Source organism: Pseudomonas sp. IT-347P (assembly GCF_949768005.1).
GTDB lineage: Bacteria > Pseudomonadota > Gammaproteobacteria > Pseudomonadales > Pseudomonadaceae > Aquipseudomonas.
In genome coordinates this window covers 285,810-397,967 of sequence record NZ_CATKPQ010000044.1, presented here as the reverse complement: position 1 = coordinate 397,967, position 112,158 = coordinate 285,810, and the positions used below count along the sequence as shown (strand labels likewise).

Here is a 112,158-nt window from a genome sequence, read left to right as displayed (position 1 = left end):
GGCATTACCCGACACCCGAGCAGATCCGCGTGCTCGAAGTCATCCCCACCGAAGCGTAACCCCCGGAAACGAAAAAGCCCGCGCTGCCTTCTCAGGCAACGCGGGCTTTTACTGCAATACAAATCAAAGTGGGAGCGGGCTTGCTCGCGAAAGCGTCGTATCAGTCACCTGGCATGTGTCTGATACACCGCATTCGCGAACAAGCCCGCTCCCACAGGCGTGGTGCTTACTTCTCGACGAACGCACGCTCGATCAGGTAATCACCCGGCTCACGCATCCTCGCCGAGATCTTCAGGCCGAAGCTGTCGAGCACTTCGCTGGTCTCGTCGAGCATGCTCGGGCTGCCGCAGATCATTGCGCGGTCGTCCTGCGGGTTGATCGGTGGCAGACCGATGTCGCTGAACAGCTTGCCGCTGCGCATCAGGTCGGTCAGACGGCCCTGATTCTCGAAAGGCTCGCGGGTCACGGTCGGGTAGTAGATCAGCTTGTCACGCAGCGCTTCGCCGAAGAACTCGTTCTGCGGCAGGTGCTCGGTGATGAATTCGCGGTAGGCAACTTCGTTGACGTAGCGTACGCCGTGAACCAGGATCACTTTTTCAAAGCGCTCGTAGGTTTCCGGGTCCTGAATCACGCTCATGAACGGCGCCAGGCCAGTGCCGGTGCTCAGCAGGTACAGGTGCTTGCCCGGGTTCAGGTCGTCGAGCACCAGGGTGCCGGTAGGCTTTTTCGAGATGATGATCTCGTCGCCTTCCTTCAAGTGCTGCAGCTGCGAGGTCAGCGGGCCGTCCTGCACCTTGATGCTGAAGAACTCCAGATGCTCTTCCCAGTTCGGGCTGGCGATCGAGTAAGCGCGCATGAGCGGCCGGCCATTGGGCTGTTGAAGGCCGATCATCACGAACTGACCGTTCTCGAAGCGCAGGCCCGGATCGCGGGTGCACTTGAAGCTGAACAGAGTGTCGTTCCAGTGATGAACACTGAGGACACGCTCGTGGTTCATGTTGCTCATGTACGTTTGACTCCTGGATATTGGGTCTGCGCGGGCGTTAGAAGGCGACAGTGCGCAATTGCATCGCATTCTAATAGCGACGACAATATCTGTTAACTGGATTATTAAGATAAGGGTTATCGGTTATATCGATATGCGATTTACTCTCCGTCAACTGCAAGTCTTCGTCGCCGTCGCCCAGCAGGAAAGCGTATCCCGTGCTGCGGGTCTGCTCAACCTCTCGCAATCGGCGGCCAGCACCTCGATCACCGAACTTGAGCGCCAATCCAGCTGCCAGCTGTTCGACCGCGCCGGCAAACGCCTGAGCCTCAACGCCCTCGGCAAACAGCTGTTGCCGCAGGCGGTGGCCCTGCTCGATCAGGCCAAGGAAATCGAAGACCTGCTCAATGGCAAATCCGGTTTCGGCTCTTTATCAGTGGGGGCGACGCTGACCATTGGCAACTATCTGGCGACCCTGCTGATCGGCAGCTTCATGCAGCGGCACCCGGAAAGTCAGGTGAAGCTGCACGTGCAGAACACGGCCAATATCGTGCAACAAGTCGCCCACTACGAAATTGATCTGGGTCTAATCGAAGGCGATTGCAGCCACCCGGACATCGAAGTGCAGAGCTGGGTCGAAGATGAGCTGGTGGTGTTCTGCGCGCCGCAGCATCCGCTGGCCAAACGCGGCAGTGCAACCATGGAAGAGCTGACTCACGAAGCGTGGATTCTGCGTGAACAAGGTTCCGGTACACGACTGACCTTCGATCAAGCCATGCGCCACCATCGCAGTGCGCTGAATATCCGTCTGGAGCTGGAACACACCGAAGCGATCAAACGCGCGGTGGAATCGGGACTGGGGATTGGCTGCATCTCGCGGCTGGCGCTGCGTGATGCGTTCCGCCGTGGCAGTCTGGTGCCGGTGGAGACGCCGGACCTGGATCTGGCGCGACAGTTCTACTTCATCTGGCACAAACAGAAATATCAGACTTCGGCGATGCGCGAATTTCTCGACCTGTGCCGCGCTTTCACCGCCGGGGTGCAGCGCAGCGACGAGATCGTCTTGCCGACAATCGCTTAAAGCAGAATCACAGCCCACACCAGCGCGATCATGCTCAGTGCCACAAACTGCGCGGCGCTGCCCATGTCCTTGGCGTTCTTCGACAGCGGGTGCAGTTCCAGGGAAATGCGGTCGATGGCCGCTTCCACCGCCGAATTCAGCAACTCGACGATCAGCGCCAGCAGACACACGGCAATCAACAGTGCTTGTTCAACGCGGCTGACATTAAGGAAGAACGTCAGCGGAATCAGCACCACATTGAGCAGTACCAATTGGCGGAAGGCCGCTTCGCCGGTGAAGGCTGCGCGCAGGCCGTCCAGCGAGTAACCGGAAGCGTTGAGGATGCGTTTCAGGCCGGTCTGGCCCTTGAAAGGTGACATAAAGTAGAAACCAACCAAAAAGGAGTGGGAAAGCTAGATCAACAAAAGTCAAAAAAGCGTGAAGACGCCAGCCATTACTGGCTCGGAATTGACTCAAGTTGTTGCAGCAGTAAAGCCGCTTGCGTGCGGGTACGCACATTCAGCTTGCGGAAGATCGCCGTGACGTGGGCCTTGATGGTCGCTTCCGACACGCTCAGCTCATAGGCAATCTGTTTGTTCAGCAGGCCTTCGCAGACCATGGTCAACACGCGAAACTGCTGCGGGGTCAGGCTGGCCAGACCATCACTGGCGGCTTTGGCCTCGTCGGAAACGGCAACAGCTTCGAACGCCTGCGGTGGCCAGAACACATCGCCATCGAGCACTTTGCGTACGGCTTGCTGTATCACGCTCAGGTCGCTGGATTTGGGTATAAAGCCGCTGGCGCCGAACTCGCGGGATTTGACCATCACCGAGGCTTCTTCCTGCGCCGAGACCATCACCACCGGAATCTGCGGGTACTGTCCGCGCAGCATGACCAACCCGGAAAACCCGAAAGCGCCGGGCATGTTCAGGTCCAGCAGGACCAGATCCCAGTCAGCCTTTTCGGTCAGGCGGGTTTCCAGTTCGGCGATGCTTGCCACTTCCACCAGCCGAACATCCGGGCCAAGGCCCAGCGTCACCGCTTGATGCAGGGCGCTACGAAACAGGGGGTGATCATCGGCAATCAGGATGTCGTATGTGGCCATTTTTCAAATGATCCTGTTTTTGATGGCAGACCCGGTGCATTCCGGTCTGGCCAAAACAACTCAAGATGTCGCCTTTGAAGCGATATCCACAGGGGCACGTTCAACGCCAATCAACAGCAAACACGGCGTTTCAAACCTTGGCCGCACCCTAATCGGCGCCAAGCATGCCCAGCGAAGACGGGGTGGTCAAGCAGCACGGCCGCTGGCTCGTACAGTATGGGCCACTATTGGGCCAACTCCGGCTGCGGCTTTCGTATATAGGGCAACAACTCGGCGTGGGCCGGGGTCGATTCATTCAGGTCCAGTTGCTGTTTAGCGCCGAGGTAATGCTGGCTGAACACGTCGAAATAGGCGTCCAGCGCAGAGGCGGCGTCGCTGTCACCGGCCAGTTCCAGACACAACGCGGCGACTTCGGCGGTGCACAGGTGCTCGCTGCGGGTCGAACGGCGCAAGCGGTAGCGCGACAGCTTGTCAGGCAGCAGACTGAGAATCGGCAAACGATCGAAATACGGGCTCTTGCGGAAAATCTTCCGTGCTTCCGTCCAGGTGGCGTCGAGCAAAATGAACAGCGGACGTTTGCTGCTATCGATCGCGACGGTGTTGGTGACTCGCGACGGCTCGACGTATTCGCCGGGGAACACCAGATACGGTTGCCATTGCGGGTCGCTGAGCAGTGCCAGCATCTGCGTATCGGGCTCGGTGCGCGACCAGATGAACGCATGGTTATCGCGCACCACGTCAGCAATCAGCCAACCGGTGTTGCTCGGCTTGAACACTTCCTTGCCGGTCATGATCAGGCACACGCCGGATCGGGTTTCGACACTCGGACGCCAGGCGCACAGACAATGGCTGATGATCACCCGGCAATCGCGGCAACGCTCGGAGCGAAAGCCACGGGCCTGAATCGGCTTGATGCCTTCGTCTTCACGCTGGTCGCGCAGGCGGGCGACGGCGTTGGGGGCATGGTTCATTGCGGGCAGCGCCGGCAGACAGGGAAACTCGACACGAACAGCACTCGGCAGGGCAATAAAGGCCGGCAGTTTACCAGAGCGACGGGCACAAGCCTGTACCCTCCCGACCGGCTCCCCTATAATTCGCCGCCACTGAACGCACAGTCACGTGGCTGGTCGAACCACCAGTCACTGAACCAGGAGAGTTTCATGCTGCGCCTTATCGTTCCCACCGCTGCCATTCTGCTGGCGTCGTCCTTCACCGCTCAGGCTGCTTCCCTGAGTGAGCAGAATCTGAACAGAGAGCTGCGCAACGTCGCCGCCCAGAGCAGCGTCGGCACGCCTCGGGCAATCAATGAAGACATTCTTGATCAAGGCTACACCGTTGAAGGCACTCAGTTGATCAACCACCTGAGCGTGCAAAAGAGCCACGCCGACAAAATGCGCGCTGACCCTAAAGCCGTATATTTCCAGTTGGGTGCTTCGGTGTGCAACAACCCGTCGTATCGCAAGCTGATGGCCAAGGGCGCGATCATGCGTTACGACTTCACAGAAGTGAAAACCAACAAGGCGATCGGTTCCGCCAGCTATCAGGAGTCGGACTGCCCGAAAGCCGCGCCGGCGAAGAAGAAGTAATTACCCCGAATTGGCGCGCCGCTGTTCATCCTCGGCGCGCAGTTCAGCCAGCAAGGCCTGTAAATAGTGCGAACGGCGCTCGCCGCCCGCCAGGCGTCGGCAGCACTCCTCTTCGAGACTGAGTTGATTGGTCTCGGCTGCCGCTTTCAACATTCGATACAGCTGCGTATCGATCTCCAGAATCACTCTGGCCATGTGTCCCGCCTCCTTGCCACCCGCAAATCCTTGAATCGCATGCGCCTGGCGTACGCTCAATGACGCAAAGCTGTCGTAAGGCGCCTGTACGTTAGTTAATCAGAGGGATTGCCGCTCGGCGCACGTTCGGACGAGTGGCGAAGCAACACGCGACAAACAATAATCGGTTGCCAGGCAAAACTTTACGGCGCAATGATCAAGTCAGCGCAAATGCGCGCCAGGGTCTAGATTCAGAGTATTCCCGATCATTTTTCAACGGCAGGAAAGGAACTGCCGATCGTGTGTTTTTTGCAGCGCGGCACTGACGCCGTTCGTCAGGGCCATCCGCTCTGTGCAGAAGGAGACGTTGAATGCCTTACCAACCGAATGACCTCTTGAGTCGTCATTTTCAGGAAAGCGGCCCCGACCTCATCAGCAAGGTCGAAGAACAACTCAACCGTGTTTCCCCCAACAGCCCGAACATCCCTATTTACCGCGACATGATTCTGACCGTGCTGCGCATGGCCCAGGAAGATCACAACCGCTGGAACGCCAAAATCACCTTGCAAGCCCTGCGCGAACTGGAGCAGGCGTTTCGGGTGCTGGAGCAATTCAAGGGCCGACGCAAAGTCACCGTGTTCGGCTCGGCGCGCACGCCGGTCGAACATCCGCTGTATGCCATGGCCCGCGAGCTCGGCGCAGCTTTGACCCGCTCGGGGATGATGGTCATTACCGGTGCCGGTGGCGGGATCATGGCGGCCGCGCACGAAGGTGCCGGGCGCGATCACAGCCTCGGCTTCAACATCACCCTGCCCTTTGAGCAGCATGCCAACCCGACAGTGGACGGCACCGGCAATCTGCTGCCATTTCACTTCTTCTTCACGCGGAAACTGTTCTTTGTCAAAGAGGCCGACGCACTCGTGTTGTGCCCGGGTGGCTTCGGCACACTGGATGAGGCGCTGGAAGTACTGACATTGATCCAGACCGGTAAAAGTCCATTGGTGCCGGTGGTGCTGCTGGATGCGCCGGGCGGCACATTCTGGCAAGGGGCGATGGACTTCATCCGCCAACAACTGGAGGCCAACCGCTACATTCTGCCGACCGACATGAAACTGATGCGACTGGTCTACAGCGTCGAAGAGGCAGTGGAGCAGATCAACCAGTTCTACAGCAACTTCCACTCCAGCCGCTGGCTCAAGCGCCAATTCGTGATTCGCATGAATCACAAACTCAGCGATCAGGCGCTGGAGCACATGCAGGAGGCCTTCGCCGATTTGTGCCTGAGCGACCAGTTTCATCAACACGCCTACAGCGGTGAGGAGCAGGATGAAGCGCAGTACAGCCATCTGGTGCGACTGGCCTTCGCCTTCAATGCCCGTACCCACGGACGTCTACGGGAGTTGATCGATTACATCAACCTGCCGGAAAACTGGGCCGATTCAAGACACCCAACAGCACAACGCAGCCGCGAGCCGTCAAAGGCAATCTGAAGGCAAAAAAAAACGGCCCGCTATTTTCATAGCGGGCCGTTTTTTATTGAATCGGTTTAATCGTCCATCCCTCGACCACTGAACAAGCGGTTGATCATCTCCATCGAGAACCCCCGATAGGCCAGGAACCGGCCTTGCCTGGCCCGTTCTTTCGCATCAATCGGTAAATGCCCGGAGAACTTGCGTCGCCACGTTTCCTGCAATTGCTCCTGCCAACTGATACCGCTTTCGCGCAGGGCGAGTTCGATATCGGCGCGTTGCAAACCGCGTTGGCTCAGCTCTTCACGAATTCGCAGAGGGCCATAGCCGGAACGGGCACGGTAGGAAACAAAGCTTTCAAGGTAACGGGCTTCGGAAAGCAGTCCCTCTTCCGTCAAACGGTCGAGGGCTGTTTCGATCAACTCCGCCTCAGCGCCGCGTTGACGCAGCTTGCGCGTCAACTCGACTCGACCATGCTCGCGACGTGCGAGCAGGTCCATGGCGGTTCGCCGCACCGCGACGAGGGTATCGAGTACGGCGGTGGTCATCGCTGCAATCAGATGTCAGCGTCGGCCAGGTCGTCTTCAGTCTCTTTGACTGCAGAAGCCTTGGAGTCACCAATCGCTGCTGGAGTCAGCAGTTTGTCACGCAGTTGCTTCTCGAGCTTCGCGGCGATTTCCGGGTTATCCGCCAGGAACTTGGCCGAGTTGGCCTTGCCTTGACCGATCTTGGTGCCTTCGTAGGCATACCAGGCGCCGGACTTCTCGACGAAACCGTGCAGCACGCCCAGGTCGATCATCTCGCCATTGAGGTAGATGCCTTTGCCGTAAAGAATCTGGAACTCGGCCTGACGGAACGGCGAAGCGACCTTGTTCTTCACAACCTTGACGCGGGTTTCGCTGCCAACCACTTCGTCGCCTTCCTTCACCGCGCCGGTACGGCGGATGTCGAGACGAACCGAAGCATAGAACTTCAGCGCGTTACCACCGGTGGTGGTTTCCGGGCTGCCGAACATCACGCCGATCTTCATGCGGATCTGGTTGATGAAGATCACCAGGCAGTTGGCGTTCTTGATGTTACCGGTGATTTTACGCAGCGCCTGGGACATCAGACGGGCTTGCAGGCCCACGTGCATGTCACCCATTTCGCCTTCGATTTCAGCCTTCGGTACCAGGGCTGCCACGGAGTCGACGATGATCACGTCAACAGCGTTGGAGCGCACCAGCATGTCGGTGATTTCCAGAGCCTGTTCGCCGGTGTCCGGCTGGGACACCAGCAGGTCGTCGACGTTGACGCCCAATTTGCCGGCGTATTCAGGATCGAGGGCGTGTTCGGCGTCGACGAATGCGCAGGTCGCGCCGGCCTTTTGCGCCTGGGCGATCACGGACAAGGTCAGTGTGGTTTTACCGGAAGATTCAGGACCGTAGATTTCAACGATACGGCCTTTTGGCAGGCCGCCAATGCCGAGCGCGATGTCCAGACCCAGAGAGCCAGTCGAAATAGCCGGGATCGCCTGACGGTCTTGATCGCCCATACGCATTACGGCACCCTTGCCGAATTGACGTTCGATCTGACCCAGGGCCGCAGCCAAGGCTTTCTTCTTGTTGTCGTCCATTAAAGTCCTCACGTAATCAATAAGGCCTGACGGCCAACACCTGTATAAGTAGCCAGTATTATTCCACAGCGTTCGCGGATCGCCTACCCCTGATTTTCGATTTCTCGTGCCGCTAGTCGCAGGAGCCCCTCTAGCGCGGCCTTCACCGTTTGTCGGCGGACTTCATCACGGTTGCCGGGAAAGTGTTGAACCTCAGTGGTCACCGTCTCGCCAACACCCCAGGCCAGCCACACCGTGCCGACCGGTTTGCTCGGCGAGCCGCCGTCCGGCCCGGCCACGCCGCTGACCGCCACGGCAAATCGCGCCAGGCTTTTCTCCTGGGCGCCACGCACCATCGCCTCAACGACCTCGCGACTGACTGCACCGACCGACTCGAACAGCTCGACCGGGACATTCAATTGCTGGGTCTTCTGCCGGTTGGAGTAGGTCACATAACCCGCCTCGAACCACGCCGAGCTGCCCGGGATCCGGGTAATGGCTTCGGCAATCCCGCCCCCGGTACAGGATTCAGCGGTCGTGACGTGGGCATTGAGCAATTGCAGACGTCGGCCAAGGTCGGCGGCCAGTTGAGTGATCTCTTTCACGGCGTGCTCCGGATCGTGTGGAATGCCTCCACCGTACACGAGCCGGTTGCGCTTTCAATACACAGACTCATTCAAAATGTGCAGGCGCCAGCGCTCTGACATACGCTTGGCAGGCCTGCAGGGCAATCAGTCCGCGGTCGCCGGTGTCGGTGATGGCGATAATTCGTTGAGCATGCGCCGGGTCAAGTCGGGCGCGTACGGTTGCATGATCCACGCCGCTGGCGCCGGCGGTGGCTGGCACGTTGCAGCCTGGGGCAATGTCGCCGGCGTCGAGAAGGACTGACAGGCGCACATCAGCAGTAGCAAGACGATCGCGCAGGCGATCCTGATCACGTTGGGCATCGCTCAGCGCTCGATAATGGGTTTGTTCACTGGTCGCCAGCCGCTGTTCCAGCGCCAGGCGTTTACCCTGCTCGGCCTGTTGCACTGTGGCGGCAGTCTGCGTCAGTTGATTGAGGGTTTCGGCGTTCAACCGGGCCTGCTCGGCCAGTTGCCGACCGTAGCGCCACTCTTGAAACTGCCAGGCCGCTGCAAACGCACCAGCGGCGAGCAACAGGATGCCGATCATGCGCCAGGGGATTGGCATAGTACCGCCCTCGCCCGCGCCCAGATTTCCAAGCGATCCTGCAAGCCGTTCAACCCGCCGTTGATTCGACGGGTGATGGCGTTGAACTCGTCGCGATCAGCCAATGCGTTCAAACCCTTCTGTTCCCAGAACCATGCTGCGGATTCGGCGGCCCATTGAGGTTGTTCGAGCAGTTCGGGCAGCGACAACAAACGTTCGTCGCCAAACAAACCGAGGCTGCACTGGCGATAATTACTGCGGCCAGTGATCTGAATCAGCCCGCGACCGCGATATTTCTGTCCATCGCCATCGGCCTCCGGAGTGTTGCCCAGACGCAAGGCCAACGTACCGGTGTCGTATTTGCTCAGGTATTGGTTATTGCCCAGTTCGCGCACGTAACGCAATTGACCCGACTCGTGGCCAACCTGCGCGAGGAACGCCGCGACGCGTTTGGGCGAGTCGATATGGCGGCGCGCCATGGCACTGTTGAGTGCAGAAACAAAAACGCCCGCTTGGGAGCGGGCGTTGGGCATGATGTCGATAAGGTTGCTTTCAGTGATTTGCATAATGCTTGATCCTCCCTGGATATTGCCCCGATTGAATCATGGTTGGCGGCCAAGGCCTGCCAGCCATTTTTTTGCCAGAGTTTTCAGGGTGCTGTCCGGCGCAGGTTCTTCGGGTGATGCGAAGATCCAACCGAGGGTGCCGAAGTTGGCAGTCCAATCGATTTGCGGTGCCGGCGTGATTTCAGTGATGTCGACCCAGAGCAGATCCGGATGAAACATCTCGGCCATATTGCCGTCGGTGGAGAACAGCTCGACCACAGTAGAGTTGACGATGCGTGCGTAGGTTTTCATCAGGCGTACTCGTAGATGATCACGGCGCCGGAGGCGCCTGCCGCGCCCGGTCTACCCGGCTGATTGGTTGTGTTAGCGATCCCGCCCGCGCCTGAGCCATAACCGGAGCCGGGTGCAGCCAAACTCAACGCAACACTGCTCGCATAGCCACCATTGCCAAAAGGTGAGTTCGCGCCGTGCCCGGCAAGTGTCGATCCGCTCAGGCACATTCCTGGATTGCCAGCCGCTCCTGCCGAATTGACTATGTTACCGCCCACTGAGGGTTGGCTGGGAAAACCACCCACATACAAACCGAAACCAGGAAGCGTGAGTGGACTATTCCAGGGAGAACCGCCACCGCCGGTGGCCGAAACCAATGAACCCAATGAACTTGTTCCGCCACTTCCCCCGCCAGTGCCGACAACCCCCGCTGCGCCTCCCGCGCCCACTGTAATGATTTGGCTTTGCCCGATTACGCCAGATGACAACCACGCTTGCGCATAGCTACCTGAAGCGCCACCGCCTGTGAGAGAAACCTCAGTAGAGTTCGTCGCACCGATTCCCGAGCTGCCACCTCCTCCACCGATCACAGTGACCAATACATTCTTCATCCCCACCGTCGGCACGTAGTTGCCGGACGCGGTAAACGTCTTTACTCCCAACAGCTGGCCGCTCAAACCTTTACCGCCACTCGCAGACTCCAGCACCCAACTCTCCAGTGCCCCGCTATAAATCACCGAACACACACTACCGCGAACAATCTCGGCAGGGCGTAACGCACCCGATGCAAGATTTACCAGCGGCTTGGGCATCAACCCGTTCGGTGCAAACGTACTCGCCCCGGTATTGGCATTACCGGCGGTAAAGCGCAGCGCCAAGCCGTCCTTCAATGCTGTAACCGCAGGCGCATAGTTGGCCATGTACAGATTGGCTGCGCCGATATCCGTAGCGTGTTTGTCTTCACCTGCCTGACTGATTTTTTTCACCGCTTGCAACAGTTGTGTTGCATCGGCTTCGCTCGGTTCAAGGCCAGCGGATTTGACAACATTCAACAACTCATCGGTGACGCTGTTGCCCCAAGTCGCCGGGATCAACGATCCGGGCAATCCCGCGAGGACGTCTTCATTGACGAACTTGCCGTCCACCAGCCCGACGCTGGGAACGTTTTTTGGATAATCCATTGTAATATCCCTGATGACTTACAGCGCTGCAGCCAACCACTTCGGCGCTACCGGCCGATGCTCACTGAACGGAAATAAAGAACCCTGCGGCCAGTCCCGCAATTCACGGCGATAGGTTTGCAATTCGGCATATTGCTCGGAGGTCAGGGTCGTGCCGCCACCGTCTTCCAGTTCATCGCGATCACGGGCCACCAGACCGTCGGTGGCGGCGAGTTGCGCGGTACGCCATGAACGCTCGATGTCAGCAGCTTCATCCGGTGAAGGCGGAGGTGGATCGACCAGAACCGGATAGCCGTTGTCAGCGCGCACGCCAATCACTTTCGGGGTGAGCGCCATCTGCTGTAGCAGAGATATCCAGTAGCCCTGGGGAATTTCGATAACGTCGTCGGGAATGTCCGTCGAGTTGATACCTGGTACATAAGCGCCCCGGGTGCTGGCGCTGAACAAAACATTGAACGGATTCATTCAGTAGCCCTTTGCAAGGTAAAAAACACCCCAGTTCGCACTGACGTCACCGGTGTAGCTGCGGACCTTCAGCCGGCAGCCCTGTTTCGTCGCAGAGGTGGAGTACATGATGACCATCGCGCCGTCGCCCCCCGAGTGGATGGCCACGATCGATGAAAACGCGTTGGGAAAAGAGATAGGAAAGCTGACATTGACTTCGCCTTTGGCATCCGTGGTGCCAACGCCCCACTGGTCGATGTTGCCGCTGGGATATCGTTGATAACCGACGTTGCCTACGACACCGGAATGCGCCGTGGCGTACCTATCGCTGACCGATCCCCCATACAATCGCCACTGATTGCTCAGCTTGATCAGAGATGCCGAATCACCAAGATCCAGCTTCAGCGGTCCGAATGTGCCATTACAGGTTTCAATCTGTTCATTGGCTGCCGGACTGATCGTCAAAATACCGGTGCCCGCGTTGATCACGTGAAGGGTACTGGCGTGGGCAATTCCGTTGATAGAAGGCAACGTCGCCGTGATCGGCGCGTTACTCGCAAAACTGGCGACTCCACCGATATTGGCAGCACTCAGAACTGTGCTCGCTCCATAGGACGCGAAACCGGAAAACTGCAAACCTGTTCGGGTCACAAATTCAGTCGTTGCAACCGCTTTGCCACTGTCGAATTGCGGCGCAGTCACAAATAACTTGTTACTGCGTAAAGCCCCCAGCAGCTGATCATTGGCGGACTCTGTAGGCGTAAGACCGGCAGTCTGGATGACCTTCAGTAACTCCTGCGTGACGCCGTTCCCCCAACTCGCCGGAATCAACGATCCCGGTTTACCTGCTACCGGATCCTCATCGACAAACTTGCCGTCCACCAGGCCCGCACTGGGAACACTTTTTGGATAATCCATTACTCACCTCCTGATCTGAAAACACATGCAACTTGATGGCGTTAACCAACATCAGCGGCGAACCACTCGGGGGCCGTAGGTCGGGAAACTACCGAAGGAAACTGGCTTGAATCAGGCCAGTCGCGCAGTGCCTGGCGGTATTCCAGCAACTCCAGATACTGCGCGGCCTTGAGCGTCGTCCCACGCCCCAGCGCCTGCTCGTCGCGATGCCGCGTCACCCACCACTCTGTGGCCGACAGGCTGGACTGACGCCAAGTGCGCGCTGCTGCCAAAGGTTCCTGTTCTTCGATGATGGCTTCGGTGGAAATGACCGGATTGTCGACTATCGGCAACGGCGCAATCTCTTGGCGCAGTTCGCCGATGGGCGCGCCGATTTCGATCGGCTTGCCCTCCGGCACCAGCACCATCGTCTCCACAAAAGCGGGGGCAAACAGTTGGGAAATCGCATAATCACCGGTATCGATCAGTTCGACCGCGACACCGTTTTCCACTCGTGCATAACGGGCCACTACTCGTACTCCCAGATTTCACAGAAGGCATTGCCGCCAACGCCGCTAAGAACAGAGGCGGACGCACTGGTCGAACAAGAACCACTGCCACCCGAGCCTCGGTTCCCTGGAGTACCGGGGCCACTGAGGCCCATCAACGGGCCACCGCCATCGAATGGACTCGCCCCACCACCACCGGCCAATACGCCCCAATTGGCGTTGTACATGGCATATCCACCGCCAATTCCACGCGCGTTAGCGAGGTTGCCCCCCGTGACGGCTTGCCCTCCGGCGCCACCCTGGACGAAGCTGACTGCCGCCGCTGTCACGGGGAAGGTCAGGATTTGCCCGCCCATGCCTCCCGCCGCGCTCATGTAGCTGCCAAAAGAAGCGCCACCACCAGCCTGTCCCATCGCGTTACGTGAAGCGCCCCCCGCTCCCAGTGAAACCGGTACACCGGCCATCATTTCCGCGCTCACGTCATACAAACTCTCGCCATAGGCGCCACTACCACCGCCACCGCCGATGCTGTGATAACCCGCCGCCACCGGCGCACAGCCGCCGCCCGATCCTCCCGCCCCGACCAGCCGCACACGAATCCGTTTGGCCCTTGGGTTGGGCTTGTAAACCGTGATCCCGACTGCCTCGATCTGCCGGACGGCCAGCAGTCGTCCCACCGCATCGGTGATGCCGTAGCCACTCAAGGTCGTCGGGGTGTTTTTCAGTTTGGTGAAGTCGACCAAGGCTCCGATGGCCGTTGCCAATTGGTCGGTTTTGGCTTCATCAGGCGTCAGCCCGGCTGCCTTGATCGCGTTGAGAATTTCCTGCGTGACACTGTTGCCCCAAGCGGCAGGAATCAACGATCCCGGTGTGCCGGCAAGCGGGTTTTCATCGACGAAGCCGCCGTTGACCAGTCCCACACCGGGGATAGTTTTTGGATAGTCCATTGCACTGCTCTCTTTGCTGAAATCAGTTGGCTACGGCTGTGCCGGTGCGACTGGCCAGGTAATTTCATCGGGGAAACCGGCCTGCTTTTCGATGCGGTTCAGCTCGACGCTGTAGAGCTTCCACTCGATCAGCAGCAGTTGTTCATCATGGCTGGCATCGCCAATGTCTTCGGCGTATTGCAAGGGCGCGATTCGTAGCACTGCATTGCGAAGCAAGGCATCACGCTTAGCGAAAACGATACGTTTGCGATCTGCCAGTTGCGCGACCTCATCAACCTGCCAGGCGTTATCCACCCAGACGTGAAAACCACCCGGATAAGGCAATCGGGTGAAGCCTTCCGGCAATTCACCCAGTTCGGTCCAGGTCTCGCGGATACCCGTGTCTATGCGATAAACATCACCGCGACAATCGACCTGCTGCTGCAACGAGCCGTTGTCATAAGCCCAGGCAAACCCCTCGGGCGCAGGGGAGAGTTCGATACTCAGCGTTACCGCATTGCTTGGCAGCTGCAGGCCGATCCCGGGCACCAGCGGAAACTCGACAGGCCCGCTCAACGCACCGCTGTCGTCTATCAAATAATTGAACATGTGCACCTCAGATCAGTTTGATTCGCGCGGGATACGCGATGTTTCGCGGTCGGGTTTCGCCGGCAAAATTGCCGATATTGCCGATGTAGGTATCCGAGTCGAATGCAGGGTTGGGATAGGTCGTTGCCACCGTCGCTGAAGTCGGTAAGAAATTGACGTTGGTGCTAACGTCCCACGCGGTATCCGGAATCGCTGGGGCAGGCTTGAAATTCGCCCCGGTCCCCGTCGGCAGATAGTGGTTGTGGCTTTGCAAGGCATGCATTTGCAAACTGCCCGTCAGACGTCCCGCATCCACGTTCCTGGTCTCACTGAGCACCCGCAAAAACTCACCACGAATTTCAGGAATTCGAAAGTTCGAAGCGCCATCGCCACTGGTCCAGCCACCTTCCCTTCCCGCTCGGGCAGCTTCGGTCGTCAGTGCTCCGGACGCCTGAGCAAAATCCCATAGCCATGGCCATTCGGACCGTTTGAACAGATCCCCGTTGGGGACGCCATACCCCCCCGGGTTAAGCGTGGTGGTGGTCTCGAAAAACGGGCGTCCGAGGGCGGTATTGTCAAAGCGCCCTATCGGCCACCAACTCCCCGCCCCATCACTGCGCAGATGCCACCAGTCACCACCGCCCATCAACACCAGAAACGGATAACCGCTGGCCGAGAGGTGGGTGTGAAAGCGAATCCTGTCGGTGCCGGATACTTGAACAACGAGCCGATTGCCGCTGTTGTCGGCACGATGAACAATCACATCCCGTACACCAAGGGCGACATCGGCCGGCGGTAGCGTCACGGTCACTGATGCGGGGCTGCCATCGATCAAGACGAGGCCGAGTTCCTGCTCAGCCAGCGCCCTGGAAGCTGCCAGCCGTGTGATCACCGAGCGCATCGGGCTGGCCTTGCCAACAATCGATTGAATGGCCTTGAACAATTGGCTGGTATCCGCCTCGGAAGCCACCAGCCCACCACCGCTGATCACACTCAGAATCTCCTGAGTCACACTGTTGCCCCACACCGCCGGAATCAACGACCCCGGCGTACCCGCCACCGGGTTTTCATCGACGAAGCGGCCATCGACCAGGCCTACGCTGGGGACGCTTTTCGGATAATCCATAGGTTGTTCGTTCCTTTGAAATGACAAATGACCGGCATCAGCGCAACGTTCTCTGCGCGCCTGTTCACGGTTTGTTTTCAGAAAATAAAAAGCCCACATTGACGTGGGCCTGGATGACGCAGAACTGAGGTTTTTGATTTAGCTGGATGGACCGTTGACCCGTTCGCGAATGGCGATCAATGCTTCGTCAGCAACGCTGCGCGCCAGATCCATGTTGCCCTTGGCAGCCTGCGCGCGAATCTGCGCTTTGGCTTTCAGGCGCAGCGTCCGCAGGGTCAGCAAATGGTCGGTCAGTTGATCGGCCTTGCTCAGAATCTGCTCGGCGGCCTGTTTGGCGCTGCGCCCTTTGGCAACCCACGCTGCGACCGACAGAGGCACTTCCTTTTTCGGGTAACCGGCGTCCTGATAAGCCTGTGCGTCGGCGGCGGCCTGGGCGTATTCCATGGCTTTGAGCGGGTCGCCGGCCAGTGCGGTACGAGCATTGTCAGCGGCGGCATCGACTTTGCTGCACAGCTGCTCGGCTTCCTGCTGTTCCAGCTCGGCGGCTCTGGCGGGATTCAGCTGCCACTTTTCGCCATCCCAATCATGAGCAACAGAAGGTTGTGCCAGGCGCAGACCGTCCTCGAACTGATGCAGTTCTTGAATGATGATCATCGGATCAACTCCCAGGAAAAACTGATGTTGACCGCTGCGGTGAAATTGACAGCGATACCTGATGCATAGTCAGACAAACCGTGACTCTTGAGCCCCATGCTGAACAGCAGTTCATCGCTTGCGGCGTTGCTGGCGCCCCAAGTGTGTTCCGTTTGGTAGCTCTGCCAAAGCGAGCGCAATTCAGCATGGTCAAAGCTGGCAGTGAGTGTCGAGACGGTCGTGTCACTCACGACGTTGCTGGAGAAAATCAATACAGGTGCATTTGCAGTTGCCCAGCCGTCCCAGTTACTGGATGTTCCAATCGTCGGGTTCAAGGAACAGTAATTGCCACCGAGCCACCCTGCGGGTGCAAACCCGACAGAACTGATAGCCGTCGGATGCGGCGTCGGATTGCCCACCACCAGCCGCGCCGCCCGCGCATGTGGATCGAGTGGAAGGTAAACCACACCATTGCCGTTGACTGTCTGTGTCCACGACAAGCGACTGCGGTTATAAATCGGCCGGACAATCGGTACCGAGCCGGGACCAGCCGTCACCACCCATGCCAGACAAAGATCCAGCGTCGTCGATTGGAAACCGCCTCCCGCCGCACCATTGATCGTACCCTTCAAACCTTCCGGAGTAGCGTCATAGATAGTGCCGCGCTGCATGTAGAAGGTCAGCACGCCGGCAATCACTTGCGCACGCAGAAAGTAACCAGAGTTAGGCAACAGATCGGCACTGCTCCAGGCTTGTGTCGTAAACGTGCGCGGACGACCCAACTGACCTGCCAGCACTTCCTGGCCCAGACTGATCAGTACACCGGGCAGAATCGATAACCGCCCGCCACTGGTAGCAAACGCGGTCGGCGTGATGGGCAATCGCCCGTCTGCCGTAGCAACGGTAGCGGTTGGCAAGGCGCCAATCGGCAACGCCGAATCCAGATTCCAGCCCTTGGCCGAAACGCTCTGAATCGCCTGCAACAACTGATCGTATTTCTTCTCGTCCGGGGTCAGATCCCCCGCCTTGATCACGTTGAGAATTTCCTGAGTTACCCCGTTACCCCAGTCCGCCGGAATCAACGATCCCGGCGTCCCGGTCATCGGGTTCTCATCGACAAACTTCCCGTTCACCAGGCCGGCGCTGGGCACACTGTTCGGATAGTCCATGGCTCATTCCTCCCTAGTCATAATTGATGTGCACCTTGGTATGCGCCGGCGCACTGCGATGAATCAGGCATTCCAGTGCCGAGCCCGGGTTGACGCCGAAGCGCTCGCCCCAATAGCTCGCGCCGTACCGCCGACCGAGCAGCAAACGCCCGCCGGTGTTGAGCGTCCACATGAACTGCGCCTCCCAGGTGCCCCAATGCGCCGCGCCGAAACGCGAACGGCCCATACGCGGGGCTTCGAGTTCGGTGATGGTGGCGTTGGGGTAGCCCTGGCTTTTGGCGATGTCGAGGTAGTAACCGACGGCTTGGCTGCCAACCGCGAGCAAGCGACGGCGGACGGCGAGGCGGCGGTCGTCGAACAGCGGCGTGGCGCCCAGGCACGGGTCGGGCAGGTTCATCACCCGTTCCCAGTCCGGTACCAGTTCGCTGACGCCGGCCGGGTCCATTTCGTTGAGCAGGTCGGCGGCACGTGCATCGAGGCGGGCCAGTTCGACGGCCACGCCTTGCAGCACTTCTTCCAGTTCCGGTACACGTTCCGGGTCCCACGCCGGGCCGCTGGGCAGCAAGGCGCGCAGTTGCGCCTGATATTGCGCGGCGGTTCTTATGCCCCCCATACGCAGCCTCCGAAGGTGAGCAGTTCGCTTTGCCCGGCAGGCACGTCAGCGGCCGGCGCGGTCAGCGTGTGATCGTACTCACCGCCAGCGCTGCTGATGGCTTCGCGGATATGGCTGATCAGCAACGGCACACCCAGATCGGCCTCGCGGTTGTGCAGATCGCGCAATTGCGCTTCGACGGCGGCGCGCACGGCGGTGGTGTCCGGATTGACGCTCTTGAAGCGATACAGCACCGGCACCTGAATCGGCCGCTGCACCTGCACTTGCGCGGTCACCGGACGCAACGGTTCGATGTATTCCTGAACCTCCGCCAACTGCTCATCGTTGGGCACCGGTTGCGGGTCTTCGTCACGCATGATGAACACCGTCACCGTGCCCGGTCCGAGCAAACCGCCACGACACCAGGCGCGAGTCACACCCGGCACCTCCAGTGCCCAGGTCTCGTAGTCGCTGGCCGAGCCACCGTGGGGAATGACGCGATAGGAACGAATCACCCGCGAGCGCAGCGACTCCAGACTTTCCCGCGCCACACCGCCGCTGAGTCCCGGCGCCAGCACAACAAAACTGTTGCCGACCACACCGGCAATCGGCTGCACCGGTGTCAGCGCCAGCCCGGCGTCGGCACTGCCCAGGCTGCCAGCATCCAGCGCCGCGATGGTAGTGGTGTTGCTGCCATTGACGGTGGTGCGCGCGGTAGTGACTTTGTAGGTGCGACCGTCGTTCGCTTGCAGCAACGTGTCGACGTCCAGCACCGCACCGGCATTGGCGGTAAAGCTGACGCTGCCGGTGGCGACTTGTGCGGGTTTGCGCGGTTGGTTCAAACGCAGTGCGGCGATGCGTTCCAGGGTCGATTCGTCGGCCTTGTCGGGCAGGATCTGCTCGGCGATCCAGTCGAGATAACCGTACAGACCAAAAGCTGCGCCACCGAGGGTACGGGCCAGCACTTGCGCATCGGACTGGCGCAGCGAATCGCCGGCCAGGTCGCTTTGGGTGCGCTTGATCAGCACCGGCAGCGAAGGGGTTTCAAACGGCATAGATCACCTGCCAACTGTTATCGGGGTTGATGTCCAGACGTTCGCCGTCGGCCAGGGTCAGGACCGTGCGCAGGTTCAGGCGCTGGGCGTCGAGGCGTTCGCTGATGATGTCGATGGCGCTGCAGTGGCCGTCGTCGATCAGCCATTGCAAGGCTTCGCGGGCATAGAACTCGGCGTCCATCTGCGTTTGTCGGGTCAGCTTGACCCGGCGCAACAGCCACAGCCGCGAGCCGATACGGTCGTCGGCAACGGTGGGAAAGCTGTCGCCCCACCAGCCAAAGCGTTCTTCGTCGTCGAGGGCGTCGTCATCGGCGGCGCGGCGCCAGGTAAACAGGCTGATGAGTACGGCGCGGGTCAGCGCGGCGTGGAGGTTCGGGCTGATCAGCATCACTTGCCTCCTGCCGGCACGCCGGTCTGGCCGTTGCCGGCCTGTACGCCGACGTGCACGTGGTTGATCTGGCTGATGCCACCGGCAATCTGGTCGCCGGTAGAGACGATTTTCCCGGTCTGATTGATCACTGGCGTATCGAAGTTCACCGCGCTGCTGGCGCGGATGTTCAGCGTGGCGGTCTCGATGTCGATGATTCGCCCGCGTTTGAAGTGAATCCTGTCGCCCTCGTCGGTGTAGATCGCCACCTCGCCCGAGGCCAGCGATTGCAGGCGATACCGGCGGTCGGCGATGACCAGTGCGATGGCGTGGGAACGGTCGCCGCCGAGAAAGGTGACGACACCTTCGGCACCGGCCAGCGGGTGGCTGGTGAAGCCGTAGGGTTCGAAGTGCTCCATGTCGTCGTTCACTTCGCCGGCGGTAAGGCGCATTTGCAGCGATTGCAGCTTGGATGCCGAATTGGCGAGCACGACAGTGCCGCGCGCCAGCAGGCGTGTCAGTAGGCTCATGGGGTGTCCTCAAGGAGCAGACCCGACACGGACAAAATGTGGGAGCGGGCTTGCTCGCGAAAGCGGTGGGTCAGTCAATAGGATGTTGGAGCTACCGACGCTTTCGCGAGCAAGCCCGCTCCCACAGGGGTTCGGTGTCAGGCTCAGGTTTTTTTCGGAGGGATTGGATCAGGATCGAAGGTATGCGGCGGCGCGACCTGCAGGGTCGTCACCGAGCCTTGCGCCGACAACGAATACGTCACCTTGGAGATCAGCATGTCGCCATCGAACCCCAGCACCGGATCCTTGACCTTGACCAGCGTGTTGTGGCGCCACAAATCGCCATTGGACTGGCGCCAGCCCTGCACCTGATAAGTGGTGGTCTGCGCCCGGCCCATGCGGGTGGCGCTCTCCCACTGGGCACGTTGCTGGGCCAGTTCGAACGTCAGCGCGGTGCCCTCGTTGATGATGGTGGTACGTCGACGTTTGAAACTCAGGTCGGCCGCGCTGGATTCAACCTCGCTGACCGCCGCCCCGCTCTTCTTGTCTGAACCTTTCTGCTGGCCGATCACCCGGTATTCGGAAAACACCTGGCTCTGATCCATCGGCGCACTGGCCGAGAGAATGTTCTTGCCCAGCTCCAGCGCATCACTGGCTCGACCACCGCTGCCGGGTTTGGCCAGCACCAGTCGGCCCTGCTCGTCATCGGTGGAAAACACCCGAAACAATGAGAGCAGGCGGTCGATCGACTGGAACACCGTTTCGCCTGGCACGATGGTGTGCTTGGCGAGCCGCGCGGTCTCGGGAATCTGATTGACCACCATCAGCGAGTAGTCCATCGCCAACGCCTGAACGATGCTCAGCAACGGTTGTTCCTGCCATTGATTGGGCCGGTTGGTGGCCGCGCAGTCGACCAGATCCTGAGTCTTGGAACTGCCCTCGATGCTCAGGCTGATCTGGCGACCGTCGTAGCTGATCGGCGCCTTGAACACGTAGCCGGTGAGCACCAGGTCCTGGCCGATTTTCACTTCGCAGGGGTCACCCGGTTTGATCCGTTGATCCACCGTCTGCCCTGGCCACTGCCAGGTGATGTCGAGTTTGAAGGTGCGGAACTGGCGCTCCAGATCAGCGGTGATTTCCACGCTTTTCCAGCCGCCGTATTCCATGTTGTTGACGGTCAGCGTGACATGGTTATCCATCTCGCTCATGGCTCACTCCCTGGACACTTTAACGTCGTTGGGGGAAAAGCCCGGATGGTTCATTGCGTTGCTTTGAGTTACCTGAGTCACCCGTGTGGCATCGGCAAATTGCTTGTACGCCACCACCAGCGCCGGCAGGCTTTCCTGGAACGATTTGGTGACCTGTCGCACACCGGATGACGCCACTGCCTTGAGATGCGCGATCAGCGCTTCCTTCACATCGTTGATTGCCTGGTGATGCTTGGGATCGGCCTTGTCCAGCATCGGATCAATGGCCACCCCGACTGCCTTCTGCAGCGCTTTCATTTCGTCGGTCACCGGTACTTCCTGACGGGTCACCGGTTGATCCGCCTGATGCGCCACCGAAGGTGTCGACGTCAGTTTTACCGTCGGGGTCGCCACCGGCATCGACGCCACCCACTGCGCCACTTTGACCAGCATCGTGTCCTGCACCAGATCGGCCATGGCTTGCGCCGCGGCGTTGGTGTCCTTGCCGGTGGTGATCTTCGGTGCATCAGCCTTGCGGATGGCTTCGAGTTGTTGGGACACGTCGGCAATCACGCCACGGTAGCCCTCCTTCGCGAATTCCTTGAGCTCCTTGATATCGCCGAGCAAGCCCTTGAACTCCGCTGCCACTTCCTTGGGCAACTCCTTCACGGCTTTGACCAGTTCAGTGATCTGCTTGTACTGCTCGATCAGCGGTTTGAGCTGCTCTTTGATCACCTCATAGACCCCGGTCAGGCTGTTGCGCAGATTGGCAATGCCGATCCGTGCAGCCTTGATCAGCGTCATCGCCTGCTCGAATCGCGCCACCGCCGAACCCAGCAACGTATCAGCCTTGGCCAACAGGACTTTTTGCGTACTGACAGTGGCGGTCGGAAACGGCAATGGCCGGTCGGGGTAGAACTTCAGACTGAACGTCACCAGCCCGCCGTCCTGGCGGGTGTGGGTCATGTCGCATTCGCCGACCTTGACTTGCAGGCGTCCCAGCCACGGGTGCACCAGCTCGCCACTGCCCTGCTCCAGCGCCTTGAGCAGCTTGTCGCGCTGCTCCAGGCAATCGGCGCCGATGATGAACGCCGTCAGGTCGTGGGTCTTGGCCTGCTGGCCGAGATCCTCGAAATACGGCAGGTCGCGTTGCGGGTATTCGTGCAACTGCCCCTTGCGACCGACCGGGGTTTTCGCCTGATCGATCCAGAACCCGACACCGCGAAAGGATGCCGGCAACAAACGGTCACGCCAGTTCATTGGAACCTCCCATCGACAGCGAGCGATAGCCGATGCGCGAAGACAGCGCCAGGCCCGGTTGATTGGTTTGCGGTTGATCGGTGCGCAGCCCTGCCGGCGCATTTTCGAAGCGCACGGTCAGGCCGCCTTCGAGTTGTGTGCGGTTGTTGGCGGCGCTTTGCTGGATCAGGGCGCTGGAAGATTGTGGCAACGTGCTGTTGAGTGCCGCGCCACCGGCGGTTGCCGCGGTGCCGGTGCCCGTGAGGGTTGCAAAGACGCCCGAGAAGTTGCCACCGAGCAGTTCTTTTAGCTGCCCGAAAATCCCTTGCAGCTTTGTCCACATGTCGCTGAACCAAGTCAGTACCGGCTGCCATTTCTGCTGGATCGACTCCAGCGGCGACTGGCTGAAGAGATCGCCGAAGAGGCTCTTCACCACTTGTGCATCGGTGGTCAACGAGGTCCACAAACCGGAGAAATAGTCGGTCACGCCGCTCCAGGCCGCCGTTGCCGACTCCACCGGCAAGACGTCGAACACGTTGCGCAGGTTGTCCTGCAACGCGGCCATCGATGCCCGCAGGACATCCCAAAGCGCTGAAAAAACGCCGGCCACGGGTTGCCAAGCCGATTCAATCATCGCCACCGGCGATTGCGTGAAGACCGATTTGACCTGCTCCCACTGCGCCGCTGCATTGCCTGCAACACCACCAACAAGATTGCCAAACACATTGTTCAGCGAACCCCAGGCGCTAATAATCGTCTGCACTGGCGACCAGTTGAACTTCGCCTTGAGTGCATCAATTCCGGCAGAAGCTTTGGCCTCTGCTCCGGCGAAGAAATCACTGACGATACTGCTCGCGGTGGCCAAAGCCTTGCTCATCACTTCACTCGGCGAGAAACCGAATTTCGCCCTGAGCTTGTCGATACCCGCTTGCGCATCCGCCATGGTGCTGACAAAGAAATCACTGACAACACCGCTGGCTTTCGCTAATGCTTTGTTCCACACCTCACGCGGTGAGAAATCGAACTTCGCCCTGAGCTTGTCGATACCGGCTTGCGCGTCTGCCATCGTACTGGCGAAGAAATCGCTGACAACACTGCTGGCTTTCGCCAGTGCCTTGTTCCACACCTCACGCGGCGAGAAATCGAACCTGGCCTTTAGCTTGGCGATCCCCGCTTGTGCATCCGCCACCAAGCCGTCGTAGTACTTGCCGACGCTATCGACACCTGCATGAAAGTCCGCGCGGATCTCTCCCCACTTTCTGCTGATCCAGGCACCCATCGAGTCGATCGCCTGCCCGATCTTCGCCACGCCGGCTTTGAACGCCGCCGCCACGGAGTCCCACATCCCGCTGAAGAATCCGGAAATTGATGCCCAGTTATTGGTGATCAACCGTGCGCCGATCACGATTACGGCAACAGCTGCCGCAATCACGGCAGCAATCAGGCCAATGGGCGAGGTCAGAATTCCCAGCACCGCGACCAGCCCCATCGCCCCGACCGTAACCACTGTAAACGCCACGGCAGCGGCTGCCAGCCCTTCAACCAGATACGGATTGCTGGCGACGAACTGGCCGATGGACGTCATCACCGGTGTCAGCGCCGTAACGATGCCGTTAACCGCCGGCAACAATGCCTGACCGATTTTCAGCGAGATGTTGTCCAGCGCCTTGTTGAATTTCTCCAGGTTGGCCGAGGTTTCCCCCTGCACCACCTTCGGCACTTTCAGCCCCTTGAGTGCCCTGGCTTTTTTCGCCAATGCATCCTGCGCTTCGATGGCCTTTTTGATGCCGTCCTGAAAAGGCTTGAGCAGACCACCTTCGGCAATGAAGCCGGCGACGTCCAGCGGCTCAAGGCCGCTGTCTTCCATGCTTTTCTTGAATGCTGCGACCTTGCCGCGCAGCCCCTTCATCTCGGTCTCCATCTTCTCGGCGCCCTTGAGCACCACGAGCATGTTGACCGTAACGGGAAAGTTCTGCGGGATCAGGCTCAAATTTGTATTCGCCATCACTGCACCTGCTGCATCGCATTGATCCGTTGCGCGTGCTCCAGCGATTCGCGGAGCACATCCAGTGGCCTGGCCATCATCTGTTCAGGGTCAACCTTCCAGAACCAGGCCAGGTCATAGGCGACAGCGATCAGGTCGGTGATGGCGCCGACGCCGCACTCATGAAAAAACTCGCAACGGCCCAGCTCAGCGCGTTGAGGTCAGCCAGATCCAGCTGGTTGACCGACGACGGCGGAATGCCGGCGCACACGGCGATGTATTTGGCCGCCACGTCCATGTCGAGGCTGACTTCTTCGCTCTTGTCGATCTTGTACGGCAGCGCCTTGATCGCTCGCACCTCCTGCACCGTCGGACGGCGCAGGACGAGTTCGGTCAAAGGCTCGCCGTGAGCTTCGATCGCAACTTGAAGCTTCACGGCGCCGCTCATTGCCAGGTCCCCTTGATGCCTTCGAATTTCAGTTCGATGGTGGCGTCATCGCCTTTGGAGACTGGCTCTTCGACCAGGTAGGCACCGGCCAGCACGTAGACTTTGCCGTTGCTGAATTCGCAGGTGACAGTGATGTCGGTGCCTTCAATCAGCTTCTTCAGCGGGAAGTCGGCGGTGTGCAGCGCGGTCACCTTGAACGACGGCGCGATGTCGGTTTCCTTGTAGAAGCCGGGTACGACGGTTTCGCGTTTGACCGCCATCAGCGGGGCTTCGCAGCCGCCATTGATGGTCAGTTGTGCGCCGTCGACTTTGACGTAGCAGGTGCCTGCAATCAGTTGACCCATGGTGTTACTCCCTTGAATAAAAAAGCCCACGCGAGGTGGGCTGAAAACGTGCCGTCAAACGCGCGGATCAAGCCGCGTCGTCGTACTGCAGACGGAATTGGTTGAGCAGTGCAAACACGCGCAGACCGTTGATGTAATCCGGCGGGAACAGTACGTTCACGCGGCTCGGGTCCTGCACGTCGCGCTCGACGATCAGGTGCTCGGCGAACAGTTCGGCGTTCTCGACGTGGCCTTCCAGTTCGAGCTTGGCGTACTGGGCGATCAGTTCACCGCGAATGGTCGCCGGGGTGACGATTGGCTGGCCGGCGCCGAAACGGGTGCCGTCGGAAGCCAGTTTGTGCCGGCCGTATTTGCTGGTGATCACGCTTTGCAGACGACGCACGATGAACGCCGACTGGTGCATGGTTTCGCTGTCCAGATAGGAGTTGTCCGCCTGACCGTAAGCGTTTTTCTGGTAGGTGGTGATCGAGCGCTGGATGCGCACGTAACCGCCTTCGTAGTACGCCGTGGCGATGCCGTAGTTGAGCAGCGACTGACGCTCGGTCAGGGTGAAGCGCTCGCTCGCCGGGGCAGGGTCGACACCTGGCAGGCTGCCGCTCTGGGTCGGACGGCTGGCGTCGGCGGAGATGAACACCGCCGTGCGTGCAGCCAGTGCCGCCGCTTGTACCCAGAATGGTTGCGGAACGCCCGGCTCCAGCGCCTGAATGGTCATGTGCTGATCGTTACGTGCCTGGCCCGCAGCAACCAGAGTGCCAACGGTGCCACGCTTGGCGCTGTAGACGTGACCGAACAGTTGCTTGGCCCAGGACCAGCGACCAGTGCTGTCATCCATGACCGCTTGCCAGGTGTTGAGTGTCGACAGATCCGACCATGGCAGGGCGATGAATTCGAACGGCTCGTCACCTAGCGCCGCGATGGCTTCAACCTGATCCGGCACACCGGCGCCTCCGGTCATGGCGGTGATTGCGGTGGTCAGGCCGGCCGGGGTGTCTTCGCCGTTGCTCTTGCCCAGGCGATTGAATTGCAGGCTGATGTCGTTGCCGCTGTCGCCCGTCCATTTGGCGTTCAGAGTGACCACACCTTCGGCAGCCGCAGCGCTCACCGGCAGATCGGCGGTAGCGTTGATTTTCTGCGCCAGTGCAGTGGCCGCTTGTGCGGCAGTAGCGCCGTTGACGACAGTGGCTTGCACACGCACGCCGCCGACATACAGATTGAGCACGCCGGCCTGAGTGGCGGTGCCGGTCAGAGTCAGCACGCCTTTGGCGATGGCGCCTTCGGTGTTGTGCAGCGGCAGGCACCAGATCTCACCGATCGGGTCGGCCTTGCGGAAGGTCTCGTACATCGAGGCGAGCATCGAGCCCTGTCCACCGATACTTTTGGCCAGCGCAACGCTGGAGACCAACACCAATTTGCCGACTTCGGTCGGCGCGATGTTGTCGTTGACCTGAGCGACGATCAAACGACGCAGGGTCGAGCTCGCGCTATTGGCGGCCGAGTTGTCCATTTCGGCATAGAACAGCGGTACACGAATGTCCGCAGGGATGTTGCTGAATCCGATCGCCATTATTTGGCTCCCTTTTGTTTGGCTGGTGCAGTTTTGAGGGTGATATCGCCGTCGGCCAGACGCCGGCGCCACCAGGCGCTGTCCAGCACTTCACGGCCTTCGGCCGGCAGCAGATCGCCCGCCTCTGGGTCAGGTACGACGCGGCCTTCAGCCGGCAGTACGGTGATGCGATTGCTCATGGGGTTACCTCTGCAGAGAAAGTCATTTCCACGCGCCCATCGGGGCCCGGGCGTTTCAGGTTGGGGTCGGCCGGGTCGATCGCATCGACCCGCACGGTGGCCCCGGTAAAGGACGACAAACCGTCCAGTTCGCGTTCGTGCCAACTCTCCGCAGGCTGACTTGGCAGATTGCGACCGAGCTGGAACTCGGCAAAAAAGCGCAGCCGATAGAACACGCGGCTGCTGTTGATCGAGACCATCTCGCCGCCGTCGTAGACGATGGCGCTGTAGTCGGAATCGGGTTTGAAACCGACCAGTGCGCGCCATAGTTCGGCGCGCAGGTCGTGCAACAGATCCAGCGCTTTTGTAGCGTCGGTGGCATCAAGCGCCAGGACGATTTCGAAGCGGTCGCGGATCGGTTGGGTGGTGAGGTTCTGTGCAGTGCTGGTGCTGGCGAGATCGGCGATTGGCAGCACATGGGCCGAAGGTGTTGGCAGATCGGGATTGCCTTGCAGCAATGCCAGATCGACACCCACCGAAATGTGATTGGCCAGGCTTGGGCATTGCCCACGCAGTTGCGTGAGGATCGGGGTGATCTTCATGGGGGTGTTCCAGAGTTGAATGAAATGCGGTCTGCAGAACACTGCAAAACCTGTGGGAGCTGGCTTGCCAGCGATGGCGGTGGATCAACCGGCATATCTTTTGAATGGGCTGGCCTCTTCGCGGGCAAGCCCGCTCCCACAGGGATCTTCATCGCAGAGAGAGAGGGGGAATCAGTCCTAGGATTCAGCCTTTGGATCGAGGCAGCTGGCATCAATCAGGCAGCGATAGCTGTTTTCACGACTGCCGCTGGCGGTGACTTTTTCGATCGACCAGCGCCCACGCATGAAGTCCGGCCAGGTATCGTCGAGCAACAACAGCCCCTCAGCCGTCAGCAGAGGATTGCCCGGACAGGTGATTTTCACCTTGTACTTTTTGCGCAGCATCTTGCGCACTTCACCCTCGCCGACCGCGATGGCCTCGGCTTCGTTGGGTTGTTGCTGGCGGATGACCTTGTGTGGTGCAACGCCGGTTTCAATCCAGCGCACCACAGCCGCCGCCGCATCCCAGAAACAGGTCTTGCAGCCTTGAGTCTGTTCGCGGGCGGCCTCTTCCAGCGTGGCGCTGATGAAAGCCTGATCGCCGGGATGATTGTCGTGGGTGACCGACAACGTCACATCCGGCAATTCCTGGCCCGAGATTGATTTGATCTGACCGGGCCGGGCCAGCACATACGCATCGCCGTACGGTTTGGCGACCAGGTTGTACTTCTTCGCCAGCCGCGTCAGAAAGCCCATGTCGGTTTCATTGGACTGATCGACGTGGGCGATCTTGATCAACGAGACATCCGTGGCAACACGCGGTGAAAAGCCGTGCACTGACACCAGTTTGCTAAACAATGCACCGAGCGTCGTGGGCCCGTGACTGGCCGTACGGCGCTGTTTGAAGCCGGTCTCGTCATCCTTGCTGAACGGCGCCGCCGTGGCGACCAGGGTCAGGCGGAACGGGAACAGCGTTGGCGTCAGGCGCGTCACTTTGAACTGGCCTTTGTCGACCATACCGGATTCCAGATAACCAACCTTCAGACCAATCTTCCCGCCCAAGTCTGGCAGCCCTTCGAGGCCTTCCAGATCAATGGTCAGGGTCAGCTGATCCGACTCGATACCGGCGGCATCGATGTGTTCCCAACTGATAAGACGCTGATTGAGCAATGCCGAATGCGAACCGTAGATTTCTACCGCCGGGGTAAAGCCGAGTGTCATGCAACCTCCTTAATCCCAGGCTGTGAGCGCTTTGATCGCGGCGGGTTTGCTGTCGAGTTCAGGCAGCACAATCCAGACACCGGCGGGCAAAATCGGCCCGTACTCGGCCAAGGCCGGATTGAATGTCCACAGGGCTTCTTCAGCCACATCATCGCTGCGTCCCGTTTCGCGGTAGAGCAGCAGATTCACTGAATCACCGGCTACGCTTCGAACCTTACGCATTGTTGAACTCCGCCAATTCGATGACCCAATCGACCACCATCGCCGTACCGTCATCGATGATCTGGGTCTGGTTTTCCTGAACGCTGTTGATCCGCCACAGCCCCCAATTGCGACCAATCCCGTCAATCAGCGGCAGCGGGCTACGCAGCGACTGCAACGCTCTTAATTCATCGAGCCGATCCATGGCCACGGCGTACATCGACTTGCCGGTGATGGTCAGGGTTTCGGGTTTCTGTCCGGTCTGGCTGGACTTGGGTTTGCTGGTGAGGATCTGTATCTCTGTCCAGCCGCCGTCAGCCTTGCGCAGCAACTGGTGGTACGCAAAGTTGCGCGACAGGCCGAAGATGAAACTGCCCAGTGCCATTTGTTGTTTCATCAGGCGACTCCATCGGTCAGGGCTGCGTCACGGCGGGTGGCGAGTGGGTTGTTGGTCAACAGCGGCAGGAACTGGCCGTGGAATTGCCCACTCAGTTGCTGCCCGATGATTGTGCGAATTTGTTCAGCCGTGTCCGGAGCTGGACAGGTGACCTGGATCAACGGTGAAAAGCTCACCTGCTGGTTTTGCGTCTGCGCGCTCGGCAGTTCTTTGGCGACCTCTGCCGGCGGGGCGAGTTTGTCGGAGGCCGGTGCCAGTTTTTCACCCAGCCACGAACCGCCCATGCTGCCCATCGTACTGCCGACGATGCCGCCCACCACGCCACCGATGGCCGTGCCGATGACGGGAATGAAACTGCCGATCATCGCGCCGGTGACCGCACCGGCATAGCCGCCGGCCAGACTGCCGCCGGCTGACCCCAGCGCACCGCCGACCAGTTTGTTATCGCCTTCCTCCAGCCCCTTCAACACGTCGGGAGCAGCAGTGGCCACGGTCAGCAGTGCATTGGTTTTGCTGAATCCCTTGGCCAAGGCTTTGGCGTCGGTGAAACGGCTGCGCAATGTCGGCCGTGGTTGCTCAGGTGCTAGCGGTTCGACAGATGGGGGGTTGACGGAGGCTTTGGGTTTGACCGGGTTTCGGCCCTTTTTGGACTTGCCCTTTTTTTCAGGTTTGTCAGGTTTTTCAGGTTTGTCGGACTTGTCGGGTTTGCCGGTGTCGCCAGCGTTGGCAGGCTGATCCAGAACGTCGATAAGGGGCCCGGCGCCTGCCGTCGTCAGCAATTTTGTTGCCGCACCGCGAATGACCGAGGTCGTGGCGGCTTTGATTTGCGCGCCGCGGGACAAGGCAATAACGCCACCCAGCGTGAGCAAGGCCGCCGTCGCCCTTGGCTGCTCCTCGGCAAAGCGGGCCATGCCACTGGCGACAGCATCCAGAGAGACCACCACACCATCGAACGCATTGGTGAATGCACCGCCAGCGGCTGTAAACAACCGTGTGACACTCGCGTCCAGCGCATTGACGCGTCCTTGCGAGGTGCCCCCCAATTGCTCAGCGTCTTTGCTGACTGAGCCGGCGTAATCGAGCCTCGACGGGGCTTGCGGATTTGGCACAGTCAGCAGACCGAACGCCTTGGTTACGTCCTCAGGCTTTTTCAGCAACTTGAGAATGGCGTCGTTGCCACTGAAGAGGGTCTTGGTCAAAGCCTCTTTCTCTTCGGGCTTCTTGTCCTTGAGGGCTTCCATGACCTTGATGATGGTGGCCGACGCATCGGTCTTCATGCCTGTGGCGACTGCCTCCGGCCCCAGTCCACTGCCCAGCGAAGCCCAGGCAGTGCGCTGCTCAGCCGTGGCCGTGTCGGCCTTGGCAAGCACCGTCATCAGACTGTTGAGCCCGACTCCCGCTGCGGACTTGTCAACACCGCTGTTCAAAAACGATGCGGCCAGTGCCGCGACCTGCTCCGGCGTGAGTCCGCCAGCGACGGCTTTTTCACCAACATTCTGTACAACTGAGCCAATGTCCGCCGATGTCGCGTCCAGCGTGCTGTGCCCCAGATAGTTGGTCGCATCGGCCAGGCTTTGGCTTTTACCGCGATCAAGATTCATCGCTGATTGCCAGGCCAGCATCATCTCGCTGGCTGTTTTCACATCAACGCCGAACGCCGAAGCGTTGATCGCGGCGTCGCGGGCGAAGTCGGTCAAGGCGGCAACTTTAAGCTCGGGTTGAAGGCCTTCGGCTACCCCCGACTTGGCCGCAGCCAGTTGCACCTGCAGCAGATCCACGCCGGTGGCGCCACTGGGAGCAACCTGTTTCTCGCTGGCCATCTTCAGGGTTTCTTGTGAAAGCGCCTGAAGTTGATCCTTGTCCAGTTTCAGCACTCGATTGAGTTCAGACAAAGAGGTCTGCTGCGCCATCGTCGCTTGCATGGCTTTGGGGGGTGAGCGCTGCTCGACCTCTGCCTTGAGCTTTGACTTCGGCTCACTATTGGCAGCCGGGGCTGCCGCTACAACCTTGAATAGCGATTGCTGGCTCACCAACAGTTCTCGCAGCTTGATCTGCTCCTGAGTCAGCAAACGAATATCCACGCTTGCCAACGCTAGCGTCAGATTCAAATCCTGCAGCGGTTTGCCGAGGTTGTCGGGCAACGAAAATCCGCCCGTTGCATTGCCGCCCTCACCGGCGTACGTGAGCGCATATTTATTTTCTGCCATTGCCGCTCTACTCCTGTTTCACGCCAAGGCGAGTGATCGCTATGTCGTAGCGGCGCAACGCCTTTTCGGCGTCCCATTCGAGAATTTCCGCCTCACTTACCGGGTAAATGAGTGGGACGATATCGAGGATTACTTCGATGTCGCGTTCCGAAAGTAGGCCGCCGGCTGGTTTAAAAAATCGTCGATGCGCACCTGCAATTGGGTCCAGTCCGGGACGGTCATCAGGGCCAGATCAGGGATCATCAGACCGGTGCAATGGGCGGTGATGAACTCGGCGCGTTCCTTGGCCGTTTTCAGTTTCTTCATCACTTTGGTCGCGCGCAGTGCAGGCATTTCCAGTGACAGCGAGGTCACGGTGCGGCCCGTCACGGCGAGTGGTTGCAGCAATTGCACCTGATCGGGATCGTCGGTTTTTTCCGCGTCTTCGATCTGGTCCAGAAAGTACGACGCCGGGCGTGTCGACATTTCGTGCACGTACTGGGCGATGCTTACGTAGTCCGGGCGCTTGAGCTGGTCGAGTTCCTTGACCGACAGGCCGGTGGCGAGCAGCGCCAATTCGAAGAACTGATCGTCTTCGTCATCGCCGGCGCGTTCCAGCGCTTCTTTTTGCGCGGCGTAGAATAGCGGCTTGAGCTGGATTGTCTCGATCTGCGAACCGTCGTCGCCGGTGATTGGCGACAGCAGATCATGCTGGGGTGGCATCCACGACATGTATGAATTCCTTGGTGATTCTTGAAGGGGTGCTGCTCGTTTCCAGGCCATGCACACTGGTCCAATGTGGGAGCGGGCTTGCTCGCGAATGCGGTGTGTCAGATAGATATGTGTCAACTGTCACACCGCGTTCGCGAGCAAGCCCGCTCCCACAGGTTCAGGTGCTGGCTTGCTTACAGTGTTACGGCATCAGCACCGCACGCCGCGCATCACCGAGGATGTCGACGCCGTTGAGCACGAACTTCTGGGTGCGCACGTCGATGTCGATCACCGGCACGCCGTTTTCCAGGCGGTTGTAGGTGCGGCAGGACAGCTCCAGATTGGTCTTGGGTTTTTCGCCCATTTTCAGCGCAGTCTCTTCCAGGGATTTCAGCTTGCCGCCAACGGTGTGGTAGGTGAACCAGGTGTTGCCATCCTGATCCTGACCGGCTTCACGCACGTTCAGCAGGATGTCGTCGCCCAGCTTCACGCCGAGTGCGAGCATGACTTCGGCGCCGAGGCCTTGCAGGGTCAGCTTGGCGTTGAGCGCTTTGCCACCCTTGGCCATTTCTTCGACGATGAAGCGACCGCCACGCATTTCTTCCACGTCGAATTCGATCTTCGGCGGGGTGAACTCCTCAACGGTCGCCGACAACGGCAGGCCTTGCAGGGTGGCCGCAATGGCCTGTCTTACGCGGTTGGTAAACATTAGAGAACGTCCTCCAGGAACTGCTCGATAATTTCATCGCGGGCGTTGAGTTGATAAACCATGTGTTCGTTCGGCGCGTAGCGGCCGTAGTCGATGACCACATACCAGGTGCCGTTCTTGTACTTCTCGACGCTGTTGAGTTCCGGGTGCAGATAGACGCTGCCGCCAGGAATGGTTTCGTCGGCAACCAGGGTTTGCAGCCAGTCGTTGATGCGCTTGACCTCTTGATCCATGAAGGATTTGGTGAGGTTCTTGGCCATGGCTTTCTGACCGGCCTTGACCAGCTTGCGGCTGATCGCATCTTCAAGGCCGACGTAGCTGATGAACTTGCCGGTGATTGAGCGGTTGCCCAGCAGCGAGAAGCCACCGAGCACGGTGCGGGCGTAGTAGCTCACGCCGTAGCGGTTGAGCAGATCGCCTTCGGTGGAAGTGTCGAGGATGTTGTATTCGACGACGCGCGAGACGTCTTCGGCGTAGGTCACCTGGTTGCCCGGGCTTTCCCACTGCTTGACCTTGGCCAGCGCAGCGATCGCCAGGCTGGATGGCGCGAGGAAGACGTTCTTCTTCGCCGCTTTCGAGTACACCGCCGGCATGTTGTGCACCACCAGGCAACGGTCGAAACCGAGATCCGCGCCGCCGAGTTCCTGGCTGTAAGTCACTTGATCAGCGACCGAGGCGTCCTTGCCATCCAGCACCACGCGGGCCTTGATGCGCTTGCCGAACGAGGCGAACTCGCTGGCCACCGCTTTGGTGCCGGTGAAGCCCGGCGCGCCGATGATGGTCAGGTCTTCCGGGACACTGCCCAGCGCCGCCAGACCGAGCTTGCGGCCGGTCGCCGGCTCGACGCCGCCGATCACGGCGTTAACGGTGTCAGCCGGGGTTGCACCCGCCTCGACAATCACTACGTAGACCGGCACCTTGACCACTTTGAGGATCTGGTAAACCGCGTGATACAGCGTGCCCTCTTCCGAACCGGTCGGATCGAGCAGCGCATGGGTGGTGAAGCTGTTGATGCGGAACGGCGCGTTACGCGGAATCAGCGGATCGGCTTTCGGCGCAGTGCCGACCAGACCGATGACGTTGTCACCCAGGCCACCCATGGCCTCGGGGGATTCGGTGGCATTGACGGTAATGCCGTTGTGCTCGAAGTTCAGAACCTCAGCCATATTCAGTCAGCCTTCTTGGCAGCGGCCTTTTTGGCCTGGGTGGAGGGGGTTTTCAGTTCCAGTCGACCGGCGCTGTGCAAGGCACTGGCCTCGACGTCGAGCAGATCAAGGTCTTGACCGACGCTCGACCAGTGCCCACCGCCGGTGGGGAATGGAACGAGCACGGTGTAGGTTTGGCGGGTTGCCATTTTTCGTTTCTCCATAAACGGGAAAGCCCCTCGTGGGGAGGGGCTTTGGCGGGTGTTGAATGTTTTAAGCGGGTAAGAAAACGCCCCGGAGTGAGGGGCGTTTATTCGGGTTGTTCGACGATCCAGGCAGGTTCGACGGGACGCGCTCCTGCTGACGGAAACTCTGAAGATTGTGGCCAGTCGCGCAGGTTGCGAATGTAAGTCAGCAACTCGTTGAACTGTGCAGCTGTCAGGGTTGGTAACTGATTCAGATCGAGTTGGTCACGGTGACGTTCACGCAGCCACAGGATCGCGTTGATCTGCTCGTCTCGCCAACCGCGCTCTTGCTCTGCTCTCTCGAAAGGCGTCTGAGCGGGCGGATCAATCAGGATTGGCAGCCCATCATCGTCATGACCGCAAACCTTGCCCAAGGGCCGGTTAGCAAAAACTTCCAGGTAACGATCTTCCGTAATCGGAACTACGTCATCAGGCATATTGCTGTGCAGGGTGTCCAGATAAGTACTGCCGGTTGCCTTACTGTAATAACGCATGTCATGCACCTATTGCGATATAACGAAAGTTCGTCGTTGCCACATTTCCGTAGGCTGTGAAGGACGCCAGGGTTATCGCTGTTGCTCCCAGCGAATGGGCACCGCTTCCCGCATCTGTCGCCACCATCTGGTAGACCTGTGAACGAAACGCAGTGGGGTAACTGAAGGTTTGCGTTGTTCCCTGCATGGAGGCCTGCCCCCATTGCAACATCAAACCTCCCAGCCATGACGGGAACACGATGTATCCATTAGGAGCGAGACTGGCCTCGAAGCCGAAACGAAGTTTCTTCGGTGTAACGATGACACTGTCATCCGAACTCGAATTTACTTGGCTCTGGGTGGCGACTTTCGCTGTCCCCTGGTTGGTTTCAGAGGCTCGTTGTGCCAAAGCCGAAAACGCGGCGATATCAATATTTCCCTGATTGACTGGCGCGTTCCAGGCTTTGATGCACCACATGACGGCGAGGTTGCGTGGACGTGTAACACCGCCCTCGACAGGGTATTCGCCCACACTGAGGTCCGATGCGGTATAGGTTATTCCGACGCCGGGATAATCAGTCGAGCGGTAAACATCGGCCTGAGCCTGGGCAGGACTACAACGTAGGGTGTCGACCGAGGCGCCTCCGGGAGTATTACTGTCGAACGCCGTTAAAGTGCCGAGCTGATAACTGCCAATTGCGCGTGCCGGATCCGCCCCGCGTCCATGATCCCAACCCCGCAAGAATTCGCCACGCGAATCCGGCAATCGGAAGCTGCCTGCGCCCTCGTCGCCTTTGTTGAATTTCGTACCGAGATACGCGGCCAGATCAGGGTAAGTCGCAATGCTCTGCACGCTGCCGTCGAGCTCCAGATACCCCGGCGCAACGATCCCTAGCGGAAAAGCAAGAACAGCTCCCACCGGAACGGCAGACTTCAACCGTTCAACTTCCTTGGCCAATGCAGCGACATCGATGGTTCCCTGATTGACCGGGGCGTTCCAGGCTTTGATGCACCACATGACGGCGATGTTGCGGGGGCGGGTTTCAGTTCCTCCGGTACTGGAAATGTAGCTTTGACCCTCGCCGGCGGATGCATACTGCGCACCACTTCCCGGCCTATCATTGGCAATAGAGTTAGTGATCCCCAGAACAGTGCCAGACCCTATTGCACCGGTCGAAAAGAGAGCATTGTGATAGTGGGACTTTAGTTCGTCCCCCTGATAAATTCCGATCTGCCGTCCAGGATCAACTCCGCGCCCATGATCCCAACCGCGCAAGAACTCCCCACGCGCCTCAGGCAAGCGGAAGTTCCCAACACCCTCATCACCCTTGTTGAACTTGCCGCCCAGATAAGCGCTCAAGTCCGGGTAAGTCGCGCTGCTCTTGACGCTGTTATCCAACTCAAGAAACCCCGGTGGCGGCGCATCAACCGGGAAGGCCACAATCGAGCCTACCGGCAACGCCGAAGCCTTGGCGATCAGCGCTTCAACTTCAGCCTTGGTGTACGAATCCTTGATACCAAAACCGGCCAATGTTTCAGGATTGGCGCCGGCAGTCGCCCGACCATATTCATCAACGGTCAGACTTTTGTAAGTCCCGGCAGCAATCCCGGTGCGACCGGCCAGCATCTTGAAGATCAGCGCGGTCGTGCCGAGTGTGATCGGCGCATTTGTTGTCAGGTGCCACAGCGAATCACCGTTCGTGGTGCCCTCCTCCACCATCACCGTCAGGCCCGGCGTAACCTTGGCGCTGCTGTTGGCATCGGTTGCCCGCACCCAGTCGCCATTGGCTACGATCCACAGGCCGTTGTCCTTGGCCAGGGTCTGACTCGGCAACAGCACGCGATCGCCGGCAACCACGGCAACACCATCGATCTGCTGGGCGCCGTTAAGTACGGCATTGCCAGTCGCAGCAACGCGTACCGACTGCTTGCCGTCGAGCTTGCCGAGTTCTTCGGCCAGATAACTCATGACCCACGCACGAGTCGCCTTGACCACCGTGTCATCGATCAACAACGTCACCAGCGACGCATTACTCGTCTCGAAAATCGAGCGAATGTAGAACTCTTTTCCCGAGCCCGACGTCGCCAGTACCGGTTTGAACGACTCCGGATATTTGACGATGGCGTAGAGAATGCCTGTGTCAGTCCACAGTCCGGCCTCTCGTACATACCAACCGCCAACATCCGGCGGAATGGTGACTTCGGCAAGCAGCCAGCTAGGATTCTTCTCATCCTGGAACAGCGCATTGAGCGGCCCGCGCCAGACTTCGCGTTTTAGCGCGGTGGCGGTCGCGGCCGGGTTGTAGACCGTGCCGCCGCCGTCGCCGACGGAAATCTGTGTCAACTTGATCGGCGTGCCCGCGGCCTTGCACGCCGTTTCGTAGGCAATCCCTGCGTTGGTGAGCAGGGTGTAATAGTCAGCCATTCAGGCCCCCTGAGGATAAATAGTGGATGTTTCGACGGTGTACATGCCAGCGGCCATGAACGCCTCTCCCGAGGTTTCGAGCCCTTCGATGAACACCGGATAAACCGTGGTCAGCTCGCCGCAGAACGTCGCGGCACCGATGACGTGATTGCCGAAAGCGCTCAAGCCAACGGAGACCGTCAGCACATCGCGCTCGCTCTTGGCATCCGCCAGGCGTCGGTCGAGACGGGCATCGATTTCTTCGCTGTAGGGTTGTTCGCTGAAGGCTCGAACGGAAAAGCTGTAAGGCGCGCCGGGCGGTGTCTGTTCGTACCAGGCGCGGATCTCGGGTCTTAATTGCAAACCCTTGGCGGCGTTTTCCAGTGCCTTGCGAGTGCCGGCCTGACGCGCGGTCGGCCAGGCCAATTCGACGGTCAGGCGTTTTTCTGCTTCCGGTGCGGCGGTGCTCCATTCGGCGACGCCGCGATCCGCTGCCAGATACGGCAGAAACGCGACCGGCGTTTCGCTCGGATTCATCAGTTCGGGAAACGGCGGCGCGATGCGATCAAGCAGTGCGCCGAAGCCCAGATCCAAACTTCGTTCGAGTGCTGAACTGTTCGCCGGCAGCAGCGTCGGGCGCTGAGTTTTTTCACTCATAGCGTCAGCACCTCGACTTCGACCGCCGTGCAATACGGTGCTTGAAACGCAGTCGTGACGATCGGCGCCAGCGGCTCGAGAATCTGCAGTTGAATGGCACCGGCGCTGTGCAGCGTGTAGTCGATCCAGCTCGGATCGACCCGGCCTTCAAGGCGATGACAGCTGTCGGCATACGCCTGCAATTGTGCTTGCGCCGCGACCTTGGTCAGGCCCGAATCGGGGCCGGAATTGATCTTGGCAATGACGCGGATTTTGTAGCGCTGGATCTCGGCAGCCTTGACGGTGACGAGGTCGGTTTCCGGGCGCACGTCGGGACGAGCAAAGTGCTGACGGACGCCCTCAAGCAATGCCTGGGAAGGCGTGCCATCGCCGTCGCGAGACAGCACCGTGACCTGCACTTCGCCCGGTGCCGTGCGCCGCCCGTTGCCATCCTTGACCTGTGCAGCGAGGCCGTCCGGGTCGAAGGTGTAAGTGACATTCACCACACCCGCCTCGGTGGATTCGACCTGCACCGTCGGACGCTCGCCGAGGGTGAAAACTTCGCGGCGATACTGCATCCGCGACCCCGCTGCCGGTGCATGCGGTGCCAGGTAATAACGCAAGCGAGCATCGTCGTCGCTTTCATAAATCGCCGGCACCGGCGGGAACGCCGCTGGATCGCCGGGATCGAGCAATTGTCGCTCCAGGCCCATGTCGGCCAGCCGCGCATCGAGATTGCTGCCCGTCGCCCACCACGCCAGCATCTGTTTGATGCGAGCGTTGTATTTGCGCTCGTGGGTTTGCAGTCGGACGCAGAAAGCCTCAAGCGCCAGGGTCAGCAGTTCGCTTTCGTTTTCCAGGCTGGTTTTGAGTTTTGCTGCGCTGTCCGGCGAACGCATACCTACGTATTCGACGACGAAAGTCTTGAACTCAGCGAGCAAGTCTTCGAAGGCCTCAACGGTGATCAGCGCGGGTTCGGCCAATTGGTTCTGGCCGGGGATCAACATGCTCATGTCACGACCTCGAAAGTTTGTTGACGGTTTTTCCAGGTGCCGGCGAAACGCAGCAGCAAACCGGCGCCCTGACGGCTGGCGACGATCACTTGCGGTTGAAAATCGCTGATCCCGTTCTGCGCGTTGTAGAACGCCTGCGCCGCGTGGCTCTGGGCCAGAAGCAGAATGTCGTCACCGAGGTTCTGCCCCAGCAGCGAGGGGATCAGCGAGCCATATAGGGGCCTTTTTTGCCGGGTGCCCAGCGGCGTGGTCAGGGCCCGGGTCGCGCGCTGCACAAACTGCAGCCAGTCGTCGACCGTGGCCCCGCTGTCTCTATCGATTCCGATCATGGGAGGCTCTTGAATCAGGGGCTGATGACGCGGCCCTGGTGATCGACCAATGGGCCGCTGAAGTGCACGCCGGAAGCGTCAATGGTCAGGCCGACTGCACCCAGTTGCAGGGTGATCAGTTGCGGTGTCATTGCCAGTCGTGCCGGGCCGATGCTCAGTTCCAGCGATTCACGAGAACCGTTGAAAGCTGCCGGGCCGTTTTGCCAATGCAGGGTGTGCGCAGCATCGTCGTAGCCGCTTTCGCTGCCGTCCTGATGCACGCGACGGGTCAGCGTCGGGATCGTAGAGGCTGGAGGAAAACGGTCACTGTTCAAACCAAACAACGCCACGCTCTGTGCACCACTTTCGCCGCTGCCGTAGTTGAACAGCAGACACTGCTCGCCCACCGTCGGAATCCGCGACTCACTCTGCGCGCCAGCGCTGGGGTTGAAGAACTTGATGGCTGGCGTGAGCAAGCCGCCGTGACTGACCTGACAGGTGTTGCTCGCAGCGTCGACGGTCTGGCAAATGCCGATGCGGCAGAAGCTCTCGGCACGGCGGTGCAGGTCGTCGATTTCCGCTTCCATCTCGGCAAGGCGCTCGATGATCGGGCCGAGTTGCATGCGCAGTAATGCGTCGAACATCGGTCAGGCCTCCAGCGCGGTGTATTGGTCGGGATCATCGATATTGCTGACTTCCCAGGTGCGGGCGAATTTCGGCGTGCCCAGTGGGTCGTCAAGCAAGGTCGGGCCGAGGTAGAGGGTCTGGTTGAATGTCAGGGTCCAGGCTTTGTATTGCTGATCGCCACGGATGAGCAATGACGGCAAGCCATCGATATTCATCGGCAGATCGCATTGATCGCCGGGCAGGTTCCAGCGGTTGTCAGTCATCAGGTTTTTCAGCACCGCGATCAGATCGCACGCTGCAAATGCGCTGGCGGCAAGGGCCGGGATGACGTGCAGAGAGACCGTCATGACGTGAGCAATTCGCCCGTCAGCGGCGCGCACCCCGGGTCCATTGCGGTCGAAGTCAATCAGCACCCAGGCCTGATCGCCCGGTGCAGTGAAATCATCATGATTGCCGACGCTGAGGTTGAGTCCGGCGGTGTTGCGCAGTGTCGTCGCAATGGCTGTGAACAGTTGCGACGGCTGCTGGATCGGTGTGGGCATACATGACCTCCTTTTCAATCGTCCACGCGCAGCCCTGCCGCCAAAATGGCGGCACGGAGAAGTACTAAGGTTAAGGGTGGTCGCGAGGGGGGATTTCGCAGACGCCGATGCGCTTGGCCGCCCAGCGTTCGTAAAGGCCGATGGCGACGTCGGCGCCGGCCATCGCGGTCAGGCAACCGAACGCGCCGGCGGCCCAGATCGAAAGACCCGCGGCATACAGCAGCATGATCGCCGACACGCCGCAGATCATGCAGGCACCAGAGCGCAGGGCCAGACGCCGCAGCAATGACCAGCCGCGAGCGCCCTCCTTGTCGGCGCGCCACATTTCGCCGGACACCCCGCCAACGACGGCAAGGAGGATGACCAGCCAGATCGGCATGTCCGCCAATGCTTGTTGCTCGGTTGTCATGTCACGCCTCCGGAAGTATTGGGGTGAGTGATGTGTATTGGGATCAATCGTGTTCTCTTCAGGTAGGCATTCCAAAAAGCCCGGCGTCAGGCCAGGCTTTTCAGTAATGCGCTCTCTATAGAGGGTGTGCCGGTAATGACCGAATCAGAAAGGCGCGACCGGCCAGTTGACGTTGGACGGATAGCCGGATTGTTTCTTCATGTCGCTGAGACCAACGCAGTACTGTTTGTAAGCGAGCAGCAGCGCGATTTCTTCAGGGGTGGCAACACCAAGGTCAACCTTGTAATGCAGGGAATTCAACATCAACCACTGCCCTGCAGCAGAAAGAAGCTCCAGAGCTTCCTGCGCTACATCTTTCTCCTGCTCTTGATAGGTTGGTTCACTGAACTCCCAATCAACAAAATTTGTTGTCGTACCCTTCCACCCCACCTGGACTGCCGGGTTTTCTGTGATATCCACCCAATAACCATTCGACAACTGTGCTTCTACTGGCGTGGCCGTAGGCTTCTCTACAGCGTCGACAATCACCAGAACTTTGTTGAAGGCTTTGGAATAGTTGAATCGAACAAAAGCGTAGCGGTTCATTTGTTTCTCCTGTTTGCACTCATCGCAAATACTGTCCTTGGGTTTTGCTTACTTGCCTCTCCGTCAAGGTTCTCAACGAAATAGCTATCAGGCAGGCATTCCAAAAAGCCCGGCAGTTCGCCGGGCTTTTCAGTAATGCGCTCCTTCGCCTTCCTTCAAATCCTGTGTTCAAGAAGGAAGCTGACTTTTCGGCGCTACTGGCGCGGTACGAGTCCATTCAAATTGTTTTTCCGACCGCGGTCCCTGCCCGCCGGATAACTGCTTCTGGTGCTTTACGCTGCACACCCGGGTCAGTTGCCAACCCTCTGAACCGTTGAGGCCGGTTCATCGCTGCCTGTTCTTGTGAAACTAAAGAGCTTTCTTGCCAGCCGCTTTGTCGAGCGGCTTGGTGGCAAGGATATGCATGTATGCATATACAGTCAATGCGTAAATGCATTTATTTATGCGTGAAAATGCGCGAATGCATGAGAGCCCCGCAACTCAAGGGTTTGGCAGTTTCCTCAAGGCGAAAAAAAACCCGCCGATGGGCGGGTTTTTCTGAAGAGGTTCGGGTTAGCGGGCGTACATGCCCCACCAGAAGACGTGACCGAGGATGACGATCTGCTCTTCCTGGATTTCCTGGAAGCTGTAGTCCTCGTCCGGATGTTCATCGCGATTGAAGCTGCGCAGACGAATGCCGGTGGGCAAGCGGTAAAGCTGCTTCACACGTAATTGACCGTTGTGATTGATCGCGTACAGGTCGCCATCAATGATGTCGCCGATGCCGCACTTGCCCGCATTCACACCGACCGTGGCGCCGTCGCGCAACACCGGCAACATGCTGTTGCCACGCACCGTCACGCATTTGGCCTGGTCGAACTGCACGCCGTTATGGCGCAGGCTGCGCTTGCCGAAGCGCAGGCTAGAGCGCTCGCTCTCTTCGATGACGAATCTTCCTGATCCAGCAGCCAATTCAACCTCGCGAAGGAACGGCACCGATACCTCGTCATCATCGACCGGCGTATCGTCGTCCCACAGCATTATGTCCTTGAGTTCCGCGTGTACGTCATCACGCGCGCCAGCGGCGGCCGCCGCGACGTCGGCGCGCCCGCGCAGTTGATCGGTGCTCACGGCGAAGTACTCGGCGATCTTCGAGATATGTTTATCCGAGGGATCGACGATCTTCCCGCTGAGAATCCGCGAGAGAGTGGATTGAGGCACGCCGGTGCGACGGTGGAGCTCCGTGGGGGAGATCCCGTGCTGGTCGAGCAGTGCTCTTAAGACGGAGGCTACGTTGCGTTTTTGCATAACGCGCATAGTGCTTGAAGTTTTTAACGAAGACAAATGCTGATTTGCATAAATCGTGCATAAAGTCACTTTTCGATGAAGAAAACCGTCACCCGGCTGCGATGCCTGCGTCCGACAGAGCGCCCATGGTAACCTTGCGCCCATCGCGCAACAGCCCGGCCGATGCCCGCGCTTTCGCCCTACATCTTTTAACGAGTTGCCTGACAATCCGATGAATAAAGCCGTCTCCGACCTGTCCTCCCACACTCCGATGATGCAGCAATACTGGCGCTTGAAGAATCAGCACCCGGATCAGCTGATGTTCTACCGCATGGGCGACTTCTACGAGATTTTCTACGAAGACGCGAAGAAGGCGGCCAAGCTGCTCGACATCACCCTGACCGCGCGCGGACAGTCGGCGGGGCAGGCGATTCCGATGTGTGGCATTCCTTACCACGCGGCGGAAGGCTATCTGGCGAAACTGGTCAAGCTCGGCGAATCGGTGGTGATCTGCGAGCAGGTGGGTGACCCGGCGACCAGCAAAGGGCCAGTGGAACGTCAAGTGGTGCGCATCATCACGCCGGGTACGGTCAGTGACGAGGCGTTGCTGGATGAGCGTCGCGACAACCTGATCGCGGCGGTATTGGGTGACGAGCGCCTGTTCGGTCTGGCCGTGCTGGACATCACCAGCGGCAACTTCACCGTACTCGAGATCAAGGGCTGGGAAAACCTCCTGGCGGAACTGGAGCGGGTCAACCCGGTTGAGCTGTTGATCCCGGATGACTGGCCAAAAGACCTGCCGGCGGAAAAACGCCGTGGCGTGCGTCGTCGTGCGCCGTGGGATTTCGAGCGCGACTCGGCGTTGAAAAGCCTTTGCCAGCAGTTCTCCACCCAAGACCTGAAGGGCTTTGGCTGCGAGAATCTGACCTTGGCCATCGGCGCCGCCGGTTGCCTGCTGGCCTACGCCAAGGAAACCCAGCGCACCGCCCTGCCCCATCTGCGCAGCCTGCGTCACGAACGCCTGGATGACACGGTGGTGCTGGACGGTGCGAGCCGTCGCAACCTCGAGCTGGATACCAACCTGGCCGGTGGTCGCGACAACACCCTGCAGTCCGTTGTCGATCGCTGCCAGACCGCGATGGGCAGTCGCTTGTTGACCCGCTGGCTGAATCGCCCGCTGCGCGATCTGACCGTATTGCTGGCACGCCAGACCTCAATCACCTGCCTGCTCGACGGCTACCGTTTCGAAAAACTGCAACCGCAACTCAAGGAAATCGGCGACATCGAGCGGATTCTCGCGCGGATCGGACTGCGCAACGCGCGTCCCCGCGACCTTGCTCGTCTGCGTGATGCCCTTGGCGCACTGCCGCAATTGCAAGTGGCGATGACCGATCTGGAAGCGCCGCACCTGCAAGGCCTGGCGACCACCACCAGCACCTACCCGGAACTGGCGGCGCTGCTGGAAAAAGCCATTATCGACAACCCGCCCGCAGTCATCCGTGACGGCGGCGTGCTGAAAACCGGCTACGACAGCGAACTCGACGAGCTGCAATCGCTGAGCGAAAACGCCGGTCAGTTCTTGATCGATCTTGAAGCGCGCGAGAAGGCGCGTACCGGCCTGGCCAACCTGAAAGTCGGCTATAACCGTATTCACGGCTACTTTATCGAGTTGCCGAGCAAGCAGGCGGAATCGGCGCCGGCGGATTACATCCGTCGCCAGACGTTGAAAGGCGCCGAGCGCTTCATCACGCCGGAACTGAAAGAGTTCGAAGACAAAGCCCTTTCTGCGAAGAGCCGTGCCCTGGCGCGCGAGAAGATGCTGTACGAAGCGCTGCTGGAGGATCTGATCAGCCAGTTGCCACCGTTGCAGGATACCGCCGGCGCGCTGGCCGAACTCGACGTATTGAGCAACCTCGCCGAGCGCGCACTGAACCTCGACCTGAACTGCCCGCGATTCGTCAGCGAACCGTGCATGCGCATCACCCAGGGCCGTCACCCGGTGGTCGAGCAAGTGCTGACCACGCCGTTCGTGGCTAACGACCTGAGTCTGGACGACAACACGCGCATGTTGGTGATCACCGGCCCGAACATGGGCGGTAAATCCACCTACATGCGCCAGACCGCTCTGATCGTGCTGCTGGCACACATCGGCAGCTTCGTGCCGGCAGCCAGTTGCGAATTGTCGCTGGTCGATCGCATTTTCACCCGGATCGGCTCCAGCGATGACCTGGCCGGTGGCCGTTCGACCTTCATGGTCGAGATGAGCGAAACTGCCAACATCCTGCACAACGCAACCGAGCGCAGCCTGGTGCTGATGGACGAAGTCGGTCGCGGCACCAGCACCTTCGACGGCCTGTCGCTGGCCTGGGCAGCCGCCGAGCGTCTGGCCCATTTACGTGCCTATACGTTATTCGCGACCCACTACTTCGAACTGACCGTGTTGCCGGAAGCCGAGCCATTGGTGGCCAACGTCCACCTCAATGCGACCGAGCACAATGAGCGCATCGTGTTCCTGCACCACGTACTGCCGGGACCGGCCAGTCAGAGTTATGGTCTGGCAGTGGCACAGTTGGCCGGGGTACCAAGCGAAGTGATCCTGCGCGCCCGCGAACACCTGAGCCGACTGGAAGACACTGCCTTGCCCCACGAGGCGCCGAAGCCGGCTGCCAAGGGCAAACCGGCAACACCGCAGCAGAGCGACATGTTCGCCAGCCTGCCGCATCCGGTACTGGATGAGCTGGCCAAGCTGGATATCGATGACCTGACCCCGCGTCGTGCGCTCGAAATGCTCTATGCACTGAAGAACCGGATATAAGCACTGAAGAAGCGGATATAACGCAAACGGCTTCAAGCTGTTAGAATCTCGCGCGGTTTGGGATGCTGCTGGCGAAATAGCCTGGCCAGCAGGTATCGCTCCCGAACCTGGCGACCCCAACCGTGAAGGGGCAACGCTGCCGCCGCCTGAGGAGAAAATTAGAAATGACCTTCGTCGTCACCGACAACTGCATCAAGTGCAAGTACACCGACTGCGTAGAAGTCTGTCCGGTGGACTGCTTTTACGAAGGCCCGAATTTCCTGGTGATTCACCCGGATGAGTGCATCGACTGCGCCCTGTGCGAACCGGAATGCCCGGCCGTGGCCATTTTCTCCGAGGACGAAGTTCCGGAAGAGATGCAGGAATTCATTCAACTCAACGTTGAGCTGGCTGAAATCTGGCCGAACATCACCGAGAAGAAAGAATCGCTGCCGGATGCCGAAGAGTGGGATGGCGTGAAAGGCAAGATCAAAGACCTCGAACGCTGATCTGTCGCGCGCTCGAAATAAAAGGCCCCTTGCGGGCCTTTTTGCTATCCCGCGTTTACTTTCCTGCGGGCAAAAAAAAGGGGCGGTATGACCCGCCCACATTTTTTCCCTATTCCCTGTATTCCTTTTCATCGTCCTGATGAATCGCATCCTGCGATGTCCGTTCCCCTCTTCCTTGAAGGGCGTGTCTGTCCGTCGACACAACCCAGATACTAGAGAGTTCCCCGCCAAGAGCAATCGGCCTTGAGACCGAAAAAGCGCTGTAATAAGCACTTCACATTAAAAAATAAATATATAAATCAACAAGTTAGATAGCCACACCGTGAGCAATCGACGTCTACGGTCGTGTAAAAATACTGAACACTTACAAGAGAGTAAGACAAGGCTTACACCGCGAGACTACAAACGATGGAAATGCCTACCGTACGTCCGGCAATGAACCGGACTATGGACGGGTAGCAAAATTCATGACAACAAAAAACCCCGAACCAGTCGGGGCGTTTTGCGGGCTAGCGTGTGAAGCGCCTACTGGAACAGCGACTCGCTCGACAGGCCATTCTTCTCGAGGATTTCACGCAGGCGTTTGAGGCCTTCCACCTGGATCTGCCGTACCCGTTCGCGGGTCAGGCCAATCTCCAGGCCTACATCTTCCAGCGTGCTGCTCTCGTGACCGCGCAGGCCGAAGCGACGTACCACCACTTCGCGCTGCTTGTCGGTCAGCTCCGACAGCCATTGATCGATGCTCTGCGACAGGTCGTCGTCCTGCAGCAGTTCACAAGGATCGGTAGGACGATCATCTGTCAGGGTATCCAGCAGGGTTTTATCCGAATCCGGACCCAGCGAGACGTCGACCGAAGAAACCCGTTCGTTCAGGCCGAGCATGCGCTTGACCTCGCCCACCGGTTTTTCCAGCAGGTTGGCGATTTCTTCGGGTGAAGGTTCGTGGTCGAGTTTCTGCGTCAGCTCCCGTGCAGCCCGCAGGTACACGTTGAGTTCCTTGACCACATGAATCGGCAACCGGATGGTCCGGGTCTGGTTCATGATCGCGCGCTCGATGGTCTGCCGAATCCACCAGGTCGCGTAGGTCGAGAAGCGGAAGCCGCGCTCGGGATCGAACTTTTCCACCGCGCGGATCAGTCCGAGGTTGCCCTCTTCGATCAGATCCAGCAGCGATAGCCCCCGATTGACGTAACGCCGGGCGATTTTAACCACCAGCCGCAGGTTACTTTCGATCATGCGCTTGCGCCCGGCCGGATCGCCACTTTGCGACAAGCGCGCAAAATGAACTTCTTCCTCCGGGGAGAGCAATGGGGAAAAGCCGATTTCGTTGAGATACAACTGCGTGGCATCAAGTGCACGCGTGTAGTCGATGTACTTATGTTGTTTGAGTGAAGCGGAGTGTTTGGATTTGGAACGAACGGAAGGTGGAGCAGCCCCTTCATCATTCGACATCGAAGATTCCGAATCGATGCCGGCCTCCATAAGGAGAACCTCATCGTCGATGTCAAACTCCGGCACTTCTTTACTGAGAGCCATTGTTATAGTCCTTTGGTGAGTTCGACCCCAAGCTCAAGCGACGCCTTTATCCTTGGCAGCGCTGGAGCCTGTCCCCTCTACGCGACGGAACAGGCTGGCTTACAAATCAACGTCTTGGCAGGAACTGCAGCGGATCTACAGGTTTACCTTGGCGGCGAATCTCAAAATGCAGTTTCACCCGGTCTGTACCCGTTGACCCCATTTCGGCAATTGTCTGTCCGACCTTGACCTGCTGTCCCTCCCGAACCAACAGCCTGCGATTATGTCCGTAGGCACTGACGTAGGTTTCGCTGTGTTTGATGATGACTAATTCGCCGTAGCCCCTTAAGCCACTCCCGGCGTATACCACCGTCCCATCAGACGCAGCTAAAACAGGCTGTCCCAAATCTCCGGCGATATCAATTCCTTTATTCAAACTACCGTTTGAAGAGAATTTTCCAATCAGAATGCCATTAGATGGCCATCCCCAGCCGGTCGGGGCCGGGCCTGCCGGAGGCGACGGAGGAGGCGCTTGCTTGCTCGCGACGGACGGTACAACCCCCGTAGAACCGGTGGTTGTAGTGGTCGTCGTGCCATTCGCCTGGCGCCGGATTACCGTGGTTTTGCTTGAGGAAGAAGGCGAGGAACTGCTGTTGCTCACCACCGCTGTCGGCGTTGAACCGGTGCGGCCGTCAAAGCGAATCGTCTGACCCGGATGGATCGTATACGGCGTAGGAATATTGTTCCGGGCCGCGAGGGCTTTGTAGTCCCAACCGTAGCGAAATGCGATCGAGAACATCGTATCGCCCGGACGGACTACATACTGTCCGGTCGTCACCGTAGGACGCTGGGCCACCGCGTTGTTGCGATCGACCACCCGGACATTGCTCGATTTGGTGCTGGAGCAACCGACCAGCAAGGTGCTCAAGACAAGGCCAGTCACCAGGCGCTGAAAGCTCGTGTTACCCATACGCTGCGCAATGACTGTGAGACTCACCCGCCGCTCCCTTTGTGGTGGCTGAAAAATGTGAAATGCCGGATCTCGGCATGAGGTGTCGCAAGTATAACGGGCCGAACCGGCTTTACCTTTAATGATGCGAAATCGCTTTGCGCACACGTTTGCAAGCTGACAATCCGCTGCGTTTAATCCATCGCTGCCGGAGTAAGACACAGGCGAACGAAAGGAATTCAGCGCGCGTAAACAAATGCTCAGGCCAGTGGCCCGTTGAGCAATGGCACGAACCGGACGGCCCCCAGAACATGCCGGGAAAAGCCGTTTTCCTCACGCACGATCAGCAACAACTGCTGCACTTCCCCGGAGCCCACCGGAATCACCATGCGCCCGCCCGGTGCCAATTGATCGAGCAAGGCTTGCGGAACATCCGTGGCCACGGCGGTGACGATAATGCCGTTATAGGGTGCCAGCGCCGGCCAGCCTTCCCAGCCGTCGCCCCAACGGAACACCACGTTGCGCAGGTTCAGTTCAACCAGACGCTCCTTGGCGCGATCCTGCAGCACCTTGATGCGCTCAACCGAGAACACCCGCTCGACCAATTGTGACAACACCGCTGTCTGGTAACCGGAACCGGTGCCGATCTCCAGCACCTTATCCAGCGGCCCAGCCTCGAGCAGCAGTTCGCTCATGCGCGCCACCATATAAGGCTGGGAAATCGTCTGGTTGTTGCCGATCGGCAGCGCCGTGTCTTCATAGGCGCGGTGTGCCAGCGCCTCGTCGACGAACAGGTGACGCGGCGTACGCCGGATCACTTCCAGCACCTTGGCGTTGGACACACCTTCCTCGTACAGGCGCTGGATCAGCCGCTCGCGGGTACGCTGAGAGGTCATGCCGATCCCGCTGCGCAGTCTGTCTTCGTGTTCACGGGCCATCAGCGCAGTCCCTCCAGCCAGCCATCGAGGCTTCTGAACGCATCGTTGAAGGTGCGATCGAGCTGTAACGGCGTGATCGACACATAGCCCTGCATCACCGCATGAAAGTCGGTGCCCGGGCCGCCGTCTTCGGCATCGCCGGCAGCGGCAATCCAGTAACCGGCCTTGCCCCGTGGATCAACCACTTTCATCGGCGCCGCCGCCCGGGCGCGATGGCCCAGACGGGTCAGCTGAATGCCGCGAATGTGGTCGATGGGCAGATTGGGAATGTTCACGTTGAGCACCGTGCGCGGCGGCAGATCGAGCCCGGCATGGGCTTCAACCAGTTTGCGCGCAAAGTACGCCGCCGTCGGCAGATTATCCACCTGCCGCGAGACCAGCGAAAAAGCGAACGACGGACGCTCGAGGAAACGCCCCTCAAGGGCCGCCGCCACGGTTCCGGAATACAGCACGTCATCGCCAAGGTTGGCACCGAGGTTGATCCCGGAAACCACCATGTCTGCCTCGCGCTCCAGCAGGCCGTTGAGGCCCAGGTGCACGCAGTCGGTCGGTGTGCCGTTGAGGCTGATAAAGCCATTGGCCAGGTATTGCGGGTGCAGTGGACGGTCGAGCGTCAGCGAACTGCTGGCGCCGCTTTTGTCCTGCTCCGGGGCGATAACCACGCACTCGGTGTAATCCGCCAGCGCAGCATAAAGCGCGGCGAGACCGGGTGCGGTTACCCCATCGTCGTTAGAAATCAGAATACGCATGGGCTGTCCGTCTGCCCCACCGGCACCAGATCAACGAGTTCGCGCACCAATACGGTGGCGAAGCATCCGGCCGGGAGGACGAATTCCAGTTGCAGAATGTCAGGCTGGGGATAATGCCACGTCAACCCGCCAATGGGCAGCCGCAGGATGCGACGTTCGTGGCTCATACCGGCGTTGACCAACCAATCGCGCAGCTCTGCTTCATTGGCGGCGATCCCCTGCTCCAGAGCATGGACAGCGCCTGCGGTCGGCGAGTCACCTTCGCCCCACTGCGGGCCGGTCGGATGCAGATCGAGGATCGCCAGACGCGGGTCGCTGCACTCAGCCTCACCGGCCGGAAAAAAACTGCGGCTGTCGGTGAACGCGAGCAGATCACCGACCTGGGCTTTTTGCCAGGTGCCATCGGCAACACGCGCCGCCAGCACTTGGTTGAAGAGAAAACTGCGCGCGGTCGAGAGCAGGCGCGAACGCACGTTGCGTTGCTCCGGCAGAGCCATGCGCGCCGCCCAGGAACGGGCATCGACAACGTTGCCGCCGTCATGACCGAAACGCTGGGCGCCGAAATAATTGGGAATACCTTGCTTAGCGATCAGTTGCAGGCGTTGTTCAATCGCGTCTTTGTCGCCAGCGAACTGGGTCAGGCGCAAGGTGAAACCGTTGGCCGAATGCGCACCGCGTTGCAGTTTGCGTTTGTGGCGAGTGGTTTTGAGGATTTTCAGCGTGTCGTTTTCCGCCGCCGACAGATCAGGGTCAGCCTTGCCCGGCAACTGCACGCTGAACCACTGGCGAGTGAGCGCCTGACGATCCTTGAGGCCGGCATAGCTGACGGTGCGCAACGGAACGCCAGCCGCCTTGGCGATACGCCGCGCGGCTTCCTCAGTGTTCAGGCCACGTTTTTCGACCCAGATCCACAGGTGTTCGCCATCGCCGCTGAACGGGATATCGAGCACTTCATCGACCTGAAAATCTTCAGCGATGGCTTTCAGTACCGCAGTGCCGAGGGAGTCGCCATAGGCCCGCGGGCCGAGCAATTGCAGTTCATTCATGCGCGCAGCAACAAGGCAACGGAGTGCACGGCGATGCCTTCTTCGCGACCGACAAAGCCAAGCTTTTCGGTGGTGGTAGCTTTCACGTTCACTTGATCCAACTCAACTTGAAGATCCGCCGCGATCAGCGCGCGCATCGATTCGATATGCGGGGCCATTTTGGGCGCCTGGGCAACGATGGTGTTGTCGACGTTGCCGACTTTCCAGCCTTTGGCATGGATCAGCGCGACCACATGACGCAGCAGCGCACGGCTGTCGGCGCCCTTGAATTGCGGGTCGGTGTCCGGGAAGTGTTTGCCGATATCACCCAGCGCCGCGGCGCCGAGCAAGGCATCGCTCAAGGCGTGCAGCAGGACGTCACCGTCGGAATGAGCGAGCAGCCCGAAGCTGTGTGCAATGCGCACGCCGCCCAGAGTAATGAAATCGCCTTCAGCGAAACGGTGCACATCATAGCCGTGGCCAATACGCATAAAAAAACGCCCCGATTTTTGTCAGGGCGTGATTCTACCTGCTTTGTCAGACATTAGGCGCCTAGAGCGCGTGCGTGATGCTGCAAGTGGTCGTCTATGAAGCTTGAGATGAAGAAATAGCTGTGGTCGTAGCCCGGTTGCAGGCGCAATGTCAGCGGATGGCCCGCTTGTTTTGCGGCTTGTTGCAGGGCTTCGGGTTTGAGCTGTTTTTCAAGGAAGTCATCGCGATCACCTTGATCGACCAGCAGCGGCAGTTTTTCATCCGCTTCGGCGATCAGCGCGCAGGCATCCCACTCCTTCCACTTCGAACGGTCTTCGCCCAGGTAACGCGAGAACGCTTTCTGCCCCCACGGGCAATCCATCGGGTTGTTGATCGGCGAAAACGCTGACACCGACTGGTAACGCCCCGGATTGCGCAACGCACACACCAAAGCACCGTGGCCGCCCATGGAGTGGCCGCTGATGCTGCGTTTGTCCGAAGCGGGGAAATGCGCTTCAACTAATGAAGGCAATTCCTGCACGACATAGTCATGCATCCGATAGTGGCGCGCCCAAGGCTCCTGCGTGGCATTCAGATAGAACCCGGCGCCGAGACCGAAATCCCACGCGCCATCAGGATCACCCGGCACATCCGGCCCGCGAGGGCTGGTGTCCGGCGCAACGATGATCAAACCCAGTTCGGCCGCCATGCGCATCGCGCCAGCCTTTTGCATGAAATTCTCGTCGGTGCAGGTCAGGCCGGACAACCAGTACAGCACCGGCAGCTTGCCGCCCTGCTCCGCCTGCGGCGGCAGGTACACGGCGAATACCATGTCGCAACCCAGCACATCGGAGCGATGCCGATAGCGCTTGTGCCAACCGCCGAAACTCTTCTGACAGGAGATGTTTTCCAGACTCATGTAAAGACTCCTACGCGGTCACGGCCACAAGCCTTCAAGACTTGCAGCCATGTCGCCACGATTGATCAGAAATGAATGACAGTACGGATGCTCTTGCCTTCGTGCATCAGGTCGAAGGCCTTGTTGATATCTTCCAGGCCCATGGTGTGGGTGATGAACGTATCCAGCGGGATCTCACCGCTCTGGGCCATATCGACGTAGCTCGGCAATTCAGTACGACCGCGTACGCCGCCGAACGCCGAACCACGCCAGACGCGACCGGTGACCAACTGGAATGGACGGGTAGCGATTTCCTGACCGGCACCGGCCACGCCGATGATCACAGACTCGCCCCAACCTTTGTGGCAGCACTCAAGGGCTGCGCGCATCAGTTGCACATTGCCGATGCATTCGAAAGAGAAGTCGACGCCGCCATCGGTCATGTCGACGATCACTTCCTGAATCGGACGATCAAAGTCTTTCGGGTTTACGCAATCGGTGGCGCCGAGTTGCTTGGCGATTTCGAACTTGGCCGGGTTGATGTCGATGGCGATGATGCGTGCAGCCTTGGCTTTCACCGCACCGATCACCGCCGACAGACCGATGCCGCCCAGACCGAAGATGGCCACGGTGTCACCCGGTTTGACCTTGGCCGTGTTGAGTACCGCACCGATACCGGTGGTGACGCCGCAACCGAGCAGGCAGACTTTTTCCAGTGGCGCATCCTTGGAGATCTTGGCCACAGAGATTTCCGGCAACACAGTGTATTCCGAAAAGGTCGACGTGCCCATGTAGTGGAAAATCGTTTCGCCCTTGTAGGAAAAGCGCGAAGTGCCGTCCGGCATCAAACCCTTGCCCTGAGTTGCGCGAATCGCCTGACACAGGTTGGTCTTGCCCGACTTGCAGAATTTGCACTGGCCGCATTCCGGGGTGTACAGCGGAATCACGTGATCGCCGACGGCAACCGAGGTCACGCCCTCGCCGATGGCTTCAACGATGGCGCCACCTTCGTGGCCGAGAATCGACGGGAAGATACCTTCCGGGTCGGCACCGGACAGCGTGTAAGCGTCAGTGTGGCAAACACCAGAAGCGACGACGCGCAGCAACACTTCACCGGCTTTGGGCATGGCGACATCGACTTCTACGATTTCCAGCGGCTTCTTGGCCTCGAAGGCAACGGCGGCGCGCGACTTGATCATGCTGACTCTCCAGGGAATGCATTGAATAAAAAACCAGACAAGGAGTGTAATACACAGCTTTACGATGAATAATCCGGACAAAAGCAAAACATTATTGCCATACAGGGATAATCCCGATGTCCGAAAACCGCTGGGAAGGCATCGACGAATTCGTCGCCGTTGCCGAATGCAGCCAGTTCACTGCTGCTGCCGAACGTCTTGGGGTTTCGTCCTCGCACATCAGCCGACAAATCGTACGGCTGGAAGAGAGACTTCAGACGCGCCTGCTCTATCGCAGCACGCGCCGGGTGACGCTGACCGAGGCCGGCCAGACCTTCCTGCAACATTGCCAACGCTTGCAGGATGGTCGCGAAGAAGCCCTGCGTGCGGTCGGCGATCTGACCAGCGAACCAAAGGGCATGCTGCGCATGACCTGCGCGGTGGCCTACGGTGAGCGTTTTATCGTGCCGCTGGTGACGCGGTTTATGGGTCTTTATCCGCAACTGCGCATTGATATCGAATTGAGCAATCGACAGCTTGATCTGGTGCATGAAGGATTGGACCTGGCGATTCGCCTAGGCCGCTTGCAGGATTCGCGATTGGTCGCGACACGCCTGGCGCCACGACGAATGTATCTGTGCGCGTCACCGTCCTACGTCGAGCGGTACGGGCGCCCACACAGTTTGTCGGAACTGAGCCGACATAACTGCCTGATCGGCAGCTCGGACATCTGGCAACTTGAGCAAAACGGACGGGAGTTCTCCCAGCGGGTGCAGGGAAACTGGCGTTGTAACAGTGGGCAAGCGGTGCTGGATGCGGCGCTGCAGGGAGTGGGGCTGTGTCAGTTGCCGGATTATTACGTGCTGGAGCATTTGCACAGTGGCGCGCTGATTTCGTTGCTGGAGGCGCATCAGCCGCCGAATACGGCGGTGTGGGCGCTGTATCCGCAGCAAAGGCATTTGTCGCCGAAGGTGCGCAAGTTGGTGGATTTTTTGAAGGTGGGGTTGGCTGAGCGACCGGAGTATCGGTGCTAAGTTATGCGATGCCTGAGCAGCCGTCTTCGCGAGCAAGCTCGCTCCCACAGGGGGCCGGCAGTGAATGCACATTGGATGTCAGGCGCAAATCAAATGTGGGAGCGAGCTTGCTCGCGAAGGCAGCAGAACAGGCAACACAGCAATCAGCGACGATTAGCCCAACGCTGACGCAACCACTCCAGATCTTCAGGCCGGGTGACCTTGAGGTTATCCGCCCGCCCTTCAATCAGACGCGGCTTGAGACCGGCCCACTCCATCGCCGATGCCTCGTCAGTAATCAGCGCATCAGCCACCAGACTGTCCGCCAACGCCCGATGCAACGCGCCGAGGCGGAACATCTGCGGCGTATAGGCCTGCCAGATCACGCTGCGATCCACGGTTTCCACCACACGACCGTGCTTGTCGACGCGCTTCAAGGTGTCGCGTGCTGGCACCGCGAGCAAACCGCCCACAGGGTCATCTGCCAGTTCATCCAGTAACTTGTCGAGATCCTCGCGACTCAGGTTGGGCCGCGCCGCATCGTGCACCAGCACCCAATCCTCATCATCGGCACCCTGCGCATGCAAATGCAGCAAAGCATTGAGCACCGAGCCGGAACGCTCTGCCCCGCCCTCCACGCGCTGAATCCGCGGATCGCTGACACACGCCAGATTCGGCCAGTAAGGATCATCAACCGCAAGACTGACCACCAGCCCCTTGAGGCTCGGGTGATCAAGGAAACAGCCGAGGCTGTGTTCGAGAATTGTGCGCCCGCCCAGTTGCAGGTATTGCTTGGGACGGTCCGCGGCCATTCGGGCACCGACGCCCGCGGCAGGAATCACGGCCCAGAAGGCCGGCAGGGAATTGATCATTGGGCCAACTGGTAAAGGGTTTCGCCGTCCTTGACCATGCCCAGTTCGTGACGAGCCCGTTCTTCAACGGTCTCCATACCCTTTTTCAACTCGCTGACTTCAGCGTCCATCACCCGGTTGCGCTCCAGCAAACCTTCGTTCTCGGCGTGTTGATCAGCAATCTGCTGATTCAGCTCGGCGACCTGCGCCAGACTGCCATTGCCCACCCACAGGCGGTACTGCAGACCGGCCAGTAGCAAGAGCAAAACGAGAAACAACCAGTAAGGACTGCGCATCGAATATCAGGTATCCAGTGAAAAAAGACAGCCACGCCAAAACTTTGAAGCATCTGATAGCACGAAGCCTGGAAGACCCAGGCTTGTGCTGTTAAGGCATCAGATTAGTGGCAAATCCATCGCTGTCACGACTTTTTCGACACAATCCGGTGTCCTTCCATCGATTTGTACTTAGCCGCGGAATTCGCTGCGACCGTTGTACTTGGCCTTGCCATTCAACTGCTCTTCGATACGCAGCAGTTGGTTGTACTTGGAAACGCGGTCGGAACGGCACAGCGAACCGGTCTTGATCTGGCCAGCCGAGGTGCCCACGGCCAGGTCGGCAATGGTCGAATCTTCGGTTTCGCCCGAACGGTGCGAGATTACTGCGGTGTAACCGGCAGCCTTGGCCATCTGGATGGCTTCCAGGGTTTCGGTCAGGGTACCGATCTGGTTGAACTTGATCAGGATCGAGTTGGCGATCTTTTTATCGATGCCTTCTTTGAGGATCTTGGTGTTGGTCACGAACAGGTCGTCGCCTACCAGCTGAGTTTTCTCGCCGATCTTGTCGGTGAGGATCTTCCAGCCAGCCCAGTCGGACTCGTCCAGACCGTCTTCGATCGAGATGATCGGATAACGTTCGGTCAGACCTTTGAGGTAATCAGCGAAACCTTCAGCGGTGAACACCTGGCCTTCGCCGGACAGGTTGTACTTGCCGTCTTCGTAGAATTCACTGGCTGCGCAGTCCAGCGCCAGGGTCACGTCGGTACCCAGCTTGTAACCGGCGTTGGCCACTGCTTCGGAGATCACTTTCAGCGCGTCTTCGTTGGAGGCCAGGTTCGGTGCGAAACCGCCTTCGTCGCCAACGGCAGTGCTCAGGCCACGGGCCTTCAGCACAGCTTTCAAGTGATGGAAAATCTCGGTGCCCATGCGCAGACCTTCCGAGAACGACTTGGCGCCAACCGGCTGCACCATGAACTCCTGGATGTCGACGTTGTTATCGGCGTGTTCGCCACCGTTGATGATGTTCATCATCGGTACCGGCATCGAGTAGACACCCGGCGTGCCGTTGAGGTTGGCGATGTGTGCGTACAGCGGCAGGTCCTGATCCTGCGCAGCCGCCTTGGCCGCCGCCAGGGACACGGCGAGGATGGCGTTGGCGCCCAGGGTTGCCTTGTTTTCAGTACCGTCGAGCTTGATCATCGCGTGGTCCAGAGCCTTCTGGTCGCTTGGGTCGGTGCCCAGCAGCAGATCGCGGATCGGACCGTTGATGTTGGCTACCGCTTTGAGCACGCCCTTGCCCAGGTAACGGCTCTTGTCGCCATCACGCAGCTCGAGCGCTTCACGCGAGCCAGTGGATGCACCGGACGGCGCGCAAGCGCTGCCGATGATGCCGTTGTCGAGAAGCACGTCCGCTTCCACGGTGGGATTGCCACGGGAGTCGAGAACTTCACGACCTTTGATGTCGACGATTTTTGCCATTGTTGTAAACACTCCAAAGTTGACGAAAACGACGCAGCTAGAGGAAATCTTTTTACCGTCGGCAAGGGGTGTGCAGCGGGCAGTCTTGCAGACGATAACGCTCATGCCCGAGGGCATGAGCGACAAATCGTGCGGTACTTTACCGGAGAATTGAGGTTTACGCGGTTTCTACCGTCGGAAAACTCTTCACCAGTTCGTCCAGAGCTTTGAGCTGGGCCAGGAATGGCTCCAGTTTGTCCAGACGCAAGGCGCAAGGGCCGTCGCATTTGGCGTTGTCCGGATCCGGATGCGCTTCGAGGAACAGACCCGCCAGCGACTGGCTCATGCCGGCCTTGGCCAGATCCAGAACCTGTGCGCGGCGACCGCCGGCGGAGTCGGCACGACCGCCAGGCATTTGCAGGGCGTGGGTCACATCGAAGAATACCGGGTACTCGAACTGCTTCATGATGCCGAAGCCGAGCATGTCGACCACGAGGTTGTTGTAGCCGAAGCTCGAACCACGCTCGCAGAGGATCAATTGATCGTTACCTGCTTCGACGCACTTGTTCAGGATGTGTTTCATTTCCTGAGGCGCGAGGAACTGGGCTTTCTTGATGTTGATGACTGCATTGGTCTTGGCCATCGCGACGACCAGATCGGTCTGGCGCGACAGGAAGGCCGGCAGTTGAATGATGTCGCAGACCTCAGCGACGACCGCGGCCTGGGCAGGCTCGTGGACGTCGGTGATGATCGGCACGCCGAAGGCTTGTTTGATGTCCTGGAAGATGCGCATGCCCTCTTCCAGGCCAGGACCGCGATAGGAGGTCACAGAAGAACGGTTGGCCTTGTCGAAACTGGCCTTGAACACGTAAGGGATACCGAGCTTTTCGGTGACCTTTACGTACTCTTCGCAAACCTGCATGGCCATGTCACGGCTTTCCAGCACGTTCATGCCGCCGAACAGCACCATGGGTTTGTCGTTGGCAATCTCGATGTCGCCGACGCGGATGATCTTCTGTGCCATCAGGATTACGCCTTCTTCTGGTGTTGAGCCAACGCTGCTTTGACAAAACCGCTGAACAGCGGATGGCCATCGCGCGGTGTCGAGGTGAACTCAGGGTGGAACTGGCAAGCGACGAACCATGGGTGATCGGCTGCTTCAACCACTTCAACCAGCGCCGCATCAGCGGAGCGACCGGAGATTTTCAGGCCGGCTTCGATCAGCTGTGGCAGCAGGTTGTTGTTCACTTCGTAACGGTGACGGTGACGCTCGACGATCACGTCCTTGCCGTAGCAATCGTGGACCTTGGAGCCGGCTTCGAGCAGGCAATCCTGAGCGCCGAGACGCATGGTGCCGCCCAGGTCGGACGATTCGGTACGCACTTCAACGGCACCGGTCGCGTCTTCCCACTCGGTGATCAGACCGACCACCGGATGACCGCTGGCGCGATCGAACTCGGTGGAGTTGGCGTCTTTCCAGCCCATCACGTTACGGGCGAACTCGATGACCGCCACTTGCATACCGAGGCAGATCCCCAGGTACGGAACCTTGTTTTCACGAGCGTACTGAACGGCAGTGATCTTGCCTTCCACGCCGCGCAGACCGAAGCCGCCCGGTACGAGGATCGCGTCGACACCTTCGAGCAGCGCAGTGCCCTGGTTTTCGATGTCTTCGGAATCGATGTAACGCAGGTTGACCTTGGTGCGGTTGCTGATGCCGGCGTGACTCATCGCTTCGATCAGCGATTTATACGCGTCCAGCAGTTCCATGTACTTGCCGACCATGGCGATGGTCACTTCGTGTTCCGGGTTCAGCTTGGCGTCAACCACCGCGTCCCACTCGGACAGATCAGCGCTGCCGCATTGCAGGCCGAAACGCTCAACGACGAAATCGTCCAGACCCTGCGAGTGCAGGATGCCCGGGATCTTGTAGATGGTGTCGGCGTCTTCCAGCGCGATTACCGCACGTTCTTCAACGTTGGTGAACTGAGCGATCTTGCGACGCGACGAGATGTCGATCGGGTGATCGGAACGGCACACCAGCACGTCTGGCTGCAGGCCGATCGAACGCAGTTCTTTGACCGAGTGCTGGGTGGGCTTGGTTTTGGTCTCGCCAGCGGTAGCGATGTACGGCACCAGCGTCAGGTGCATCAGCATCGCGCGCTTGGCGCCGACCTCGAAACGCAATTGACGGATGGCTTCGAGGAACGGTTGCGACTCGATGTCACCGACGGTGCCACCGATTTCAACCATCGCCACGTCAGCGTCACCGGCACCCTTGATGATGCGGCGCTTGATTTCGTCGGTGATGTGCGGGATCACCTGGATGGTTGCACCCAGGTAGTCACCACGGCGCTCTTTGCGCAGCACGTGCTCGTAGACGCGGCCAGTGGTGAAATTGTTGTTCTGGGTCATGGTCGTGCGGATGAACCGCTCGTAGTGACCCAGGTCCAGGTCGGTCTCGGCGCCGTCGTGGGTGACGAACACTTCACCGTGCTGGAACGGGCTCATGGTGCCCGGATCGACGTTGATGTACGGATCCAGCTTGAGCATGGTGACCTTAAGCCCCCGCGCCTCCAGGATGGCTGCCAATGAAGCCGATGCAATGCCTTTCCCCAATGAAGAAACAACACCGCCCGTGACGAATATGTAGCGCGTCATGAAAAACCCTAGAAGTCTGCGTTAAAGCGGTACGAGCCGCCGGGGAAAGCGAAGGAAGGCCGAAGCCCCCGATCACCTGCATTAATCACAGTGCACCTTTCAAAAAAACCGCCGCGTTGGGACAGACCGGCAGATGAAACACCGGTACGTTGCTCGCTACACATTTTTTGGAATCGCCCAGCAAAGACTGCTTGGTAATCGGCAACTCCTGCAATTCAGGCGAATCCACAGAAGTTGTATCAAGAAGGGAGCGTAGTCTACCGGAATGCTCCTTTCAGCTCAAACCTTGATCTTCGTCTGTTGGCAGCCAATGCAATTTCCAGCCGTCCTGCACAGGGCCGTCAAGTCCCGGCAGGTTCGCCACCGCGAGCAATTCATCGCCGCGAAACAGCAGCGGCAATCTGCCACGCACGAAGCCCGGCACCGCGCGCTCATTGAGCAGGCGCTTGAGGTCACGGTGACCGCGATCCGCCAGCTGCATGACTTCACCGCCCTGACGATAGGCAATGCGCAAAGGCCCGACGGGAGTCTGCCCGCTGAACATGACACGTCCGTTATCGGCCAAGCGTAGCGCTGACGCCGGGCTCTGCCACTCGGCGCCGATCATCGGCGCGCGTAGCCAGTCATCGCTGAGCCACCACAGACGACCGGCGCTGCGGTGCAGCTCGCCATCGGCCAGACGCCAGATTGGCGAAGCATCGTGCGTGGCCGCACAGAGATCGGTCCAACCCGACCAATGGTCGGTGTCAGGCAGACGCGTGAAAGGTTCAAGCCAATGACTGATCACGTTTCGTTGGCGGGCAGGAGACAGCGCAGCCAGCGGCGCCAGTTCCAGCGACGGCAATCCCAGCCATTCGAATTCATGAGCGGTGGCGGCGTGCGCCAGATCAATCTGCGCCAATTCATCGAGCAGTCCCTGCGCCTCACGCAGATGCGCGGCGCTGCGGGCCATGTTCGCCTGCGCTTGCGGCCAGCGCCCGGTCAGCAGGGGCATGACCTGATGGCGCAGGTAGTTGCGCGAGAACTGCCGATCCTGATTCGACGGGTCTTCGATCCAGCTTAAGTGGTGAGCCTGAGCGTAACGTTCCAGCTCGGAACGAGAGACATCGAGCAACGGGCGAATCAACGTACCCTGCCCCACCGGCCTTTGCTTTGGCATTCCCGACAATCCGCGCACGCCAGCACCGCGCAGCAGCCGGAACAGCAGCGTTTCCGCCTGATCATCGCGGTGCTGGCCAGTGAGCAATACATCATTGGCTTGTGTCTGCGCGCTGAATATCGCGTAACGCGCATCCCGCGCCGCCCGCTCCAGACTGGCACCCGGTTGCACCTTCACGCGCTCGATCAGCAACGGCAGGCCCAGCGCATCACACACCGACTGGCAATGTTGCGGCCACGCATCAGCCGCAGGCTGGAGGCCGTGATGGATATGGATGGCACTTAATGGAGGGATGGATTCGGTTTTTGCCAGATCGGCGAGCAGGTGAAGCAGGACGGTTGAATCGAGACCACCGGAAAACGCGATGCGCCAATGAGCGGCATTGCGCCAAGGCTCAAGGTTGCGCAAAAGCCGTGAAGGCAAATCAATCGAAAGCTGACTCATTTTTTTACCTTCACAGAAAACCAATGTGGGAGCGAGCTTGCTCGCGAAAGCGGTTCAACATTCAACATTTTCGTTGTCTGTTATAACGCCTTCGCGAGCAAGCTCGCTCCCACAGTGTTTTGCATTGTCAGTCGAATCGGCGTTCGATCAGAGGCCGTAGCTCATCAGTCGATCATAACGGCGCTTCAACAGCGCTTCGTTATCGAACTTCTTCAACATCGCCAGTTGCGAGCTCAGCTCGGCACGGATCGATGCAGCGGCGGCAGCCGGATCACGGTGCGCACCGCCCAGAGGCTCGCTGATCACCTTGTCGACAATGCCCAGGCCTTTCAGACGCTCGGCAGTGATGCCCATGGCCTCAGCAGCATCCGGCGCTTTTTCTGCGGTTTTCCACAGAATCGAAGCGCAACCTTCCGGCGAGATCACCGCGTAGGTCGAGTATTGCAGCATGTTCAGCTGATCGCAGACGCCGATGGCCAGTGCACCGCCGGAACCACCCTCACCAATTACGGTGGCGATGATCGGGGTTTTCAGGCGCGACATCACACGCAGGTTCCAGGCAATCGCTTCGCTCTGGTTGCGCTCTTCAGCGTCGATACCCGGATAGGCGCCCGGGGTATCGATGAAGGTCAGGATCGGCATTTTGAAACGCTCGGCCATTTCCATCAGACGGCAAGCCTTGCGGTAGCCTTCCGGACGCGGCATGCCGAAGTTGCGGCGCACCTTCTCACGGACTTCACGGCCCTTCTGGTGACCGATGATCATCACCGGCTGATCTTCCAGGCGGGCGATACCACCCACGATGGCGGCGTCGTCAGAGAAGTGACGGTCGCCGTGCAGTTCGTCGAACTCGGTGAAGATGTGCTCGATGTAATCGAGGGTGTACGGGCGTTTCGGGTGACGCGCCAGGCGTGCGATCTGCCAGCTGGTCAGCTTGCCGAAGATGTCTTCGGTCAGCGTTTTGCTCTTGTCCTGCAGGCGGGAGATCTCATCGCCGATATTCAGCGAATTGTCATTACCGACCAAGCGCAACTCTTCGATCTTGGCTTGCAGGTCGGCGATCGGCTGTTCGAAATCTAGAAAATTCGGGTTCATAGGCGTCCGTCTTGGGTCGTGTCCCAAATGAGCTTGGGCCGGCCGGTTGTCTATTCGCGCCCTACCTTAAGGGAGAGGCGCGCTGAGGTCGAGATTAAAAATTCAGGTTGCGGGCAAGCGCAATGATGGCACTTGCCGGTCAACGGTATTGGAGGAAGACGTTGTCTCGCCCGAACTGGTCACGCAGGGCTTGAATCAACGCATCCGCCGGATCAATCCGCCAAGTCTCACCGAACTGCAGCAAGGTCTTCGCATCCGGGCTGGTGTACTCCATGGTGATCGGGCACGCGCCGCGATGACGCTTGAGCAATTCCCCCAACCAGCGTAGCTGATCGCCTTTCAGATCCTGGGTTTGCAGCTTCAGGCGCAGGCTTTCGGCGAGGTTAGTGCGCGCATCTTCCATGCTCATCACGCGCTTGACCCGCAGGCGCAGGCCGCCGGAGAAGTCGTCGTTGCTGACTTCGCCCTCGACCACCACCATCGCGTCGGTCTGCAACAGCGATTGCGCAGAATGAAACGCATCGGCGAACAACGACGCCTCGATCCGCCCCGAGCGGTCGTCGAGGGTGATGAAGCCCATCTTGTCGCCCTTCTTGTTCTTCATCACCCGCAAGGCAATGATCATCCCTGCTACGGTTTGCGTATCCCGCGCCGGCTTCAGGTCGATGATGCGCTGACGGGCGAAGCGACGGATCTCGCCTTCGTATTCGTCAATCGGGTGGCCGGTCAGGTACAGGCCCAAGGTGTCTTTCTCACCCTTGAGGCGTTCCTTGAGGGTCAGCTCCTTGGCCTTGCGATGGGACGCATAAACATCGGCATCTTCTTCGACAAACAGCCCGCCAAACAGGTCGGCATGGCCGCTGTCGTGGGTGCGTGCGGTCTGTTCGGCTGCCTTGATCGCCTCTTCCATCGCCGCCAGCAGCACGGCGCGGTTGCGGTCGATATTAGCTTGATAAGCCTTCTGTTCGTCATGGAAGTACGGCCCCAGACGATCCAGCGCACCGCTGCGGATCAGACCGTCCAGCGTACGTTTGTTGATACGTTTGAGGTCGACACGGGCGCAGAAATCGAACAGATCCTTGAACGGACCGGCCTGACGCGCTTCGGTGATGGCCTCAACCGGGCCTTCACCAACACCCTTGATCGCGCCGAGGCCGTAGACGATGCGGCCGTCGTCGTTCACCGTGAACTTGAACTCCGAAGTGTTCACGTCCGGCGCGTCGAGACGCAGTTTCATCGTGCGCACTTCCTCGATCAAGGTCACGACCTTGTCGGTGTTGTGCATATCCGCCGAAAGTACCGCGGCCATGAACGGCGCCGGGTAGTGAGCTTTCAGCCAGGCGGTCTGGTACGAGACCAGGCCGTAAGCGGCAGAGTGGGATTTGTTGAAGCCGTAACCGGCGAACTTTTCCACCAGGTCGAAAATGTTACCGGCCAGATCGGCGTCGATACCGTTGGTGGCGCAACCTTCGATGAAACCGCCGCGCTGCTTGGCCATTTCCTCGGGCTTTTTCTTACCCATTGCCCGACGCAGCATGTCCGCACCACCGAGGGTGTAACCGGCCATGACCTGGGCAATCTGCATCACCTGTTCCTGGTACAGGATGATGCCGTAAGTCGGCGCCAGAACGGGCTTCAAACCGTCGTACTGGTAGTCCGAGTGCGGATACGCCAGTTCGGCGCGACCGTGCTTACGGTTGATGAAGTCATCCACCATGCCGGACTGCAGCGGGCCCGGACGGAACAGGGCCACGAGTGCGATCAAGTCTTCCAGGCAGTCGGGCTTGAGCTTTTTGATCAGCTCTTTCATGCCGCGGGATTCAAGCTGGAACACCGCCGTGGTTTCAGCTTTCTGCAACAGCGTGTAAGTCGGTTTGTCATCCAGCGGGATAAACGCGATATCCAGCGGCGGCTCGTTGACCTTGGCGCGGTCGCGGTTAATCGTTTTCAACGCCCAGTCGATGATCGTCAGGGTCCTCAAGCCGAGGAAGTCGAACTTCACCAGACCAGCCGCTTCAACGTCGTCCTTGTCGAACTGGGTTACCAGACCATCACCGGCCTCGTCGCAGTAGATCGGCGAGAAGTCAGTCAGCTTGGTCGGCGCGATTACCACACCACCGGCGTGCTTACCGACGTTACGCACAACGCCTTCGAGCTTGCGCGCCATCTCCCAGATTTCCGCCGCCTCTTCATCGACCTTGATGAAGTCACGGAGGATTTCTTCCTGCTCGTAGGCTTTTTCCAAGGTCATGCCGACTTCGAACGGAATCATCTTCGACAGGCGATCCGCCAGGCCGTAGGACTTGCCCTGCACCCGCGCCACGTCGCGCACCACAGCCTTGGCGGCCATGGAACCGAAGGTGATGATCTGGCTCACGGCGTTGCGGCCGTATTTCTCGGCCACGTAATCGATCACCCGGTCACGACCGTCCATGCAGAAGTCGACGTCGAAGTCGGGCATCGATACCCGTTCCGGGTTAAGGAAACGTTCGAACAGCAGGTCGTATTCCAGCGGATCGAGGTCGGTGATCTTCTGCACGTAGGCCACCAACGAACCGGCACCCGATCCCCGGCCAGGACCTACCGGCACGCCGTTGTTCTTGGCCCACTGGATAAAGTCCATCACGATCAGGAAGTAACCGGGGAAACCCATCTGGATGATGATATCCAGCTCGAAATTCAAGCGATCGACGTAGACCTGACGCTTGGCTTCGTAGTCTTCGGTGGTGTCTTTGGGCAGCAGCACCGCCAAGCGCTCTTCGAGACCGTCGAAGGAGACTTTGCGGAAATACTCGTCGATGGTCATGCCATCGGGAATCGGGAAGTTGGGCAAAAAGTGCGTGCCCAGCTTCACTTCGATGTTGCAGCGCTTGGCGATCTCGACGGTGTTTTCGATAGCGTCGGGAATGTCGCTGAACAGCTCGATCATTTCCTCGGCGCTTTTCAGGTATTGCTGATCGCTGTAATTCTTCGAGCGCCGCGGATCGTCGAGGGCGCGGCCCTCACCGATGCACACGCGGGTTTCATGAGCAGCGAAGTCTTCCTGCTTGATGAAGCGCACATCGTTGGTCGCCACCAGCGGCGCACCGAGCTTGTCGGCGAGCGCGACGGCACCGTGCAGCTGTTCTTCATCGTTGGGGCGGTTGGTGCGCTGGATTTCCAGATAGAAACGATCCGGGAACACCGCCATCCATTCTCGCGCCAGCGCTTCGGCTTCGGCCGGGTTGCCGCCGATCATGGCCATGCCGATCTCGCCTTCTTTGGCGGCGGACAGCATGATCAGACCTTCGTTGGCTTCGGCCACCCACTCGCGCTCGATAATGATCATGCCGTTGCGCTGGCCTTCGATGAAGCCGCGGGAGATCAACTCGGTGAGGTTGCGATAGCCCTTGGCGTTCATCACCAACAGGCTGATGCGGCTTAGCGGCGCATCGGGATCCTTGTTCGACAGCCACAGGTCGGCGCCGCAGATCGGCTTGATGCCCGCGCCCATGGTGTTTTTATAGAATTTGACCAGGGAACACATGTTGTTCTGGTCGGTGACCGCGACCGCCGGCATGTTCATGGCGGTCAGTGCCTTGACCAGTGGCTTGATTCGCACCAGCCCGTCGACCAGGGAGTATTCAGTGTGCAGGCGTAGATGAACGAATGAAGCCGGCATAGTGATCCTGTCCAGTTACATAGAGACAACAAGGCCCGGATTGTACCGGGCCTCGAACAAAACATCAGCCTTGCGACTAAACCTGCGTCAGGCCTTCCAGCGCTTCGTACGCCTGACGCACCGGCGCGAACGAGCGCCGGTGAATCGGCGTCGGGCCAAGACGCACCAAGGCTTCCAGATGAACGGGCGTCGGGTAGCCTTTGTGGCCGCCGATGCCATACCCCGGGTAGATCAATTCGAACGCAGCCATTTCGCGGTCGCGACTGACCTTGGCCAGAATCGACGCGGCGGCAATCGCCGGTACCTTGCCGTCGCCCTGCACCACCGCTTCAGCGCGCATTGGCAGATGCGGACAACGGTTGCCGTCGATCATCGCCAGTTTCGGCTGGATGTGCAGGCCGGCGACCGCGCGCTGCATCGCCAGCATGGTCGCGTGCAAGATGTTCAGCTCGTCGATTTCTTCAACTTCAGCGCGGGCGATGCACCAGCTCAGAGACTTCTCGATGATTTCGTCGTAGAGCTTTTCGCGCTTGGCTTCAGTGAGCTTCTTCGAGTCGTTGAGGCCGAGGATCGGCCGGTTCGGATCGAGGATCACTGCCGCCGTCACCACTGCACCGCACAACGGGCCACGACCGACTTCATCGACGCCGGCCACCAGATCTTCGACTTCGGCGACCAGGGTGAAATCCAGGCCCATCTGCATGCTTGTCTTGCTCATCGTGTCTGACCGATCAGGTTGAGGACGGCATCCGCCGCCTGATTGGAGGCATCCAGCCGCAGTGTGCGATGGATCTCGTCAAAGCCGCGCGTCTGTTCTTCGCCACCTTCGATCAGCGGCAACAGCGTCTGCGCGAGTGCTTCGACCGTCGCATCATCCTGCAACAGTTCCGGGACCAGCAAGCGCTGGGCGAGCAAATTGGGCAGCGACACGTACGGACTCTTCACCATGCGTTTGAGAATCCAGAACGTCAGCGGGGCCAGTCGGTACGCCACCACCATCGGCCGCTTGTACAGCAGCGCTTCGAGGGTCGCAGTGCCGGAGGCGATCAACACCGCGTTACACGCCGCCAAGGCCAGATGGGACTTGCCGTCGAGCAACGTCACGGGCAGATCACGGCCGGCAAGCAGCTCCTCAATTTGTGCACGACGTTCCGAATTGGCGCACGGGATGACAAAGCGCAAACCCGGGAGCATACCGCGCAGGCGCTCAGCGGTATCGAGGAACAGCGCACCCAGTCGGGACACTTCGCCGCCACGGCTGCCGGGCATCAACGCCACCAGTGGGCCGTCGGGCAAGCCCAATTCGGCACGCGCCGCAGCACGATCGGCTTCCAGCGGGATGGTATCGGCGAGCGTGTGACCGACGAACCGCACCGGCACGCCTTTCTCTTCGTAGAATTTTGCTTCGAACGGCAGCAGCGTCAGCATCAGGTCGCAGCCTTCGCGGATCTTCAGCACACGCTTCTGCCGCCACGCCCATACCGACGGGCTGACGTAATGCACGGTCTTGATCCCGGCCTGACGCAACTTGAGTTCGATATTGAGGTTGAAGTCCGGCGCGTCGATACCGATGAACACGTCCGGTTTCTCGGCGATCAGCGTGGCGATCAGATCCTTGCGGCGCTTGAGCAGTTCGCGCAGCCGACCGAGGACCTCCACCAGGCCCATGACCGACAAGCGTTCCATGGGAAAGTAGGACGTCAGGCCTTCGGCCTGCATCAACGGACCGCCGACGCCGATGAACTCGACCGCCGGATGCTGTGCCTTGAGGGCGCGCATGAGGCCGGCGCCGAGAATGTCACCGGAAGCTTCACCCGCCACCAGCGCAATACGCAGATTGGCCATGATCAGCGAGTGATGCCGCGAGTCGACGACTGAATGGAGTCGCGGAATATCGCGACTTCCGGGAACTGCGCCGCAGGTTCGGCCAGTTCGGCCAGCGCCTGCTCGACCGTGAGGCCCTGGCGATAGACGGTTTTGTAGGCGCGACGCAGGGTGTGGATCGCGTCCTCGCTGAAGCCGCGGCGGCGCATACCTTCGAAGTTCATGCTGCGCGCTTCGGCCGGGCTGCCGAACACGGTGACAAACGCCGGAACGTCCTTGCCGATCGCGGTGCCCATGCCGGAAAAGCTGTGGGCGCCGATGCGGCAATGCTGGTGAACCAGGGTGAACCCGGAGAGGATCGCCCAGTCATCCACGTGCACATGCCCGGCCAAGGCAGTGTTGTTGACCAGAATGCAGTGGTTGCCGATGACGCTGTCATGCCCGATGTGGGCATAGGCCATGATCAGGTTGTGATCGCCCAGCGTGGTTTCCGAACGGTCCTGCACGGTGCCACGGTGAATCGTCACGCCTTCGCGGATGACGTTGTGGTCACCGATCACCAGACGGGTTTCTTCACCCTTGTATTTCAGATCGGGCGTGTCTTCGCCTACCGAGGAAAACTGGTAGATGCGATTGTGCTTGCCGATGCGGGTCGGGCCTTTGAGGATTACATGCGGCCCGATCACGGTACCCTCGCCGATTTCCACACCTGCGCCGATGATCGACCACGGGCCGACCTCGACGCCATCAGCCAGAACGGCCGACGGATCGATGATTGCGCGAGGGTCAATCAAACTCATAGCTTGCGTTCCGCACAGATGATTTCAGCCGAGCAGACCGGCTTGCCATCGACCGAAGCCTGGCATTCGAATTTCCAGATCTGCCGCTTGCAGCTGATGAACTTGGCTTCAAGGATCAATTGATCGCCTGGCAACACCGGCTGGCGGAAGCGCAGCTTGTCGGAACCGACGAAGTAATACAGGGTGCCGTCGGCCGGTTTGACGTCGAGCATTTTGAAACCGAGGATCCCGGCAGCCTGAGCCATCGCTTCGATGATCAGTACGCCCGGCATGATTGGATGCGCAGGGAAGTGACCATTGAAGAACGGTTCATTGATGCTGACATTCTTGTAGGCGCGAATGCGCTTGCCTTCAGTGTCCAGTTCCACCACCCGGTCCACCAGCAGGAACGGGTAACGGTGAGGCAGGTATTCGCGAATCTCGTTGATGTCCATCATTTCGGGGGGAAGCCTATGTAAAGATTGGGAGCGCGACTGACGCGCACTCCTCTAGCAAATCAAGGAGGCAGTCTAGAGGCTGTGCACACTTGATATGGAAATGGTATCAGCCATCTGATGAAGCATTGCCGTCAGGGGTCACTTCCCCTACGCGCTTTTCCAGCTGTTTCAAACGCCGCGCGATGTCATCGAGCTGACGGATGCGGGCCGCGCTTTTGCGCCATTCGGCCGCCGGTTGCATGGCTGTGCCGGAAGAGTAAGCACCCGGCTCGGTAATCGAGTGGGTCACCATGGTCATCCCGGTCAGGAAAACGTTGTCGCAAATATCAATGTGGCCAACCAGACCGACACCACCGGCCAGCATGCAATGCTTGCCGATTTTGGTGCTGCCGGAAATCCCGACACACGCGGCCATGGCAGTGTGATCACCGACCTGAACGTTGTGGGCGATCTGGATCTGGTTGTCGAGCTTCACGCCATTGCCGATCACGGTATCGGCCAGCGCACCGCGGTCGATGGCGGTATTCACGCCAATCTCGACATCGTCGCCGATGGTCACGCCACCGATCTGGGCGATCTTCTGCCAGATGCCTTTTTCGTTGGCGAAGCCGAAGCCTTCACCACCGAGCACGGCACCGGACTGAATAACTACACGTTTGCCGATGCGTACGTCGTGATACAGCGTCACGCGCGGCGCGAGCCAGCCGCCTTCGCCGATTTCGCTGCGGGCACCGACGACGCAGTGCGCGCCCAGAGTCACCTGCGCACCAATCCGCGCACCGGCTTCGATCACCACAAAAGGGCCGATGCTGGCGGTTGGATCAACCACCGCGTCCGCCGCAATCACCGCTGACGGATGAATACCCGCAGAAGCTTTTGGCTTGGGATCGAACAGATGAGAGATACGCGCGTAAGCCAGGTAAGGATCAGGCACCACCAAAGCATTACCGGCAAAACCTTCGGCATCGACTTCCTTGAGCAGCAATGCTGCTGCCTGCGAGCCCGCCAGGTATTTGCGATATTGAGGGTTTGCCAGAAAGCTCAACTGAGCTGGGCCAGCCTCTTGCAAAGTGGCTAGCCCAGTTATTTGCCTCTCAGGGTCGCCACGCAAGGTGGCGCCGAGGAACTCGGCCAACTGGCCGAGCTTGATAGTCACTGTCATGGGTTACTTCAGCTGATTCATGCGCTCGATAACCTGGCGCGTGATGTCGTACTGAGGTTTGACATCGATGACTGCGCCACGCTCGAACACCAGGTCAAAACCACCTTTCTTGATGACTTCTTCCACTGCGCTATCCAGTTTCGGCTTCAGCTGCTTGAGCATTTCGCGATCGGCAACGGCTTTGGCTTCGTTCAGTTCCTTGGACTGGAACTGGAAGTCACGGGCCTTTTGCTTGAATTCCAGCTCCAGACGCTCACGCTCACCTTGCTGCATTTTGTCGCCACCGGCCATCAGACGATCCTGAATGCCCTTGGCGCTGCTTTCCAGCGTCTTCAGCTTGGTCAGTTGCGGGCCGAACTTCTTCTCGGCATCCACAGCGTATTTCTTCGCTGCGTCGGACTCCAGCAAGGCCATCTGATAGTTCAGCACGGCAATTTTCATGTCGGCAAATGCCGGGCCTGCCACCATCAAGGAGGCCAGGAGAACCAATTGAGTCAACTTACGCACGATGCACTCCTACAAAATCCATTGTCGTTATCTTGGGTCAGACGCTTAGAACGTCTGGCCGAGGGAGAATTGGAACACTTGAGTTTCAGCTTCATCCGGCTTCTTGATCGGCATGGCCAACGCGAAACTCAGAGGGCCCAGTGCGGTGACCCAGGTCACGCCAACACCTACGGAACTGGCCATGTTGCTCAGGCTGATGTCGTTGCACTTGGTGTTCGACGACGAGCCGTTGGCATTGGTAGTGTCCTTGCACTGCGAGTCAAATACGTTACCCACATCCCAGAATACCGAAGTACGCAGGGAGCGCTGATCCTTGACGAATGGCAGCGGGAACAGAACCTCGACACCACCCTGGATCAGAACGTTACCACCGAATGGCAGCGGATCCTGATCGGGATCTCGCAATGTCCCCGGGTTGCCACCCTGACTCGGCGTACTGCGTGGGCCGAGGGTGCTGTCCTTGAAGCCACGAACCGAGTTGAAACCACCAGCATAGTAGTTTTCATAGAACGGCAAGCCATCAGTGCCGCCATAACCGTCGCCATAACCCAGCTCGGTGTGCAGACGCAGGGTGTAGTTCTCGCTGATCGGCTGGAACAGCTGACCGCGGTAATCAAGTTTGTAGAACGACAGGTCGCTGCCTGGAATGGTGCTTTCCAGGGTCAAGCTCTGGGAACGGCCACGGGTCGGCAGTACGCCTTTGTTCAGGGTCGATTCGGACCAGCCCGCCGACGCCTTGAAGTTCAGGTACTTGTCGCCTTCCTTGTTAACGAAGTCGAAAATCTCGTCAACGGTGTAGGTACCGGTCTTGATCTCGTCCTGTTGAACCGACAGACCAAACGTCAGACGCGAAGTCTCGCTGATCGGGTAGCCAACGTTGACGCCGGCACCCAGGCTGTCTACCGCATAGCTGGCTACGTCGACGTCGAGGTCTTTGTAGTCAGTGGTGCGATAGAACGCGTTGTAACCCAGGCTCACGCCATCGGCGGTCCAGTACGGGTCAACGTAGCCGAAGTTGTAGCGGCTCTGGTATTCACTGCGGGTCAGGCCGATGCTGACGCGGTTACCGGTACCGAGGAAGTTGTTCTGGGTGATCGAGCCACCGAGGATCAGACCGGCACTCTGGGCAAAACCGACGCTGGCGGTAATCGAACCGGAAGCCTGTTCTTCAACGCTGTAGTTCACGTCCACCTGGTCGTCGACACCCGGAACGGCCGGGGTTTCAACGTTGACTTCCTTGAAGAAGCCCAGACGCTCAAGACGAGTCTTGGACTGGTCGATCAGGTAAGTCGAAGCCCAGCCGCCTTCCATCTGACGCATTTCACGACGCAGCACTTCGTCTTCGGACTTGGTGTTGCCCCGGAAGTTGATGCGGTTGACGTAGGCACGCTTGCCCGGATCAACAGCGAACAGGATGTCGACGGTGTGATCTTCATCGTGCGGCTGAGGTACGCCGTTGACGTTGGCGAAGGTATAACCCTCGTTACCCAGACGACGGGTGATCAACTCGGACGTGGTGGTCATCAGCTTGCGCGAGAACACCTGGCCCTTCTGCACCAGCAGCAGGGACTTGACCTGATCTTCAGGGACTTTCAGATCACCACTGAGCTTGACGTCGCGAACGGTGTATTTCTCGCCTTCGGTGACGTTGACAGTGATGTAGACGTGCTTCTTGTCCGGGGTGATGGACACCTGGGTCGAAGCGATATCCATGTTGATATAGCCACGGTCCAGGTAGTAGGAACGCAGACGCTCCAGGTCACCGGACAGTTTTTCACGGGCGTACTTGTCATCGTTCTTGAAGAACGACAGCCAGTTGGTGGTCTTCAGTTCGAACAGGTCGGTCAGGTCTTCTTCAGGGAAAACCGTGTTGCCCACCACGTTGATGTGCTGAATGGCCGCCACGGTACCTTCGTTGATCTTCACTTTCAGACCCACGCGGTTGCGCGGTTGCGAAACCACTTCGGTATCAACGGTGGCCGAGTAGCGACCCTGCGCGACGTACTGACGTTGCAGTTCATTACGTACACCCTCAAGGGTGGCACGCTGGAAGATCTCGCCTTCGGCCAGACCGGACTGCTTGAGACCTTTCATCAAGTCTTCAGTGGAGATCGCCTTGTTTCCCTCGATCTCGATACTGGCGACCGACGGACGTTCAACGACCGTGATGACCAGGACGTTGCCTTCGCGGCCCAGCTGGATATCTTGAAAGAAACCGGTTTTGAACAACGCACGAGTGGATTCCACCAGGCGACGATCATCCGCCTGCTCGCCGACGTTCAACGGCAAGGCACCAAAGACGCTACCCGCGGAGACCCGCTGGAGGCCATTGACGCGAATATCAGAGATAGTGAAGGACTCGGCGTGAACTTCGGCGATCATCAATACGGTGAGAACCGCAGTTAGCAGCAGACGTTTCATGAAGTCCTTTCTTATTCCAACTGGCAATAAACAAACTGCCGCAAAATGCGGCAGATTCGCAATTCAGCGAAGCGTTACAGACGACCCAGATCGTTGACCAGAGCAAGCAACATCACCCCGACCACCAAACTGATACCGATCTGTATCCCCCAACCTTGCACCCGATCCGACAAGGGACGACCACGCGCCCACTCGATCAGATAAAACAACAAATGCCCCCCATCCAGTACAGGAATGGGCAGCAAATTCAGAACGCCCAGGCTAATACTCAGATAAGCAAGGAAATTCAGGAAATCAGCGACGCCCGACTGGGCAGAAGCGCCCGCCACTTTAGCAATGGTTATCGGTCCACTCAAGTTTTTTACCGAGAGCTCGCCGAACAGCATTTTCTTCAGCGAATCGAGCGTCAGAATGCTCATGGTCCAAGTACGACGGGCACCCTCGCCAATCGCAGCCAGCGGCCCATAACTGACCTCACGGATCATCTCCGGTGGCCAGTCGACAGCTTTCACACCCGCCCCCAGATATCCGCTTGGTGATTTGCTGTCACCGCGCGCCGCCAGGGTCACCGGAACGTCGATTTGAGCATTGTCGCGCTCGATGCGCAGCATGATTTTGGTATCAGGACGCGTACGAACGGTATCAACAACCTGTTGCCAGTCATTCAGCGCCTGACCGTCGAGCGCCAACAGGCGATCGCCGGTTTTCAGCCCGGCCGCCTGTGCCGGACCTTTCGGATCAAGTTCGGCAAGTACCGGCGGCAAGGCCGGGCGCCATGGGCGAATACCCAAAGAGCGGATCGGATCCGGCTCATCGGCACCTTTGAGCCAGTTATCCAGCTTCAGCTCACGCGACGTATCTGCCGACGAACCCTGCTCACGCACCAGCAACTGCAGAGAACCACTCTCGCCAAGGCGCCGCACCAACTGCAGATTGACGGCGGCCCAACCGGAAGTCGGCTCACCGTCGATGGCGACGATTTCCTCACCTGCGCTCAAACCGGCACTGGCGGCGATACTGCCGGACTCAACTGCACCAATGACCGGGCGAATCTGCTCGCTGCCGAGCATGGCCAACACCCAGAAGAACACCAGCGCCAACAGGAAGTTGGCAATGGGACCTGCCGCAACAATGGCGATGCGCTGACGCACGGATTTGCGATTGAACGACTGATCAAGCTGATCGACCGGTACCTCGCCTTCGCGCTCGTCGAGCATCTTGACGTAGCCACCCAATGGTATTGCCGCCACGACAAACTCGGTGCCCTGCCTGTCATGCCAGCGCAGCAGTGGCATGCCGAAGCCTACGGAAAAACGTAGAACCTTGACGCCACAGCGACGCGCGACCCAGAAGTGGCCGAATTCGTGAAAGGTGACCAGCACACCCAAGGCGATCAGGGTGCCGGCAATCATATAGAGCGCGCTCATCTACTTTCTCCGCAATCCTGTTCAGTGCCGCGTGTAGCCATTGTGTAGCCAATTCTATCGATCGTGACGCTTCAACCACTGCTCGGCCAGAACTCGCGCCTTGGCATCCGCCGTAAATACGGCTTCGAGATCTCCCAGCGCTACGACCGGCTCAAGGCTCAAGACCTCCTCGATAATACTCGCGATTTCCAGGTAACGAACCCGTCCGTCGAGAAACGCTGCCACCGCCACTTCGTTGGCCGCATTGAGCATCGCCGGAGCACTGTCGCCCGCCTCGGCGGCTTGCCGCGCCAGGCGCAGGCAAGGAAAGCGCTGTTCATCCGGCGCCTCAAAGTCCAGACGCGCGATAGCGAACAGATCCAGCGGCGCCACGCCCGAATCGATGCGCTCGGGCCACGCCAGGGCATTGGCGATCGGCGTACGCATGTCGGGATTGCCCAACTGCGCCAGCACCGAGCCGTCGACATAATCAACCAGCGAGTGAATCACGCTCTGTGGATGAATCACTACTTCGACCTGCGACGGTTTTGCATCAAACAACCAGCAGGCCTCGATCAGTTCGAGCCCCTTGTTCATCATGCTGGCCGAATCGACCGAAATCTTGCGCCCCATGGACCAGTTTGGGTGTGCACACGCCTGATCAGGTGAAACATGCGCCAGTTCACTCATCGGTGTCTGTCGGAACGGGCCGCCAGAGGCTGTGAGTAAAATCCGACGAACACCTACCGAGCTCAATCCACGGGCAAAATCCTGTGGCATGCACTGGAAAATCGCGTTGTGCTCGCTGTCGATCGGCAGCAATACCGAACCGCTCTTGCGCACTGCCTGCATGAACAAGGCGCCGGACATCACCAGCGCTTCTTTATTGGCCAGAAGAATCTTCTTGCCCGCCTCAACCGCCGCAAGGGTCGGACGCAGACCTGCCGCACCGACGATCGCCGCCATCACTGCATCGACTTCCGGAGCCGCAGCGACCTGACACAGGCCCTCCTCCCCCACCAGCACGCGAGTCGGCAAACCGGCGGCACGCAAGTCATCCTGCAAGCCGCGCGCGGCACCCGCCTCGGGCACCACGGCAAATTGCGGTACGTGGCGCACGCACAAGGCGAACAGCTCACTCAGACGCGTAAAACCACTCAACGCGAAAACCTGATAACGCTCAGGATGACGGGCAATGACATCCAGGGTGCTGAGGCCGATCGAGCCCGTCGCACCCAGAACGGTAATCTGTTGTGGGCGAGTCACGGCGCAGCCATCCACAGCAGCACGGCAAACACCGGGATTGCCGCTGTCAGACTGTCAATACGATCAAGCACACCACCATGACCCGGCAGCAGATTACTGCTGTCCTTGATGCCGGACTGACGCTTGAACATGCTTTCGGTCAGATCGCCAACAACGGAAATGAACACGATCAGCGCGGCGCCAATCAAGCCTTTAAGCAACTCAGCGACGGTCCAGTCACGCACCAGACCGACAATCGCGGTGATCAGCAGACTAAGCGCCAGACCACCGTAAACGCCTTCCCAGCTTTTGCCCGGACTGACGTGCGGGGCCAGCTTACGCTTGCCGAATTTGCGCCCGGAGAAGTAAGCACCGATATCGGCCCCCCAGACCAACACCATCACCGCCATGATCAACCAGTTACCCAGCGGGTACTGCTTGATCTGCACCAACCCTTGCCAGGCCGGCAACAGGATCAACAGGCCAATCACCAACTTGGTGGCGGCCGCAGACCAATGTGCACTGGAATGCGGATACGTCAGCACCAGATAAGTCGCCACCGCCCACCAGAGCACCGAAGCCCCCAGTACCCAGGGCGCCAGGCCCGGCAGCACATACATGACGAACAACATCAATGCGACGACCGCGGCATAGCCGATGCGGAACGATTGGGCGGCAAAACCTGCCAGACGTGCCCATTCCCAGGCACCCAGGCTTACAACCAGGCCGATGAACAGGGCAAAACCCGACCCCTCGAGCAAGAAAAAACCGCACAAGGCGATCGGCAGCAGGATCAGCGCAGTGATGATTCGTTGTTTAAGCATTAAACCCGGGCTCCAGCTTCGACCTGTTCGCTCGTTTTACCGAAGCGACGCTGGCGCGAAGCGAAATCGGCCAGCGCATTACGCATGGCATCGTGTTTGAAGTCCGGCCAGAACAGGTCGGAGAAGTACAACTCGGCATAAGCCAGTTGCCACAGCAGGAAGTTGCTGATGCGGTGCTCGCCACCGGTACGGATGCACAGGTCCGGCAAGGGCAGATCGCCGGTCGCCAGACAGGTTTGCAGCAGATCCGGGGTGATGTCTTCCGGGCGCAGATGCCCGGCCTGAACTTCACGCGCCAGACGCTGGGCAGCCTGCGCAATATCCCACTGACCACCGTAATTGGCGGCGATCTGCAGAATGAAACGATTGGCACCCGCCGTCATCGCTTCGGCCTCACGCATTGCGGCCTGAAGCTCCGGATGAAAGCGCGAACGATCGCCAATGATGCGCAGACTGATGTTGTTGTCGTTGAGACGCTTGGCCTCACGACGCAATGCCTTGAAGAACAGATCCATCAAGGCACTGACTTCATCGGCCGGGCGTTGCCAGTTTTCACTGGAAAACGCGAACAGGGTGAGCACCTCGACCTTGGCCTCGGCGCACACCTCAATGACGGCCCGCACAGCATCCACGCCCGCTTTATGCCCGGCGACACCCGGCATAAAGCGTTTTTTCGCCCAGCGATTGTTGCCATCCATGATGATCGCGACATGGCGCGGCACCGCGGACGGCGCAGTCTGCTTGGTCTTGTCCATTTAAAGCTCGACCCTTATACGGCCATCAGGTCTTTTTCTTTCTCGTCCGTGGCCTTGGTGATCTGGGCCTCGGATTCTTTGGTCAGCTTATCGATATCAGCGATGGCACGACGCTCTTCGTCTTCGCTGATTTCCTTGTCCTTGACCAGTTTTTTCAGCTCGCCCAAGGCATCGCGACGAATATTGCGCACGGCAACGCGCGCATCTTCGGCTGCGCTGCGGGCCTGCTTGGTGAAGCCTTTGCGCGTTTCCTCGGTGAGGGCAGGCATCGGGATCAACAACAACTCGCCCAGGTTGGTCGGATTGAGGTTCAGACCGGCGCTCTGGATCGCTTTGTCGACGGCAGCGAGCATGTTGCGCTCGAACGCCACGACCTGCAGGGTGCGCGAATCTTTCACGGTGACGTTGGCCACGCCGCTCAACGGGGTGTCAGTGCCGTAGTAAGGCACCATGACACTGCCGAGAATGCTCGGGTGAGCCTTGCCGGTACGAATCTGGCCGAACGCGTGGCTCAGAGACTCCAGGGATTTCTGCATACGCGCTTGGGCGTCTTTCTTGATTTCGTTGATCATTGTTGGCCTTCCTCGATCAAAGTCCCTTCAGCGCCGCCGTGCACAATGTTCAGCAGGGCACCGGGCTTGTTCATGTTGAATACGCGCAGCGGCATCTTGTGGTCGCGGCACAGGCAAATAGCAGTCAGATCCATCACGCCCAGCTTGCGATCCAGTACTTCATCATAAGTCAGATGATCGAACTTCTCGGCATGCGGGTCTTTGAACGGGTCAGCGGTGTAGACGCCATCGACCTTGGTCGCTTTGAGCACGACATCGGCATCGATTTCGATTGCGCGCAGGCAGGCTGCCGAATCCGTGGTGAAGAACGGGTTGCCGGTACCGGCCGCGAAAATCACGACGTCCTTGGAGTTCAGGTGGCGCATGGCTTTGCGGCGATCATAGTGATCGGTCACGCCTACCATGGAAATGGCCGACATCACGATGGCCGAGATATTGGCACGTTCCAGCGCATCGCGCATGGCCAAGGCGTTCATCACAGTGGCCAGCATGCCCATGTGGTCACCTGTCACCCGATCCATACCGGCTTTGCTCAAGGCTTCGCCGCGGAACAGGTTGCCACCGCCGATCACCAGACCGACCTGTACGCCGATACCGACCAGCTGGCCGACTTCCAGCGCCATCCGATCCAGCACTTTTGGATCGATCCCGAACTCTTCCGAGCCCATCAGGGCCTCGCCGCTAAGCTTGAGTAGAATGCGTTTATAGCGAGCCTGATAACCACTGCCCTGCTGAGCCATTGCGAATCTCTCCTGCGGCGTATTTAAAAATTCTTTGCGAGCTGTTTACAGCTGGCGTTCACTCTAGCTTGGCGCTGCTGCAGCGCCATCGGAACATGGCTTTGTAAGTCAGTTCCGGGTGGAAACCAAATAAAAATTGGTACCCCATCTGAAAAGAGGCTGCGCGCGTAAGCGGGCAGCCTCTTTCGGGCGACAGTTGAAAAACCGTCTTATTGCTTGGCGGCAGCCAGCTGGGCAGCAACTTCTTCAGCGAAGTTGTCGACCGGCTTCTCAATGCCTTCGCCTACTTTGTAGTAAGTGAAGGAAACGATTTCTGCGCCGCCTTTCTTGGCCAGCTCGCCAACCTTGATTTCAGGGTTCTTGACGAACGCTTGCTCAACCAGGCTTGCTTCTGCCAGGAACTTGCTGATACGGCCTTTGACCATGTTCTCAACAATGTTTTCTGGCTTGCCTTTGATCTTCTCTTCGTTCAGCTGCAGGAACACAGCTTTTTCACGCTCGATCGCTTCAGCCGAAACTTGCGAAGGCAGCAGGAACTCAGGGTTGCTTGCAGCGACGTGCATCGCGATGTCTTTGGCCAGCTCGACGTCACCGCCTTTCAGAGCCACAACAACACCGATCTTGTTGCCGTGCAGGTAAGAACCTACAACGTCACCCTCGATACGGGTCAGACGACGGATGTTGACGTTTTCGCCTACTTTGGCAACCAGTGCTTCGCGAGCGGCTTCTTGAGCAGCGATCAGCGGAGCTGCGTCAGTCAGTTTGTCAGCGAAGGCTTTTTCAACGCTGGCAGCGACGAAGTTCTTGAAGTCATCTTGCAGAGCCAGGAAGTCGGTCTGCGAGTTCACTTCCAGGATAACGGCAGCTTTACCGTCGTCCTTGATTGCGATTGCGCCTTCAGCGGCAACGTTGCCCGCCTTTTTCGCAGCCTTGATCGCGCCCGAAGCACGCATGTCATCAATGGCTTTTTCGATGTCGCCGTCAGCCTTTTCCAGGGCTTTCTTGCAATCCATCATGCCTTCGCCGGTACGCTCGCGCAGTTCTTTAACCAACGCTGCAGTAATTGCTGCCATTTTCAAATTCCTCTTGGATAGGTTTTCAACCATTCCACCCGATCGAACGGGCGTTCAATTCTTCCCGAACCAGCTTGTAGCCGCTGCACGTTACAAATACAGGGCGGGCGCTGCCACAAGTGGGCGCCAACAATTGGTTTTCGAGGTGGCAAAAAGGGGGCCAAGCCCCCTTTTTGCTTACTGAGTCAACGCCAGGGCGTCAATTACTCAGCTGCAGCCTGAGTTTCTTCAGCTGCGAATTCTACAGTGCCGCCAGCAACATTGTTGCGACCACGGATCACTGCGTCAGCCATCGAACCCATGTACAGCTGGATAGCGCGGATTGCGTCATCGTTGCCTGGGATGATGTAGTCAACGCCTTCCGGGCTGCTGTTGGTGTCGACAACGCCGATAACCGGGATGCCCAGCTTGTTGGCTTCGGTGATCGCGATGCGCTCGTGGTCAACGTCGATCACGAACAGTGCGTCTGGCAGACCGCCCATGTCCTTGATGCCGCCCAGCGAACGATCCAGCTTTTCCAGGTCACGGGAGCGCATCAGCGCTTCTTTCTTGGTCAGCTTGGCGAAAGTACCGTCTTCGGCTTGAACTTCAAGGTCACGCAGACGCTTGATGGAAGCACGAATGGTTTTGAAGTTGGTCAGCATGCCGCCCAACCAGCGGTGATCGACGTACGGCGAACCGCAACGTGCTGCTTCTTCAGCAACGATCTTGCCAGCGGAACGCTTGGTGCCGACGAACAGAATCTTGTTTTTGCCCTGGGCCAGACGCTCTACGAAAGTCAGAGCTTCGTTGAACATTGGCAGGGTTTTTTCAAGGTTGATGATGTGAATCTTGTTACGCGCGCCGAAAATGTACTTGCCCATTTTCGGATTCCAGTAACGGGTTTGGTGACCGAAGTGCACACCGGCCTTCAGCATATCGCGCATGTTGACTTGGGACATGATAGTTCCTTAATAAGTCGGGTTTGGCCTCCACGTATCCCAATGACCAACCAGTGGCATAAAGCCAAAAGCACCCAGGTCATCGTGTCGACACGTGTGTGGATTTAAGCTTTTCGGGGTATCCCCGGAAAGCGGCGCATTTTATACCACAGGGTGCGCAGAAACGGAACCCGGAATCTGTATTCGCACCAAGGACATGGGCGCAGCCCCCTTGGAATCGGCCCCGAACGCACCATTGTATAGAGAGAAGCGATGCACGCGGGCGCTGAATTGCGCCGTGCGTCTGTTAGAATCGCGTTTTTCAGGGTGGCCAATCGAACACCTGCCACCCAATTCGTATCAGCAAGCGCCGCCGAGCGCAGAGAGAGCCTGTATGACCGTCAACCTCAAAACCCCCGAGGACATCGCTGGCATGCGCGTCGCCGGCAAACTGGCCGCCGATGTGCTGGAAATGATTGCCGAACATGTCAAACCGGGCGTCACCACCGATCAGTTGAACCAGATCTGCCACGACTACATCGTCAACGTGCAGCAAGCCATCCCTGCCCCGCTCAACTACAAGGGCTACCCGAAGTCGATCTGCACCTCGATCAACCATGTGGTCTGCCATGGCATCCCGAATGACAAGCCGCTGAAAAACGGCGACACCCTGAACATCGACGTGACCGTCATCAAAGACGGCTACCACGGCGACACCAGCCGCATGTTTCACGTCGGCGAAGTACCGGTCTGGGCCGAGCGTCTGTCGCAGATCACCCAGGAATGCATGTACAAGGCGATCGAGATCGTCAAACCCGGCTGCCGCCTCGGCGACATCGGTGAAGTGATCCAGAAGCACGCCGAGAAGAACGGTTTCTCGGTGGTCCGCGAGTTCTGCGGCCACGGCATCGGCAAGGTCTTCCACGAAGAGCCGCAGATCCTGCACTACGGCCGCGCTGGCACCGGCATGGAGCTGAAGGCCGGCATGACGTTCACCATCGAACCGATGATCAACCAGGGCAAGGCCGACACCAAAGTACTGGGCGACGGCTGGACCGCAATTACCAAGGATCGCAAGCTCTCGGCACAGTGGGAACACACCCTGCTGGTAACCGACACCGGTTACGAGATCTTCACCCTGCGCGCCGACGACACCATCCCGCGCATCTCGGCCTGATCCACACAACGCTCCCAGCCTTATAGAAGGAAAGCCAATCGATGCCGCAGGTGGATCCCGAACTCTTCGACCGCGGCCAGTTCCAGGCTGAACTGGCCCTGAAAGCGAGTCCTATCGCGGCGTTCAAGAAGGCGATCCGCCAGGCTCGCGATGTGCTCGACACGCGTTTTCGTAATGGCCGCGAGATTCGCCGCCTGATCGAAGACCGCGCCTGGTTCGTCGACAACATCCTGCAAAAGGCCTGGGAGCAGTTCGACTGGAGCGAAGACGCCGACATTGCGCTGGTCGCGGTCGGCGGCTACGGACGCGGTGAGCTGCATCCGTATTCCGACATCGATCTGCTGATCCTGCTGGACAGCGCCGATCACGAGGTCTTCCGCGATTCCATCGAGCGTTTTCTGACGCTGCTGTGGGACATCGGCCTGGAAGTCGGTCAGAGCGTTCGCTCCGTCGATGAATGCGCCGAAGAAGCCCGCGCTGACCTCACAGTGGTCACCAACCTGATGGAAAGCCGTACCATCTGCGGTCCCGAGCGTCTGCGCCAGCGCATGCTCGACGTCACCAGCACCGCACACATGTGGCCAGCCAAGGAGTTCTTCCTCGCCAAGCGAGCCGAACAGAAGGCCCGTCACCACAAGTACAACGACACCGAATACAACCTGGAACCCAACGTCAAAGGCTCGCCCGGCGGACTGCGGGATATTCAGACGATTCTGTGGGTGGCCCGGCGTCAGTACGGCACCCTGAACCTGCGCGCCCTCGCCGGCGAAGGTTTCCTGGTTGAGAGCGAAAACGCCCTGCTCGCCTCCTCCCAGGAATTCCTCTGGAAAGTGCGCTATGCCCTGCACATGCTCGCCGGGCGCTCCGAAGACCGCTTGCTGTTCGATCATCAGCGCACCATTGCCGGCCTGCTCGGCTTTGAAGGTGACGACGCCAAACAGGCCGTCGAAAACTTCATGCAACAGTATTTCCGCACCGTGATGAGCATCGCCCAACTCAGCGACCTGATCATCCAGCACTTTGAAGAAGTCATCCTCGCCCCGGAAGACGAGGCGCCGCCCCAGCCGATCAACTCGCGCTTCCAGCTGCACGACGGCTATATCGAGGCACGCAACGACAACGTGTTCCGCCGCACGCCGTTTGCCATGCTCGAAATCTTCGTGCTGATGGCCCAGCAACCGGAAATCAAAGGTGTGCGCGCCGACACCATCCGTCTGCTGCGGGAAAATCGCCACCTGATCGATGACAACTTCCGTAACGATATTCGCAACACCAGCCTGTTCATCGAGCTGTTCAAGTGCAAGATCGGCATCCACCGCAACCTGCGCCGGATGAACCGTTACGGCATTCTCGGCCGCTATCTGCCGGAGTTCGGCTTTATCGTCGGGCAGATGCAGCACGACCTGTTCCACATTTATACGGTCGATGCGCACACGCTGAACCTGATCAAGCACCTGCGCAAATTGCAGTACACCCAGGTCTCGGAGAAATTTCCGCTGGCCGCCAAGCTCATGGCCAAACTGCCCAAGCCCGAGTTGATCTACATGGCGGGCCTGTATCACGACATCGGTAAAGGTCGGCATGGCGATCATTCGGAGATCGGCGCGGTCGATGCCGAGGCGTTCTGCCAGCGACATCAATTGCCGGTGTGGGACAGTCGCCTGATCGTCTGGCTGGTACAGAACCATCTGGTGATGTCGACCACCGCCCAGCGCAAGGACTTGTCCGACCCGCAAGTGATCCACGACTTCGCCCTGGCCGTTGGCGATGAAACCCGCCTCGATTATCTCTACGTGCTGACGGTGGCCGACATCAACGCGACCAACCCGACGCTGTGGAATTCGTGGCGCGCCAGCCTGTTGCGTCAGCTCTACACCGAGACCAAACGCGCCTTGCGCCGAGGCCTGGAAAACCCGGTGGATCGCGAAGAGCAGATCCGCCAGACCCAAAGCGCCGCGCTGGATATTCTGGTTCGAGGCGGCACCGACCCGGACGATGTCGAGCAACTGTGGGCGCAATTGGGCGATGACTATTTCCTGCGCCACACCGCCGGCGACGTGGCCTGGCACAGTGATGCGATCCTGCAACAGCCGGTCGATGGCGGGCCATTGGTGCTGATCAAGGAAACCACCCAGCGCGAGTTCGAGGGTGGCACGCAGATTTTCATCTATGCACCGGACCAGCACGATTTCTTCGCCGTGACCGTGGCGGCAATGGATCAGCTCAACCTGAACATTCACGACGCCCGGGTCATCACCTCGAGCAGCCAGTTCACCCTCGACACCTACATCGTGCTCGACAACGAAGGTGAATCCATCGGCGACAACCCGGCACGGGTCAAGCAGATCCGTGAAGGCCTGACCGAAGCCCTGCGCAACCCGGACGATTACCCGACGATCATCCAGCGCCGGGTGCCGCGCCAGCTCAAGCACTTCGCCTTTGCGCCACAGGTCACCATCCACAACGACGCCCAGCGTCCGGTGACGGTGCTGGAACTGACCGCACCGGATCGTCCCGGGCTGCTGGCGCGGATCGGCGGAATTTTCCTCGAGTTCGACCTGTCGCTGCAGAACGCCAAGATTGCGACGCTCGGCGAACGGGTGGAAGACGTGTTCTTCATCACCGACGCGCACAACCAACCGCTGTCCGACCCGTTGCTGTGCAGCCGTTTGCAGGATGCGATCGTTGAGCAACTGAGCGTCAATCAGGAACCCGATATCAAACTGTCGCGCCTCAGTATTTGATGGCGCCCCGGATTCAAATGGCTTTGCACGAGACCCAGCCCCAATGAACAACGCTCTGAACCAGCTCCAGCCGTACCCGTTCGAAAAGCTCCGCGCCCTGCTCGGCAGCGTAACGCCGAACCCGGACAAACGCCCGATCGCCCTGTCGATCGGCGAGCCGAAACACCGTTCGCCAAGCTTTGTCGCCGAAGCACTGGCAAACAGTCTGGATCAGATGGCCGTGTACCCGACCACCCTCGGTATCCCGGCGTTGCGTGAGGCTATTGCCGGTTGGTGCGAGCGGCGTTTCGGCGTGCCGAGTGGCTGGATCGACCCGGCGCGTAACGTGCTGCCGGTCAACGGCACCCGTGAAGCGTTGTTCGCGTTCACCCAGACCGTGGTCAACCGTGGCGATGACGCGCTCGTGGTCAGCCCGAACCCGTTCTACCAGATCTACGAAGGCGCAGCGTTTCTCGCCGGGGCCAAGCCGCATTACCTGCCGTGCCTGGACGAAAACGGCTTCAACCCGGACTTCGATGCCGTTTCGCCAGACGTCTGGAAGCGCTGCCAGATCCTGTTCCTCTGCTCGCCGGGCAACCCGACCGGCGCGCTGATCCCGGTCGACACCCTGAAAAAACTGATCGCCCTGGCCGACGAGTACGACTTCGTGATCGCCGCCGACGAGTGCTACAGCGAGTTGTACTTCGATGAGCAAACTCCGCCGCCAGGCCTGCTGACTGCGTGTGTCGAGCTGGGCCGCAAGGATTTCAAGCGCTGCGTGGTGTTCCACAGTCTGTCCAAGCGTTCCAACCTGCCAGGCCTGCGTTCCGGTTTTGTCGCCGGCGATGCCGACATCCTCAAAGGCTTCCTGCTGTATCGCACCTACCACGGCTGCGCGATGCCGGTACAAACGCAACTGGCCAGCGTGGCGGCGTGGAATGACGAGGTGCATGTGCGCGCCAACCGTGCGCTGTATCGCGAGAAATTCGATGCGGTGCTGGAGATTCTCAGCCCGGTGATGGACGTGCAGCGTCCGGATGGCAGCTTCTACCTGTGGCCGAATGTGCAAGGTGATGACGCAGCGTTCTGCCGTGATCTGTTTGAGCAAGAACACGTGACCGTGGTGCCGGGTTCTTATCTGTCCCGTGACGTCGATGGCGTCAACCCGGGCGCTGGCCGTGTGCGCATGGCGCTGGTTGCGCCGCTGGCCGAATGCGTCGAAGCCGCTGAACGGATTCGCGCCTTCATCACTCGCCAGAAGTAATCATCAGAGCCCGCACCAGGCATCTTGTGCGGGCATCCCGATGCGTTATTTGACCTTCCCCAGATTGGCCTCGCTCAAATCCAGATCGGCCAACACTTCTCTGAGGACGTCATCACCTATCTGGTGATGACGACTGAGGCTATAGAGTTCCAGACGCTGCGCCCTCAGCGCTTTCAGGCGCATGCGACGCTCCAGCAGATCCATCTGAAACGCCAAGGCCTGCGCTTCGGCAGAATCGTTGAAGACATCCAATTGATGGCGATACTCGGACATGATTCGCGCCTTCAGCTCGGCCGACAGCGCCGCCTGAGCAGCATCCTGCGGGGTGGTCTCCTCCGTTTCCAGCGCATGAATGGCTGCTTCCGCAGTTTTACGCCACGCATCGCGCACTTCCTGACGCCGCTTGTCGTCCGGGCTCTTTTCAATGCCGCGCAACAACAGCGGCAGCGCGATGCACGCCGAAATCAGCGACAGCAGAATCACTCCGGCGGCGATGAAGATCAGCAGGTCCCGCTCGGGAAACGTATCCGCCCCCATCAACATCGGTACCGACATCACACCCGCCAGCGTCACCGCACCACGCACCCCGCCAACGGTCAGCAGCCAGCACGAGCGCGCGGTCGGGACTTGTGTCAGATCGCCCTTGCCACGCAAACGACGCAGCAGTACCGACAAACGCCAGATGCTCTGCACCCAGATAAACCGCAGCAAAACCAGCGCGAGGAAAATCGCCACAACATCGAGGCAGCGATAGAACAGCGTTGGCCACAACGTCGGCTCATGGCTGACCACGGCTTTGATGATGTCGGGCAGTTGCAGGCCCAGCAGCAGGAAGATCAAACCGTTGAAAGCGAACTCCAGCAACGACCAGACGCTTCGATTGAGCAAGCGAGTGCTGGTCTGCCGAGGCAACAGGTCGAGCCAGCTTTGCATCATCCCCGCCGCCACGGCCGAGAGAATGCCCGACACACCAAGACGTTCTGCCAGCACATACGCCGCGAATGGCAACAGCAACATGAACACCACGTGGGTGGCCGGGTCATCCCAGCCACGAGCGATCATCCACGCCCGTAAACGCCCGACCAGCCAGCTCAAGGCCACACCGACCGCCAATCCGCCGAGCGCCACCATGACAAACGTCAGACTGGCGTTGGTCAGCGAGAACACGCCCGTGATAGCCGCCGCCAGTGCGAACTTGAAGGTCACCAGGCCCGATGCATCGTTCATCAGCGCCTCGCCCTGCAAGATATGCATCAGCGGGGTCGGCAAGCGGTTTTGCGAAATGGCCGACACCGCCACGGCGTCCGTTGGCGACAATACCGCCGCCAGGGCGAAGGCCACCGGTAACGGAATTGATGGCAACAACCAATGAATGAAGTACCCGGCGCCGACCACGGTAAACAGCACCAGCCCGACGGCCAGCGTCAGAATCGGCCCGCGCAGGTGCCAGAACTCGCGTTTGGGCATGCGCCAGCCATCGGAGAACAACAGCGGCGGCAGAAACAGAAACAGGAACAATTCGGGATCGAGGGCCACGTGCAGACCGAGGGTCGGCCAGGCGAGCAAGGCGCCGGCGGCGATCTGGACCAATGGCAGTGGCAACGGAATGACCCGTCCGACCAGCCGCGAAACGCTGACCAGCATCAGCAGGATCAGGACGGTGTAAGCAGTTTGCATAAAGCGGAAATCTCAGACAATCGACAGCGTTGAACTGCCATATTAGCCGTTCAGGATGGATCTGACCGTTGCACCTATGTCGCACGCCCCTTGTGGAAGCGAGCCTGCTCGCGAATGCGGTCGTTCATCGAACAGAGATATTGACTGACAGGGCCTCTTCGCGAGCAAGCCCGCTCCCACAGGGTTTTGCATTACCAAATCGACCTGAGGCGCCGCGAACCGGTTTGGTCATGGCATAATCCGACACCATTTTTTTTCAGCACCTGTAAAGGGGGCAATTCCTTGACCGTTTCAAGTAAAACGTTGCACCTTTTCGGCATCAAAGCCTGCGACACCATGAAGAAGGCGCGCACCTGGCTCGATGAACACGCTGTCAGCTACGACTTCCACGATTACAAAACCGCCGGCATCGACCGTGAACACCTGACCCAATGGTGTGACGAACACGGCTGGCAAACGGTGTTGAACCGTGCAGGTACGACCTTTCGCAAACTCGACGACGAACGCAAAGCCGATCTCGACCAATCGAAAGCCATCGAACTGATGCTCGCGCAACCCTCGATGATCAAGCGCCCGGTGCTCGATCTCGGTGACCGAACCCTGATTGGCTTCAAGCCAGACATCTACGCGGCCGCTCTGAAGTAAGCAGCCCGTCACTCTTTGTAGAGGTATTCACATGTCCAACTCCCTGTTCAGCATCGCCTTTGGTGTCGGCACTCAGAACCGTCAAGGCGCTTGGCTGGAAGTGTTCTACGCCCAGCCACTGCTCAACCCTTCGGCCGAACTGGTCGCGGCCGTGGCGCCGATCCTCGGTTACACCGAAGGCAACCAGGCCATCACCTTCACCACCGCCCAGGCGGCGCAATTGGCTGAAGCGGTAAAAGGCATCGACGCCGTGCAAGGCAAGCTGCTGACCCGTCTGGCCGAGAGCCACAAGCCGCTGGTCGCCACCCTGCTGGCCGAAGACGCACAGCTGACCTCGACGCCTGAGGCTTATCTGAAGCTGCACTTGCTGTCGCACCGTCTGGTCAAGCCACACGGCGTCAGCCTGGCCGGGATCTTCCCACTGCTGCCAAACGTCGCGTGGACCAGCCAGGGCGCAATCGATCTGAGCGAACTGGCGGAAATGCAACTGGAAGCGCGTCTGCGTGGCGAGCTGCTGGAAGTGTTCTCGGTGGACAAGTTCCCGAAAATGACCGACTACGTGGTGCCGGCCGGCGTGCGTATCGCTGACGCGGCACGTCTGCGTCTGGGCGCATACGTCGGTGAAGGCACCACCGTCATGCACGAAGGTTTTATCAACTTCAACGCCGGCACCGAAGGCCCGGGCATGATCGAAGGCCGCGTTTCTGCTGGCGTATTCGTCGGCAAGGGTTCGGACCTGGGCGGCGGTTGCTCGACCATGGGCACCTTGTCGGGCGGCGGCAACATCGTGATCAAGGTCGGCGAAGGCTGCCTGATCGGCGCCAACGCCGGTATCGGCATCCCGTTGGGCGACCGCAACACCGTTGAGTCGGGCCTGTACGTCACTGCCGGCACCAAGGTTGCGCTGCTCGACGAAAACAACAATCTGGTCAAGGTGGTGAAAGCGCGTGAGCTGGCCGGTCAGACTGACCTGCTGTTCCGTCGCAATTCGGAATCCGGTGCTGTGGAATGCAAAACCCACAAATCGGCGATCGAACTGAACGAAGCGCTGCACGCTCACAACTGAGTGCTTGAATAATCCATTGTAGGAGTGAGCCTGCTCGCGATGCTTTTAGCGCCCTCACGGACGCCATCGCGAGCAGGCTCACTCCTACAGGGTTTGGCGTACATCCCGCCCCTCTTCACCAGGGCTGAAAACTGTGATGATTCCCTCCCCGTGGCGCGCTGACTTTCCGGCCATCGCCGCACTGCAACGGCAAGACCAGACCTATCTGGACAACGCCGCCACCACGCAAAAACCCCAGGCCCTGCTCGACGCACTGACGCATTACTACGCCAACGGCGCGGCCAATGTGCACCGTGCGCAACACCTGCCCGGCGCTCACGCGACGCAGGCGTTCGAGGACAGTCGGCTAAAGGTTGGCCAATGGCTGAATGCCGGTGACAGCGGGCAGATCATCTTCACCCATGGCGCCACCAGCGCGCTGAATCTCCTGGCTTACGGCCTGGAACACCTTTTCCAACCGGGCGATGAAATTGTCATCAGCGCGCTGGAGCATCACGCCAACCTGCTGCCGTGGCAGCAACTGGGGCAACGACGCAACCTGAAACTGGTGATCCTGCCGCTGGACGCCGACGGTCTGATTGACCTCGCTGCCGCTGTGCATCTGATCGGCCCGCGCACACGGTTGTTGGCGGTCAGTCAGCTGTCCAACGTGCTCGGCTCGTGGCAGCCGTTGCCGGCTTTGCTGGGCATGGCCAAGGCGCAGAACGCGCTGACCGTGGTCGATGGCGCACAAGGCGTGGTGCATGGTCGGCATGACGTGCAGGCGCTGGGTTGCGACTTCTATGTATTTTCCAGCCACAAGCTCTACGGCCCGGATGGCCTCGGCGTGCTGTACGGGCGCAACGCTGCGCTTGAACAGCTGAAGCCTTGGCAGTTCGGCGGCGAAATGGTGCTGGAAGCCAACTATCACCACTCGCGCTTCCGCCCTGCTCCGCTGGGTTTCGAGGCCGGAACGCCGCCGATTGCCAGTGTGATCGGCCTTGGCGCAACGCTGGATTATCTGGCGGGTCTGGATCAAGACGCGGTGTCTGCTCACGAAGGTGCGCTACATGCCTATCTGTTGCGCGGCCTTGCGGCGCGAAACGGCATTCGTCTGCTCGGCAAGCCGCAACTGGCGCTGGCCAGTTTTGTCGTCGAGGGTGTGCATAACGCTGATCTGGCACATTTGCTGACCGAGCAAGGTATTGCCGTGCGCGCCGGGCACCATTGCGCAATGCCACTGCTGAAAAGCTTCGAACTGGCTGGCGCAATTCGGGTGTCGCTGGCGCTGTACAACGATTCCGAAGACCTGGAGCGCTTCTTTGAAGCGCTGGATCAGGCGCTGGAGTTGTTGCGATGAGCTTGCCGGTCGAGGCAGCTGAAGCGCTGCAGACTTTTCAGAATGCGGCTGGCTGGGAACAGCGGGCGCGGTTGTTGATGCAGTTTGGTGATCGCCTGCCGCCGTTGGATGAGGCAGATAAGTGCGACGCTAACCGGGTGCATGGCTGTGAGAGTCAGGTCTGGCTGGTTGGCTCATTGCGCGACGGTCAATGGCAATTCAGGGCCAGCAGCGATGCGCGGATGATTCGTGGCTTGGTGGCGTTGTTGCTGTTGCGGGTTAATGGTTTGTCGGCCGCCGACTTAAAGCAGGTTGATTTGCCGGACTGGTTCAATCAACTAGGGCTTTCGCGGCAGCTATCGCCCTCGCGCAGCAATGGCCTCAATGCCGTGCTCCAGCGGATGAATGAGTTGGCGCTTTAAAGCGGCTGCTTCGCAGCCATCGCGGGCAGGCTCACTCCTACAATTGGAATGCGTTCCACTGTAGGAGTGAGCCTGCTCGCGATAAGGCCATAAGCCCCAGCATCAAACCTGAGGTTTGACTCTTTCCGCCGGGCGCCGCACACCCGCGACAATCTTGTCCACAGCCTTGGTCGCCGCGACCATGCCGAACGTCGCCGTGACCATCATCACCGCGCCAAACCCGCCGGCGCAGTCCAGTTTCACCCCATCGCCGACAAAACTCTTCTGCAAACAAATGCTGCCATCCGGTTTCGGGTAGCGCAGTTGCTCCGTGGAAAACACGCACGGCACGCTGTAATGCCGGGTCACGGTGCGCGAGAAGCCATAGTCGCGCCGCAACGTCGAGCGCACTTTCGAGGCCAACGGGTCGTTGAAGGTGCGATTGAGATCGCACACCTGAATCAGCGTCGGATCAATCTGCCCGCCCGCACCGCCGGTGGTGATGATCTGGATCTTGCGGCGCTTGCACCAGGCAATCAGCGCAGCCTTGGCGTTGACCGCGTCGATGCAGTCGATCACGCAGTCGATATCCGGCGTGATGTATTCGGCCATGGTCTCGCGGGTGACGAAATCCGCCACCGCGTGCACGGTGCAATCCGGGTTGATCCCGCGCAGGCGCTCGGCCATCACCTCGACCTTGGGCTTACCGACGGTGCTGTCCAGCGCGTGCAACTGGCGGTTGGCGTTGCTGACGCAAACGTCATCGAGGTCGAACAGCGAAATCTCGCCAACGCCACAGCGGGCCATCGCTTCCGCCGCCCAGGAACCGACGCCACCGACGCCGACGATCGCCACATGGGCCGCGCGCAAGCGCGCCATGCCTTCGATGCCATACAAACGGGCGATGCCTGCAAACCGCGGATCTTCTGTACTCATGACCATTACCCCAAAAACCGGCGCGCATTATAGGGCTACGCAGCGACAAGTTTTAAGCTTCGCGCTACAAGTGTAAGAACTTAAGTCAAAGTCGGCTGCCCAATGCCGGGCATTTCCCTGTCTGATGTACGACTTGCGAACTGCCGGTGTAGGATGCGCGCCCCTCGGGCGTCTAGCCGACCGATCCTCCGTTCCACAGCCTTTGGAACCCGAAATAGCTATGTCATCGCGTAAATTTGGACTCAACCTGGTGGTGGTGCTGGCCATCGCTGCCCTGTTCACCGGTTTCTGGGCGCTGGTCAATCGCCCGGTCACGGCGCCGAACTGGCCGCAGCAGATCTCCGGTTTCTCCTATTCGCCGTTCCAGCAGGGACAATTCCCGCAGAAGGATCAGTATCCGACTGACGACGAAATGCGCCGCGACCTGGAGATCATGAGCAAGCTGACGGACAACATCCGCATCTACTCGGTCGACGGCACGTTGGGAGACATCCCGAAACTCGCGGAAGAATTCGGCCTGCGCGTGACCCTCGGCATCTGGATCAGTCCGGATCAGGAGCGCAACGAAAGGGAAATCACCCGAGCCATCGAACTGGCCAATACCTCACGCAGCGTGGTTCGCGTTGTCGTGGGTAACGAAGCCCTGTTCCGTGAAGAAATCACCCCAGAGGCATTGATTGTTTTGCTCGATCGCGTGCGTGCGGCCGTGAAAGTACCGGTCACAACGTCCGAGCAATGGCACATTTGGGAGAAATATCCACAACTGGCCAAGCACGTCGACCTGATCGCCGCCCACGTTCTGCCGTACTGGGAGTTCATCCCGGTCGACAAGGCCGGCCAGTTCGTTTTCGACCGGGCTCGCGATCTGAAAAAGCTGTTCCCGAAAAAACCGCTGCTATTGTCCGAAGTCGGCTGGCCGAGCAACGGCCGCATGCGCGGTGGCGCCGATGCGTCGCCGGCGGATCAGGCGATTTACCTGCGCACTCTGGTCAACAAGCTCAACCGCCAAGGCTTCAACTACTTCGTGATCGAAGCGTTCGACCAGCCGTGGAAGGCCAGCGATGAAGGTTCGGTAGGCGCGTACTGGGGCGTGTTCAACGCCGCGCGTCAGCAGAAATTCAACTTCGAAGGCCCCGTGGTCGCGATCCCGCAATGGCGCGTGCTGGCCATCGGTTCGGTGGTGCTGGCATTGCTGTCGTTGACCCTGCTGATGATCGACGGCTCGGCCCTGCGCCAGCGTGGTCGCACGTTCCTGACCTTTATCGCGTTCCTTTGCGGTTCGGTGCTGGTGTACATCGGCTACGACTACAGCCAGCAATACAGCACGTGGTTCAGCCTCACGGTGGGTTTCCTGCTGGCGCTCGGTGCGCTCGGCGTGTTCATTGTCCTGCTGACCGAGGCCCATGAGCTGGCCGAAGCCGTGTGGATTCACAAGCGTCGGCGCGAATTCCTGCCGGTCGAGGGCGACTCCAGCTATCGCCCGAAAGTCTCGATCCACGTGCCGTGCTACAACGAGCCGCCGGAGATGGTCAAACAGACCCTCGACGCCCTCGCCGCCCTCGATTATCCGGACTACGAAGTCCTGATCATCGACAACAACACCAAGGACCCGGCCGTCTGGGAGCCGGTGCGCGACTACTGCGCAACCCTCGGGCCGCGCTTCAAGTTCTTCCACGTCTCGCCCCTGGCCGGTTTCAAGGGCGGCGCGCTGAACTACCTGATTCCGCACACCGCCAAGGACGCCGAAGTGATCGCGGTGATCGACTCCGACTACTGCGTGCACCCGAACTGGCTCAAGCACATGGTGCCGCACTTCGCCGACCCGAAAATCGCCGTGGTGCAGTCGCCGCAGGATTATCGCGACCAGAACGAAAGCACCTTCAAGAAGCTCTGCTACGCCGAGTACAAAGGTTTCTTCCACATCGGCATGGTCACACGTAACGACCGTGACGCGATCATCCAGCACGGCACCATGACCATGACCCGCCGCTCGGTGCTGGAAGAATTGGGCTGGGCCGACTGGTGCATCTGTGAAGACGCCGAACTCGGTCTGCGCGTGTTCGAGAAAGGTTTGTCGGCGGCGTATTACCACGATAGCTACGGCAAGGGTCTGATGCCGGATACGTTTATCGACTTCAAGAAGCAACGTTTCCGTTGGGCTTACGGCGCGATCCAGATCATCAAGCGTCACACCCGCAGCCTGCTGCGCGGCAAGGACACTGAACTGACCCGTGGCCAGCGCTATCACTTCCTCGCGGGCTGGTTGCCGTGGGTCGCGGACGGCATGAACATTTTCTTCACCGTCGGCGCGCTGTTGTGGTCGGCGGCGATGATCATCGTGCCGCAACGGGTCGATCCACCGCTGCTGATCTTCGCGATTCCGCCATTGGCGCTGTTCGTGTTCAAGGTAGGCAAGATCATCTTCCTTTACCGTCGCGCCGTTGGCGTGAACCTGAAAGATGCGTTCTGCGCGGCACTGGCCGGGCTGGCGTTGTCGCACACCATCGCCAAAGCGGTGCTGTACGGTTTCTTCACCAGCAGCATTCCGTTCTTCCGCACGCCGAAAAACGCCGACAACCATGGCTTCTGGGTGGCGATTTCCGAAGCGCGGGAAGAGCTGTTCATCATGCTGCTGTTGTGGGGCGCGGCGCTGGGGATCTTCCTGGTCAACGGCATGCCGAGCAATGACATGCGTTTCTGGGTGGTGATGTTGCTGGTGCAGTCGCTGCCGTATCTGGCGGCGCTGATCATGGCGTTCCTGTCGTCGCTGCCGAAACCGGCGGCTGCGCCTGAGCCGGCGCCGGTCGTCTAAATCCTCATCGATGCACTAAACGGCGGCCAATGGTCGCCGTTTTGCTTTAAGATAACCGCCATTTTGCGGGGCTTGGCGTGATACGCGGTGTAACTGACCGAACCCAATTCCTGTGGGAGCGAGCTTGCTCGCGAAGGCGTTGTAACATTCAACCCTTATGTTGCCTGATACACCGCATTCGCGAGCAAGCTCGCTCCCACATTGGCCCCAGCCCAATTTCAAGCTCCCGGAGTTTTCCATGACGGCCCACGCCGACCTTTCGCCGACCCTTCAACTCGCCATCGATCTGATCCGCCGTCCGTCCGTGACGCCGGTCGACGCCGATTGCCAGAAGCAGATGATGCAGCGCCTGGGCAACGCCGGTTTCAGCCTCGAGCCGATGCGCATCGAAGATGTGGATAACTTCTGGGCGACCCACGGCAGCAACGACGGCCCGGTGCTGTGCTTCGCCGGCCACACCGACGTGGTGCCGACCGGCCCGGTGACGGCGTGGCAGATCGACCCGTTCAACGCGGTGATCGACGAACACGGCATGCTCTGCGGCCGTGGCGCGGCGGACATGAAAGGCAGCCTGGCGTCGATGACCGTTGCCGCCGAGCGCTTCGTCACCGACTACCCGAACCACAAGGGCAAGGTCGCGTTCCTGATCACCAGCGACGAAGAAGGCCCGGCGCACCATGGCACCAAGGCTGTGGTCGAACGCCTGACGGCACGTAACGAACGTCTGGACTGGTGCATCGTTGGCGAACCGTCGAGTACCACGTTGGTTGGCGACGTGGTGAAGAATGGCCGTCGCGGCTCGCTGGGCGCCAGGCTCACCGTCAAAGGTGTTCAGGGTCACGTGGCCTACCCGCATCTGGCCAAGAACCCGATTCATCTCGCCGCTCCGGCGCTGGCCGAACTGGCCGCCGAGCACTGGGACCACGGCAACGATTTCTTCCCGCCGACCAGTTTCCAGATCTCCAACGTCAACTCCGGCACCGGCGCGACCAACGTGATTCCGGGGGATCTGGTGGCGGTGTTCAACTTCCGTTTCTCCACCGAATCGACCGTCGAAGGCCTGCAGAAGCGTGTGGCCGATATTCTCGACAAGCACGACCTGGACTGGCACATCGACTGGGCGTTGTCCGGGCTGCCGTTCCTCACCGAACCGGGCGCGCTGCTCGACGCGGTGTCGGCGAGTATCAAGGACATCACCGGTCGCGAGACCAAAGCGTCCACCAGCGGTGGTACGTCCGATGGCCGTTTCATCGCAACCATGGGCACGCAAGTGGTTGAACTGGGCCCGGTCAACGCGACCATTCACCAGGTCAACGAACGCGTACTGGCGGCGGATCTCGACGTACTGACCGAGATCTACTACCAGACAATGATCAAGTTGCTCGCCTGATGCTTGCTTGCCCCATCTGCAGTGAACCGCTGAACGCGGTGGATAACGGCGTGGTCTGCCCCGCCGGCCACCGCTTCGACCGTGCGCGCCAGGGTTACCTGAACCTGTTGCCGGTGCAACACAAGAACAGCCGTGACCCGGGCGACAATCAGGCGATGGTCGAGGCGCGCCGCGACTTTTTGAACGCCGGCCATTACGCGCCGGTGGCCAAGCGTCTGGCCGAGCTGGCAGCGGGCTATGCGCCGGATCGCTGGGTAGACATCGGTTGCGGCGAGGGTTACTACACCGCGCAAATTGCCGAGGCCTTGCCGAACGCTGATGGCTACGCGCTGGACATCTCACGCGAAGCCGTCAAGCGCGCCTGCAAGCGCAACCCGGCGCTTACCTGGTTGATCGCCAGCATGGCCCGCGTGCCGTTGGCGTCGGGCAGTTGCCAGTTTCTCGCCAGCGTTTTCAGTCCTCTGGACTGGGCAGAAGCCAAACGTCTGCTCAGTGTGGGCGGCGGTCTGATGAAAGTCGGCCCGACCAGCGGCCACTTGATGGAACTGCGCGAACGCTTGTACGACGAAGTGCGCGAATACACCGACGACAAGCATCTGGCCCTGGTCCCGGAAGGCATGGCGCTGGCGCACAGCGAAACTCTGGAATTCAAACTGACACTGGACAAGCCCGAGGATCGCGCCAACCTGTTGGCGATGACACCCCACGGCTGGCGCGCCAGTGCCGAGCGGCGTGCAGCGGTGATCGAACAAGCCGAACCGTTCGTGACCACCGTGTCAATGCGCTACGATTATTTCGTTCTTCAATAACTTTTGGTTCCGGGCGAGAGCCCGGGGCCGGCTAAATCCGCGAATGGATTTTTCAGACCCGCAGTGAGGACATCCATGCGCCAACCGGACATCGAGATTTACCTGAAAGACGCCGACGTCGACCACAAGGCCATTTCTGCCTGGCTCGGCGAAGCACTGGGCCCGTGCAGCGACTGGGTACAGAAAGGCCAGACTTACAAGTGCAAGGCCGGCAACGTGCCGGTGACCTGGCTGCCGAAAGCCGTGGGCAAGTGGAACAGCCTGTACCTGGAAAGCGACCAGACCCCGTGGGACGACGACATCGCCTGCGCCCGCGCCGCGTTTGCTGCGCTGAACGTCGAAGTGCGTTGCGCGCCGGGCACGTGGGTCGAGGAAGAAGGTGAAGAGACGGCGGATCGCTGGATTCGCATCAGCGCCGACGGTGAAGAAGAGATCACCTGGAAAACGGCTTAAACACAGATCCAAATGTGGGAGCGGGCTTGCTCGCGAATGCGGTGTATCAGTCGAGGGAGTCTTGACTGATACACCGCATTCGCGAGCAAGCCCGCTCCCACAATGGTTTTTGGCGTTCTGAAGATTTGTGTTACAGGCCTACAACATCCTCAGCCTGCAAGCCCTTCTCGCCAGTAATGACCGCGTACTCGACCTGCTGGCCCTCGGTCAGCGACCGGTGCCCTTCGCCGCGAATCGCGCGGTAGTGCACGAACACGTCCACCCCGTCTTCGCGCTGGATAAAGCCGTAGCCCTTGGCGTCGTTGAACCACTTCACATTGCCGGTTTCACGTGTTGCCATCTGTTCATACTCCTTTTTTATTATTGAACAGGCTTTTCGCAGGAAAGCCTTAGAGGAACGTCAGCCTGTGTCCGACGTCCATAAAAGGGCCCCGGCGACAGACCGCCGAGTATATGACAGGTGCGAAAACTCTCAACAGGAGATTACTTCGCTGCTTTTTTGCCGATTTTCGCCTAATACGGCAAACTGTCCAACGCCCGAGCAAACGCTCGGTTTATCAACTCACGCAGAAGCCGTATGACCCGTTCCCCGTTCCGCCGTCTTGTGTTTGGCACCTTGCGCCGACTGTTGTACCTCTGGGTTCGCTCGGAGACGATCAATCAGTCGTCGTTCACCCTCAACCTCGACCGCAGTCGTCCGGTGTTCTACGTCCTGCAAAACCCTTCGCTGACCGATCTGGCCGTGGTCGACACCGAGTGCACCAAGGCCGGCCTGCCGCGTCCGGTGCTGCCGGTGTCAGTGGGTTCGCTGATCGAACCGGCGGCGTTCTTCTACCTGACGCCGGATCCGGACTGGCTCGGTCGTCAGGACAAACGCGGTGCACCGCCGACCTTGACCCGCCTGGTCAGTGCGTTGACACAAAACGCTGCCGAGGACGCACAGATCATTCCGGTCAGTGTGTTCTGGGGCCAGTCGCCGGACAGCGAAAACAGTCCGTGGAAGCTGTTGTTCGCCGACAGCTGGGCCGTCACCGGGCGCTTGCGTCGTCTGCTGAGCATCATCGTCCTCGGCCGCAAGACCCGCGTGCAGTTCTCCGCACCGATCCACCTGCGCGAGCTGATCGAACACAACAAGGGTCACGAGCGTACCGTGCGCATGGCCCAGCGCATCCTGCGGGTGCACTTTCGCAATCTGAAAGCCGCGGTGATCGGCCCGGACATTTCCCACCGCCGCAACCTGGTCAAAGGCCTGCTCAACCAGCCGCTGGTCAAGCAAGCGATCCTCGAAGAAGCCGAGCGTGAAAACATCTCCCCGGAAAAAGCCAAGGCCCAGGCCCTGCGCTACGGCAACGAGATTGCTTCGGACTACACCTACACCGCGATCCGCTTTCTGGAAGTGGTGCTGAGCTGGTTCTGGAACAAGATCTACGACGGCATCAAGGTCAATCACATCGAGGGCGTGCAGAACGTCGCGCAGGGCCACGAAGTGATCTACGTGCCGTGCCACCGAAGCCATATCGACTACCTGCTGCTTTCATACTTGCTGTTCCGCAACGGCCTGACCCCGCCGCACATCGCCGCCGGAATCAACCTCAATATGCCGGTGATCGGCAGCCTGCTGCGCCGTGGTGGCGCGTTCTTCATGCGCCGCACGTTCAAGGGCAATCCGCTGTACACCTCGGTGTTCAACGAATACCTGCACACCCTGTTCACCAAAGGTTTCCCGGTCGAGTACTTCGTAGAGGGCGGCCGCTCGCGCACCGGGCGCATGCTGCAACCGAAAACCGGCATGCTCGCGATCACCATGCGCAGCTTCCTGCGTTCGTCGCGCATGCCGATCGTGTTTGTGCCGGTGTACATCGGTTATGAGCGCGTGCTGGAAGGTCGCACCTACCTCGGCGAACTGCGCGGAGCCAGCAAGAAGAAAGAATCGATCTTCGACATCTTCAAAGTTATCGGCGCGCTCAAGCAGCGTTTTGGTCAGGTCGCGGTCAACTTCGGTGAGCCGATCAAACTGGCCGAATTCCTCGACGCCGAGCAACCGGACTGGCGCCAGCAGGAACTCGGCCCGCAGTACAAACCGGCGTGGCTCAACGAAACCACCAATCGCCTCGGCGAAAAAGTCGCGCAGCATTTGAATGAAGCGGCGGCGATCAACCCGGTCAACCTGGTGGCGCTGGCGCTGCTGTCCACTACGCGTCTGGCACTGGACGATCGCGCCATGGCGCGCGTGCTGGACCTGTATCTGGCGCTGCTGCGCAAGGTTCCGTACTCGCCGCACACCACGCTGCCGGAAGGCGACGGCCGCGCGCTGATCGAGCATGTGAAGGACATGGACCTGCTCGCCGAGCAGAACGATGCACTGGGCAAAATTCTCTATCTGGACGAGCAAAATGCCGTCCTGATGACGTACTACCGCAACAACGTGCTGCATATTTTCGCGTTGCCGGCGCTGCTGGCGAGCTTCTTCCAGAGCACCTCGCGCATGAGCCGCGAACAGATCCTGCGCTACACCCGCGCGCTGTATCCGTACCTGCAATCGGAACTGTTCATTCGCTGGTCGCTGGACGAACTCGACGGCGTGGTTGATCAGTGGCTGGAAGCGTTCGTCGAGCAAGGCCTGCTGCGTTTCGAGAAAGACGTCTATCTGCGTCCAGCGCCAAGTTCGCGGCATTTCGTGCTGCTGACCTTGCTGTCGAAGAGCATCGCCCAGACCTTGCAGCGCTTCTACATGACCGTGTCTTTGCTGCTCAACAGCGGCCAGAACAGCATCAGCGCCGAAGAACTGGAAGACCTGTGCACAGTCATGGCCCAGCGCCTGTCGATTCTCCACGGCCTCAACGCCCCGGAGTTTTTCGACAAAAGCCTGTTCCGCCACTTCATCCAGACGATGCTCGACCTCGACGTGCTGCGCCGCGACGGGGCCGGCAAACTGAGTTATCACGAATTGCTCGGCGAACTGGCGGAAGGTGCGGCCAAGCGCGTGTTACCGGCGGAGATTCGTTTGTCGATCCGCCAGGTCGCGCTGCATCGCAGTGAAGATGCTGCAGACCTACCGGCCGCAGAAACTCAAGCCTGACGCAAAAAACCTGTGGGAGCGGGCTTGCTCGCGAAAGCGGTGGATCAAACACCCCCCGATGTTGAATGAGAAACCGTCTTCGCGAGCAAGCCCGCTCCCACATTGAAGGAGATATACCTTGAAAAAACTACTAACCCTCGCCACCGCCACACTGTTGAGCGCCTGCCAATCAACCACCCCCGCCGGCAAGGTCGGCATCGACGGTGAAGTGTTCTACCTGCAACGCATCGCTCTGCCACCGAGCGCGACCCTCAGCGTCAGCCTGCAAGACGTTTCGCTGGCCGATGCGCCAGCCGTGGTGCTGGACGAGCAAAAAGGCCCGGTCAAAGGCCAGGTGCCGCTGCCCTTCCACTTGAGCTACGATCCGGCGCAGGTCAAACCCGGCCATCGTTACTCGGTCAGCGCGCGGATTGAAGTCAACGGTGAGTTGATGTTCATCACCACCGAAAACCATGCCGTGCAACTCGACGGCAACGACCCGCAGCCGCTGAAAATCCGCGTCGACGCCGTTCGTTAATTCTTTTTCTGTTACAAGGAAGCCGCCATGCTCCGCCCTACCCTTCGCTTCGCCGGTCTGTGTGCAGGCCTGATGATCTCCGCCAGCGCAATGGCCCTGTCGCTCAGTAACCTGTCGCAAAAAGACGCCACCGGCGGCCTCAAGGATGCCCTGACCCAAGGCGCACAAATCGCTGTAAAGCAACTGGGCACCCCCGGCGGTTTCAGCAACAACCCCGACGTGAAGATCGAACTGCCGGGCAAACTCGGCAAAGCCGCGAGCAAGATGAAAGCCTTCGGCATGGGCGCCCAGGTTGAAGAACTGGAAACCGCGATGAACAAGGCTGCCGAATCCGCCGTGACCCAGGCTCAACCCATCCTCGTCGATGCCGTGAAGAAAATGAGCGTGGAAGACGCCAAAGGCATCCTCAGCGGCGGCAAGGACTCGGCCACGCAATACCTCGACAAATCCAGCCGCGAACAGATCCGCGCCAGGTTCCTGCCGATCGTCAAACAGGCAACTGACAAGGTTGGCGTGGCACAGAAGTACAACTCGTTCGCCGGGCAGGCTGCTGCGTTTGGCGTTGTCGATGCGAAGAGTGCCAATGTTGAAAACTACGTCACCGAGCAAGCGTTGAATGGCTTGTTCGAAATGATCGGCAAACAGGAAGAAACCATCCGCCAGAACCCGGCCGCGGCGGCGACCAGTCTGGCGAAGAAGGTGTTCGGCACTCTCTAAGCAGTCAGAACACGGGCGCGATTCAACTCGCTCCCGTACTTCCCTCCACGTAAAGGGCTACGTAAAAAGAACACGCACTCCCGCCCCATCTTCTTTTTCTCAAAAACCAGTAATTGGTCCAGCCGCTCCAGGACCGAAGCCGCCTCGCGGTACGAGCAACCGAAATTTTTCGCCACATTGCTCGCTGTGAACTCCTTCGCCACCCCGCTTTTTGCCGCCTGATACACCGCGTGCTGTTTTTCTGTCATCTGTTCGAAGTAGCCAGAATTCACCAGCCAGCGCTCGAACTCTTCGGTGTAGGCCACGCTCTTGCGATAAACATCCGTAAACCCGAGCACCGCTCGCTGAATGACCGAACACTGGAACTCGATGAAATAAGTCAGATCCAGCTCATCCGCCTCTGTATGCAGGTATGAGCGTCCGTACTTCACCGGCGCGTTACGCAGTAACAAACTGATTGCTATGTAGCGAAACGCCGCGAACTCATTCTTGAACATGAACCAGTAAAACAAAGCTCTGGCGACCCGCCCGTTGCCGTCGCGAAAGGGATGTTCGTAGCCCAACGCAAAGTGCAGCGTGATCGCCTTGATCAGTGGATGCAGATAGTGCTTATCCAGTGGTGAGCCATCGGGCAGGTTGATCCAGTGCGACAGCTTCTCCAGCCGCGAAACCAATCCTGCTGCAGGGGGGGGCCGATGCACGGTATTGCCCGCCCCGTCCTGAACGACCACTTCGTCATTGGTCCTGAACACTCCGGGGGAATACTGCTCGTCATCGATGCCATCGACACCCACCCGATGAATCGCTGCGATCAAATCCACGCTCATGGGTTCGTAACGTCTCTCCCAGGCAAAATTCATCATCCGGTAATTACCCATCACCATGCGTTCATCCGGAGTACGGGGCTGGCGCTGCTGCTTGAGCATGTCCTTGGCCACGCGCGTGGTGGTCGCCGCGCCCTCCAGCTGGCTACTGGCGATGGCCTCGTCTTCGATCAGATCATTCAGCAGGTAACTGAAATGCGCCCGCTCGCCGATCTGACTGGTCATGTACTCCAGCGCGGCCGTACTGGCCTGTCGATCGACAATGGAGATGGTTTTCTGTGCCAAAGGTGTCAACAGATACCTGCCCCACTGCACCGGCTCGCCCAGCGGCAGAAGGTTGATGTACTGGGCCGCCCGTGCCTTCTTGACCAACGCCCAGCACAGTTTGGCATCCAGCCCCGCTGCCCAGCGATAACGCAACGCTTCAAATGGCAGATAACGACCTTGATCATCGAGCGGCTTGAGCAGCGCAAGATAATCAGCCAGGCGATGCTGGTGGGGCGGGCGCACCAACATGTCAAACACCGGGTCGTTTCTGCCTTTCAATGCTGGCGGCTTTTTCATCAGGTGAACTCAAGATGCGTGGGGAAGCAGAGCCCGGAGTACAGCATCCGAGGCAATCTGGCTCAAGATCAGAGGCTTCTGAAAAAGATGTAGGAAGTGGCGCTGGTAGAGCTGGCTATGGATGATCAGCTAGAGGCTGGCCGGCTATCAGGACCATCGCTGGCAAGCCAGCTCCCACAATTTGGATTGCGTGCACGCAAATAGAGATTGAGTGCTGCAAGGGCCTCATCGCGAGCAGGCTCACTCCTACAGTTGAACTGAGTACACCTACAGAAAACAGGTCGGCTGTCAGGCCGCCTTCGCGAGCAAGCTCGCTCCCACAGAAAAGCGAGAGCAAACCGCTTCTGCTCCTCACCACTCAACAGGATGAGCGTTAGCTCGGCTGCAGCTTTTGATCTTAGAGCCCGTCGGCAGGCTGAGTGGAGGGATTGATCCGGGGGTGGGAGCGCAGCGACCGTTCGACGAAGTCGAACACATCGAGAGGAGGTGCAGCGAAGCAAACCGTAGGCGATGCCCCCGGATCGATCCCGGAGCGAAGGAACCCCGAGCCTTAGCGAGCGGGCCGAACGTCAGGGCAAAGACCTTTGGTTCCTTTGGGGCGTTTGCCAAAGGGACTCGCCGTAAGGGCGAAACCGCCAGCCGCAGCACCCGCAGAAACGGATATACCCCCAAAGCCCCAACAACATGGTCGGCCCGAAGGCCGCCACGTCAAACCAAAGATCAAACCTCCCGACGAACCCGGAACCAGGCCGCATACAACGCCGGCAAAAATAAAAGCGTCAGCGCAGTCGCAACAATCAACCCACCCATGATCGCCACCGCCATCGGCCCGAAAAACACACTGCGCGACAACGGAATCATCGCCAGCACCGCCGCCAAAGCCGTCAACACAATCGGTCTGAAGCGTCGAACCGTAGCCTCGATAATCGCCTGCCAAGGCTTAAGCCCGGAAGCAATATCCTGCTCGATCTGATCCACCAGAATCACCGAATTACGCATGATCATCCCGGACAGCGCGATGGTCCCCAGCATCGCCACAAACCCGAACGGCTGACGGAACACCATCAAAAACAGCGTCACCCCGATCAACCCCAACGGCGCCGTGAGAAACACCATCGCCGTGCGCGAAAAACTGCGCAACTGCACCATCAGCAAAGTCAGCACCACGACGATGAACATCGGCACCCCGGCATTCACCGACTTCTGCCCACGCTCGGAATCCTCCACCGTGCCGCCGACATCCAGCAGATAACCATCCGGCAACTCGGCACGAATCGAATCCAGCGTCGGCATGATCTGCTTCACCAATGTCGCCGGCTGCTCCTTGCCATAAATATCCGCGCGCACGGTCACGTTCGGCAGACGATTGCGATGCCAGATAATCCCTTCCTCAAAACCGTATTCCAGCGTGGCAATCTGCGACAACGCCACACTGCGGCCGTTATCCGTCGGCACCGCCAGACTCGGCAGCAACGACAATTCAGTGCGTTCATGTACGGTGCCGCGCAGCAAAATCTCGATCAATTCGTTGTCTTCGCGATACTGGCTGACACTCGACCCGGTCAACGAACTCTGGAGGAATTTCGCCAGATTGGCCGTGCTCACGCCCAACGCCCGGGCACGATCCTGATCAATGTTCAGATAGACAACCTTGCTCGGTTCTTCCCAATCCAGATGCACATTGACCACATGCGGATTTTCGCGAACCTTGGCCGCCACTTTGCGCGCTAACGCACGGACCTCTTCGATGTGTTCGCCGGTGACGCGGAACTGCACCGGATAGCCCACCGGCGGACCGTTTTCCAGACGCGTCACCCGCGAACGCAGCGCCGGGAATTGCTCGTTCAGCGTTTCGATCAACCAGCTGCGCAGCGCTTCGCGTTCTTCGATGGTTTTCGCCAACACCACAAACTGGGCGAAGCTCGCCGCCGGCAATTGCTGATCTAGCGGCAAATAGAAACGCGGTGATCCGGTGCCGACATAAGCGACGTAATTATCGATGCCGGCATGATCCTTGAGCATCGCCTCCAGCCGTTTGACCTCGCCCGTGGTATTGGCCAACGACGCGCCTTCAGCCAGTTTCAGATCGACCATCAACTCCAGTCGATTGGAAGCAGGGAAGAATTGCTGCGGGACGAAACGGAACAACATCACCGACGCGATAAACAGCCCGACGGTCAGCACGATCACGGTCTTGCGATGCGCCACACACCACTCCACCAAACGCCGAACGCGCTGATAGAACGGCGTGGCATACGGATCTGGCTGACCGTCACCCGTGCCATGTTTGGCCGCGTGAATTTTCGCCAGATCCGGCAGGAGTTTTTCCCCCAGATACGGCACGAACATCACCGCCGCGACCCATGAAGCGAGCAACGCGATGGTCACCACCTGAAAGATCGAGCGGGTGTATTCGCCCGTTCCGGACTGCGCCGTGGCAATTGGCAGAAACCCGGCGGCAGTAATCAATGTCCCGGTGAGCATCGGGAACGCGGTGCTGGTCCAGGCATAGCTCGCTGCGCGGATGCGATCAAAGCCCTGCTCCATTTTGATCGCCATCATTTCCACGGCGATGATCGCGTCGTCCACCAGCAAGCCCAACGCCAACACCAACGCACCAAGGGAGATCTTGTGCAGGCCGATGCCCAGGTAATACATGCAGGCGAAGGTCATCGCCAGCACCAGCGGAATGGTCAGCGCCACCACCATGCCGGTGCGCACGCCGAGGGAGAAGAAGCTCACCAGCAACACGATTGCTAGCGCTTCGACCAGTACCTGAACGAACTCGCCGACCCCGGTTTTCACCGCCGCCGGTTGATCGGAAACCTTGCGCAATTGCATGCCGGCCGGAAGGTTTTTCTGGATGCGCGAAAACTCGCCTTCCAGCGCTTTACCGAGCACCAGAATGTCGCCGCCGTCCTTCATCGCCACGGCCAGACCAATCGCGTCTTCGCCCATGAAGCGCATGCGCGGCGCCGGTGGATCGTTGAACCCGCGACGCACATCCGCGACATCGGAGATGCGGAACGTACGATCACCGACGCGGATCGGGAAGTTTTTTATCTCCTCGACCGTCTGAAAATTCCCCGAGACCCGTAGCTGCAAGCGCTCGCTACCGGTTTCGAAGAACCCGGCGGTAGAGACCGCGTTCTGCTCTTGCAGCGCCTGTTGCACCGCCGCCAGCGGCAAACCAAGGGTCGCCAGCTTGACGTTGGACAACTCGACCCAGATCTTCTCGTCCTGCAAACCGAGCAGGTCGACCTTGCCGACATCCTTGACCCGCTGCAGCTGGATCTGAATACGATCGGCGTAATCCTTGAGCACTGCGTAATCAAAACCATCCCCGGTCAGCGCATAGATATTGCCGAACGTGGTGCCGAATTCATCGTTGAAGAACGGCCCCTGAATGTCCGGCGGCAAGGTCTGGCGAATATCACTGACCTTCTTGCGCACCTGATACCAGAGGTCGGGAATTTCCTTGGAGTGCATCGAGTCGCGGGCAATGAATGTCACCTGGGATTCACCGGGGCGCGAGAAAGACACAATGCGTTCGTACTCGCCGGTTTCCATCAGTTTCTTTTCGATGCGTTCGGTGACCTGACGCGAGACTTCCTGCGCGGTCGCACCCGGCCAACGGGTCTGAATCACCATGGCTTTGAAAGTGAACGGCGGGTCTTCGCTCTGGCCAAGTTTGGTGTAGGACAACGCACCAACGATGGCCAGCAAAAGCATCAGGAACAGTACGATCTGGCGATTACGCAGCGCCCATTCGGAAAGGTTGAAGCGCATCGGGGCTTACTCCTTGTCCGCCAGATTGACCACACGGTTGGCGCGATCCACCGGACGCACCTGCTGACCCTCAAGCAACACGTGCACACCCGCGGCGACCACCCAGTCGCTGGCGTTCAAGCCTTCGAGCACCGGCACGCTTTTCTCGCCGAACGGGCCGATGCGCACCGGGGTTTTCTTCAAAGTGTTGTTGCCGTTGACGACCCAGACGTAGGTCGCGCCGTTTTCGGCGGTGAGTGCCGAGAGCGGCACCGACAGGGAAACGCTGTCAGCCGATTGCACGAACACCCGGGCGCTCTGGCCCAGTTCGGCCGGGACTTTGCCGCCGGTGAAGGAAATGCGCGCGGCAAAAGTGCGTGAGCGTGGATCGGCAGCGGGCGACAGTTCGCGGATCTGCCCGGCGAAGCGCTGGTTCTGCTGCGTCCACAACTCAACAGTGACTGGCTGACCGACCTTGAAGCGGCCGAAGCTCTGCTCCGGCAGGCTGATCAGCACTTCGCGCTCGCCATCGGTGGCGAGGGTGAACACGGTTTGCCCGGCGGCAACCACCTGCCCGACCTCGACCGAACGCTTGGCCACTACGCCATCCTGCGGTGCACGCAGCACGGCGTAACTGGCCTGATTGGTCGAGACGTTGAATTCAGCTTTGATTTGTTTAAGGCGGGCTTCACCGGAGCGGTAAAGGTTTTCGGCGTTGTCGTAGGCCGAGCGGCTGACCATCTGCCGTTCCATCAGGGTCTTGTAGCGATCACGCTCGGCGCGAACCAGATTGAGGTTGGCTTCGGCGGCAGCTACCTGGGCGCGGGTGGCTTCCAATTGCAGGCGCACGTCCTGCGGATCGAGTTCGGCAAGCGGCTGATCAGCCTTTACGCGTTGGCCTTCATCAACCAGTCGTCGGCTGACTTTGCCACCAATGCGGAACGCCAGATCGGGTTCGTAGCGGGCGCGCACCTCGCCCGGGTAACTTTCCATCGCCTGCGCCGAAGGCTCTGGCTGCACCACCATGGCCGGTCGAACGGTGACTTGCGCCGCCTCTTCCTGACCACACGCTGACAAAAGGAACGCCAGACTCACTGGCAACGCGAGGGACAACGCATGGCGGAACATGGTGACGGACCTTTCGCTAATGGTGCTTGGAATAATTATACTGGCGGGTATGTTATTAATAGCAAACTCACCAGTCCAGTATTAAAAGCCAAGAATGTCGAACAATCTTTCAGCTCCAAACGGTCCGGGCCGCCCCAAGGATCTGGCCAAGCGCCAGGCAATCCTTGATGCAGCGAAAATCCTGTTTCTGAGTCATGGCTACGCCAACACCAGCATGGATGCGGTCGCCAGCGAGGCAGGCGTGTCGAAGTTGACGGTCTACAGCCATTTCAACGACAAGGAGACGCTGTTCTCTGCCGCCGTGGTGGCCAAATGCGAGGAGCAATTACCGCCATTGTTCTTCGAATTGCCCGAAGGCATTGCCGTGGAAAATGTGTTGCTGAACATTGCGCGAGGCTTTCATCACCTGATCAACAGTGATGAGTCGGTGAATTTGCACCGCTTGATCATGGCGCTGGGCAGTCAGGATCCGAAGCTGTCGCTGATCTTCTTCGAGGCCGGCCCGCAGCGCATGGTGCAGGGCATGGAGCGGCTGTTGACGCGCATCCACGAAACCGGCGCGCTGAGCATCGATCTGCCGCGCAATGCCGCCGAGCATTTCTTTTGCCTGATCAAAGGTGCGGGGAATTTTCGACTGTTGTATGGCTGTGGCGAGCCTTTGACTGAAGAGGCAGCGGAAAGCCATGTGCAGGAAGTGGTGGCTTTGTTTATGCGCGCGTACAAGCCCTGACTTTTAAGGTGTCTGAGCGGACACCTTCGCGAGCAAGCTCGCTCCCACATTGGAATGCATTTCAAATGTGGGAGCGAGCTTGCTCGCGAATAGGGACAACTCGGTCTCAGGGTTTGAGCGCTTTTTTCGGGTAGATATCGTATCGGCTGGATTTGCCATCCAGCGCATGACTCGGCTTCGGCCCCTCAATGCACGGCGCCTTGCGCGGCCGCTTGACTACCACCCGGTGCGTCGCTAATGCCAAAGCAGCCTGCAACAGCGCCGGCGCGTCCGGATCATCGCCCACCAACGGCCGGAACAGACGCATTTCCTTCTTCACCAGCGCAGTCTTCTCGCGATGGGGAAACATCGGATCGAGGTAGATCACCTGCGGCGGCTCACCTTGCCAGTTCTGCATGACCTCGATGGAGTTGCCTTTGAGCAAGGTCATCCGCGCCACGATCGGCGCCACGTCGAAATCTTCCGCAGCCCGCGCCAGACCGTCTTCCAGCAGTGCACCAATCAGCGGCTGGCGCTCGATCAGGCTCATCTCGCAACCGAGACTGGCCAGCACGAACGCATCCTTACCCAACCCCGCCGTGGCATCCAGCACCCGCGGACGCACGCCCTGAGCGATGCCGACCGCCTTGGCGATCATTTGCCCGCTGCCGCCACCGTATAACCGCCGATGCGCCGCGCCGCCCTCGACGAAGTCGACGCGCACCGGCCCCGGTGCGTCCGGGCCGAGCTGTTGCAGTTGCAAACCCTGCTCGCCGACCTGCAAGGCAAACTCGCTGTCCGCCACTTCACGCGGCAGGCCGAGGCGGTCGGCCCACTGCTCGGCTTGCGCTTCAAACGCTGTGCCGAGGGCCTGGACATGGATGCGGCAGGCCGCGGGTTGCTCAATCATGGAAAACACGCTCAAAAATTCAAGGATCGGCAAAAACCGCCGATAAATCATTCAACGCGCATTTTGCCAGAGCTGAGCGTCAACCGAAAAAAATGTCAGGCATTCTTCCCACATCGATTGGCTACATCTCGCCCCATGGCGACTTTAGCCGTCACAACACTCAAGCACTGAGCGGCGTCAGTCATCTGTGGCAGGATTTTTTTGCCCAGGCGCTGGCCGAACAGACGAGTGAAGTGGTGCCTGCCTGCGGTACATTTCCACCGGTTGACCTGAGCAGCCCTGAAGAACCGACCATCGGCAGCGAGCTGCACGCGCACATCGTCAGCCAGCGCGAGTGCGATGTGGTGGAAACCGAAGTGCGTCCGCCCGAGCCGCTGTTCCTGCCGATCGCCGAATTCGAGATGGAACTGCTGGACAAGCCGTTCCCACCGTTCCCGCCAGAAGAATTGCAAGCTCAGCAGACCCAGCAGGATTTCGACAGCAGTTGGGTTCGCCCGGTGGTGATCAACAATGGTCAGCCCGTTCCAGAGCCTGGCCCGGCCCCGCAGAAAAAGCCGCTGTACTTGCCGATTGCCGAATTCGATCTGGATCTGCTGCAAAAGCCTTACCCGCCGTTCCCGCCGGAAGAAATCGTCGAGCAACAGAAAGCACTGGACTTCGATAACGGCTGGGCACGCCCGATCGTTCTGCAAAACCTGCGCCTCGCCGCATAATCCTCAGCGACACACGCTCCAGCGCCCGACATCGACATGAAAGTGATTGCGATGGGCGGCGTTGTAATCCGGACTCAACACCACACTGAACGCCTCGCAGGCGCCGTCGCGCAGCTGACGCAGAAACTGCGCGTCCTGATTTTGCTTCGGCCAGTCCTTGAGCACGCTGACCGTACGGCCATCTGCCAGACGAAATCCGGCGATGTCCAGCGCATCAGCACTGGCGTGGCGGCTTAGCGCACCGCTTTCGCGATTGTAGACATTGCGACAGGCGAAGCTGCCGAGGTGATCAACCCGTGCGACCTTTTGCCCGTAAACGGATTGCGCGGCGGGTTGCAGCGTGTGGTGTTCAAACATCGCGTAGGCCACCGCCAGCGGACAACTGGCGAGGAAACTGCTGCTAAGCGCTACATCGCCGCTCTGTACGCGCAAGGTGCCGATCAGCGGACACTTGGCGTCGGGACTGTCGGCTTGCCGTGTGACGCGCAGATCGGAACTGCTCAAGGCTTGGGCGCAGAGTTGAGGATCACTGCGCAAGCGCATCAGCTTGTAGCCGGTCAACCAGTTGGGCGCGGCTTTCACGTCCAGCGGCGCCCACGGATTCCATTGCGGCGGCACGTCCAGCCAACCGCGCCAGACACTGATCAACGCGCCGCCAATGACCAGCAGCACGGTAAGCACAATCCACCGCCCCATGTTCAGCCTTTGAAAAACTGATTGGCCTTGGCGTACGGCATCGACTGCGCGGTAAAACCAAACGTACCGGACTGCTGGATCTCTTCAGCGGCGCGGAAGAATTCGCCGAACGCCGCCAACGCCAATGCCGAACCGGTACTGATGCGCCGCACGCCCATGTCTTGCAGTTCCTGCACAGTCAGTTTCAAGCCGCCGGACATCAGCACATTGACCGGTTTCGGCGCCACCGCGCGCACCACCGCCAGTACTTCTTCGGCGCTGCGCAAACCCGGCGCGTACAACACGTCAGCACCCGCCTCGGCGAAGGCCTGCAAGCGGCGAATGGTGTCGTTGATGTCGGGATTGCCGTGCAGATAGTTTTCCGCACGCGCGGTGAGGAGGAAGTGAAATGGCAACGTGCGCACTGCAGCGACGGCGGCTTCGATGCGCGCCACGGCGTGTTCGAAGCAATAAATTGGCGCGTCTGCACGGCCCGTGGCGTCTTCGATCGAGCCACCGACGGCGCCGGCCTCGGCTGCGCGCAGTAAACTTTTTGCGGCTTCGGCCGGGTCATCGGCAAACCCGTTTTCCAGATCCACCGCCACCGGCAAATCGGTCGCAGCGACTATCGCGCGGACATTGGCCAAGGTCTCGTCGAGACTCAACGCGCCATCGGCCTTGCCTTGGGAAAATGCATAGCCGGCGCTGGTGGTCGCCAGGGCTTGATAGCCGAGGCTGGCGAGCATTTTCGCCGAACCGGCATCCCACGGATTGGGAATGACGAAAATCCCCGGACGTTCATGCAAGGCTTTGAAGGCGTGGGCTTTACGGGCTTGAGCATCCATCGGCAGGCTCCTGAGCAGCAAAAAAAACCGCCTCAGAGCAAACCAAGTTGCTCCGCGGCGGGCTCTCTGTATAGCGCAGGCAGCGCTGGCAGGCCAGGCAAACGTTGCATCAGTTGTGCGTGGAAACGTTGCGCCAGCTTCGCCGCCA

At 59.4% G+C, this 112,158-nt stretch carries 114 protein-coding genes (2 of these 114 running past the window's edge); 23 read left to right on the top strand and 91 right to left on the bottom strand.

What is annotated here, in order from left to right:
* Positions 1-59 carry the end of a tRNA (N6-threonylcarbamoyladenosine(37)-N6)-methyltransferase TrmO gene (gene tsaA / locus ACM6IV_RS18135; RefSeq protein ID WP_414871041.1) on the top strand. The gene continues 640 nt to the left of window position 1, outside the view, so only the last 59 of its 699 coding nucleotides appear in the window; its start codon lies off the left edge, out of view; it ends in the stop codon at positions 57-59.
* Between the two features lie 167 nt (positions 60-226).
* Here the strand turns inward: tsaA and fpr are convergent, their stop codons facing one another.
* On the bottom strand, positions 227-1,006 hold the full coding sequence (fpr, locus tag ACM6IV_RS18130; RefSeq protein ID WP_007908723.1) for a ferredoxin-NADP reductase: 780 nt from the start codon (positions 1,004-1,006) through the stop codon (positions 227-229).
* 133 nt (positions 1,007-1,139) lie between these two features.
* On the opposite strand from fpr, the gene ACM6IV_RS18125 reads away from it, so the two are divergent.
* Entirely contained in the window at positions 1,140-2,066 is a 927-nt protein-coding gene (locus ACM6IV_RS18125; RefSeq protein ID WP_042607042.1) for a LysR family transcriptional regulator, read from the top strand.
* Here the strand turns inward: ACM6IV_RS18125 and ACM6IV_RS18120 are convergent.
* The 3 genes from ACM6IV_RS18120 to ACM6IV_RS18110 all read right to left on the bottom strand — a co-directional run bounded on the left by ACM6IV_RS18120 (position 2,063) and on the right by ACM6IV_RS18110 (position 4,121).
* The gene (locus tag ACM6IV_RS18120; protein WP_003222276.1) at positions 2,063-2,425 is read right to left on the bottom strand and encodes a diacylglycerol kinase; all 363 of its coding nucleotides are present in this window, start codon (positions 2,423-2,425) and stop codon (positions 2,063-2,065) included. The two genes, ACM6IV_RS18125 and ACM6IV_RS18120, sit on opposite strands and share 4 nt — an antisense overlap.
* Before the next feature lie 74 nt (positions 2,426-2,499).
* The gene (gene erdR / locus ACM6IV_RS18115) at positions 2,500-3,150 is read right to left on the bottom strand and encodes a response regulator transcription factor ErdR (protein WP_077571373.1); all 651 of its coding nucleotides are present in this window, start codon (positions 3,148-3,150) and stop codon (positions 2,500-2,502) included.
* Between the two features lie 224 nt (positions 3,151-3,374).
* Entirely contained in the window at positions 3,375-4,121 is a 747-nt protein-coding gene (locus ACM6IV_RS18110; protein WP_414871040.1) for a tRNA-uridine aminocarboxypropyltransferase, read from the bottom strand.
* A gap of 189 nt (positions 4,122-4,310) precedes the next feature.
* On the opposite strand from ACM6IV_RS18110, the gene ACM6IV_RS18105 reads away from it, so the two are divergent.
* Entirely contained in the window at positions 4,311-4,736 is a 426-nt protein-coding gene (locus ACM6IV_RS18105; protein ID WP_007908738.1) for a PA3611 family quorum-sensing-regulated virulence factor, read from the top strand.
* Here the strand turns inward: ACM6IV_RS18105 and ACM6IV_RS18100 are convergent, their stop codons facing one another.
* Positions 4,737-4,931, bottom strand: a complete 195-nt coding sequence (locus ACM6IV_RS18100; protein ID WP_414871039.1) for a hypothetical protein — start codon at positions 4,929-4,931, stop codon at positions 4,737-4,739.
* 350 nt (positions 4,932-5,281) lie between these two features.
* Between ACM6IV_RS18100 and ACM6IV_RS18095 the strand changes: the two genes are divergently transcribed.
* The gene (locus tag ACM6IV_RS18095; RefSeq protein ID WP_414871038.1) at positions 5,282-6,400 is read left to right on the top strand and encodes a TIGR00730 family Rossman fold protein; all 1,119 of its coding nucleotides are present in this window, start codon (positions 5,282-5,284) and stop codon (positions 6,398-6,400) included.
* 56 nt (positions 6,401-6,456) lie between these two features.
* Here ACM6IV_RS18095 and recX read toward each other — a convergent pair whose 3' ends face one another.
* The 45 genes from recX to ACM6IV_RS17870 all read right to left on the bottom strand — a co-directional run bounded on the left by recX (position 6,457) and on the right by ACM6IV_RS17870 (position 42,579).
* On the bottom strand, positions 6,457-6,927 hold the full coding sequence (gene recX / locus ACM6IV_RS18090) for a recombination regulator RecX (RefSeq protein ID WP_414871037.1): 471 nt from the start codon (positions 6,925-6,927) through the stop codon (positions 6,457-6,459).
* Positions 6,928-6,935: 8 nt separating this feature from the next.
* A complete protein-coding gene (gene recA / locus ACM6IV_RS18085) occupies positions 6,936-7,994 on the bottom strand; it encodes a recombinase RecA (protein ID WP_077571370.1) in 1,059 nt (352 codons plus the stop codon).
* A gap of 83 nt (positions 7,995-8,077) precedes the next feature.
* Complete coding sequence (locus ACM6IV_RS18080; protein WP_414871036.1) at positions 8,078-8,578, bottom strand: CinA family protein; 501 nt, start codon at positions 8,576-8,578, stop codon at positions 8,078-8,080.
* A gap of 67 nt (positions 8,579-8,645) precedes the next feature.
* Positions 8,646-9,164 (bottom strand): lysis system i-spanin subunit Rz, encoded by a 519-nt coding sequence (locus ACM6IV_RS18075; RefSeq protein WP_414871035.1) that lies wholly within the window; start codon positions 9,162-9,164, stop codon positions 8,646-8,648.
* Positions 9,143-9,709 (bottom strand): glycoside hydrolase family 19 protein, encoded by a 567-nt coding sequence (locus tag ACM6IV_RS18070; RefSeq protein ID WP_414871034.1) that lies wholly within the window; start codon positions 9,707-9,709, stop codon positions 9,143-9,145. The genes ACM6IV_RS18075 and ACM6IV_RS18070 overlap by 22 nt, the downstream gene beginning before the upstream one ends.
* A 36-nt stretch (positions 9,710-9,745) precedes the next feature.
* Positions 9,746-10,000: a hypothetical protein gene (locus tag ACM6IV_RS18065; RefSeq protein ID WP_414871033.1), complete on the bottom strand. Its 255-nt coding sequence runs from the start codon at positions 9,998-10,000 to the stop codon at positions 9,746-9,748.
* Positions 10,000-11,160: a hypothetical protein gene (locus ACM6IV_RS18060; protein ID WP_414871032.1), complete on the bottom strand. Its 1,161-nt coding sequence runs from the start codon at positions 11,158-11,160 to the stop codon at positions 10,000-10,002. The genes ACM6IV_RS18065 and ACM6IV_RS18060 overlap by 1 nt, the downstream gene beginning before the upstream one ends.
* A gap of 18 nt (positions 11,161-11,178) precedes the next feature.
* On the bottom strand, positions 11,179-11,625 hold the full coding sequence (locus tag ACM6IV_RS18055) for a hypothetical protein (protein ID WP_414871031.1): 447 nt from the start codon (positions 11,623-11,625) through the stop codon (positions 11,179-11,181).
* On the bottom strand, positions 11,626-12,522 hold the full coding sequence (locus ACM6IV_RS18050) for a gp53-like domain-containing protein (RefSeq protein WP_414871030.1): 897 nt from the start codon (positions 12,520-12,522) through the stop codon (positions 11,626-11,628).
* Between the two features lie 41 nt (positions 12,523-12,563).
* Positions 12,564-13,031, bottom strand: a complete 468-nt coding sequence (locus ACM6IV_RS18045; protein WP_414871029.1) for a phage tail assembly chaperone — start codon at positions 13,029-13,031, stop codon at positions 12,564-12,566.
* Entirely contained in the window at positions 13,031-13,957 is a 927-nt protein-coding gene (locus ACM6IV_RS18040) for a hypothetical protein (RefSeq protein ID WP_414871028.1), read from the bottom strand. The genes ACM6IV_RS18045 and ACM6IV_RS18040 overlap by 1 nt, the downstream gene beginning before the upstream one ends.
* Before the next feature lie 30 nt (positions 13,958-13,987).
* Positions 13,988-14,545: a tail fiber assembly protein gene (locus ACM6IV_RS18035; protein ID WP_414871027.1), complete on the bottom strand. Its 558-nt coding sequence runs from the start codon at positions 14,543-14,545 to the stop codon at positions 13,988-13,990.
* 7 nt (positions 14,546-14,552) lie between these two features.
* Positions 14,553-15,650: a phage tail protein gene (locus tag ACM6IV_RS18030; protein ID WP_414871026.1), complete on the bottom strand. Its 1,098-nt coding sequence runs from the start codon at positions 15,648-15,650 to the stop codon at positions 14,553-14,555.
* 138 nt (positions 15,651-15,788) lie between these two features.
* Entirely contained in the window at positions 15,789-16,304 is a 516-nt protein-coding gene (locus ACM6IV_RS18025) for a phage tail protein (RefSeq protein ID WP_414871025.1), read from the bottom strand.
* Positions 16,301-17,452, bottom strand: a complete 1,152-nt coding sequence (locus ACM6IV_RS18020; protein WP_414871024.1) for a phage tail protein — start codon at positions 17,450-17,452, stop codon at positions 16,301-16,303. Before ACM6IV_RS18020 ends, ACM6IV_RS18025 begins: the two co-directional genes overlap by 4 nt.
* A 13-nt stretch (positions 17,453-17,465) precedes the next feature.
* Positions 17,466-18,065 (bottom strand): YmfQ family protein, encoded by a 600-nt coding sequence (locus ACM6IV_RS18015; protein WP_414871023.1) that lies wholly within the window; start codon positions 18,063-18,065, stop codon positions 17,466-17,468.
* A complete protein-coding gene (locus ACM6IV_RS18010; protein WP_414871022.1) occupies positions 18,053-19,099 on the bottom strand; it encodes a baseplate J/gp47 family protein in 1,047 nt (348 codons plus the stop codon). Before ACM6IV_RS18010 ends, ACM6IV_RS18015 begins: the two co-directional genes overlap by 13 nt.
* Positions 19,089-19,487 carry a phage GP46 family protein gene (locus ACM6IV_RS18005; RefSeq protein ID WP_123452134.1) on the bottom strand — a complete coding sequence of 133 codons (399 nt, stop codon included), beginning with the start codon at positions 19,485-19,487 and terminating at the stop codon, positions 19,089-19,091. The genes ACM6IV_RS18010 and ACM6IV_RS18005 overlap by 11 nt, the downstream gene beginning before the upstream one ends.
* Positions 19,487-19,996: a phage baseplate assembly protein V gene (locus tag ACM6IV_RS18000; protein WP_414871021.1), complete on the bottom strand. Its 510-nt coding sequence runs from the start codon at positions 19,994-19,996 to the stop codon at positions 19,487-19,489. Before ACM6IV_RS18000 ends, ACM6IV_RS18005 begins: the two co-directional genes overlap by 1 nt.
* Before the next feature lie 143 nt (positions 19,997-20,139).
* Positions 20,140-21,183, bottom strand: coding sequence for a phage baseplate assembly protein (locus ACM6IV_RS17995; RefSeq protein ID WP_414871020.1), 1,044 nt, complete (start codon positions 21,181-21,183; stop codon positions 20,140-20,142).
* A 3-nt stretch (positions 21,184-21,186) separates the two neighbouring features.
* Complete coding sequence (locus ACM6IV_RS17990) at positions 21,187-22,422, bottom strand: DNA circularization protein (protein ID WP_414871019.1); 1,236 nt, start codon at positions 22,420-22,422, stop codon at positions 21,187-21,189.
* Positions 22,409-24,406 (bottom strand): hypothetical protein, encoded by a 1,998-nt coding sequence (locus ACM6IV_RS17985; protein WP_414871018.1) that lies wholly within the window; start codon positions 24,404-24,406, stop codon positions 22,409-22,411. The genes ACM6IV_RS17990 and ACM6IV_RS17985 overlap by 14 nt, the downstream gene beginning before the upstream one ends.
* Before the next feature lie 130 nt (positions 24,407-24,536).
* Positions 24,537-24,833: a phage tail assembly protein gene (locus ACM6IV_RS17980; protein ID WP_007908778.1), complete on the bottom strand. Its 297-nt coding sequence runs from the start codon at positions 24,831-24,833 to the stop codon at positions 24,537-24,539.
* Positions 24,830-25,177 (bottom strand): phage tail tube protein, encoded by a 348-nt coding sequence (locus ACM6IV_RS17975; RefSeq protein ID WP_007908779.1) that lies wholly within the window; start codon positions 25,175-25,177, stop codon positions 24,830-24,832. Before ACM6IV_RS17975 ends, ACM6IV_RS17980 begins: the two co-directional genes overlap by 4 nt.
* Before the next feature lie 67 nt (positions 25,178-25,244).
* Complete coding sequence (locus ACM6IV_RS17970) at positions 25,245-26,741, bottom strand: phage tail sheath subtilisin-like domain-containing protein (protein ID WP_150706101.1); 1,497 nt, start codon at positions 26,739-26,741, stop codon at positions 25,245-25,247.
* Positions 26,741-26,920, bottom strand: a complete 180-nt coding sequence (locus ACM6IV_RS17965) for a DUF2635 domain-containing protein (RefSeq protein WP_414871017.1) — start codon at positions 26,918-26,920, stop codon at positions 26,741-26,743. The genes ACM6IV_RS17970 and ACM6IV_RS17965 overlap by 1 nt, the downstream gene beginning before the upstream one ends.
* Positions 26,917-27,501, bottom strand: coding sequence for a hypothetical protein (locus ACM6IV_RS17960; RefSeq protein WP_414871016.1), 585 nt, complete (start codon positions 27,499-27,501; stop codon positions 26,917-26,919). The genes ACM6IV_RS17965 and ACM6IV_RS17960 overlap by 4 nt, the downstream gene beginning before the upstream one ends.
* A gap of 177 nt (positions 27,502-27,678) precedes the next feature.
* Positions 27,679-28,701 carry a phage late control D family protein gene (locus ACM6IV_RS17955; protein WP_414871015.1) on the bottom strand — a complete coding sequence of 341 codons (1,023 nt, stop codon included), beginning with the start codon at positions 28,699-28,701 and terminating at the stop codon, positions 27,679-27,681.
* Positions 28,702-28,710: 9 nt separating this feature from the next.
* Positions 28,711-28,923, bottom strand: a complete 213-nt coding sequence (locus ACM6IV_RS17950) for a tail protein X (RefSeq protein WP_414871014.1) — start codon at positions 28,921-28,923, stop codon at positions 28,711-28,713.
* Entirely contained in the window at positions 28,916-29,299 is a 384-nt protein-coding gene (locus ACM6IV_RS17945; RefSeq protein WP_414871013.1) for a phage tail protein, read from the bottom strand. The genes ACM6IV_RS17950 and ACM6IV_RS17945 overlap by 8 nt, the downstream gene beginning before the upstream one ends.
* Positions 29,299-31,506 (bottom strand): phage tail tape measure protein, encoded by a 2,208-nt coding sequence (locus tag ACM6IV_RS17940; protein WP_414871012.1) that lies wholly within the window; start codon positions 31,504-31,506, stop codon positions 29,299-29,301. Before ACM6IV_RS17940 ends, ACM6IV_RS17945 begins: the two co-directional genes overlap by 1 nt.
* A gap of 129 nt (positions 31,507-31,635) precedes the next feature.
* Entirely contained in the window at positions 31,636-32,217 is a 582-nt protein-coding gene (locus ACM6IV_RS17935) for a phage tail assembly protein (RefSeq protein WP_414871011.1), read from the bottom strand.
* A 181-nt stretch (positions 32,218-32,398) separates the two neighbouring features.
* A complete protein-coding gene (locus tag ACM6IV_RS17930; protein WP_414871010.1) occupies positions 32,399-32,905 on the bottom strand; it encodes a phage major tail tube protein in 507 nt (168 codons plus the stop codon).
* The gene (locus ACM6IV_RS17925; protein ID WP_095188864.1) at positions 32,905-34,071 is read right to left on the bottom strand and encodes a phage tail protein; all 1,167 of its coding nucleotides are present in this window, start codon (positions 34,069-34,071) and stop codon (positions 32,905-32,907) included. Before ACM6IV_RS17925 ends, ACM6IV_RS17930 begins: the two co-directional genes overlap by 1 nt.
* A 2-nt stretch (positions 34,072-34,073) precedes the next feature.
* A complete protein-coding gene (locus ACM6IV_RS17920; RefSeq protein WP_007964321.1) occupies positions 34,074-34,259 on the bottom strand; it encodes a hypothetical protein in 186 nt (61 codons plus the stop codon).
* A 101-nt stretch (positions 34,260-34,360) separates the two neighbouring features.
* The gene (locus tag ACM6IV_RS17915) at positions 34,361-34,789 is read right to left on the bottom strand and encodes a phage tail protein (RefSeq protein WP_414871009.1); all 429 of its coding nucleotides are present in this window, start codon (positions 34,787-34,789) and stop codon (positions 34,361-34,363) included.
* 1 nt (position 34,790) lies between these two features.
* Positions 34,791-37,193 carry a phage tail protein gene (locus ACM6IV_RS17910; RefSeq protein ID WP_414871008.1) on the bottom strand — a complete coding sequence of 801 codons (2,403 nt, stop codon included), beginning with the start codon at positions 37,191-37,193 and terminating at the stop codon, positions 34,791-34,793.
* Positions 37,194-37,829, bottom strand: coding sequence for a phage tail protein I (locus ACM6IV_RS17905; RefSeq protein WP_414871007.1), 636 nt, complete (start codon positions 37,827-37,829; stop codon positions 37,194-37,196).
* A complete protein-coding gene (locus ACM6IV_RS17900) occupies positions 37,826-38,821 on the bottom strand; it encodes a baseplate J/gp47 family protein (RefSeq protein ID WP_414871006.1) in 996 nt (331 codons plus the stop codon). Before ACM6IV_RS17900 ends, ACM6IV_RS17905 begins: the two co-directional genes overlap by 4 nt.
* Complete coding sequence (locus ACM6IV_RS17895) at positions 38,818-39,150, bottom strand: phage baseplate protein (protein WP_414871005.1); 333 nt, start codon at positions 39,148-39,150, stop codon at positions 38,818-38,820. Before ACM6IV_RS17895 ends, ACM6IV_RS17900 begins: the two co-directional genes overlap by 4 nt.
* A gap of 14 nt (positions 39,151-39,164) precedes the next feature.
* On the bottom strand, positions 39,165-39,773 hold the full coding sequence (locus ACM6IV_RS17890; RefSeq protein WP_414871004.1) for a phage baseplate assembly protein V: 609 nt from the start codon (positions 39,771-39,773) through the stop codon (positions 39,165-39,167).
* Between the two features lie 3 nt (positions 39,774-39,776).
* A complete protein-coding gene (locus ACM6IV_RS17885) occupies positions 39,777-40,298 on the bottom strand; it encodes a hypothetical protein (protein WP_414871003.1) in 522 nt (173 codons plus the stop codon).
* 70 nt (positions 40,299-40,368) lie between these two features.
* Complete coding sequence (locus tag ACM6IV_RS17880) at positions 40,369-40,707, bottom strand: phage holin family protein (protein WP_414871002.1); 339 nt, start codon at positions 40,705-40,707, stop codon at positions 40,369-40,371.
* A 144-nt stretch (positions 40,708-40,851) separates the two neighbouring features.
* Entirely contained in the window at positions 40,852-41,292 is a 441-nt protein-coding gene (locus ACM6IV_RS17875) for a tail fiber assembly protein (protein WP_414871001.1), read from the bottom strand.
* A 552-nt stretch (positions 41,293-41,844) separates the two neighbouring features.
* Positions 41,845-42,579, bottom strand: a complete 735-nt coding sequence (locus tag ACM6IV_RS17870) for a LexA family transcriptional regulator (protein WP_414871000.1) — start codon at positions 42,577-42,579, stop codon at positions 41,845-41,847.
* Positions 42,580-42,790: 211 nt separating this feature from the next.
* Between ACM6IV_RS17870 and mutS the strand changes: the two genes are divergently transcribed.
* Both mutS and fdxA read left to right on the top strand, forming a co-directional pair.
* On the top strand, positions 42,791-45,373 hold the full coding sequence (gene mutS, locus ACM6IV_RS17865; RefSeq protein ID WP_414870999.1) for a DNA mismatch repair protein MutS: 2,583 nt from the start codon (positions 42,791-42,793) through the stop codon (positions 45,371-45,373).
* A gap of 164 nt (positions 45,374-45,537) precedes the next feature.
* Positions 45,538-45,861, top strand: a complete 324-nt coding sequence (gene fdxA / locus ACM6IV_RS17860) for a ferredoxin FdxA (RefSeq protein WP_007908827.1) — start codon at positions 45,538-45,540, stop codon at positions 45,859-45,861.
* 525 nt (positions 45,862-46,386) lie between these two features.
* On the opposite strand, the gene rpoS is transcribed toward fdxA, so the two are convergent.
* The 8 genes from rpoS to ACM6IV_RS17820 all read right to left on the bottom strand — a co-directional run bounded on the left by rpoS (position 46,387) and on the right by ACM6IV_RS17820 (position 53,605).
* Entirely contained in the window at positions 46,387-47,397 is a 1,011-nt protein-coding gene (rpoS, locus tag ACM6IV_RS17855) for an RNA polymerase sigma factor RpoS (protein WP_016985073.1), read from the bottom strand.
* Positions 47,398-47,503: 106 nt separating this feature from the next.
* Positions 47,504-48,373 carry a peptidoglycan DD-metalloendopeptidase family protein gene (locus ACM6IV_RS17850; RefSeq protein WP_414870998.1) on the bottom strand — a complete coding sequence of 290 codons (870 nt, stop codon included), beginning with the start codon at positions 48,371-48,373 and terminating at the stop codon, positions 47,504-47,506.
* Between the two features lie 212 nt (positions 48,374-48,585).
* On the bottom strand, positions 48,586-49,221 hold the full coding sequence (locus ACM6IV_RS17845) for a protein-L-isoaspartate(D-aspartate) O-methyltransferase (RefSeq protein ID WP_171057346.1): 636 nt from the start codon (positions 49,219-49,221) through the stop codon (positions 48,586-48,588).
* Between the two features lie 41 nt (positions 49,222-49,262).
* A complete protein-coding gene (surE, locus tag ACM6IV_RS17840; RefSeq protein WP_007908831.1) occupies positions 49,263-50,012 on the bottom strand; it encodes a 5'/3'-nucleotidase SurE in 750 nt (249 codons plus the stop codon).
* The gene (gene truD / locus ACM6IV_RS17835) at positions 50,000-51,058 is read right to left on the bottom strand and encodes a tRNA pseudouridine(13) synthase TruD (protein WP_414870997.1); all 1,059 of its coding nucleotides are present in this window, start codon (positions 51,056-51,058) and stop codon (positions 50,000-50,002) included. Before truD ends, surE begins: the two co-directional genes overlap by 13 nt.
* Positions 51,055-51,528 (bottom strand): 2-C-methyl-D-erythritol 2,4-cyclodiphosphate synthase, encoded by a 474-nt coding sequence (gene ispF / locus ACM6IV_RS17830; protein ID WP_034149878.1) that lies wholly within the window; start codon positions 51,526-51,528, stop codon positions 51,055-51,057. Before ispF ends, truD begins: the two co-directional genes overlap by 4 nt.
* A 53-nt stretch (positions 51,529-51,581) precedes the next feature.
* Entirely contained in the window at positions 51,582-52,427 is an 846-nt protein-coding gene (fghA, locus tag ACM6IV_RS17825; RefSeq protein WP_414870996.1) for an S-formylglutathione hydrolase, read from the bottom strand.
* Between the two features lie 65 nt (positions 52,428-52,492).
* The gene (locus ACM6IV_RS17820; protein ID WP_007908835.1) at positions 52,493-53,605 is read right to left on the bottom strand and encodes an S-(hydroxymethyl)glutathione dehydrogenase/class III alcohol dehydrogenase; all 1,113 of its coding nucleotides are present in this window, start codon (positions 53,603-53,605) and stop codon (positions 52,493-52,495) included.
* 116 nt (positions 53,606-53,721) lie between these two features.
* Between ACM6IV_RS17820 and ACM6IV_RS17815 the strand changes: the two genes are divergently transcribed.
* On the top strand, positions 53,722-54,618 hold the full coding sequence (locus tag ACM6IV_RS17815) for a LysR substrate-binding domain-containing protein (protein ID WP_414870995.1): 897 nt from the start codon (positions 53,722-53,724) through the stop codon (positions 54,616-54,618).
* Positions 54,619-54,761: 143 nt separating this feature from the next.
* Here the strand turns inward: ACM6IV_RS17815 and ispD are convergent, their stop codons facing one another.
* The 23 genes from ispD to rpsB all read right to left on the bottom strand — a co-directional run bounded on the left by ispD (position 54,762) and on the right by rpsB (position 80,911).
* A complete protein-coding gene (gene ispD / locus ACM6IV_RS17810) occupies positions 54,762-55,469 on the bottom strand; it encodes a 2-C-methyl-D-erythritol 4-phosphate cytidylyltransferase (protein ID WP_038357925.1) in 708 nt (235 codons plus the stop codon).
* Entirely contained in the window at positions 55,466-55,744 is a 279-nt protein-coding gene (ftsB, locus tag ACM6IV_RS17805) for a cell division protein FtsB (protein WP_007908838.1), read from the bottom strand. The genes ispD and ftsB overlap by 4 nt, the downstream gene beginning before the upstream one ends.
* A gap of 171 nt (positions 55,745-55,915) precedes the next feature.
* Positions 55,916-57,205 carry a phosphopyruvate hydratase gene (gene eno / locus ACM6IV_RS17800; RefSeq protein ID WP_093436567.1) on the bottom strand — a complete coding sequence of 430 codons (1,290 nt, stop codon included), beginning with the start codon at positions 57,203-57,205 and terminating at the stop codon, positions 55,916-55,918.
* Positions 57,206-57,362: 157 nt separating this feature from the next.
* Positions 57,363-58,208 (bottom strand): 3-deoxy-8-phosphooctulonate synthase, encoded by an 846-nt coding sequence (gene kdsA / locus ACM6IV_RS17795; RefSeq protein WP_123452079.1) that lies wholly within the window; start codon positions 58,206-58,208, stop codon positions 57,363-57,365.
* Positions 58,209-58,213: 5 nt separating this feature from the next.
* Entirely contained in the window at positions 58,214-59,845 is a 1,632-nt protein-coding gene (locus ACM6IV_RS17790) for a CTP synthase (protein ID WP_093436570.1), read from the bottom strand.
* A 274-nt stretch (positions 59,846-60,119) separates the two neighbouring features.
* Positions 60,120-61,448 (bottom strand): tRNA lysidine(34) synthetase TilS, encoded by a 1,329-nt coding sequence (gene tilS / locus ACM6IV_RS17785; RefSeq protein WP_414870994.1) that lies wholly within the window; start codon positions 61,446-61,448, stop codon positions 60,120-60,122.
* 147 nt (positions 61,449-61,595) lie between these two features.
* Positions 61,596-62,543 carry an acetyl-CoA carboxylase carboxyltransferase subunit alpha gene (locus tag ACM6IV_RS17780; protein ID WP_108225216.1) on the bottom strand — a complete coding sequence of 316 codons (948 nt, stop codon included), beginning with the start codon at positions 62,541-62,543 and terminating at the stop codon, positions 61,596-61,598.
* A gap of 139 nt (positions 62,544-62,682) precedes the next feature.
* Positions 62,683-66,204, bottom strand: coding sequence for a DNA polymerase III subunit alpha (gene dnaE, locus ACM6IV_RS17775; RefSeq protein WP_414870993.1), 3,522 nt, complete (start codon positions 66,202-66,204; stop codon positions 62,683-62,685).
* Between the two features lie 76 nt (positions 66,205-66,280).
* Positions 66,281-66,907: a ribonuclease HII gene (gene rnhB / locus ACM6IV_RS17770; protein ID WP_414871258.1), complete on the bottom strand. Its 627-nt coding sequence runs from the start codon at positions 66,905-66,907 to the stop codon at positions 66,281-66,283.
* Positions 66,908-66,918: 11 nt separating this feature from the next.
* Entirely contained in the window at positions 66,919-68,049 is a 1,131-nt protein-coding gene (gene lpxB / locus ACM6IV_RS17765) for a lipid-A-disaccharide synthase (protein ID WP_414870992.1), read from the bottom strand.
* 2 nt (positions 68,050-68,051) lie between these two features.
* Positions 68,052-68,828: an acyl-ACP--UDP-N-acetylglucosamine O-acyltransferase gene (lpxA, locus tag ACM6IV_RS17760; RefSeq protein ID WP_414870991.1), complete on the bottom strand. Its 777-nt coding sequence runs from the start codon at positions 68,826-68,828 to the stop codon at positions 68,052-68,054.
* Positions 68,825-69,265, bottom strand: a complete 441-nt coding sequence (gene fabZ / locus ACM6IV_RS17755) for a 3-hydroxyacyl-ACP dehydratase FabZ (RefSeq protein WP_003222142.1) — start codon at positions 69,263-69,265, stop codon at positions 68,825-68,827. Before fabZ ends, lpxA begins: the two co-directional genes overlap by 4 nt.
* A gap of 106 nt (positions 69,266-69,371) precedes the next feature.
* Positions 69,372-70,427, bottom strand: a complete 1,056-nt coding sequence (lpxD, locus tag ACM6IV_RS17750) for a UDP-3-O-(3-hydroxymyristoyl)glucosamine N-acyltransferase (RefSeq protein ID WP_414870990.1) — start codon at positions 70,425-70,427, stop codon at positions 69,372-69,374.
* 3 nt (positions 70,428-70,430) lie between these two features.
* The gene (locus ACM6IV_RS17745; RefSeq protein ID WP_007908849.1) at positions 70,431-70,934 is read right to left on the bottom strand and encodes an OmpH family outer membrane protein; all 504 of its coding nucleotides are present in this window, start codon (positions 70,932-70,934) and stop codon (positions 70,431-70,433) included.
* A 45-nt stretch (positions 70,935-70,979) separates the two neighbouring features.
* Complete coding sequence (bamA, locus tag ACM6IV_RS17740; protein ID WP_414870989.1) at positions 70,980-73,355, bottom strand: outer membrane protein assembly factor BamA; 2,376 nt, start codon at positions 73,353-73,355, stop codon at positions 70,980-70,982.
* Between the two features lie 74 nt (positions 73,356-73,429).
* Complete coding sequence (gene rseP / locus ACM6IV_RS17735) at positions 73,430-74,782, bottom strand: sigma E protease regulator RseP (RefSeq protein WP_414870988.1); 1,353 nt, start codon at positions 74,780-74,782, stop codon at positions 73,430-73,432.
* 54 nt (positions 74,783-74,836) lie between these two features.
* Positions 74,837-76,027, bottom strand: coding sequence for a 1-deoxy-D-xylulose-5-phosphate reductoisomerase (ispC, locus tag ACM6IV_RS17730; protein ID WP_414870987.1), 1,191 nt, complete (start codon positions 76,025-76,027; stop codon positions 74,837-74,839).
* Positions 76,024-76,830, bottom strand: a complete 807-nt coding sequence (locus tag ACM6IV_RS17725; RefSeq protein WP_414870986.1) for a phosphatidate cytidylyltransferase — start codon at positions 76,828-76,830, stop codon at positions 76,024-76,026. Before ACM6IV_RS17725 ends, ispC begins: the two co-directional genes overlap by 4 nt.
* Positions 76,830-77,585, bottom strand: coding sequence for a polyprenyl diphosphate synthase (uppS, locus tag ACM6IV_RS17720; RefSeq protein WP_007908854.1), 756 nt, complete (start codon positions 77,583-77,585; stop codon positions 76,830-76,832). Before uppS ends, ACM6IV_RS17725 begins: the two co-directional genes overlap by 1 nt.
* A gap of 14 nt (positions 77,586-77,599) precedes the next feature.
* Entirely contained in the window at positions 77,600-78,157 is a 558-nt protein-coding gene (frr, locus tag ACM6IV_RS17715) for a ribosome recycling factor (RefSeq protein ID WP_414870985.1), read from the bottom strand.
* The gene (gene pyrH / locus ACM6IV_RS17710) at positions 78,154-78,897 is read right to left on the bottom strand and encodes a UMP kinase (protein WP_003222124.1); all 744 of its coding nucleotides are present in this window, start codon (positions 78,895-78,897) and stop codon (positions 78,154-78,156) included. Before pyrH ends, frr begins: the two co-directional genes overlap by 4 nt.
* Before the next feature lie 209 nt (positions 78,898-79,106).
* On the bottom strand, positions 79,107-79,970 hold the full coding sequence (tsf, locus tag ACM6IV_RS17705; RefSeq protein WP_102355655.1) for a translation elongation factor Ts: 864 nt from the start codon (positions 79,968-79,970) through the stop codon (positions 79,107-79,109).
* A 203-nt stretch (positions 79,971-80,173) separates the two neighbouring features.
* Entirely contained in the window at positions 80,174-80,911 is a 738-nt protein-coding gene (rpsB, locus tag ACM6IV_RS17700; protein WP_003222119.1) for a 30S ribosomal protein S2, read from the bottom strand.
* A 373-nt stretch (positions 80,912-81,284) separates the two neighbouring features.
* Between rpsB and map the strand changes: the two genes are divergently transcribed.
* From map to dapC, 3 genes are read left to right on the top strand one after another with little or no spacing between them, the layout of a single operon-like run.
* On the top strand, positions 81,285-82,067 hold the full coding sequence (gene map, locus ACM6IV_RS17695) for a type I methionyl aminopeptidase (RefSeq protein WP_414870984.1): 783 nt from the start codon (positions 81,285-81,287) through the stop codon (positions 82,065-82,067).
* 41 nt (positions 82,068-82,108) lie between these two features.
* Positions 82,109-84,811: a [protein-PII] uridylyltransferase gene (locus ACM6IV_RS17690; protein WP_414870983.1), complete on the top strand. Its 2,703-nt coding sequence runs from the start codon at positions 82,109-82,111 to the stop codon at positions 84,809-84,811.
* Between the two features lie 43 nt (positions 84,812-84,854).
* Positions 84,855-86,054 (top strand): succinyldiaminopimelate transaminase, encoded by a 1,200-nt coding sequence (dapC, locus tag ACM6IV_RS17685; protein WP_414870982.1) that lies wholly within the window; start codon positions 84,855-84,857, stop codon positions 86,052-86,054.
* Between the two features lie 45 nt (positions 86,055-86,099).
* Here dapC and ACM6IV_RS17680 read toward each other — a convergent pair whose 3' ends face one another.
* Positions 86,100-87,731 (bottom strand): Na+/H+ antiporter, encoded by a 1,632-nt coding sequence (locus ACM6IV_RS17680; protein WP_414870981.1) that lies wholly within the window; start codon positions 87,729-87,731, stop codon positions 86,100-86,102.
* A gap of 282 nt (positions 87,732-88,013) precedes the next feature.
* On the opposite strand from ACM6IV_RS17680, the gene ACM6IV_RS17675 reads away from it, so the two are divergent.
* The 4 genes from ACM6IV_RS17675 to ACM6IV_RS17660 all read left to right on the top strand — a co-directional run bounded on the left by ACM6IV_RS17675 (position 88,014) and on the right by ACM6IV_RS17660 (position 91,182).
* Positions 88,014-88,376, top strand: coding sequence for an ArsC family reductase (locus tag ACM6IV_RS17675; protein ID WP_003222107.1), 363 nt, complete (start codon positions 88,014-88,016; stop codon positions 88,374-88,376).
* A gap of 31 nt (positions 88,377-88,407) precedes the next feature.
* Entirely contained in the window at positions 88,408-89,442 is a 1,035-nt protein-coding gene (gene dapD / locus ACM6IV_RS17670) for a 2,3,4,5-tetrahydropyridine-2,6-dicarboxylate N-succinyltransferase (protein ID WP_414870980.1), read from the top strand.
* 133 nt (positions 89,443-89,575) lie between these two features.
* Positions 89,576-90,781, top strand: coding sequence for an aminotransferase class V-fold PLP-dependent enzyme (locus tag ACM6IV_RS17665; protein WP_414870979.1), 1,206 nt, complete (start codon positions 89,576-89,578; stop codon positions 90,779-90,781).
* Entirely contained in the window at positions 90,778-91,182 is a 405-nt protein-coding gene (locus ACM6IV_RS17660; protein ID WP_414870978.1) for a SufE family protein, read from the top strand. Before ACM6IV_RS17665 ends, ACM6IV_RS17660 begins: the two co-directional genes overlap by 4 nt.
* Positions 91,183-91,284: 102 nt before the next feature.
* On the opposite strand, the gene tcdA is transcribed toward ACM6IV_RS17660, so the two are convergent.
* The gene (tcdA, locus tag ACM6IV_RS17655; protein WP_414870977.1) at positions 91,285-92,097 is read right to left on the bottom strand and encodes a tRNA cyclic N6-threonylcarbamoyladenosine(37) synthase TcdA; all 813 of its coding nucleotides are present in this window, start codon (positions 92,095-92,097) and stop codon (positions 91,285-91,287) included.
* A gap of 220 nt (positions 92,098-92,317) precedes the next feature.
* Between tcdA and ACM6IV_RS17650 the strand changes: the two genes are divergently transcribed.
* The 4 genes from ACM6IV_RS17650 to ACM6IV_RS17635 all read left to right on the top strand — a co-directional run bounded on the left by ACM6IV_RS17650 (position 92,318) and on the right by ACM6IV_RS17635 (position 97,561).
* Positions 92,318-94,909: a glycosyltransferase gene (locus tag ACM6IV_RS17650; RefSeq protein ID WP_414870976.1), complete on the top strand. Its 2,592-nt coding sequence runs from the start codon at positions 92,318-92,320 to the stop codon at positions 94,907-94,909.
* A gap of 238 nt (positions 94,910-95,147) precedes the next feature.
* The gene (gene dapE, locus ACM6IV_RS17645; RefSeq protein ID WP_414870975.1) at positions 95,148-96,299 is read left to right on the top strand and encodes a succinyl-diaminopimelate desuccinylase; all 1,152 of its coding nucleotides are present in this window, start codon (positions 95,148-95,150) and stop codon (positions 96,297-96,299) included.
* Complete coding sequence (locus tag ACM6IV_RS17640; protein ID WP_414870974.1) at positions 96,299-97,108, top strand: putative RNA methyltransferase; 810 nt, start codon at positions 96,299-96,301, stop codon at positions 97,106-97,108. The genes dapE and ACM6IV_RS17640 overlap by 1 nt, the downstream gene beginning before the upstream one ends.
* Before the next feature lie 75 nt (positions 97,109-97,183).
* On the top strand, positions 97,184-97,561 hold the full coding sequence (locus ACM6IV_RS17635; RefSeq protein ID WP_122609637.1) for a hypothetical protein: 378 nt from the start codon (positions 97,184-97,186) through the stop codon (positions 97,559-97,561).
* 130 nt (positions 97,562-97,691) lie between these two features.
* On the opposite strand, the gene ACM6IV_RS17630 is transcribed toward ACM6IV_RS17635, so the two are convergent.
* Positions 97,692-97,901 (bottom strand): cold-shock protein, encoded by a 210-nt coding sequence (locus ACM6IV_RS17630; protein ID WP_007908870.1) that lies wholly within the window; start codon positions 97,899-97,901, stop codon positions 97,692-97,694.
* Between the two features lie 237 nt (positions 97,902-98,138).
* Here ACM6IV_RS17630 and plsB point away from each other — a divergent pair, with 237 nt between their 5' ends.
* From plsB to ACM6IV_RS17615, 3 genes are all read left to right on the top strand, one after another.
* Complete coding sequence (gene plsB, locus ACM6IV_RS17625; RefSeq protein ID WP_414870973.1) at positions 98,139-100,640, top strand: glycerol-3-phosphate 1-O-acyltransferase PlsB; 2,502 nt, start codon at positions 98,139-98,141, stop codon at positions 100,638-100,640.
* Positions 100,641-100,758: 118 nt separating this feature from the next.
* A complete protein-coding gene (locus ACM6IV_RS17620) occupies positions 100,759-101,157 on the top strand; it encodes a YbaY family lipoprotein (RefSeq protein ID WP_414870972.1) in 399 nt (132 codons plus the stop codon).
* Positions 101,158-101,184: 27 nt separating this feature from the next.
* Entirely contained in the window at positions 101,185-101,874 is a 690-nt protein-coding gene (locus ACM6IV_RS17615; RefSeq protein ID WP_414870971.1) for a DUF4197 domain-containing protein, read from the top strand.
* Here the strand turns inward: ACM6IV_RS17615 and ACM6IV_RS17610 are convergent.
* From ACM6IV_RS17610 to ACM6IV_RS17600, 3 genes are all read right to left on the bottom strand, one after another.
* Positions 101,871-103,262 (bottom strand): Fic family protein, encoded by a 1,392-nt coding sequence (locus ACM6IV_RS17610; protein ID WP_414870970.1) that lies wholly within the window; start codon positions 103,260-103,262, stop codon positions 101,871-101,873. The two genes, ACM6IV_RS17615 and ACM6IV_RS17610, sit on opposite strands and share 4 nt — an antisense overlap.
* Positions 103,263-103,982: 720 nt before the next feature.
* Positions 103,983-107,051 (bottom strand): efflux RND transporter permease subunit, encoded by a 3,069-nt coding sequence (locus ACM6IV_RS17605; protein WP_414870969.1) that lies wholly within the window; start codon positions 107,049-107,051, stop codon positions 103,983-103,985.
* A gap of 6 nt (positions 107,052-107,057) precedes the next feature.
* Positions 107,058-108,158: an efflux RND transporter periplasmic adaptor subunit gene (locus ACM6IV_RS17600; RefSeq protein WP_414870968.1), complete on the bottom strand. Its 1,101-nt coding sequence runs from the start codon at positions 108,156-108,158 to the stop codon at positions 107,058-107,060.
* A 94-nt stretch (positions 108,159-108,252) separates the two neighbouring features.
* Here ACM6IV_RS17600 and ACM6IV_RS17595 point away from each other — a divergent pair, with 94 nt between their 5' ends.
* Positions 108,253-108,888, top strand: a complete 636-nt coding sequence (locus ACM6IV_RS17595; RefSeq protein ID WP_102900553.1) for a TetR/AcrR family transcriptional regulator — start codon at positions 108,253-108,255, stop codon at positions 108,886-108,888.
* A 106-nt stretch (positions 108,889-108,994) separates the two neighbouring features.
* On the opposite strand, the gene ACM6IV_RS17590 is transcribed toward ACM6IV_RS17595, so the two are convergent.
* Entirely contained in the window at positions 108,995-109,777 is a 783-nt protein-coding gene (locus ACM6IV_RS17590; protein ID WP_414870967.1) for a class I SAM-dependent methyltransferase, read from the bottom strand.
* A 92-nt stretch (positions 109,778-109,869) separates the two neighbouring features.
* Here ACM6IV_RS17590 and ACM6IV_RS17585 point away from each other — a divergent pair, with 92 nt between their 5' ends.
* Positions 109,870-110,490 (top strand): energy transducer TonB, encoded by a 621-nt coding sequence (locus ACM6IV_RS17585; protein ID WP_414870966.1) that lies wholly within the window; start codon positions 109,870-109,872, stop codon positions 110,488-110,490.
* 3 nt (positions 110,491-110,493) lie between these two features.
* Here ACM6IV_RS17585 and ACM6IV_RS17580 read toward each other — a convergent pair whose 3' ends face one another.
* The 3 genes in view from ACM6IV_RS17580 to ACM6IV_RS17570 are tightly spaced (at most 32 nt apart) and all read right to left on the bottom strand, a layout consistent with a single transcriptional unit that may run on beyond the window.
* A complete protein-coding gene (locus ACM6IV_RS17580; RefSeq protein WP_414870965.1) occupies positions 110,494-111,186 on the bottom strand; it encodes an extensin family protein in 693 nt (230 codons plus the stop codon).
* Between the two features lie 2 nt (positions 111,187-111,188).
* Complete coding sequence (locus ACM6IV_RS17575) at positions 111,189-112,010, bottom strand: isocitrate lyase/PEP mutase family protein (RefSeq protein ID WP_414870964.1); 822 nt, start codon at positions 112,008-112,010, stop codon at positions 111,189-111,191.
* Positions 112,011-112,042: 32 nt separating this feature from the next.
* Positions 112,043-112,158 carry the end of a DUF72 domain-containing protein gene (locus tag ACM6IV_RS17570; RefSeq protein WP_414870963.1) on the bottom strand. The gene runs 745 nt beyond the window's last position, so 116 of the gene's 861 nt are visible here — the last part of the coding sequence; the start codon falls outside the window, past its right edge; the stop codon is at positions 112,043-112,045.

Excerpts from the sequence above, each read along its gene's own strand:
- fpr (WP_007908723.1), bottom strand. The coding sequence starts at position 1,006 with ATGAGCAACATGAACCACGAGCGTGTCCTCAGTGTTCATCACTGGAAC.
- ACM6IV_RS18125 (WP_042607042.1), top strand. The coding sequence starts at position 1,140 with ATGCGATTTACTCTCCGTCAACTGCAAGTCTTCGTCGCCGTCGCCCAG.
- ACM6IV_RS18120 (WP_003222276.1), bottom strand. The coding sequence starts at position 2,425 with ATGTCACCTTTCAAGGGCCAGACCGGCCTGAAACGCATCCTCAACGCT.
- erdR (WP_077571373.1), bottom strand. The coding sequence starts at position 3,150 with ATGGCCACATACGACATCCTGATTGCCGATGATCACCCCCTGTTTCGT.
- ACM6IV_RS18110 (WP_414871040.1), bottom strand. The coding sequence starts at position 4,121 with ATGAACCATGCCCCCAACGCCGTCGCCCGCCTGCGCGACCAGCGTGAA.
- ACM6IV_RS18105 (WP_007908738.1), top strand. The coding sequence starts at position 4,311 with ATGCTGCGCCTTATCGTTCCCACCGCTGCCATTCTGCTGGCGTCGTCC.
- ACM6IV_RS18100 (WP_414871039.1), bottom strand. The coding sequence starts at position 4,931 with ATGGCCAGAGTGATTCTGGAGATCGATACGCAGCTGTATCGAATGTTG.
- ACM6IV_RS18095 (WP_414871038.1), top strand. The coding sequence starts at position 5,282 with ATGCCTTACCAACCGAATGACCTCTTGAGTCGTCATTTTCAGGAAAGC.
- recX (WP_414871037.1), bottom strand. The coding sequence starts at position 6,927 with ATGACCACCGCCGTACTCGATACCCTCGTCGCGGTGCGGCGAACCGCC.
- recA (WP_077571370.1), bottom strand. The coding sequence starts at position 7,994 with ATGGACGACAACAAGAAGAAAGCCTTGGCTGCGGCCCTGGGTCAGATC.
- ACM6IV_RS18075 (WP_414871035.1), bottom strand. The coding sequence starts at position 9,164 with ATGCCAATCCCCTGGCGCATGATCGGCATCCTGTTGCTCGCCGCTGGT.
- ACM6IV_RS18070 (WP_414871034.1), bottom strand. The coding sequence starts at position 9,709 with ATGCAAATCACTGAAAGCAACCTTATCGACATCATGCCCAACGCCCGC.
- ACM6IV_RS18065 (WP_414871033.1), bottom strand. The coding sequence starts at position 10,000 with ATGAAAACCTACGCACGCATCGTCAACTCTACTGTGGTCGAGCTGTTC.
- ACM6IV_RS18060 (WP_414871032.1), bottom strand. The coding sequence starts at position 11,160 with ATGGATTATCCAAAAAACGTTCCCAGCGTCGGGCTGGTGGACGGCAAG.
- ACM6IV_RS18055 (WP_414871031.1), bottom strand. The coding sequence starts at position 11,625 with ATGAATCCGTTCAATGTTTTGTTCAGCGCCAGCACCCGGGGCGCTTAT.
- ACM6IV_RS18050 (WP_414871030.1), bottom strand. The coding sequence starts at position 12,522 with ATGGATTATCCAAAAAGTGTTCCCAGTGCGGGCCTGGTGGACGGCAAG.
- ACM6IV_RS18040 (WP_414871028.1), bottom strand. The coding sequence starts at position 13,957 with ATGGACTATCCAAAAACTATCCCCGGTGTGGGACTGGTCAACGGCGGC.
- ACM6IV_RS18035 (WP_414871027.1), bottom strand. The coding sequence starts at position 14,545 with ATGTTCAATTATTTGATAGACGACAGCGGTGCGTTGAGCGGGCCTGTC.
- ACM6IV_RS18030 (WP_414871026.1), bottom strand. The coding sequence starts at position 15,650 with ATGGATTATCCGAAAAGCGTCCCCAGCGTAGGCCTGGTCGATGGCCGC.
- ACM6IV_RS18025 (WP_414871025.1), bottom strand. The coding sequence starts at position 16,304 with ATGATCATCATTCAAGAACTGCATCAGTTCGAGGACGGTCTGCGCCTG.
- ACM6IV_RS18020 (WP_414871024.1), bottom strand. The coding sequence starts at position 17,452 with ATGGACTATCCGAACAGTGTGCCCAGCGCCGGCCTGGTGAACGGGAAG.
- ACM6IV_RS18015 (WP_414871023.1), bottom strand. The coding sequence starts at position 18,065 with ATGGGGGGCATAAGAACCGCCGCGCAATATCAGGCGCAACTGCGCGCC.
- ACM6IV_RS18010 (WP_414871022.1), bottom strand. The coding sequence starts at position 19,099 with ATGCCGTTTGAAACCCCTTCGCTGCCGGTGCTGATCAAGCGCACCCAA.
- ACM6IV_RS18005 (WP_123452134.1), bottom strand. The coding sequence starts at position 19,487 with ATGCTGATCAGCCCGAACCTCCACGCCGCGCTGACCCGCGCCGTACTC.
- ACM6IV_RS18000 (WP_414871021.1), bottom strand. The coding sequence starts at position 19,996 with ATGAGCCTACTGACACGCCTGCTGGCGCGCGGCACTGTCGTGCTCGCC.
- ACM6IV_RS17995 (WP_414871020.1), bottom strand. The coding sequence starts at position 21,183 with ATGAGCGAGATGGATAACCATGTCACGCTGACCGTCAACAACATGGAA.
- ACM6IV_RS17990 (WP_414871019.1), bottom strand. The coding sequence starts at position 22,422 with ATGAACTGGCGTGACCGTTTGTTGCCGGCATCCTTTCGCGGTGTCGGG.
- ACM6IV_RS17985 (WP_414871018.1), bottom strand. The coding sequence starts at position 24,406 with ATGGCGAATACAAATTTGAGCCTGATCCCGCAGAACTTTCCCGTTACG.
- ACM6IV_RS17980 (WP_007908778.1), bottom strand. The coding sequence starts at position 24,833 with ATGAGCGGCGCCGTGAAGCTTCAAGTTGCGATCGAAGCTCACGGCGAG.
- ACM6IV_RS17975 (WP_007908779.1), bottom strand. The coding sequence starts at position 25,177 with ATGGGTCAACTGATTGCAGGCACCTGCTACGTCAAAGTCGACGGCGCA.
- ACM6IV_RS17970 (WP_150706101.1), bottom strand. The coding sequence starts at position 26,741 with ATGGCGATCGGATTCAGCAACATCCCTGCGGACATTCGTGTACCGCTG.
- ACM6IV_RS17965 (WP_414871017.1), bottom strand. The coding sequence starts at position 26,920 with ATGAGCAATCGCATCACCGTACTGCCGGCTGAAGGCCGCGTCGTACCT.
- ACM6IV_RS17960 (WP_414871016.1), bottom strand. The coding sequence starts at position 27,501 with ATGAAGATCACCCCGATCCTCACGCAACTGCGTGGGCAATGCCCAAGC.
- ACM6IV_RS17955 (WP_414871015.1), bottom strand. The coding sequence starts at position 28,701 with ATGACACTCGGCTTTACCCCGGCGGTAGAAATCTACGGTTCGCATTCG.
- ACM6IV_RS17950 (WP_414871014.1), bottom strand. The coding sequence starts at position 28,923 with ATGCGTAAGGTTCGAAGCGTAGCCGGTGATTCAGTGAATCTGCTGCTC.
- ACM6IV_RS17945 (WP_414871013.1), bottom strand. The coding sequence starts at position 29,299 with ATGAAACAACAAATGGCACTGGGCAGTTTCATCTTCGGCCTGTCGCGC.
- ACM6IV_RS17940 (WP_414871012.1), bottom strand. The coding sequence starts at position 31,506 with ATGGCAGAAAATAAATATGCGCTCACGTACGCCGGTGAGGGCGGCAAT.
- ACM6IV_RS17935 (WP_414871011.1), bottom strand. The coding sequence starts at position 32,217 with ATGTCGTGGATGCCACCCCAGCATGATCTGCTGTCGCCAATCACCGGC.
- ACM6IV_RS17930 (WP_414871010.1), bottom strand. The coding sequence starts at position 32,905 with ATGTTTACCAACCGCGTAAGACAGGCCATTGCGGCCACCCTGCAAGGC.
- ACM6IV_RS17925 (WP_095188864.1), bottom strand. The coding sequence starts at position 34,071 with ATGGCTGAGGTTCTGAACTTCGAGCACAACGGCATTACCGTCAATGCC.
- ACM6IV_RS17920 (WP_007964321.1), bottom strand. The coding sequence starts at position 34,259 with ATGGCAACCCGCCAAACCTACACCGTGCTCGTTCCATTCCCCACCGGC.
- ACM6IV_RS17915 (WP_414871009.1), bottom strand. The coding sequence starts at position 34,789 with ATGCGTTATTACAGTAAGGCAACCGGCAGTACTTATCTGGACACCCTG.
- ACM6IV_RS17910 (WP_414871008.1), bottom strand. The coding sequence starts at position 37,193 with ATGGCTGACTATTACACCCTGCTCACCAACGCAGGGATTGCCTACGAA.
- ACM6IV_RS17905 (WP_414871007.1), bottom strand. The coding sequence starts at position 37,829 with ATGAGTGAAAAAACTCAGCGCCCGACGCTGCTGCCGGCGAACAGTTCA.
- ACM6IV_RS17900 (WP_414871006.1), bottom strand. The coding sequence starts at position 38,821 with ATGAGCATGTTGATCCCCGGCCAGAACCAATTGGCCGAACCCGCGCTG.
- ACM6IV_RS17895 (WP_414871005.1), bottom strand. The coding sequence starts at position 39,150 with ATGATCGGAATCGATAGAGACAGCGGGGCCACGGTCGACGACTGGCTG.
- ACM6IV_RS17890 (WP_414871004.1), bottom strand. The coding sequence starts at position 39,773 with ATGTTCGACGCATTACTGCGCATGCAACTCGGCCCGATCATCGAGCGC.
- ACM6IV_RS17885 (WP_414871003.1), bottom strand. The coding sequence starts at position 40,298 with ATGCCCACACCGATCCAGCAGCCGTCGCAACTGTTCACAGCCATTGCG.
- ACM6IV_RS17880 (WP_414871002.1), bottom strand. The coding sequence starts at position 40,707 with ATGACAACCGAGCAACAAGCATTGGCGGACATGCCGATCTGGCTGGTC.
- ACM6IV_RS17875 (WP_414871001.1), bottom strand. The coding sequence starts at position 41,292 with ATGAACCGCTACGCTTTTGTTCGATTCAACTATTCCAAAGCCTTCAAC.
- ACM6IV_RS17870 (WP_414871000.1), bottom strand. The coding sequence starts at position 42,579 with ATGCAAAAACGCAACGTAGCCTCCGTCTTAAGAGCACTGCTCGACCAG.
- mutS (WP_414870999.1), top strand. The coding sequence starts at position 42,791 with ATGAATAAAGCCGTCTCCGACCTGTCCTCCCACACTCCGATGATGCAG.
- fdxA (WP_007908827.1), top strand. The coding sequence starts at position 45,538 with ATGACCTTCGTCGTCACCGACAACTGCATCAAGTGCAAGTACACCGAC.
- rpoS (WP_016985073.1), bottom strand. The coding sequence starts at position 47,397 with ATGGCTCTCAGTAAAGAAGTGCCGGAGTTTGACATCGACGATGAGGTT.
- ACM6IV_RS17845 (WP_171057346.1), bottom strand. The coding sequence starts at position 49,221 with ATGACCTCTCAGCGTACCCGCGAGCGGCTGATCCAGCGCCTGTACGAG.
- surE (WP_007908831.1), bottom strand. The coding sequence starts at position 50,012 with ATGCGTATTCTGATTTCTAACGACGATGGGGTAACCGCACCCGGTCTC.
- truD (WP_414870997.1), bottom strand. The coding sequence starts at position 51,058 with ATGAATGAACTGCAATTGCTCGGCCCGCGGGCCTATGGCGACTCCCTC.
- ispF (WP_034149878.1), bottom strand. The coding sequence starts at position 51,528 with ATGCGTATTGGCCACGGCTATGATGTGCACCGTTTCGCTGAAGGCGAT.
- fghA (WP_414870996.1), bottom strand. The coding sequence starts at position 52,427 with ATGAGTCTGGAAAACATCTCCTGTCAGAAGAGTTTCGGCGGTTGGCAC.
- ACM6IV_RS17820 (WP_007908835.1), bottom strand. The coding sequence starts at position 53,605 with ATGATCAAGTCGCGCGCCGCCGTTGCCTTCGAGGCCAAGAAGCCGCTG.
- ACM6IV_RS17815 (WP_414870995.1), top strand. The coding sequence starts at position 53,722 with ATGTCCGAAAACCGCTGGGAAGGCATCGACGAATTCGTCGCCGTTGCC.
- ispD (WP_038357925.1), bottom strand. The coding sequence starts at position 55,469 with ATGATCAATTCCCTGCCGGCCTTCTGGGCCGTGATTCCTGCCGCGGGC.
- ftsB (WP_007908838.1), bottom strand. The coding sequence starts at position 55,744 with ATGCGCAGTCCTTACTGGTTGTTTCTCGTTTTGCTCTTGCTACTGGCC.
- eno (WP_093436567.1), bottom strand. The coding sequence starts at position 57,205 with ATGGCAAAAATCGTCGACATCAAAGGTCGTGAAGTTCTCGACTCCCGT.
- kdsA (WP_123452079.1), bottom strand. The coding sequence starts at position 58,208 with ATGGCACAGAAGATCATCCGCGTCGGCGACATCGAGATTGCCAACGAC.
- ACM6IV_RS17790 (WP_093436570.1), bottom strand. The coding sequence starts at position 59,845 with ATGACGCGCTACATATTCGTCACGGGCGGTGTTGTTTCTTCATTGGGG.
- tilS (WP_414870994.1), bottom strand. The coding sequence starts at position 61,448 with ATGAGTCAGCTTTCGATTGATTTGCCTTCACGGCTTTTGCGCAACCTT.
- ACM6IV_RS17780 (WP_108225216.1), bottom strand. The coding sequence starts at position 62,543 with ATGAACCCGAATTTTCTAGATTTCGAACAGCCGATCGCCGACCTGCAA.
- dnaE (WP_414870993.1), bottom strand. The coding sequence starts at position 66,204 with ATGCCGGCTTCATTCGTTCATCTACGCCTGCACACTGAATACTCCCTG.
- rnhB (WP_414871258.1), bottom strand. The coding sequence starts at position 66,907 with ATGCAGATGGGCCTGGATTTCACCCTGGTCGCCGAAGTCGAAGATCTG.
- lpxB (WP_414870992.1), bottom strand. The coding sequence starts at position 68,049 with ATGGCCAATCTGCGTATTGCGCTGGTGGCGGGTGAAGCTTCCGGTGAC.
- lpxA (WP_414870991.1), bottom strand. The coding sequence starts at position 68,828 with ATGAGTTTGATTGACCCTCGCGCAATCATCGATCCGTCGGCCGTTCTG.
- fabZ (WP_003222142.1), bottom strand. The coding sequence starts at position 69,265 with ATGATGGACATCAACGAGATTCGCGAATACCTGCCTCACCGTTACCCG.
- lpxD (WP_414870990.1), bottom strand. The coding sequence starts at position 70,427 with ATGACAGTGACTATCAAGCTCGGCCAGTTGGCCGAGTTCCTCGGCGCC.
- bamA (WP_414870989.1), bottom strand. The coding sequence starts at position 73,355 with ATGAAACGTCTGCTGCTAACTGCGGTTCTCACCGTATTGATGATCGCC.
- rseP (WP_414870988.1), bottom strand. The coding sequence starts at position 74,782 with ATGAGCGCGCTCTATATGATTGCCGGCACCCTGATCGCCTTGGGTGTG.
- ACM6IV_RS17725 (WP_414870986.1), bottom strand. The coding sequence starts at position 76,830 with ATGCTTAAACAACGAATCATCACTGCGCTGATCCTGCTGCCGATCGCC.
- uppS (WP_007908854.1), bottom strand. The coding sequence starts at position 77,585 with ATGGACAAGACCAAGCAGACTGCGCCGTCCGCGGTGCCGCGCCATGTC.
- frr (WP_414870985.1), bottom strand. The coding sequence starts at position 78,157 with ATGATCAACGAAATCAAGAAAGACGCCCAAGCGCGTATGCAGAAATCC.
- pyrH (WP_003222124.1), bottom strand. The coding sequence starts at position 78,897 with ATGGCTCAGCAGGGCAGTGGTTATCAGGCTCGCTATAAACGCATTCTA.
- tsf (WP_102355655.1), bottom strand. The coding sequence starts at position 79,970 with ATGGCAGCAATTACTGCAGCGTTGGTTAAAGAACTGCGCGAGCGTACC.
- rpsB (WP_003222119.1), bottom strand. The coding sequence starts at position 80,911 with ATGTCCCAAGTCAACATGCGCGATATGCTGAAGGCCGGTGTGCACTTC.
- map (WP_414870984.1), top strand. The coding sequence starts at position 81,285 with ATGACCGTCAACCTCAAAACCCCCGAGGACATCGCTGGCATGCGCGTC.
- ACM6IV_RS17690 (WP_414870983.1), top strand. The coding sequence starts at position 82,109 with ATGCCGCAGGTGGATCCCGAACTCTTCGACCGCGGCCAGTTCCAGGCT.
- dapC (WP_414870982.1), top strand. The coding sequence starts at position 84,855 with ATGAACAACGCTCTGAACCAGCTCCAGCCGTACCCGTTCGAAAAGCTC.
- ACM6IV_RS17680 (WP_414870981.1), bottom strand. The coding sequence starts at position 87,731 with ATGCAAACTGCTTACACCGTCCTGATCCTGCTGATGCTGGTCAGCGTT.
- dapD (WP_414870980.1), top strand. The coding sequence starts at position 88,408 with ATGTCCAACTCCCTGTTCAGCATCGCCTTTGGTGTCGGCACTCAGAAC.
- ACM6IV_RS17660 (WP_414870978.1), top strand. The coding sequence starts at position 90,778 with ATGAGCTTGCCGGTCGAGGCAGCTGAAGCGCTGCAGACTTTTCAGAAT.
- tcdA (WP_414870977.1), bottom strand. The coding sequence starts at position 92,097 with ATGAGTACAGAAGATCCGCGGTTTGCAGGCATCGCCCGTTTGTATGGC.
- ACM6IV_RS17650 (WP_414870976.1), top strand. The coding sequence starts at position 92,318 with ATGTCATCGCGTAAATTTGGACTCAACCTGGTGGTGGTGCTGGCCATC.
- dapE (WP_414870975.1), top strand. The coding sequence starts at position 95,148 with ATGACGGCCCACGCCGACCTTTCGCCGACCCTTCAACTCGCCATCGAT.
- ACM6IV_RS17640 (WP_414870974.1), top strand. The coding sequence starts at position 96,299 with ATGCTTGCTTGCCCCATCTGCAGTGAACCGCTGAACGCGGTGGATAAC.
- ACM6IV_RS17635 (WP_122609637.1), top strand. The coding sequence starts at position 97,184 with ATGCGCCAACCGGACATCGAGATTTACCTGAAAGACGCCGACGTCGAC.
- ACM6IV_RS17630 (WP_007908870.1), bottom strand. The coding sequence starts at position 97,901 with ATGGCAACACGTGAAACCGGCAATGTGAAGTGGTTCAACGACGCCAAG.
- plsB (WP_414870973.1), top strand. The coding sequence starts at position 98,139 with ATGACCCGTTCCCCGTTCCGCCGTCTTGTGTTTGGCACCTTGCGCCGA.
- ACM6IV_RS17615 (WP_414870971.1), top strand. The coding sequence starts at position 101,185 with ATGCTCCGCCCTACCCTTCGCTTCGCCGGTCTGTGTGCAGGCCTGATG.
- ACM6IV_RS17610 (WP_414870970.1), bottom strand. The coding sequence starts at position 103,262 with ATGAAAAAGCCGCCAGCATTGAAAGGCAGAAACGACCCGGTGTTTGAC.
- ACM6IV_RS17605 (WP_414870969.1), bottom strand. The coding sequence starts at position 107,051 with ATGCGCTTCAACCTTTCCGAATGGGCGCTGCGTAATCGCCAGATCGTA.
- ACM6IV_RS17600 (WP_414870968.1), bottom strand. The coding sequence starts at position 108,158 with ATGTTCCGCCATGCGTTGTCCCTCGCGTTGCCAGTGAGTCTGGCGTTC.
- ACM6IV_RS17595 (WP_102900553.1), top strand. The coding sequence starts at position 108,253 with ATGTCGAACAATCTTTCAGCTCCAAACGGTCCGGGCCGCCCCAAGGAT.
- ACM6IV_RS17590 (WP_414870967.1), bottom strand. The coding sequence starts at position 109,777 with ATGATTGAGCAACCCGCGGCCTGCCGCATCCATGTCCAGGCCCTCGGC.
- ACM6IV_RS17585 (WP_414870966.1), top strand. The coding sequence starts at position 109,870 with ATGTCAGGCATTCTTCCCACATCGATTGGCTACATCTCGCCCCATGGC.
- ACM6IV_RS17580 (WP_414870965.1), bottom strand. The coding sequence starts at position 111,186 with ATGGGGCGGTGGATTGTGCTTACCGTGCTGCTGGTCATTGGCGGCGCG.
- ACM6IV_RS17575 (WP_414870964.1), bottom strand. The coding sequence starts at position 112,010 with ATGGATGCTCAAGCCCGTAAAGCCCACGCCTTCAAAGCCTTGCATGAA.